The 112224-nt window shown below is 58.9% G+C and carries 108 protein-coding genes and 3 pseudogenes (2 of these 111 only partly in view); 52 read left to right on the top strand and 59 right to left on the bottom strand.

Translation table 11 applies throughout. The features are described from left to right. The 4 genes in view from ACYZUA_RS03590 to ACYZUA_RS03575 are tightly spaced (at most 39 nt apart) and all read left to right on the top strand, a layout consistent with a single transcriptional unit that may run on beyond the window. Positions 1 to 1375 carry the 3' portion of a COG3014 family protein gene (locus ACYZUA_RS03590; protein ID WP_461962101.1) on the top strand. Its footprint begins 20 nt before the window's first position, so only the last 1375 of its 1395 coding nucleotides appear in the window; its start codon lies beyond the left edge, outside the window; the stop codon is at positions 1373 to 1375. Positions 1376 to 1390: 15 nt separating this feature from the next. Further along, positions 1391 to 1762, top strand: coding sequence for a YcfL family protein (locus tag ACYZUA_RS03585; RefSeq protein ID WP_283182138.1), 372 nt, complete (start codon positions 1391 to 1393; stop codon positions 1760 to 1762). Positions 1763 to 1801: 39 nt separating this feature from the next. Next, positions 1802 to 2389, top strand: a complete 588-nt coding sequence (gene lpoB / locus ACYZUA_RS03580; RefSeq protein ID WP_461962100.1) for a penicillin-binding protein activator LpoB — start codon at positions 1802 to 1804, stop codon at positions 2387 to 2389. A 3-nt stretch (positions 2390 to 2392) separates the two neighbouring features. Then, positions 2393 to 3136, top strand: coding sequence for a penicillin-binding protein activator LpoB (locus ACYZUA_RS03575; protein ID WP_461962099.1), 744 nt, complete (start codon positions 2393 to 2395; stop codon positions 3134 to 3136). A 55-nt stretch (positions 3137 to 3191) separates the two neighbouring features. Here ACYZUA_RS03575 and ACYZUA_RS03570 read toward each other — a convergent pair whose 3' ends face one another. The 3 genes from ACYZUA_RS03570 to abc-f form a co-directional block, all read right to left on the bottom strand. Then, positions 3192 to 3824: a LysE family transporter gene (locus ACYZUA_RS03570; protein ID WP_461962098.1), complete on the bottom strand. Its 633-nt coding sequence runs from the start codon at positions 3822 to 3824 to the stop codon at positions 3192 to 3194. 219 nt (positions 3825 to 4043) lie between these two features. Continuing rightward, positions 4044 to 4625, bottom strand: a complete 582-nt coding sequence (locus ACYZUA_RS03565; RefSeq protein WP_461962097.1) for a mechanosensitive ion channel domain-containing protein — start codon at positions 4623 to 4625, stop codon at positions 4044 to 4046. Next, the gene (gene abc-f, locus ACYZUA_RS03560) at positions 4625 to 6535 is read right to left on the bottom strand and encodes a ribosomal protection-like ABC-F family protein (protein ID WP_461962096.1); all 1911 of its coding nucleotides are present in this window, start codon (positions 6533 to 6535) and stop codon (positions 4625 to 4627) included. The genes ACYZUA_RS03565 and abc-f overlap by 1 nt, the downstream gene beginning before the upstream one ends. A gap of 50 nt (positions 6536 to 6585) precedes the next feature. Between abc-f and ACYZUA_RS03555 the strand changes: the two genes are divergently transcribed. Beyond that, positions 6586 to 7050: a TIGR02444 family protein gene (locus ACYZUA_RS03555; RefSeq protein ID WP_461962095.1), complete on the top strand. Its 465-nt coding sequence runs from the start codon at positions 6586 to 6588 to the stop codon at positions 7048 to 7050. Here the strand turns inward: ACYZUA_RS03555 and ACYZUA_RS03550 are convergent. After that, complete coding sequence (locus ACYZUA_RS03550) at positions 7047 to 8159, bottom strand: AlgP family protein (protein ID WP_461962094.1); 1113 nt, start codon at positions 8157 to 8159, stop codon at positions 7047 to 7049. The genes ACYZUA_RS03555 and ACYZUA_RS03550 overlap by 4 nt on opposite strands. Before the next feature lie 192 nt (positions 8160 to 8351). Here ACYZUA_RS03550 and ACYZUA_RS03545 point away from each other — a divergent pair, with 192 nt between their 5' ends. Beyond that, positions 8352 to 9017 (top strand): FKBP-type peptidyl-prolyl cis-trans isomerase, encoded by a 666-nt coding sequence (locus tag ACYZUA_RS03545; RefSeq protein WP_461962093.1) that lies wholly within the window; start codon positions 8352 to 8354, stop codon positions 9015 to 9017. Between the two features lie 63 nt (positions 9018 to 9080). Here the strand turns inward: ACYZUA_RS03545 and rsd are convergent, their stop codons facing one another. The 8 genes and pseudogenes from rsd to ACYZUA_RS03505 all read right to left on the bottom strand — a co-directional run. Then, on the bottom strand, positions 9081 to 9539 hold the full coding sequence (gene rsd / locus ACYZUA_RS03540; protein WP_461962092.1) for a sigma D regulator: 459 nt from the start codon (positions 9537 to 9539) through the stop codon (positions 9081 to 9083). A gap of 179 nt (positions 9540 to 9718) precedes the next feature. Next, the gene (locus ACYZUA_RS03535) at positions 9719 to 10270 is read right to left on the bottom strand and encodes a disulfide bond formation protein B (protein ID WP_461962091.1); all 552 of its coding nucleotides are present in this window, start codon (positions 10268 to 10270) and stop codon (positions 9719 to 9721) included. Positions 10271 to 10499: 229 nt separating this feature from the next. After that, positions 10500 to 11738 (bottom strand): heme biosynthesis HemY N-terminal domain-containing protein, encoded by a 1239-nt coding sequence (locus ACYZUA_RS03530; RefSeq protein ID WP_461962090.1) that lies wholly within the window; start codon positions 11736 to 11738, stop codon positions 10500 to 10502. Further along, a complete protein-coding gene (locus ACYZUA_RS03525; protein ID WP_461962089.1) occupies positions 11735 to 12889 on the bottom strand; it encodes a uroporphyrinogen-III C-methyltransferase in 1155 nt (384 codons plus the stop codon). The genes ACYZUA_RS03530 and ACYZUA_RS03525 overlap by 4 nt, the downstream gene beginning before the upstream one ends. A gap of 16 nt (positions 12890 to 12905) precedes the next feature. Then, positions 12906 to 13673, bottom strand: coding sequence for a uroporphyrinogen-III synthase (locus ACYZUA_RS03520; RefSeq protein ID WP_461962088.1), 768 nt, complete (start codon positions 13671 to 13673; stop codon positions 12906 to 12908). Further along, positions 13670 to 14611 (bottom strand): hydroxymethylbilane synthase, encoded by a 942-nt coding sequence (hemC, locus tag ACYZUA_RS03515; RefSeq protein WP_461962087.1) that lies wholly within the window; start codon positions 14609 to 14611, stop codon positions 13670 to 13672. The genes ACYZUA_RS03520 and hemC overlap by 4 nt, the downstream gene beginning before the upstream one ends. A 137-nt stretch (positions 14612 to 14748) precedes the next feature. Continuing rightward, positions 14749 to 15495, bottom strand: a complete 747-nt coding sequence (locus tag ACYZUA_RS03510) for a LytR/AlgR family response regulator transcription factor (RefSeq protein WP_461962086.1) — start codon at positions 15493 to 15495, stop codon at positions 14749 to 14751. Further along, positions 15492 to 15811: pseudogene (locus tag ACYZUA_RS03505) on the bottom strand (sensor histidine kinase); the annotation flags it as partial. The gene ACYZUA_RS03510 and the pseudogene ACYZUA_RS03505, both read right to left, overlap by 4 nt. A 143-nt stretch (positions 15812 to 15954) precedes the next feature. On the opposite strand from ACYZUA_RS03505, the gene argH reads away from it, so the two are divergent. Continuing rightward, positions 15955 to 17349: an argininosuccinate lyase gene (gene argH / locus ACYZUA_RS03500; protein WP_461962085.1), complete on the top strand. Its 1395-nt coding sequence runs from the start codon at positions 15955 to 15957 to the stop codon at positions 17347 to 17349. 118 nt (positions 17350 to 17467) lie between these two features. On the opposite strand, the gene ACYZUA_RS03495 is transcribed toward argH, so the two are convergent. After that, complete coding sequence (locus ACYZUA_RS03495; RefSeq protein WP_461962084.1) at positions 17468 to 18127, bottom strand: glutathione S-transferase family protein; 660 nt, start codon at positions 18125 to 18127, stop codon at positions 17468 to 17470. 124 nt (positions 18128 to 18251) lie between these two features. On the opposite strand from ACYZUA_RS03495, the gene ACYZUA_RS03490 reads away from it, so the two are divergent. From ACYZUA_RS03490 to ACYZUA_RS03480, 3 genes are all read left to right on the top strand, one after another. Beyond that, entirely contained in the window at positions 18252 to 18548 is a 297-nt protein-coding gene (locus ACYZUA_RS03490; RefSeq protein WP_046045090.1) for a hypothetical protein, read from the top strand. Positions 18549 to 18947: 399 nt separating this feature from the next. Continuing rightward, positions 18948 to 19193, top strand: coding sequence for a TIGR02647 family protein (locus ACYZUA_RS03485; protein WP_461962083.1), 246 nt, complete (start codon positions 18948 to 18950; stop codon positions 19191 to 19193). Positions 19194 to 19400: 207 nt separating this feature from the next. Beyond that, positions 19401 to 22247 (top strand): class I adenylate cyclase, encoded by a 2847-nt coding sequence (locus ACYZUA_RS03480; protein WP_461962082.1) that lies wholly within the window; start codon positions 19401 to 19403, stop codon positions 22245 to 22247. A gap of 4 nt (positions 22248 to 22251) precedes the next feature. Here ACYZUA_RS03480 and rnk read toward each other — a convergent pair whose 3' ends face one another. From rnk to cyaY, 3 genes are all read right to left on the bottom strand, one after another. After that, positions 22252 to 22662 carry a nucleoside diphosphate kinase regulator gene (rnk, locus tag ACYZUA_RS03475; protein WP_046045088.1) on the bottom strand — a complete coding sequence of 137 codons (411 nt, stop codon included), beginning with the start codon at positions 22660 to 22662 and terminating at the stop codon, positions 22252 to 22254. Positions 22663 to 22971: 309 nt separating this feature from the next. After that, entirely contained in the window at positions 22972 to 23190 is a 219-nt protein-coding gene (locus ACYZUA_RS03470; RefSeq protein ID WP_461962081.1) for a DUF1289 domain-containing protein, read from the bottom strand. Between the two features lie 4 nt (positions 23191 to 23194). Continuing rightward, positions 23195 to 23527, bottom strand: coding sequence for an iron donor protein CyaY (cyaY, locus tag ACYZUA_RS03465; protein ID WP_046045086.1), 333 nt, complete (start codon positions 23525 to 23527; stop codon positions 23195 to 23197). A gap of 364 nt (positions 23528 to 23891) precedes the next feature. Between cyaY and lptM the strand changes: the two genes are divergently transcribed. The 6 genes from lptM to ACYZUA_RS03435 are packed head-to-tail and all read left to right on the top strand — an operon-like array spanning position 23892 to position 28496. After that, positions 23892 to 24062: an LPS translocon maturation chaperone LptM gene (lptM, locus tag ACYZUA_RS03460; RefSeq protein ID WP_309675540.1), complete on the top strand. Its 171-nt coding sequence runs from the start codon at positions 23892 to 23894 to the stop codon at positions 24060 to 24062. A 9-nt stretch (positions 24063 to 24071) separates the two neighbouring features. Further along, the gene (gene lysA, locus ACYZUA_RS03455; RefSeq protein ID WP_461962080.1) at positions 24072 to 25319 is read left to right on the top strand and encodes a diaminopimelate decarboxylase; all 1248 of its coding nucleotides are present in this window, start codon (positions 24072 to 24074) and stop codon (positions 25317 to 25319) included. Between the two features lie 4 nt (positions 25320 to 25323). Beyond that, complete coding sequence (gene dapF / locus ACYZUA_RS03450) at positions 25324 to 26154, top strand: diaminopimelate epimerase (protein WP_461962079.1); 831 nt, start codon at positions 25324 to 25326, stop codon at positions 26152 to 26154. A gap of 13 nt (positions 26155 to 26167) precedes the next feature. Then, positions 26168 to 26893, top strand: a complete 726-nt coding sequence (locus ACYZUA_RS03445) for a DUF484 family protein (protein WP_461962078.1) — start codon at positions 26168 to 26170, stop codon at positions 26891 to 26893. Positions 26894 to 26895: 2 nt separating this feature from the next. Continuing rightward, on the top strand, positions 26896 to 27795 hold the full coding sequence (gene xerC, locus ACYZUA_RS03440; protein WP_008150257.1) for a tyrosine recombinase XerC: 900 nt from the start codon (positions 26896 to 26898) through the stop codon (positions 27793 to 27795). Further along, a complete protein-coding gene (locus ACYZUA_RS03435) occupies positions 27792 to 28496 on the top strand; it encodes an HAD family hydrolase (RefSeq protein WP_461962077.1) in 705 nt (234 codons plus the stop codon). Before xerC ends, ACYZUA_RS03435 begins: the two co-directional genes overlap by 4 nt. A gap of 197 nt (positions 28497 to 28693) precedes the next feature. Here the strand turns inward: ACYZUA_RS03435 and sutA are convergent, their stop codons facing one another. The 4 genes from sutA to glnK all read right to left on the bottom strand — a co-directional run bounded on the left by sutA (position 28694) and on the right by glnK (position 31472). After that, the gene (gene sutA / locus ACYZUA_RS03430; RefSeq protein ID WP_046045079.1) at positions 28694 to 29017 is read right to left on the bottom strand and encodes a transcriptional regulator SutA; all 324 of its coding nucleotides are present in this window, start codon (positions 29015 to 29017) and stop codon (positions 28694 to 28696) included. 102 nt (positions 29018 to 29119) lie between these two features. After that, positions 29120 to 29545, bottom strand: a complete 426-nt coding sequence (locus ACYZUA_RS03425; RefSeq protein ID WP_008030499.1) for a secondary thiamine-phosphate synthase enzyme YjbQ — start codon at positions 29543 to 29545, stop codon at positions 29120 to 29122. Between the two features lie 215 nt (positions 29546 to 29760). After that, positions 29761 to 31098, bottom strand: coding sequence for an ammonium transporter (locus tag ACYZUA_RS03420; protein WP_461962076.1), 1338 nt, complete (start codon positions 31096 to 31098; stop codon positions 29761 to 29763). 35 nt (positions 31099 to 31133) lie between these two features. Beyond that, positions 31134 to 31472, bottom strand: a complete 339-nt coding sequence (glnK, locus tag ACYZUA_RS03415; protein ID WP_002555808.1) for a P-II family nitrogen regulator — start codon at positions 31470 to 31472, stop codon at positions 31134 to 31136. 418 nt (positions 31473 to 31890) lie between these two features. On the opposite strand from glnK, the gene ACYZUA_RS03410 reads away from it, so the two are divergent. Next, entirely contained in the window at positions 31891 to 32151 is a 261-nt protein-coding gene (locus tag ACYZUA_RS03410; RefSeq protein ID WP_283182164.1) for an accessory factor UbiK family protein, read from the top strand. Between the two features lie 438 nt (positions 32152 to 32589). Next, positions 32590 to 33111, top strand: a pseudogene (locus ACYZUA_RS03405) (BRO-N domain-containing protein). Here the strand turns inward: ACYZUA_RS03405 and ACYZUA_RS03400 are convergent. Continuing rightward, the gene (locus tag ACYZUA_RS03400) at positions 33062 to 33385 is read right to left on the bottom strand and encodes a HigA family addiction module antitoxin (RefSeq protein WP_461962075.1); all 324 of its coding nucleotides are present in this window, start codon (positions 33383 to 33385) and stop codon (positions 33062 to 33064) included. The pseudogene ACYZUA_RS03405 and the gene ACYZUA_RS03400 sit on opposite strands and share 50 nt — an antisense overlap. Before the next feature lie 197 nt (positions 33386 to 33582). Here ACYZUA_RS03400 and ACYZUA_RS03395 point away from each other — a divergent pair, with 197 nt between their 5' ends. Together ACYZUA_RS03395 and ACYZUA_RS03390 are read left to right on the top strand one after the other, a co-directional pair. Continuing rightward, complete coding sequence (locus tag ACYZUA_RS03395; RefSeq protein ID WP_461962074.1) at positions 33583 to 33753, top strand: hypothetical protein; 171 nt, start codon at positions 33583 to 33585, stop codon at positions 33751 to 33753. Positions 33754 to 33926: 173 nt separating this feature from the next. Next, positions 33927 to 35420, top strand: coding sequence for a YifB family Mg chelatase-like AAA ATPase (locus ACYZUA_RS03390; protein ID WP_461962073.1), 1494 nt, complete (start codon positions 33927 to 33929; stop codon positions 35418 to 35420). 6 nt (positions 35421 to 35426) lie between these two features. Here ACYZUA_RS03390 and ACYZUA_RS03385 read toward each other — a convergent pair whose 3' ends face one another. From ACYZUA_RS03385 to ACYZUA_RS03375, 3 genes are all read right to left on the bottom strand, one after another. Further along, positions 35427 to 36641 carry an aldose 1-epimerase family protein gene (locus tag ACYZUA_RS03385; protein ID WP_461962072.1) on the bottom strand — a complete coding sequence of 405 codons (1215 nt, stop codon included), beginning with the start codon at positions 36639 to 36641 and terminating at the stop codon, positions 35427 to 35429. Positions 36642 to 36752: 111 nt separating this feature from the next. Then, on the bottom strand, positions 36753 to 38729 hold the full coding sequence (locus tag ACYZUA_RS03380) for a methyl-accepting chemotaxis protein (RefSeq protein ID WP_461962071.1): 1977 nt from the start codon (positions 38727 to 38729) through the stop codon (positions 36753 to 36755). Between the two features lie 183 nt (positions 38730 to 38912). Further along, complete coding sequence (locus tag ACYZUA_RS03375; RefSeq protein WP_046053830.1) at positions 38913 to 39833, bottom strand: LysR substrate-binding domain-containing protein; 921 nt, start codon at positions 39831 to 39833, stop codon at positions 38913 to 38915. 177 nt (positions 39834 to 40010) lie between these two features. Between ACYZUA_RS03375 and ACYZUA_RS03370 the strand changes: the two genes are divergently transcribed. Next, on the top strand, positions 40011 to 41408 hold the full coding sequence (locus ACYZUA_RS03370; RefSeq protein WP_461962070.1) for a NorM family multidrug efflux MATE transporter: 1398 nt from the start codon (positions 40011 to 40013) through the stop codon (positions 41406 to 41408). Positions 41409 to 41513: 105 nt separating this feature from the next. Here the strand turns inward: ACYZUA_RS03370 and ACYZUA_RS03365 are convergent, their stop codons facing one another. Beyond that, positions 41514 to 43187, bottom strand: coding sequence for a putative bifunctional diguanylate cyclase/phosphodiesterase (locus tag ACYZUA_RS03365; RefSeq protein ID WP_461962069.1), 1674 nt, complete (start codon positions 43185 to 43187; stop codon positions 41514 to 41516). 262 nt (positions 43188 to 43449) lie between these two features. Between ACYZUA_RS03365 and rep the strand changes: the two genes are divergently transcribed. Both rep and ACYZUA_RS03355 read left to right on the top strand, forming a co-directional pair. Beyond that, on the top strand, positions 43450 to 45459 hold the full coding sequence (rep, locus tag ACYZUA_RS03360; protein WP_046045059.1) for a DNA helicase Rep: 2010 nt from the start codon (positions 43450 to 43452) through the stop codon (positions 45457 to 45459). 56 nt (positions 45460 to 45515) lie between these two features. After that, positions 45516 to 46088 carry a xanthine phosphoribosyltransferase gene (locus ACYZUA_RS03355; protein ID WP_020799401.1) on the top strand — a complete coding sequence of 191 codons (573 nt, stop codon included), beginning with the start codon at positions 45516 to 45518 and terminating at the stop codon, positions 46086 to 46088. 126 nt (positions 46089 to 46214) lie between these two features. On the opposite strand, the gene ACYZUA_RS03350 is transcribed toward ACYZUA_RS03355, so the two are convergent. The 6 genes from ACYZUA_RS03350 to dadA form a co-directional block, all read right to left on the bottom strand. Next, positions 46215 to 48137, bottom strand: coding sequence for an acetyl-CoA hydrolase/transferase C-terminal domain-containing protein (locus ACYZUA_RS03350; protein WP_461962068.1), 1923 nt, complete (start codon positions 48135 to 48137; stop codon positions 46215 to 46217). Positions 48138 to 48271: 134 nt separating this feature from the next. After that, complete coding sequence (locus tag ACYZUA_RS03345) at positions 48272 to 48697, bottom strand: c-type cytochrome (RefSeq protein ID WP_461962067.1); 426 nt, start codon at positions 48695 to 48697, stop codon at positions 48272 to 48274. 169 nt (positions 48698 to 48866) lie between these two features. Continuing rightward, entirely contained in the window at positions 48867 to 49415 is a 549-nt protein-coding gene (locus ACYZUA_RS03340; protein ID WP_008150195.1) for a cupin domain-containing protein, read from the bottom strand. 127 nt (positions 49416 to 49542) lie between these two features. Next, positions 49543 to 50616 carry an alanine racemase gene (gene alr, locus ACYZUA_RS03335; protein ID WP_461962066.1) on the bottom strand — a complete coding sequence of 358 codons (1074 nt, stop codon included), beginning with the start codon at positions 50614 to 50616 and terminating at the stop codon, positions 49543 to 49545. A gap of 94 nt (positions 50617 to 50710) precedes the next feature. Next, the gene (locus ACYZUA_RS03330; RefSeq protein WP_008150191.1) at positions 50711 to 51064 is read right to left on the bottom strand and encodes a RidA family protein; all 354 of its coding nucleotides are present in this window, start codon (positions 51062 to 51064) and stop codon (positions 50711 to 50713) included. Continuing rightward, positions 51036 to 52340 (bottom strand): D-amino acid dehydrogenase, encoded by a 1305-nt coding sequence (gene dadA / locus ACYZUA_RS03325; protein ID WP_074880408.1) that lies wholly within the window; start codon positions 52338 to 52340, stop codon positions 51036 to 51038. Before dadA ends, ACYZUA_RS03330 begins: the two co-directional genes overlap by 29 nt. Positions 52341 to 52497: 157 nt before the next feature. Between dadA and ACYZUA_RS03320 the strand changes: the two genes are divergently transcribed. Beyond that, complete coding sequence (locus ACYZUA_RS03320; RefSeq protein ID WP_003177284.1) at positions 52498 to 52986, top strand: Lrp/AsnC ligand binding domain-containing protein; 489 nt, start codon at positions 52498 to 52500, stop codon at positions 52984 to 52986. 139 nt (positions 52987 to 53125) lie between these two features. On the opposite strand, the gene ACYZUA_RS03315 is transcribed toward ACYZUA_RS03320, so the two are convergent. Then, positions 53126 to 53479, bottom strand: a complete 354-nt coding sequence (locus tag ACYZUA_RS03315; RefSeq protein WP_007947437.1) for a YkgJ family cysteine cluster protein — start codon at positions 53477 to 53479, stop codon at positions 53126 to 53128. A gap of 147 nt (positions 53480 to 53626) precedes the next feature. Between ACYZUA_RS03315 and ACYZUA_RS03310 the strand changes: the two genes are divergently transcribed. Next, entirely contained in the window at positions 53627 to 54940 is a 1314-nt protein-coding gene (locus ACYZUA_RS03310) for an NAD(P)/FAD-dependent oxidoreductase (protein ID WP_461962065.1), read from the top strand. A gap of 135 nt (positions 54941 to 55075) precedes the next feature. Here ACYZUA_RS03310 and ACYZUA_RS03305 read toward each other — a convergent pair whose 3' ends face one another. After that, positions 55076 to 55321 carry a DUF1127 domain-containing protein gene (locus tag ACYZUA_RS03305; protein ID WP_461962064.1) on the bottom strand — a complete coding sequence of 82 codons (246 nt, stop codon included), beginning with the start codon at positions 55319 to 55321 and terminating at the stop codon, positions 55076 to 55078. A 179-nt stretch (positions 55322 to 55500) separates the two neighbouring features. Here ACYZUA_RS03305 and ACYZUA_RS03300 point away from each other — a divergent pair, with 179 nt between their 5' ends. After that, on the top strand, positions 55501 to 56934 hold the full coding sequence (locus ACYZUA_RS03300) for an aminotransferase-like domain-containing protein (protein ID WP_461962063.1): 1434 nt from the start codon (positions 55501 to 55503) through the stop codon (positions 56932 to 56934). A 13-nt stretch (positions 56935 to 56947) separates the two neighbouring features. Here ACYZUA_RS03300 and ACYZUA_RS03295 read toward each other — a convergent pair whose 3' ends face one another. The 5 genes from ACYZUA_RS03295 to ACYZUA_RS03275 form a co-directional block, all read right to left on the bottom strand. Next, a complete protein-coding gene (locus ACYZUA_RS03295) occupies positions 56948 to 57091 on the bottom strand; it encodes a hypothetical protein (RefSeq protein ID WP_461962062.1) in 144 nt (47 codons plus the stop codon). Between the two features lie 22 nt (positions 57092 to 57113). Then, positions 57114 to 57521: a hypothetical protein gene (locus ACYZUA_RS03290; RefSeq protein WP_461962061.1), complete on the bottom strand. Its 408-nt coding sequence runs from the start codon at positions 57519 to 57521 to the stop codon at positions 57114 to 57116. 28 nt (positions 57522 to 57549) lie between these two features. Continuing rightward, positions 57550 to 59985, bottom strand: coding sequence for a fimbria/pilus outer membrane usher protein (locus ACYZUA_RS03285; RefSeq protein ID WP_461962060.1), 2436 nt, complete (start codon positions 59983 to 59985; stop codon positions 57550 to 57552). Further along, complete coding sequence (locus tag ACYZUA_RS03280; RefSeq protein WP_461962059.1) at positions 59985 to 60692, bottom strand: fimbria/pilus chaperone family protein; 708 nt, start codon at positions 60690 to 60692, stop codon at positions 59985 to 59987. The genes ACYZUA_RS03285 and ACYZUA_RS03280 overlap by 1 nt, the downstream gene beginning before the upstream one ends. 205 nt (positions 60693 to 60897) lie before the next feature. Next, positions 60898 to 61560 (bottom strand): DUF1120 domain-containing protein, encoded by a 663-nt coding sequence (locus ACYZUA_RS03275; protein WP_461962058.1) that lies wholly within the window; start codon positions 61558 to 61560, stop codon positions 60898 to 60900. A gap of 523 nt (positions 61561 to 62083) precedes the next feature. Between ACYZUA_RS03275 and ACYZUA_RS03270 the strand changes: the two genes are divergently transcribed. Then, positions 62084 to 63664: a phospholipase D family protein gene (locus ACYZUA_RS03270; protein ID WP_461962057.1), complete on the top strand. Its 1581-nt coding sequence runs from the start codon at positions 62084 to 62086 to the stop codon at positions 63662 to 63664. 28 nt (positions 63665 to 63692) lie between these two features. Here ACYZUA_RS03270 and ACYZUA_RS03265 read toward each other — a convergent pair whose 3' ends face one another. Both ACYZUA_RS03265 and ACYZUA_RS03260 read right to left on the bottom strand, forming a co-directional pair. Next, the gene (locus ACYZUA_RS03265) at positions 63693 to 64838 is read right to left on the bottom strand and encodes an MFS transporter (protein ID WP_461962056.1); all 1146 of its coding nucleotides are present in this window, start codon (positions 64836 to 64838) and stop codon (positions 63693 to 63695) included. Between the two features lie 166 nt (positions 64839 to 65004). Further along, positions 65005 to 66498, bottom strand: a complete 1494-nt coding sequence (locus ACYZUA_RS03260; RefSeq protein ID WP_008150178.1) for an aldehyde dehydrogenase — start codon at positions 66496 to 66498, stop codon at positions 65005 to 65007. A 237-nt stretch (positions 66499 to 66735) separates the two neighbouring features. Here ACYZUA_RS03260 and ACYZUA_RS03255 point away from each other — a divergent pair, with 237 nt between their 5' ends. Next, on the top strand, positions 66736 to 67098 hold the full coding sequence (locus ACYZUA_RS03255; protein WP_283182182.1) for a cupin domain-containing protein: 363 nt from the start codon (positions 66736 to 66738) through the stop codon (positions 67096 to 67098). Between the two features lie 146 nt (positions 67099 to 67244). After that, positions 67245 to 67463, top strand: coding sequence for a peptidase inhibitor (locus tag ACYZUA_RS03250; RefSeq protein WP_461962055.1), 219 nt, complete (start codon positions 67245 to 67247; stop codon positions 67461 to 67463). Positions 67464 to 67542: 79 nt separating this feature from the next. Here ACYZUA_RS03250 and rpmG read toward each other — a convergent pair whose 3' ends face one another. Next, on the bottom strand, positions 67543 to 67698 hold the full coding sequence (gene rpmG / locus ACYZUA_RS03245) for a 50S ribosomal protein L33 (RefSeq protein ID WP_008150173.1): 156 nt from the start codon (positions 67696 to 67698) through the stop codon (positions 67543 to 67545). Positions 67699 to 67709: 11 nt separating this feature from the next. After that, positions 67710 to 67943, bottom strand: a complete 234-nt coding sequence (rpmB, locus tag ACYZUA_RS03240; protein WP_007894701.1) for a 50S ribosomal protein L28 — start codon at positions 67941 to 67943, stop codon at positions 67710 to 67712. Between the two features lie 446 nt (positions 67944 to 68389). Between rpmB and ACYZUA_RS03235 the strand changes: the two genes are divergently transcribed. Continuing rightward, the gene (locus tag ACYZUA_RS03235; RefSeq protein WP_461962054.1) at positions 68390 to 69976 is read left to right on the top strand and encodes an ABC transporter substrate-binding protein; all 1587 of its coding nucleotides are present in this window, start codon (positions 68390 to 68392) and stop codon (positions 69974 to 69976) included. Between the two features lie 135 nt (positions 69977 to 70111). Here the strand turns inward: ACYZUA_RS03235 and radC are convergent, their stop codons facing one another. Further along, entirely contained in the window at positions 70112 to 70786 is a 675-nt protein-coding gene (radC, locus tag ACYZUA_RS03230) for a RadC family protein (protein WP_461962053.1), read from the bottom strand. Positions 70787 to 70922: 136 nt separating this feature from the next. On the opposite strand from radC, the gene coaBC reads away from it, so the two are divergent. From coaBC to ACYZUA_RS03195, 7 genes and pseudogenes are all read left to right on the top strand, one after another. Next, positions 70923 to 72131 (top strand): bifunctional phosphopantothenoylcysteine decarboxylase/phosphopantothenate--cysteine ligase CoaBC, encoded by a 1209-nt coding sequence (coaBC, locus tag ACYZUA_RS03225; protein WP_461962052.1) that lies wholly within the window; start codon positions 70923 to 70925, stop codon positions 72129 to 72131. Positions 72132 to 72136: 5 nt separating this feature from the next. Then, the gene (gene dut / locus ACYZUA_RS03220; RefSeq protein ID WP_095126916.1) at positions 72137 to 72592 is read left to right on the top strand and encodes a dUTP diphosphatase; all 456 of its coding nucleotides are present in this window, start codon (positions 72137 to 72139) and stop codon (positions 72590 to 72592) included. Between the two features lie 345 nt (positions 72593 to 72937). Beyond that, positions 72938 to 74314, top strand: a pseudogene (locus ACYZUA_RS03215) (phosphomannomutase/phosphoglucomutase); the annotation flags it as partial. Positions 74315 to 74339: 25 nt separating this feature from the next. Continuing rightward, positions 74340 to 75245: an acetylglutamate kinase gene (gene argB, locus ACYZUA_RS03210; RefSeq protein WP_008007602.1), complete on the top strand. Its 906-nt coding sequence runs from the start codon at positions 74340 to 74342 to the stop codon at positions 75243 to 75245. Positions 75246 to 75435: 190 nt separating this feature from the next. Continuing rightward, positions 75436 to 75696: a hypothetical protein gene (locus ACYZUA_RS03205; RefSeq protein WP_461962051.1), complete on the top strand. Its 261-nt coding sequence runs from the start codon at positions 75436 to 75438 to the stop codon at positions 75694 to 75696. An 18-nt stretch (positions 75697 to 75714) separates the two neighbouring features. Then, positions 75715 to 76287, top strand: coding sequence for a hypothetical protein (locus ACYZUA_RS03200; protein ID WP_461962050.1), 573 nt, complete (start codon positions 75715 to 75717; stop codon positions 76285 to 76287). Next, the gene (locus ACYZUA_RS03195; RefSeq protein ID WP_461962049.1) at positions 76274 to 76657 is read left to right on the top strand and encodes a hypothetical protein; all 384 of its coding nucleotides are present in this window, start codon (positions 76274 to 76276) and stop codon (positions 76655 to 76657) included. Before ACYZUA_RS03200 ends, ACYZUA_RS03195 begins: the two co-directional genes overlap by 14 nt. A 72-nt stretch (positions 76658 to 76729) precedes the next feature. Here ACYZUA_RS03195 and pyrE read toward each other — a convergent pair whose 3' ends face one another. Further along, entirely contained in the window at positions 76730 to 77374 is a 645-nt protein-coding gene (gene pyrE, locus ACYZUA_RS03190; RefSeq protein ID WP_007894680.1) for an orotate phosphoribosyltransferase, read from the bottom strand. 82 nt (positions 77375 to 77456) lie between these two features. On the opposite strand from pyrE, the gene ACYZUA_RS03185 reads away from it, so the two are divergent. Then, on the top strand, positions 77457 to 78236 hold the full coding sequence (locus ACYZUA_RS03185; protein WP_007934608.1) for an exodeoxyribonuclease III: 780 nt from the start codon (positions 77457 to 77459) through the stop codon (positions 78234 to 78236). A 230-nt stretch (positions 78237 to 78466) separates the two neighbouring features. Continuing rightward, positions 78467 to 79723: an IS256 family transposase gene (locus tag ACYZUA_RS03180; protein ID WP_240890573.1), complete on the top strand. Its 1257-nt coding sequence runs from the start codon at positions 78467 to 78469 to the stop codon at positions 79721 to 79723. 23 nt (positions 79724 to 79746) lie between these two features. On the opposite strand, the gene gltS is transcribed toward ACYZUA_RS03180, so the two are convergent. The 3 genes from gltS to rph form a co-directional block, all read right to left on the bottom strand. Then, positions 79747 to 80889: a sodium/glutamate symporter gene (gene gltS, locus ACYZUA_RS03175; RefSeq protein WP_461962048.1), complete on the bottom strand. Its 1143-nt coding sequence runs from the start codon at positions 80887 to 80889 to the stop codon at positions 79747 to 79749. A 408-nt stretch (positions 80890 to 81297) separates the two neighbouring features. Continuing rightward, positions 81298 to 81666 (bottom strand): DUF4870 domain-containing protein, encoded by a 369-nt coding sequence (locus tag ACYZUA_RS03170; protein ID WP_461962047.1) that lies wholly within the window; start codon positions 81664 to 81666, stop codon positions 81298 to 81300. 28 nt (positions 81667 to 81694) lie between these two features. Further along, positions 81695 to 82417, bottom strand: coding sequence for a ribonuclease PH (rph, locus tag ACYZUA_RS03165; protein WP_150780185.1), 723 nt, complete (start codon positions 82415 to 82417; stop codon positions 81695 to 81697). 270 nt (positions 82418 to 82687) lie between these two features. Here rph and ACYZUA_RS03160 point away from each other — a divergent pair, with 270 nt between their 5' ends. From ACYZUA_RS03160 to ACYZUA_RS03135, 6 genes are all read left to right on the top strand, one after another. Beyond that, positions 82688 to 83551: a YicC/YloC family endoribonuclease gene (locus ACYZUA_RS03160; RefSeq protein ID WP_033059347.1), complete on the top strand. Its 864-nt coding sequence runs from the start codon at positions 82688 to 82690 to the stop codon at positions 83549 to 83551. A gap of 12 nt (positions 83552 to 83563) precedes the next feature. Further along, positions 83564 to 84184 carry a guanylate kinase gene (gene gmk / locus ACYZUA_RS03155; protein WP_461962046.1) on the top strand — a complete coding sequence of 207 codons (621 nt, stop codon included), beginning with the start codon at positions 83564 to 83566 and terminating at the stop codon, positions 84182 to 84184. Positions 84185 to 84351: 167 nt separating this feature from the next. Next, on the top strand, positions 84352 to 84615 hold the full coding sequence (gene rpoZ, locus ACYZUA_RS03150) for a DNA-directed RNA polymerase subunit omega (RefSeq protein ID WP_007894670.1): 264 nt from the start codon (positions 84352 to 84354) through the stop codon (positions 84613 to 84615). A gap of 56 nt (positions 84616 to 84671) precedes the next feature. Further along, positions 84672 to 86777, top strand: a complete 2106-nt coding sequence (gene spoT, locus ACYZUA_RS03145; protein WP_033059343.1) for a bifunctional GTP diphosphokinase/guanosine-3',5'-bis pyrophosphate 3'-pyrophosphohydrolase — start codon at positions 84672 to 84674, stop codon at positions 86775 to 86777. Between the two features lie 24 nt (positions 86778 to 86801). After that, positions 86802 to 87182, top strand: a complete 381-nt coding sequence (locus ACYZUA_RS03140; RefSeq protein WP_003229509.1) for a RidA family protein — start codon at positions 86802 to 86804, stop codon at positions 87180 to 87182. 54 nt (positions 87183 to 87236) lie between these two features. Next, positions 87237 to 87977, top strand: coding sequence for a hypothetical protein (locus ACYZUA_RS03135; protein ID WP_461962045.1), 741 nt, complete (start codon positions 87237 to 87239; stop codon positions 87975 to 87977). Positions 87978 to 88120: 143 nt separating this feature from the next. Here the strand turns inward: ACYZUA_RS03135 and ACYZUA_RS03130 are convergent, their stop codons facing one another. Beyond that, a complete protein-coding gene (locus ACYZUA_RS03130) occupies positions 88121 to 88978 on the bottom strand; it encodes an SDR family oxidoreductase (protein WP_461962044.1) in 858 nt (285 codons plus the stop codon). Positions 88979 to 89167: 189 nt separating this feature from the next. Here ACYZUA_RS03130 and exbB point away from each other — a divergent pair, with 189 nt between their 5' ends. From exbB to ACYZUA_RS03100, 6 genes are all read left to right on the top strand, one after another. Beyond that, complete coding sequence (gene exbB / locus ACYZUA_RS03125) at positions 89168 to 90136, top strand: tonB-system energizer ExbB (protein WP_461962043.1); 969 nt, start codon at positions 89168 to 89170, stop codon at positions 90134 to 90136. A 6-nt stretch (positions 90137 to 90142) separates the two neighbouring features. Beyond that, positions 90143 to 90571, top strand: coding sequence for a TonB system transport protein ExbD (exbD, locus tag ACYZUA_RS03120; protein ID WP_008150131.1), 429 nt, complete (start codon positions 90143 to 90145; stop codon positions 90569 to 90571). Beyond that, positions 90568 to 91317 carry a TonB family protein gene (locus tag ACYZUA_RS03115; RefSeq protein WP_461962042.1) on the top strand — a complete coding sequence of 250 codons (750 nt, stop codon included), beginning with the start codon at positions 90568 to 90570 and terminating at the stop codon, positions 91315 to 91317. The genes exbD and ACYZUA_RS03115 overlap by 4 nt, the downstream gene beginning before the upstream one ends. 278 nt (positions 91318 to 91595) lie before the next feature. Beyond that, complete coding sequence (locus ACYZUA_RS03110) at positions 91596 to 92525, top strand: hydrogen peroxide-inducible genes activator (protein ID WP_008150125.1); 930 nt, start codon at positions 91596 to 91598, stop codon at positions 92523 to 92525. Between the two features lie 9 nt (positions 92526 to 92534). Next, complete coding sequence (gene recG / locus ACYZUA_RS03105; protein WP_461962041.1) at positions 92535 to 94610, top strand: ATP-dependent DNA helicase RecG; 2076 nt, start codon at positions 92535 to 92537, stop codon at positions 94608 to 94610. Between the two features lie 78 nt (positions 94611 to 94688). Beyond that, positions 94689 to 96089, top strand: a complete 1401-nt coding sequence (locus tag ACYZUA_RS03100) for an aminoacyl-tRNA deacylase and HDOD domain-containing protein (RefSeq protein ID WP_461962040.1) — start codon at positions 94689 to 94691, stop codon at positions 96087 to 96089. Positions 96090 to 96342: 253 nt separating this feature from the next. Here ACYZUA_RS03100 and ACYZUA_RS03095 read toward each other — a convergent pair whose 3' ends face one another. Continuing rightward, positions 96343 to 96732 carry a hypothetical protein gene (locus ACYZUA_RS03095; RefSeq protein ID WP_056738657.1) on the bottom strand — a complete coding sequence of 130 codons (390 nt, stop codon included), beginning with the start codon at positions 96730 to 96732 and terminating at the stop codon, positions 96343 to 96345. 501 nt (positions 96733 to 97233) lie between these two features. Here ACYZUA_RS03095 and ACYZUA_RS03090 point away from each other — a divergent pair. Further along, complete coding sequence (locus tag ACYZUA_RS03090) at positions 97234 to 97617, top strand: DUF6124 family protein (RefSeq protein WP_461962039.1); 384 nt, start codon at positions 97234 to 97236, stop codon at positions 97615 to 97617. Between the two features lie 44 nt (positions 97618 to 97661). Here the strand turns inward: ACYZUA_RS03090 and ACYZUA_RS03085 are convergent, their stop codons facing one another. The 10 genes from ACYZUA_RS03085 to tssM form a co-directional block, all read right to left on the bottom strand. Beyond that, positions 97662 to 98450 (bottom strand): lysozyme inhibitor LprI family protein, encoded by a 789-nt coding sequence (locus ACYZUA_RS03085; protein WP_461962038.1) that lies wholly within the window; start codon positions 98448 to 98450, stop codon positions 97662 to 97664. Between the two features lie 41 nt (positions 98451 to 98491). Beyond that, entirely contained in the window at positions 98492 to 98974 is a 483-nt protein-coding gene (locus ACYZUA_RS03080; protein ID WP_461962037.1) for an XAC2610-related protein, read from the bottom strand. A gap of 140 nt (positions 98975 to 99114) precedes the next feature. Further along, positions 99115 to 99621 carry a hypothetical protein gene (locus tag ACYZUA_RS03075; protein ID WP_461962036.1) on the bottom strand — a complete coding sequence of 169 codons (507 nt, stop codon included), beginning with the start codon at positions 99619 to 99621 and terminating at the stop codon, positions 99115 to 99117. 678 nt (positions 99622 to 100299) lie between these two features. After that, a complete protein-coding gene (locus ACYZUA_RS03070) occupies positions 100300 to 101043 on the bottom strand; it encodes a hypothetical protein (protein WP_461962035.1) in 744 nt (247 codons plus the stop codon). A 2-nt stretch (positions 101044 to 101045) separates the two neighbouring features. Then, on the bottom strand, positions 101046 to 104093 hold the full coding sequence (locus tag ACYZUA_RS03065; RefSeq protein ID WP_461962034.1) for a hypothetical protein: 3048 nt from the start codon (positions 104091 to 104093) through the stop codon (positions 101046 to 101048). Continuing rightward, positions 104090 to 105133, bottom strand: a complete 1044-nt coding sequence (locus ACYZUA_RS03060) for a tetratricopeptide repeat protein (protein ID WP_461962033.1) — start codon at positions 105131 to 105133, stop codon at positions 104090 to 104092. The genes ACYZUA_RS03065 and ACYZUA_RS03060 overlap by 4 nt, the downstream gene beginning before the upstream one ends. Next, entirely contained in the window at positions 105133 to 107178 is a 2046-nt protein-coding gene (locus ACYZUA_RS03055) for a type VI secretion system Vgr family protein (RefSeq protein ID WP_461962032.1), read from the bottom strand. The genes ACYZUA_RS03060 and ACYZUA_RS03055 overlap by 1 nt, the downstream gene beginning before the upstream one ends. Positions 107179 to 107206: 28 nt before the next feature. Next, on the bottom strand, positions 107207 to 108208 hold the full coding sequence (locus tag ACYZUA_RS03050; RefSeq protein ID WP_461962031.1) for a serine/threonine-protein kinase: 1002 nt from the start codon (positions 108206 to 108208) through the stop codon (positions 107207 to 107209). Then, entirely contained in the window at positions 108205 to 108933 is a 729-nt protein-coding gene (locus tag ACYZUA_RS03045) for a PP2C family protein-serine/threonine phosphatase (RefSeq protein ID WP_461962030.1), read from the bottom strand. Before ACYZUA_RS03045 ends, ACYZUA_RS03050 begins: the two co-directional genes overlap by 4 nt. After that, a protein-coding gene (tssM, locus tag ACYZUA_RS03040) for a type VI secretion system membrane subunit TssM (RefSeq protein ID WP_461962029.1) crosses the window boundary here: on the bottom strand, positions 108933 to 112224 show its 3' portion. It continues 248 nt past the right edge of the window; only the last 3292 of its 3540 coding nucleotides appear in the window; its start codon lies beyond the right edge, outside the window — the gene reads right to left on this strand; its stop codon occupies positions 108933 to 108935. The genes ACYZUA_RS03045 and tssM overlap by 1 nt, the downstream gene beginning before the upstream one ends.

The following is a 112224-nucleotide window of genomic DNA, read 5'->3' as shown; positions in this document are numbered from 1 at the left end:
ATCGATCGCGCTCAGCGCCGTCACCTTGCTTTCCGGCTGCTCGGCGTTTCGTAACTACGATTCGGAACTGGCCCAAACCAACCAGCAACTGGCCGCCGGCAATGTCGATGCCGCGTTGACCCTGCTGGAAAAGAACAACACCAGCGCGGACAAAGACCTGCTCTATTACTTCGAGAAGGGTGAATTGTTGCGCGCCAAAGGTGACCTGTCCGGCAGCCAGAACGCCTGGACCAGCGCCGATCAGGTGGTGGGCAAGTGGGAAGACTCGGTCAAGCTTGATACCGGCAAATACCTCGCCCAGTTCGGCAGTTTCGTGGTAAACGACAAGGTCCGTCGCTACGAAGGCTACGACTACGAAAAAGTCATGCTGACCACGCAGATGGCCCTCAACCTGCTGGCGGTAAACGACTTTGACGGCGCGCGCATGTCGATCAAAAAGACCCATGAACGCGAAGCAGTGATCGCCGACTTGCGCGACAAGGAATACCTCAAGAGCGAAGAGGAAGCCGAGAAAGAAGGCGTCAAAACCCAGTACAAGGATTTGCAGGGTTACCCGGTCGCCAGCCTCGACGCACCGGAAGTGGTCAGCCTGAAAAACAGCTACCAGAGTGCGTTCAGCCACTACCTGGCCGGCTTCGTCTACGAAGCCCTGGGTGAAAAAGACCTGGCTGCACCGGGCTACCGCAAAGCCGCCGAACTGCGCCCGAACACCCCGCTGCTTGAGCAGGCGCTGGTCAATCTCGACAAGCCAAGTGGCAAGGACGAGGGCAGCGACATCCTGATCGTCGTGCAAAGTGGTCTGGCGCCGTCGCGCGATTCGATCCGCATCCCATTGCCCTTGCCGATCAGCAACCAGTTGGTGATCACGCCACTGTCGTTCCCGATCATCAAGGCGGACACCTCCACCGCCACGCTCACACAGATCGGTGTTGACGGTCAGCAACTGAACTTGACGCAACTCAACAGCACCACCGCCATGTCCCGTCGCGCACTGCGTGACGATATGCCGGGCATCATTTTGCGCACCACCGTGCGTGCCGTGACCAAAGGCGTGGCGCAGAAGCAGATCAATGAAACCAACCCACTGGCGGGCCTGGCGGTCGGTATCTCTTCAGCCGTGCTCGAAGGTGCCGATACCCGTACGTGGCGCACCCTGCCGGACTACACGCAAGTGGTGCGTCTGCGCCTGAAGAAAGGTGAGCATCAAGTCACCCTGCCGAGCGCCGTGGGCGGTTCGGTGGTCAAGGTCACCGTCGATCAGCGTTACCAGGTCATCACCTTGCGCGCCGTGGGCAATCAGGTGTTCGCCAGCGGCGTGGCCGCGCACGTGATCCCGAGTGCCAACGCTACCGCCGTAGCCAGCCTCAAACCTTAAGAACGGAGTCTTTGCATGCGCTTCAAACTCATCGCTGTTGTCGCCCTGGCCTTGCTGGCCGGGTGCGCCACCCCGCCACCACCGGAACCTGGCAGCGCCGCCAGCAAGGTCGTGGCCATGGGCAAGCTCAAGAACATCGTGGTCGGCGCCATGCGCGTCGCCCGGGAAAACGGCTTCATGACGGTCAATGCGCAGCTGAGCAACACCAGCTTCAACAACAAGACCTTCTACTACCGTTTTGCCTGGCTCGGCCCGGAAGGTTTCCCCGTCGCCGAAGAAGAAACCTGGAAAAGCCAGATGATGTACGGCGAGCAGACCAGCTTCATTCAGGCGATCGCACCAACCGCCAAAGCCGTGGATTTCCGTCTCGAAATCAAAACGCCTTAAGCCCGACACCCTATTCGTTCAGTTCTAGAGAGCCTTCCCATGTTTGCACGCTTTTCGTTCATTGCCGTTATCGCCCTTCTGGCCAGCGGTTGCGCCAACACTTCGCCATCGCTGGGCAGCAAAAGCATCAGCTACGGCGACACCAAGGCTGTGGAAACCGTGACCAACGAGTTCGGTTCCACCGACCTGCAGATGATCGCTGAATCCATGACCCGCTCACTGGCCCAGTCCGGCATTCTGCAAAACCGCCCGGTGGTTCAGGTTTACGACGTGAAGAACAAGACCAGCGAGTACATCGATACGCGTGAAATCACCACCAGCATCAAGACTCAGCTGATGAAGACCGGCACGGCCCGCTTCGCTAGCGACAACACCGCTATGCAGAGCCAGGTCGACCAGCTCAAGCTGCAAAACCAGAGCGGTCTGTACAAGAAGAACACGGTGGCCAAGACCGGCAACATGATCGCCGCGAAATACCGTATCGAAGGTTCGATCAGCTCGATCGTCAAGCGCAGCAGCGACTACAAGGACGTCTTTTACAAGTTCAGCCTGCAATTGATTGACGTTGAAAGCGGCCTGGCCGAGTGGATGGACGAGAAAGAGATCCGCAAGACCACGGAGCGCTAATCAATGCGCGCATGGATTGGCATGATGGCCCTGGCTTGCGCGTTCAGCGTGCAAGCGGCCCCGAAAGTCGCGGTGACGGACCTCGCGTACCAGGAGCGAGTGGAGCAGTACATCCACATCGTTTCGGCACAGAGCAATCACAGCCAGAGTTACTACGGCGCAAGCGGGTCTTCGAGTTACAACGAAATCGAAGCCACCACCAGCTACATCGAACAAGGTGAATTGCGCAAATTCACCGGCGACATCAAGGGCGAGATTCTTCGTACCGGCATGTTCCAGCTGGTCCAGGGCACGCCTTATACATCGGCGTCCAAGGGTGACGTCTATGACGTGATCAAGCGAATCAAGGCCGGCAACTTCAAAGGCGCCGACTATGTGTTGTTCGGCACCGTGTCGGACATCGACTTCAACAACGACATCAACGAGCTCGCCAACACCGACAGCTATTCGGCGGTGCTGGCGTTGACCCTGGTGGCGGATTTCAGCCTGATCAACACCAAGACCTTCGAAATCACCTCGGCCTTCACGGCGATGGGCGAAGGTCAGGACACCAAACTGATGAACCATCGGGACATCCGTGTCTCGCTGAACCGCCCGCGGGTGGTGCGTGACGTGTCCAAGTCCTTGGGTGAAGACGTGGCGGGGCAACTGAGCCAACAGCTCGGTGGCGGCGGTTACGAGCAGCAGGGCCAAGCCCCGCGGCGCAATAACCTGCCAGCGGACATAGCGCCGGTGATTCTGCACTGAACCCTGAAACTGAAAAGGCGACCCCAAGGGTCGCCTTTTTTGTGCCTGAAGGTTTTTAAACTGCCGCTTTGCGAAGGGTCGCCATGAACGCCGCCGCACCAATGAACAGCCCGGCAAAGGTGCGGTTCATGCGTTTTTGCTGCTTGGGCGTGCGCAACAGGCGCAACACCTTGGCAGCGAGCCCTGTGTAACCGGCCATGACAATCAGGTCGACGCAGATCATGGTCACACCGAGGATGAGGTACTGCGCCACCAGAGGTGCATGCGGATCAATGAATTGCGGCAGCACCGCGAGCATGAACACCAACGCCTTGGGATTGCTGATGTTCACCAGGAAACCCCGGAACACCAGCGCCATCGGCTTGCCGATTTGCCGGACGGCCGCGTCGTCGCTCATGTCATTGGGCAGCGCGCGCCATTGCTTGACCGCCAGGTAAACCAGATAGGCCACGCCAAACCATTTGATCGCATAGAAAGCGGTGGCCGACGCTGCGAGGATTGCACCAACACCGGCAGCGACAATCGCAATCTGTAGCGCCAGGCCCAGTTGCAGGCCCAGGGCGTTCCAATAACCGCGCCAGAAACCGTATCGCAGACCGCTGGACATCGACGCAATGGCGCCGGCACCGGGAGACAGACTGATCACCCAGCAGGCGGCAAAAAACGCCAGCCATGTTTGAAGCACCATCGCACACCTCGACTCAGACTCGTGACAGACGTCTAAGCTAATGCGGCTTTGGGCCGATGACTACCGATTTTTTGCAGGACAGAGTTGAAGCCGACCAGCGTTTACAGCTGGAGGGCCCTTTCGCGAGCAGGCTCGCTCCCACATGGAATTTGTGAGCGCCACTGATCTACTGTGGGAGCGAGCCTGCTCGCGAAAGCGATATGTCAGGCAACAGAAGGCTTACTTTTCGAAACCGTTGGAAGGGAATACATCGGTGCCGCGCCAGCGTCGAACCGAGCGCTGGAAGAACAGGCTGTTGGGCACTTGCACCATGGCACTGCCGGTACCGAGCTCTTCGGCTTCGATCAGCGTGGTGTAGAGCAGATTGATCGCAACGACCCGGCCTTTGACGCCAGGCTTGTCGGTGGTGTCCACCAATTCGACCACGTCACCGATGCGGAATGGACCGACGGTGAAGATCAGGATCGCGCACAACAGGTTGGACAGCACACTCCACATGGCGAAAAACGCCACTGCCGCTACCGCGACAAACCCGGACAACGCGGTCCAGAGCACCGTCGCCGACACCCCAAGACGTTCCAGCACGAAGATCAGCGCGCTGCCCATGATCAGCCAGCGCAGGCCACCGCGTAGCGGCATGAAAAACTGCGGTGGAAACGGATAGCGCTCGCCCAATCGAGTCAGGCATCTAGCGACAACACGCTGGGCGATATAACCGGCCAGCAGGATCAGCAAGATTTGCACGACCAGCCAGATCGGCTCGATCCACACGGCAGGCAATGGCAGTGTGAAGGCTTCCATCAAGACAGCGCCTCCAGCTCCGCCTGCATGCTTTCAAGCAGTTCCAGCGCTTCCATCCAGGCTTCTTCCAGCTCGGCTTCACGCACCTTCAACTTGGCCTGTTCGGCCAGCAGATCACGCAAGTCGTTCTTGCGCGCAGGCTCGTAAATATCGCTGTCGCCGAGGCTGGTATCGATCTTCGCCAGTTTCTCGTGCAGCTTGCCCAGCTCGGCTTCGAGCTTGTCAGCCTCGCGCTTGTGCGGTGCCAGTTGCTGACGCAACGCGGCCGCCGCCTGGCGCTGGGCCTTCTTGTCGGTCTTGTCCGGTTTGACCGGCGTATTGCTGACCGGGGCGTTGCGCTGACGGTAGTCCACCAGCCAACGGGTGTAGTCTTCCAGGTCGCCGTCGAACTCCTCGACCTTGCCGTCCGCGACCAGATAGAAATTGTCGGTGGTGCTTTTGAGCAAATGACGATCGTGGGAGACCACCAGTACCGCGCCGCTGAATTCCTGAAGGGCCATGGTCAGCGCCAGGCGCATTTCCAGGTCCAGGTGGTTGGTCGGTTCGTCGAGCAGCAGCAGATTCGGCCGACCCCAGGCGATCAACGCCAGCGCCAGACGGGCCTTTTCGCCACCGGAGAAATTCAGCACCGGCTCATCGATCCGCGCACCGCGGAAGTCAAAACCACCGAGGAAGTCGCGCAGCGTCTGCTCGCGCTCGGTCGGCGCCAGGCGCTGCATGTGCAGCAACGGGCTGGCCTTGGAGTCAAGCGAGTCCAGTTGATGCTGGGCGAAGTAGCCGACGACGGTGTTCTCGCCACGGGTCAGGCGGCCGGACAACGGCTCGAGTTCACCGGCAAGGTTTTTGATCAGAGTCGATTTACCGGCCCCGTTCGGGCCGAGCAAACCGATCCGCGCACCGGGGGTCAGTTGCAGCTTGACCTTTTCCAGCACGGCTCGTTCGCCGTAACCCAGTTGGGCGTCGGAGAGATCAATCAACGGGCTAGAGATTTTCACTGATTCGCGGAAAACGAAATCGAATGGCGAATCGACGTGGGCGGCGGACAGCTCTTCCATCCGCTCCAGCGCCTTTATCCGGCTCTGGGCCTGACGGGCCTTGGTGGCCTGGGCCTTGAAGCGGGCGATGTAGCTTTCCATGTGCGCACGTTGCGCCTGCTGCTTCTCGTAGGCCTGCTGTTGCTGGGCCAGACGTTCAGCACGGGCGCGTTCGAAGGCGCTGTAACCACCGCGATACAGGGTGATCTTGCGCTGATCGACGTGAGCCACGTGATCGACCACGGCATCGAGGAAGTCCCGGTCGTGGGAAATCAGCATCAAGGTGCCGGGATAGCTTTTGAGCCATTCTTCGAGCCAGATGATGGCGTCGAGGTCCAAGTGGTTGGTCGGTTCGTCGAGCAGCAACAAGTCCGAGGGGCACATCAAAGCCTGCGCCAGGTTCAGACGCATCCGCCAACCACCAGAGAAATCTCCTACCTGGCGATCCATCTGTTCATTGGTGAACCCAAGGCCGGCCAGCAGCTTTCGGGCCCGGGCATCGGCGGTGTAACCGTCGGCGCTGTCGAGTTCCGAGTGCAGGCGGGCCTGAGCGGTACCGTCATGGGCCGCTTCGGCTGCCGCGAGGTCGCGTTGCACCTCGCGCAGGCGCAGGTCGCCATCGAGCACATAGTCGACCGCCACGCGATCGAGGGTGTCGATCTCCTGGCGCATGTGGGCGATGCGCCAGTCCGCCGGCAAAAAGCAATCACCCGAGTCCGGGTGCAGGTCACCCAGAAGCAAGGCGAACAGGCTCGATTTGCCGGCGCCGTTGGCACCGATGAGGCCGGCTTTGTGGCCGGCGTGCAGGGTCAGCTCAGCGTCTTCTAGCAGACGTTGAGGGCCACGCTGTAAAGTCAGGTTCTGAAGTCGAATCATAATGGCGGCGGAGTCTACCAGCTTCGCTCGCAACTGGCGCGAGTAGCACTATGTCCTCTGACCTGTGGAGCTTTTCCCTTAGTACTTACGCCCGTCCCGGCGTTGAACCCGCATGCCTGCAATTGCAGTCGGCGGGTGTGATCGTGTGCCTGCTGCTGTGCGGGTTGTGGCTGGCAGAACGTGGCGTCGCCTTTAACGAACACCGATTGCAGCAACTGCGTAGCGTGGCCGAGCCGTGGGACGCAGACGTGGTGCGACCGCTGCGAGCCTTGCGGGTGAATTGGAAAGTAGTAGCCGCCGACGATGGCGAACTGAATGCTTTGCGCAAGCAAGTGAAGGCACTCGAGCTGGAAGCCGAGCGACATCTGTTGGTGCGACTGGAACGATCGGCCCTGAGTTGGCCGCAGGGTGAGGCGACCGATCTATCGGCCTGGCTGGAAGGTGTAACGGCAGGCGCCGCCCACCTGGACCGCGACGCGCTGCATCAGCTGCGCGTCGCGGTAACCGGCACTTAGGAAGCGCTGGTTGGGGTGGTTGCTGCGATCGATGCGGCGGCCGGCGTTGGCGCTGGCGTGGCTGTCGAGGTGGCTGCTGCTAAAGCAGACGTTGCTGCTGGAGCCGGGTTGGCTGGCTTGGCAACTGGCGCGGCGGCCGGCTTGGCGGCAACCGGTTTTTTCACGGCTGGTTTTGCAGCTGGCTTGGCGGCCGGTTTTGCAGCCGGTCTGGCAGCGGCAGGTTTGGCTGCCGGTTTGGCTGCAGCAGGTTTTGCAGCAGCAGTTTTGGCAGCCGGTTTGGCTGCAGTTTTTGCAGCTGGCTTGGCAGCAGTTTTAGTCGCGACTGATTTCGCGGCAGGCTTGGCAGCAGGTTTCGCAGCGGCAGTTTTTGCAGCTGGTTTTGCGGCCGGTTTGGCAGCTGCTTTCGCCGCTGCAGTTTTCGCCACCGCCGGTTTGGCAGCAGCGGTTCTTGCAGCCGGTTTAGCGGCAGCTGTTTTGGCAGCGGCTGGTTTGGCGGCAGGTTTGGCGGCGGCTGTTTTTGCAGCCGGTTTTGCCGCGCTAGCAGCAACTGTTTTTCTCGCTGCAGGTTTAGCGGCAGGTTTTGCTGCGGCTTTCACCGGTGCTTTGGCGGCGGCTTTTTTAACAGGCGACGCAGCAGACTTGGCCGGTGCTTTTGCAGCAGCCGGTTTGGCAGCGGCTTTCTTGGAAGGAGCCGCAGCAGGCTTGGCCGAACGCAGGGACAACGCCTTGCCGACAGCCTCTTGTACACGACCGATGCCCTGGGCCAGTTTCAGGCTTTCTTGAGCATCGCGCTTGAGTTGCAGAATGTAGCTGCGCGTTTCGGATTGACGATCCTTGAGGGCATCAAGCAGGTCCTCAAGTTCCTTCACTGCGCCCTTGGCTTTGGCTTGTGCCTTGGCCTTGCCGGCCGCCGCAGCGTCCTGCAATTTGGTACGGGACTTGTGCAGTTTTTCTTGCGCTTTTCCGCGTTGTTTTTCCAGTTTGGCGAGCAGTTTTTCAGCATCAGCCAAGGCTTGTGAACAAGCATTTTCCAGATGCTCGAGCAAGCTGCCCGAGAGTTGTTGGAGTAAGTGCAACGGAGTATTTACAGGCTTCTTGATGGCCGACATGGTTTACCTCCTGGCTGACGTGGGTGCGGCTCATACTAGACCTCTGCTGCTACCGCCGCTAGGGCATGTTGACAGTATCCAAAGCGCTGCGTTGCAATGGATTGAAATTCTTCTGCGCTTGCGCAAAACCAGTTCACCGTAGAGCACATTCACACTGGCATAATCCCCGGCATCTCAGGTTGGAGAGTGCCCATGTCGCGCTACCTTTTTTTATCACTGTGCGTGTTTTTTTCCGTGGCTCAGGCCGCCGAAAAAACCAAAGAAAATGACACTCATGATCTCTCTTACAGCCTGGGCGCAAGCCTCGGTGAACGTCTGCGCCAAGAGGTTCCCGATCTGCAACTTCAGGCGCTGATCCAAGGTTTGCAACAAGCCTATCAAGGCAAACCCCTGGCGCTGAAAGATGAGCAGATCGAACAGATTCTTGCCGAGCACGAAGCCCAGGTCGCCTTGCAACCGCCCACGCCGCAAAGTGAAGTCGCCCTCGAAAAAGAGCAGGCCTTTCTCGCCGAGGAAAAAGCCAGACCGGGCGTTCGTGAACTGGCCGATGGAGTATTGCTGACGGAGTTGGCACCGGGCACTGGCGCCAAAGCCGGCCCCAACGGCAAAGTCCAGGTGCTGTACATCGGTCGCCTTCCCGACGGCACGGTGTTCGATCGGAACAGTCAGCCGCAGTGGTTCAGCCTCGACAGCGTGATCAGCGGATGGCGCAGTGCGCTGCAGCTAATGCCGGTCGGCGCGAAATGGCGCCTGGTGATTCCATCGGCCGAAGCCTATGGCGCCGAGGGTGCCGGCGACCTGATTGCGCCGTTCACACCGCTGGTATTCGAAGTCGAATTGCGCGGTGCCACAAGCTGAATACCGGAAACGAAAAACGGCGCGCATAGCGCACCGTTTTTCGAGGTATTGCAGGAAAAGGGTTCAAGCCTGAACCGAGTCCTCTTCCTTGTGAGCGGTATGCAGCACTTCGATCAGGCAGTCTTCCAGTTCGAAGCGTTCGTGCAACAGGCCACCCAGCTCTTTGAATTTCTCTGCCACGCATTGACCTGCATCACACAGGTCATTGAACGCTAGCAGCTTCTCGGTGATGACGTCGATGCGAGGGTAGATGGTCTCGGCCAACTCGAGCCCGCGAGTATCACCAAACGCCTTGGCTTCGCCGGTCAGCTGTTCGTAGATCTCGAAGTGCCCGGCAGACACATAATCGACCAGCACGCCGCAGAATTCCTGCAACAGCTTGCGGTTCTCACCCAGTGCCTCAGGCTTGGCGCCGAGAGCATCATAGGCCCGAACCAGTTCGTGACGCTCCTGCAACCAGCGATCGATCAGCAGATGCACTCCACCCCAACGTTCCTGAGCATTCTGACAACTTTCGAGCATGGTGATCTCTCTTCCCTTGTGGGTCATGCTGCCCTACACCCGTCGCCACACTTGAAGGTCAAGTATCGGCCAGGCAGAGCGTCATTCGAGCAACATAATTCCAATGACACGTGCGGGCCAGATTATGCCCGCGCGACAATGGCTTCAAGGTACGCAGGAGATAAAGTTCATACAAGTGTTTAATCACCCGTCAGTGCCCGGTGCGACGAACCGCCGCTGAGCGGTCGCAGACAGGCTTTCCAGACAACGCGCAGCAGCTGATAAATCCCCAGAATTGTCATCGCCATGAAAAACAGCAGACTCCATTCAGGAATGCTCAGGTCGAACAGTGTCCAGGAAATTTCCGCGCACTCGGCCTCCCCTTTAAACATCTGCGTGGCCTGACATAACCAAGGCATATCCTCGTACTGAACTGCCAGATTGGGCGAACACGTCAACAGCTGATGCATGGGATCGCTCTGCAGCAATACCTGCCGCCACGCCGTGACCGTACCCGCCAGGCTGCAAAACAGCCCAAGCATCCAATACAGGAAAGACCCGAAGCGGCCCGGCCCATGCACCGAAGCAACCAGGCAGATACCTGTGAACAACGCGAGGCAAAAGCGCTGCAACAGGCACAACCCGCAAGGCTTGAGGCCGACCGCATATTCCAGGTAATAGGACACGCCCAGGGCCAGGGCACCTGTAATGAAAGCCATGAAAAACAAAGAGCGTGAGCAGGCCAAAGACATGGCATTTCCGTAACAGTAGAGACAGGCGGTTACGGTAGAGGAAAGCGCTGCAGCCTTTCAAGGCAGGCCAGCGGGGACACTTCAACAGAAGTGTAGGGAATTCCCGACAGGAACGAGAGGATTAGGTGTAGTCCTCTGTAGGACTCTGCCGCTTACGGACTACAAAGGTAAAATTCCGGCAGTTTGCAGGCGACGGGATCGCTCCTTCGAGCGACCCGTCATCCACTCTTCAAGCGTGAACAGGAACCGGCAACGGTGCCGCCAACAAGCGCTCGTCCAACAAGCCCAAGCCCTCCTGGAACAATTGATTGCTGCGTTCTGTGTCACCCAGCTGCGCCAGCAGCCGCGCCAGCTCCGCGCAGGCTTCGGGGTTGCGCTGCACTCGCAGACTGCTCTCCAGATAGTCCCGGGCCTTGCCCCAAAGGCTGCTTTGCAGACACAAGCGCCCAAGGGTCAGCAACAGGCTTGGATCGGCCGGATGGTCCTTGAGCCAGCCCTCGGCGGTGTGCAGTTGACGTGCTGGATCGCTGCCGCGAACGAGTCCGTAGAGGCGCGCCAGATGACTGTCGTAGTTGCGCTTGAGCGCCGTTCGCAGGATCTCTTCGGCCTCGACCTGAGCACCCAGTTGCCGAAGTTGCTCGGCATAAGCGAGCACCAGTTGCGGCTCCTGACGCTGAGCTGAGGTCAGCTGCTGCCAGGCGCGATTGAGCGATTGCAAGCCGACCGTCCCGTCTTCTTCCTGATGCGCCGCCAGGGACAGGTTCTCACCCCAGGCCCGGCGTTCCAGCTCGGCCAGCTCGGCCGGTGGCAGGACCTTGTCCTTGCGCAGCTCCGGCAGCAGACGAATCACGGCCGACCAGTCGCCCCGCTGCTGGTGCAAGCGCTGCAACTGGCGCAAGGTCTGGACGTTATGAGGATGACGCTCGTGCATGGCTTGCAGGGTCACCAGGGCGCCTTCGGTATCGCCGCGGTCGGTCTGTAATTGCGCGTGGCTCAGGGCAATCGCCAGTTCTGCCTGGGGTTGTCGCTCCAGAGCGCGCTCCAGCAGGTTGTCGCTTTCCTCGTATTGACCTTGTTCGTTCGCAGCCCGGGCAGCACCGAGGTAGTAAAGCAAAGGCTGGCGCTCGGCTTCCGCAGCCCGGTGCAGATGGCGCTGCGCACTGGCCCAGCGACCTTCGGCCAGATCCAGCTGACCGTGTTCAATCGCCACCTGCACCCGGCGACTGCGATTGCGCCGCGACCATGGATTGACCACGCCGCTGGAGGTCGTCACCAATTCGATCAACGCCTTGATGCCCCAGAACACCAGCCAGAGCACAGCGACCACCGCCAGGGTTGCCCACAGGCTCGATTCATAGCGGAAGCTTTTGTAGGCGATCAGCACGTAGCCGGAATGCTCGGCAATCGCCAGCCCGAGCGCGGCAGCCGCAGCGATCACCAGGAACACGATCACATAGAGGCGTTTCATGGCGTCGCCTCCTGAGCGGTGTCCGCGGCAGGTTTCGCCATCGGTTTGATCGAGTCCTCGGCGTTGACATTACGCCGCTCCAGATACCCCTGAACCGCACTCAGCGTGCCGGTCAGGTCTGGCGTGACGACGGTGACCGGTTGCTTGCTCAACTCGCCAACTTGCTCAAGCATCACTTTGCTCTGAGGGTTGTCCGGGTTGAAATTGCCCTTGAGCACGTCCCGCGCTTCGGCCAGCGCCTGGGTATAAACCGCGGCCTGGCCATTGAGCGCAGCCCATTGCGCCTGCTCCAGCGCCAGGCTCAGGGCCAGGCGCACCTGGCTCAGGCTCTGCCCGGCCAGCAACGGACGCACATTCTTGTCGGCGTTGAAGTCGATGCGGATATAGCGCGAGACCTGATCCCACCATTGCGCCCAGCGACTGGCGCCGTCGCCATCGGCGGTGAGACCCAACAGGGATTCACCACGGTCCTTGTACTCGGGCGCCAGCTCGGTGAGGCTGATCACCTGATCGCGCAGCGCTCCCAGTCGCAGGAACAGACCGGTGCGATCCGGCTGTTGGGTGCTACGCAATGCCACCAGCGTTCTGGCCACTTGCTCGCGAGCGGCAAAAGAGCCCGGGTCGTTCTGTTCGCGCAGAATTTCATCGGCGCCCTGCACCAAAGCCTGGGCACTGCTGATGTCCTGCAACGCGGAAAGACGCAGGCTGGCCAGACGCAGCAGGTGCTCGGCCTCGGCCAGGCGCCAATCCTTGCGACTGGCGCCGAGAACCGTTTCCAGACGTTGATTCAAGCGTTGCTGATCACCTTGAAGTTGAGTAACCAAACGGCTGCGCGCGTCGAGCTCGGCCGCGGCAGGCATTTGTTCCAGGCGAGCAGTCAGGCGTTGTTCATTGAGCTTCAAGTCCTGCGCCTGATCGCTCAATGCCTGGACCTGACTCAACTGCTGTTGAGTATTGGCTTGCAGGTGACGCACCTGCCAGACTCCCCAACCGCCCACGGCGACACCGGCAGCGCCCAGCAGCAGCGCGACGATTGCCAGCCCATTGCCTCGGCGCTGCACTGCAGCAGGTGGCCCGGTTTCAACCGGTGCTTCAACCGGTGCATCAAGCACTGGCTGGACGTCATCTTTAGGCAAGGCTGTTTCGCTCACGTATCCATCCTTTGCATTAGAGAACGGGTTCGGGATGCTCCCGTAACGCCGTCAGCAAAGCCGCGGCACTGGCGCCACGACAATCCACAACTGTTTGGGCCCCGGCGGCACGTGCCAGCTCGGCGACCCTGGGGCTTGGAACAAACAACGGCAACCGCGCCAACTGCGGCCAGGCATCGCCGGCCAATTGATGCAGGTGCTCAAAACCCTGCCCACTGCTGACCACCAGCCCGTTCAAGCGTTCCGCTTCGATCAGGTCAGGCAGCGCTGCCAGCGGGTAGTGCGGCAGGTCGCGGCGGTACAACTCCAGATACTCGACACTAGCACCAAGCTCGCGCAAACGCTCAGCCAGCAACTCGCGCCCGCCCTCCCCGCGCATGATCAGCACGCGCGGACCGGGCCGAGCGATTGCCTCGCGCAACTGAGGAAGTTCAAGCAAGGCTTCGCTGTCATCGCCATCCACCGGAAAGCTGATGTCCAATCCGCGATCCTCGAGGATCTGCGCGGTGGCGGCGCCCACGCTGAACCACTTCAAACGAGGGGGTTGCGGCCAATACCGGTCGAGCAGTTCCACAACAATTCTGGCGGCCGGTTTGCTGACCACGATCACCGCGCAATAGCGATCCAGCCCCTGAATCACCTCGCGCATTGTGTCAGAGGCAGGAATCGGTTCGATCTCCAAAAGCGGCAAACTGCTGCTGAAAATCCCCTTTTCGGCCAAAAGACTGCTCAGCGCCGCCGACTCATCCGCGGGACGCGTCAGCAGCAGGCGCCAGCCCGTCACTCGTGACCTGCCTCGCCGTAGACTGCTTTCAGAATGTCGTTGGCGCCTTGACTCAGCAGGTCTTCAGCCACTTGCACGCCCAAGGCTTCGGCGTCGCTGCGTGGGGCACGCGCCTCGGCGCTGAGCAGCAGACCGCCGTTCGGATCACCGACAAGACCACGCAACCAGATCTGCTCGCCTTCAAGCACGGCGTAGCAGGCGATCGGCACTTGGCAGCCGCCATTCAAATGTTTGTTGAGAGCACGTTCAGCGGTCACGCGGGTGGCGGTGTCCTGATGGTGCAGCGGTGCCAACAGCGCCTGAATTTCGCTGTCGACGCTGCGGCATTCGATGCCCACCGCGCCTTGGCCACCGGCCGGCAGACTGTCGTCGACGCTGATGGCCGAGGTGATGCGATCTTCAAAGCCGAGACGAATCAGGCCGGCGGCGGCGAGGATAATGGCGTCGTATTCGCCGGCATCGAGCTTGGCCAGGCGCGTGTTGACGTTGCCGCGCAGGAAGCGAATTTCCAGGTCCGGACGACGGGTCAGCAACTGGGCCTGACGACGCAGGCTGGAGGTGCCGACGATGCTGCCTTGCGGCAATTCGTCCAGGCTGGCGTAGGTGTTGGAAACGAAGGCATCACGCGGGTCTTCTCGCTCGCAGATGCAAAACAGACCGAGGCCTTCAGGGAAGTCCATCGGCACGTCCTTCATCGAGTGCACGGCGATGTCGGCTTCGTTTTCCAGCAGCGCGGTTTCCAGTTCTTTGACAAACAGGCCCTTGCCGCCGATTTTCGACAGTGGCGAGTCGAGCAACTTATCGCCGCGACTGACCATGGGCACCAACGTCACGAGCAGACCCGGATGGGCCTCTTCCAGACGAGCTTTGACGTATTCGGCCTGCCACAGGGCGAGTGCACTTTTACGGGTGGCGATGCGGATTTCGCGAGAGGACATGGATCAATCCGTACTGAATAGATACGGCGGATAATAACAGCTCAGCCAAATCCACTTTGACTTGTATCAGAAAACGCGTGGCCTCCCTGGCCTCAGACATCCAGCAATCGGGATGAAACCCGTCCGTAAATGGCGGATTAAAGCTGTTGCATCATCTTGCGCACGCCGGCCACATGCCGTCGGCTGACGATCAGGGCGTCGCCGTTCAAGCCTTTGAGGAACAGCTGGAAATGCCCCAGAGGTGTGCGCTGCAGGCGTTCGATGCGTTCGCGGGCGACCAGTGCGTTGCGGTGGATTCGCACGAAGCGGTCGCCAAATTCATCTTCAAGGGCCTTGAGCGGCTCATCCAGCAGTACTTCGCCGCCTTCGTGGCGCAAAGTCACGTATTTGTGATCCGCAATGAAGTAGACCACCTGACCCAACGGGATCAGTTCGATACCTTTACGGGTACGGGCGCTGATGTGGCTGCGCGGGCCGCTGCCACTTTCGGCGGCGGGACGGGTCAAGGCCGCGAGCTGGACACGATTGGGCCGCTCGGCTTTTTTCAACGCGTCATGCAATTGTTCTGTACGCACAGGTTTCACCAGATAGCCTACGGCGCTGGCCTGTAAGGCTTCCACGGCAAATTCATCGGGCCCTGTGCAAAACACCACGGCGGGCGGGGTTTCGCGTTCGCACAATCGTGCAGCCACTTGCAGGCCATCGAGGCCTGGCATGCCGATATCGAGCAGCACGATATCCGGTTTGTGGCTGTCGATCAGTGCCAACGCCTCATCGCCGTTCGTGGCGCTAGGCTCCAGGACACTGTATCCCTCGAGTTCGCCAACCATTCGGCTCAGGCGCTCGCGGGCAAGGGGTTCGTCATCAACGATCAGGACATTCATATTGCGCTGGATTCCTGCGTGAGTCTCGCACAAGGATAGCGTAGACAGGTGAAGTGACGTCCGTCACCGCGATCCACGCTAAGACTAGCGCGGGGGCCAAAAAGTGCCGCCCGTCCGACGGCTAAATTTTCATCCGTCGTGCGTTTGGCGGCCCAAGCCCGCGTTGGCGAGGCATCGCCGTAGGGTTTGTTGATACACAATATGAACACCCCCTCTTCTTATAGTCAGCTGCAGCGTCTGGAAGTGCGCTGATCCTACTGTCCAACTGTAGACGGTTGCCGGCACGATATTGCTCAATTGAAAAATATCGTTGCGCAAATCCCCTCGGCGTTGATCCGAGTATGGACCGCCGCCTGAGAAAAAAACCTATCGACCAGTGCCAACGACAGGATTGGCAACCCTGTTATTATCCGCGACAGCTTTCTACGCCATCTTTCTTCAGCCGACACGAGCGAATTCATGAGCACTGACAAGACCAATCAGTCCTGGGGCGGCCGCTTCAGTGAACCCGTCGACGCCTTCGTCGCCCGCTTCACCGCCTCCGTCACTTTCGACCAGCGCCTGTATCGCCACGACATCATGGGCTCGATCGCTCACGCCACGATGCTGGCCAAGGTCGGCGTGCTGACCGATGCCGAGCGCGACAGCATCACCGATGGCCTGAAGACCATCCAGAGTGAAATCGAGGCCGGCCAGTTCGACTGGCGCATCGACCTCGAAGACGTGCACATGAACATCGAGGCGCGTCTGACCGACCGCATCGGCGTCACCGGTAAAAAGCTGCACACCGGTCGCAGCCGTAACGACCAGGTCGCCACCGACATCCGCCTGTGGCTGCGCGACGAGATCGACCTGATCCTGAGCGAAATCACCCGCCTGCAAAAAGGCCTGCTGGAGCAGGCCGAGCGCGAAGCCGGCAGCATCATGCCGGGCTTCACTCACCTGCAAACCGCGCAGCCGGTGACCTTCGGGCACCACATGCTGGCCTGGTTCGAAATGCTCAGCCGCGACTACGAGCGCCTGGTCGACTGCCGCAAGCGTACCAACCGCATGCCGCTGGGCAGTGCCGCACTGGCCGGTACCACCTACCCGATCGACCGCGAATTCACCGCCCAACTGCTGGGCTTCGACGCCGTGGGCGGCAACTCGCTGGACAACGTGTCCGATCGTGACTTCGCCATCGAGTTCTGCTCGGCCGCGAGCATCGCGATGATGCACCTGTCGCGCTTCTCCGAAGAGCTGGTGCTGTGGACCAGCGCGCAGTTCCAGTTCATCGATCTGCCGGACCGCTTCTGTACCGGCAGCTCGATCATGCCGCAAAAGAAAAACCCGGACGTTCCAGAGCTGGTGCGTGGCAAGACCGGTCGCGTATTCGGTGCGCTGATGGGCCTGCTGACCCTGATGAAAGGCCAGCCACTGGCCTACAACAAGGATAACCAGGAAGACAAAGAGCCGCTGTTCGACGCCGCCGACACATTGCGCGACTCGCTACGGGCCTTTGCCGACATGATCCCGGCGATCAAACCCAAGCACGCGATGATGCGCGAAGCAGCCCTGCGCGGTTTCTCCACCGCCACCGACCTTGCCGACTACCTCGTACGTCGTGGTCTGCCGTTCCGTGACTGCCACGAAATCGTTGGCCATGCCGTGAAGTACGGCGTGGAAAGCGGTAAAGACCTGGCGGAAATGAGCCTGGAAGAGCTGCGCAAGTTCAGCGACCAGATCGATCAGGACGTGTTTGCCGTGCTGACCCTGGAAGGCTCGGTGAATGCCCGTGACCACATCGGCGGAACTGCGCCGGCACAGGTCAAGAAGGCTGTGGCTCGCGGCCAGGCATTGCTCGCCAGCCGCTAAGCAGTCAAAAAGCATCGTCGGAACGCCGCCCGGAGCCGGCTCGCTCCCACATTTGGAATGCGTTCCCCTGTGGGAGCGAGCCTGCTCGCGAAAGCGGTCTTGAAGACGCTACAAAAACCTACTTCTTGCCGGCGACCATCGCCAAAAACGCTGGCATCGCCGCCTCCTTGTCCTTTGCGATCCGCTGCACATTCGGATTTTGCCCCAGACGCTCCAGCAGCGCCTTGGCCGCCGGCATCTCAGCCAGCAAATCCAGGTCAAACAGCTTCTGCGCCACCGCACAGGCCAGCGGCACGCTGTAGAAAAAATACAAATCCGCAATGCTCAGGCTGTCACCTGCCACATAAGGGGCGAACTTGCCGTGCCTGCCCAGCGAGGCAAACCCCAGCAGCAACTCGGCTTTGGTCTTGTCCTTGATCGCATCCGGCACCGTCATGCCGAAAAAAGCTTCGGCGTAGCAGGCACGTCCCGGCAATTCGATGTACAGCTCGATTTCCTTGGCCAACGCCAGGACCTGCGCCCGCTGAAAGGGATCGCTCGGCAACAGTGGCGTGCCTTTCTGGCTGTGTTCGAGGTATTCGAGAATCACACTGGTTTCGTTGACGAAACCCTGTTCGACGCCCAGCACCGGTACCTTCCCGCGCGGGCTGATGGCCAATGCCTCGGCGCTCGGCCCCGGGTAAAACAGTACCTCTTCAAACGGCAGTCCCTTCTCGAGCAGCGCCAGCTTGACCATGTTGTAGTAGTTGCTGACGGAGAATCCATAAAGCTTGAGCATCACTTAGCCTCCAGGCCGTGCGGGGTTGGCAGATGCCTTTTATAGAACGTCGCGACGTTTCTTGCCAGCAGCATCACAGCGCTGAATGCAGGTAAACTGGCCGCCTTAACTTGAGGAGCCTGCCATGAGCGAGCCAACCCCCGGCATCAACAACGATGACATCGACGAAGAAGAATTCGCCGAAAACACCCTGGTCGAAGCCATCGAAAACCAAATCGAAAGCGACAACCCGCCAGCCGCCAAGGCGACCTTCAACAAGCTGACATTGGTGGGTTACGAGCGTGAGGAAATCCTCAATCTGATGGCTCACGTTCTGGCGGTGGAAATCGACGCGATCCTGGAAGAAGACCGCGCGTTCAACACCGAATGGTACGAAGCTGCGTTGCGTGCATTGCCAGAGTTGCCGCCCGAAAAGAAATAACTCCGCAGCCCCCTGTGGCGAGGGGATTTAGCGAAGCGTCGCACCGCCCCGTTGGGTGGCGAAGCCGCCCCAAAACCATAGCGCTCGGTGTATCAGGTATACCGTGTGCAATGGTTTTACGACTGCTTCGCAGCCGAACGGGGCGGTGCGACGCTTCGCTAAATCCCCTCGCCACAGGCAAGCTCCCTCCCCACTCAAGCCCGCGCCCACACAATTTGTCACCCATCCTTCCTGCCTTTCTCCAGACCCTGTCTACACTGGAAACACCCCGCTGCCGCACCACCCACCGGGGAATGCTTCCCAAGGCGAAAAAACCGTGTCGCGAGCACTGGACATGCCGCCCGAGTGGGATCACCTTAGGAACGCTGTCGTCCAATTCCTAGAAAGTCTGGAGTCCTTATGTCGCTTACCCCTGAGTTGGTTGCCGAACTGGAAATCCTCGCACTCTTCAACCTGGACAGTTCCCAGGAAGGTTTGAAAATTCATCAGACCGCTGCCCCGAAAGCCATTGCCGCCGCCCAAAGACTGTTCGACAAAGAACTGATCAGCCAGCCAGATGGTGGTTATCTGACCAGCCTGGGCCGTGACGCCGCGCAAAATGTGCAAACCGTTCTGACCATTCTCAATGTCCGGGAAACTGCCTGAGCATTACCGTAGCGCCCACGGAAACCCCTGCTACGGGATTTCCGCGGGCACATTTCGTTACCTGCCCTGTTGCCTGCCGTCGCCTCTCGATAAAAATCTGACGCCAGAAAAAACAAAATCAGCTTAAAAGTCCTGGAGCCGAGGCGCTAAACTGCCCCTCATCCGCAGACATCCACGTCTGAGCCCCGCGAGCCGGTTTGAGCTGACATGACCCGCCACCATGAAATCCGCCCCGATCTGGACGAGGGAATCGACCGCAAGGTTCTCAGCCAGCTGCGCGCACGTTTTCTGAAGCTCAACGAAGGCCGTATGGCCCGCGCCATGGAAGGGTTATCGACCCGCCAGCAAGCGGTGCTGACCCTGTTACCGCTGTTTTTCCACGTCAATCATCCGCTGTTGCCAGGGTACGTTTCGGGCAGCACGCCCGCCGGGCTGTCGAATTACGAACCCGACGCCAACGCGCTCGCCGAAGCCCAACGCTTGGCCCGCTCGTTTTCCTATAAGCCTCGCCACGGCAGCAATCCGCCGCGACCGATTCACGGCCTGTTCCTGATGGGCAGCCTCGGCACCCTCGCTCAGGCCGACCAGAGCGACATGGACGTGTGGGTTTGTCATGGGCCGGACTTGAGCGAAAGCGAGCTCGCCGAGCTGCGCAAAAAATGCCAGCTCCTCGAAATCTGGGCTGCCAGTCAGGGCGCCGAGGCGCATTTTTTCCTGATCGACCCGACCCGTTTCGTACGCGGCGAACGTGATGCGCAACTCAGCTCGGAAGACTGCGGCACCACCCAGCACTATCTGTTGCTGGACGAGTTTTATCGCACCGCGATCTGGCTGGCCGGACGCACACCCATCTGGTGGCTGGTGCCGGTATACGAAGAAGCGAGCTACGACCGTTATACCCACACGCTGATGTCCAAGCGCTTCATCCGTGCCGACGAAACCCTGGACCTGGGGCATCTGGCCTATATCCCGCCTGGCGAATACATCGGCGCTGGGCTCTGGCAGTTGTTCAAGGGCATCGAGTCGCCGTACAAATCGGTACTCAAGCTGCTGCTGACGGAGGTCTATGCCAGCGAACACCCCCAGGTTCATTGCCTGAGCCTGCGCTTCAAGCAAGCGGTGTTTGCCAATCGGCTCGACCTTGATGAGCTGGATCCGTACGTCGTGGTCTACCGGCGCATCGAGGAATACCTGACCGCCCGTGGCGAGCCGGAACGCCTGGAGCTGGTACGCCGGGCGTTGTACCTGAAGGTCAATCGCAAACTCACCGGCAGTAATAGCCGCACTGAGAGCTGGCAGCGTTCGTTGCTCAAACGCCTGGCCCACGAATGGCAATGGGACCATCGTCAACTGGCCCTGCTCGATAGCCGCAGCCAGTGGAAAGTCCGCCAAGTCGGATCTGAACGAAGGGCCTTGGTCAACGAGCTCAATTACAGCTACCGCTTCCTGACCCAGTTCGCCCGCAACGAACAGACCGTCAGCCTGATCAACAAGCGCGACCTCAACGTGCTGGGTCGACGGCTGTACGCGGCCTTCGAGCGTAAGGCCGACAAGGTCGAGTTCATCAACCCCGGCATCGCCCCGGACCTGGCCGAAGACACCCTCACGCTGGTGCATGCGCCGAACAAAAAAGAAGCGGGTCAAACTCAGTGGGGTTTGTACAACGGCAGCCTGACGGCCCTCGAATGGGAGCATTTCGCACCGATCAAGCGCAGCCGCCAATTGCTGGAACTGCTGACCTGGTGCCACCGCAACGGCGTGATCGACAGCAGCACTCGCCTGGCCTTGCATCCCGGCAGCAGCGACCTGAGCGAGTTCGAACTGTTCAATCTGCTCGGCAGCCTGCAACAGAGCATCGCCCTGCCGCTGACGACCGTCGCCGAAGAACCGTTACTGCGCGCCAGCGTGCCGAGCGAAGTGCTGATTCTGGTGAACGTCGGCGTCGATCCACTCAAGCACCACCGCGACCTGAACATCCTGATGACCACCGAGCGCACCGATTCCCTCAGTTACGCCGGCGTCCGGGAAAACCTGGTGCTGACCCTGGATCAGGTCACGCTCAACAGTTGGAACGAAGTGCTGGTCAACCGCTTCGACGGCCCTTATGCGCTGCTCGACTGCGTGCGCGATTACCTCAACAACCTGCCCGACGGGCTACAACAACCCACGTTGCGGGTTCGGTGCTTCTGCCACAACCGCGCACAGTTCATCGCCCGGCGGGTCGAAGAGATCCTCGATACCGCGCAGAACCTGCTGTTGAGCAAACTCAATCATCGTTACCTGATTCAGGTCCAGCAGCATTACCACGTGCTGGAGCTGGTGCCCGGCCAGGTCAATCATGTCGCCCTCGCCACGCTGCCGGCGCTGGTCGATTACCTGGGCGAAGAACGGGCAAGCTACAGCCCGCTGCACCTGGACCCGATGGCACTGGAAGACCACGACCTGGCGCTGGTCCTGCCGATGGGTCAACCCGACTGCATTCAGGTGTTCTTCCGGATCAACGAGTACCGCGCCGACCTGTACGTACTGGATGAATTCAATGCCCTGTGGCAGCAGCGCTTGCCCTACCACGACGAGCAAAGCCTGCTGGTGCCGCTGCAACGGTTCCTGCAATCGATCCAGTACCGGCGCGACGCCTTGCTGCCGATGGACGTCGCCCAGCCGCTGAGCCTGGACACCTTGTATTACCAACTGCTGCCCTCCGGCCCCGTGCGGGCGCGTCGGGTCGAAGCTCGGCCAGCGCCGCAAACCCCGGTCAACAAACCCTTCTACGACGTGCAGGCGATTGTCGGCAAAGCCGCACCGGGACAGGTGCAGGTCACGTTGTATTGCAATCAGCGGGAATTTTCAGAGCTGGAACATGGCGACCGATTGTTCAGCGTGGTCGCCCGGGAAATCGTCGAGCAGCGCCGTGAAATCGAACGCTATCGCTGCTACATCACCGACCTGGACCTGTCGGGCCTGCTCGGTGATGGTCAGAGCTCAAGCATTTTGTATTTGCGCTACAAGGCCGACCTGGAGCGCGCATTGAACGAGGCGCTCGAGCAGGTCTGAGGGTTTATTCCGGAAAGTGGCCGCCCTCGGCCGGCTGTGATTCGACTTCCAGCAGGGTCAGTTTCAGTGTCTTGCCGCCCGGAGCCGGCCAGTCGATGTGCTGACCAACCTTCAAGCCGAGCAACGCGCTGCCCACTGGCGCCAGAATGGAAATCTTGCCTTCGTCGGCATTGGCATCCTTCGGATAAACCAGCGTCAGGTGATAATCCTTGCCGCTGCCTTCTTCGCGGCAATGCACACGGGAATTCATGGTCACGACATCGGCGGGTACTTCATCGTGACCGACCAGGGTATCGGCGCGGTCCAGTTCGGTTTGCAGCGCGATAACGCCCGGCAGCGTGTCATCCAGGCTGTCGATCAGGCGCTCCAGACGTTGCACGTCCAGACGGGTAAGGGTAATTGAAGGTGCGGTCATGATTTGGGCAGACTCCTTTCTTCTGCACAGAAAAAGCAAAACCCCGCCAGAAAAAGGCGGGGTTTTCACGAGCCTCGATGGGTTGAGGCGTTTCTCGACACTATCACAGCTCAATAAATATACAAGTGAGGGGCGACCACCACCCTTGAGACATTTATAGAGAACCTCTGTGGCGAGGGGATTTATCCCCGTTCGGCTGCGAAGCAGTCGCAAAAAAAGAGAACGGGGTGTGTCTGGCACTCCATAGTTGCAGATTTCAGGATCGCTCCGCGACCCAACGGGGATAAATCCCCTCGCCACAATTAGCCGTCAAATAGATGACTTGCGTTCGGTGGCCTGGGCGCAGATAACCCGGCGCCGATCATCATCCGCCGAGCGCCATTCGCGGATGTCTTCGACATGGCGAAAACACCCAAGGCAGACCTTCTGCTCATCCAGCCGACACACACCGCTGCACGGCGAAGCCACCGCCGGGCTGACATTGCTGTAGAGCGGTTTGGGCGGACGAACGGGCACAGGCTGGGTCACGATCTCACAGACCTTCGAAATCGAGCTCGGCGTCAGCTTGCTGCTTGACGATGCGCTCGAGCATCTCGCCCAGCTGCTCTTCGCTCTTGTCGCACATCCAGCGCTCGCTCTCTTCGTCGTAATCGAAGTGGAAACCACCGGACACGGCCGCCAGCCACAGCTGGCGCAGCGGTTCCTGACGGCTGAAGATCAACTGGCTGCCGTTTTCGAACTTGACGGTGAGCACACCGGCCGAACTCTCCAGATCGATATCCAGGTCACACTCGTCAAAAATATCCTCCAGCGTCTGCTGGGTGGCATCGACCAGATCGTGGAAACGGGCTTCAGTCAAACTCATTGCGGGAACCTCAAAAAGTGTCTACTCACGCTCAAGCGCCGCAAGATACGGGCGAGCCCCGGTGATTGCAAAGGATAACGACCAAGCGTCGATATCGATATGGGAGCGCTATACCTATGCGAGCCTGTGGCGAGGGGATTTATCGAAACGTCGCACCGCCCCGTTGGGGCGCGAAGCGGCCCTGATTTTGGGACTACGGTGTGCATCAGAGAAACCGCATTCACCGGTTTTGCGACTGCTTCGCAGCCGAACGGGGATAAATCCCCTCACCACAGCCCCGCCGGACGGGAGGCGCATCGCATAGGCAAGCTGCGGGGTGGCCGGTATACTCCGGCGCAATTAATGCATTTTCAAGGATTTCGCCATGAAGCGCCTGATCTCTTCCCTTGCTGCGCTCCTCGCGGTTGCCTGCCTTGTGTCAGCCTGTGGTCAAAAAGGCCCGCTGTACCTGCCTGATGAAAATCAGGATCCTGTAGAGCAAGCCAAATCGTCGCAGCAGACTCCGTCGAAAGCACACAAGCACGACGTCTACTAAGGGAACGCTATGGACGCTTTTAACTACCGAGACGGCGAGCTGTTCGCGGAAGGTGTTGCCCTGTCCGCCATCGCCGAACGCTTTGGCACACCGACCTACGTCTACTCCCGTGCGCACATCGAAGCCCAGTACCTGGCTTACGCCGATGCGCTGGCCGGCATGCCGCACCTGGTCTGCTTTGCGGTCAAGGCCAACTCCAACCTGGGTGTACTGAATGTCCTGGCACGTCTGGGCGCCGGTTTCGACATCGTCTCCCGTGGCGAGCTGGAACGCGTACTGGCCGCTGGCGGCAGCGCCGACAAGATCGTCTTCTCCGGTGTCGGCAAGACCCGTGACGACATGCGTCGCGCCCTGGAAGTCGGCGTGCATTGCTTCAACGTCGAATCCACCGATGAGCTGGAACGCCTGCAAGTGGTCGCCGCCGAGCTGGGTGTTCGCGCGCCGATCTCGCTGCGCGTGAACCCGGATGTCGACGCCGGCACCCACCCGTACATTTCCACCGGTCTTAAAGAAAACAAGTTCGGCATCGCCATCGCCGACGCCGAAGACGTGTACATCCGCGCCGCCCAACTGCCAAACCTGGAAGTGGTCGGTGTCGATTGCCACATCGGTTCGCAACTGACCACCCTGCCGCCGTTCATCGACGCCCTGGATCGCCTGCTGGGCCTGGTCGATCGCCTCGGCGATTGCGGCATTTACCTGCGCCACATCGATCTCGGTGGTGGTTTGGGCGTGCGTTATCGCGATGAAGAGCCGCCATTGGCTGCCGACTACATCAAAGCCGTGCGCGAGCGTCTCGACGGTCGTGACCTGGCGCTGGTGTTCGAGCCGGGCCGCTTTATCGTCGCCAACGCCGGCGTTCTGCTGACCCAGGTCGAGTACCTCAAGCACACCGAACACAAAGACTTCGCCATCGTCGACGCGGCCATGAACGACCTGATCCGCCCGGCGCTGTATCAAGCCTGGATGGACGTCACCGCCGTGCGCCCGCGCACTTCCGCTGCCCGTGCCTACGACATCGTCGGGCCGATCTGCGAGACCGGCGACTTCCTGGCCAAGGATCGTGAGTTGGCCCTGGAAGAAGGCGACCTGCTGGCCGTGCATTCGGCCGGTGCCTACGGGTTTGTCATGAGTTCCAACTACAACACCCGCGGCCGTGCCGCTGAAGTGTTGGTGGATGGTGATCAGGCATTTGAAGTGCGTCGCCGTGAGACGGTAGCCGAGTTGTTTGCTGGCGAAAGCCTGCTGCCGGAGTAAAACCATGCTGCTGCGTTTTACCAAGATGCACGGCCTGGGCAATGACTTCATGGTCCTCGACCTGGTCAGCCAGCATGCGCACATCCTGCCCAAACACGCCAAGCAATGGGGCGATCGGCATACCGGTATCGGTTTCGACCAGTTGCTGATCGTCGAAGCGCCCAGCAACCCGGACGTGGATTTCCGCTACCGGATCTTCAACGCCGACGGCTCCGAAGTGGAACAGTGCGGCAACGGTGCGCGCTGTTTCGCTCGCTTTGTGCTCGACAAGCGCCTGACCGCGAAGCGGCAGATCCGCGTCGAGACCAAAAGCGGCATCATCGAACTGGATATCCGCAGCGACGGGCAAATCGGAGTCAACATGGGCGCACCACGCCTGGTGCCGGCCGATATTCCGTTCGACGCGCCGGAACAGGCCAAGAGCTATCAGGTTGACGTCGATGGCACTACGGTCGAACTGGCCGCCGTGTCCATGGGCAACCCCCATGCCGTGCTACGGGTCAGCGACATCAACAATGCACCGGTACGTGAACTGGGGCCGAAAATCGAAAACCATCCGCGCTTCCCGGCGCGGGTCAATGTCGGTTTTCTTCAGGTCATCGACCGGAGCCGCGCGCAGCTGCGCGTCTGGGAACGCGGGACCGGGGAAACCCAGGCTTGCGGAACCGGCGCTTGCGCTGCCGCAGTGGCCGCGATCAGCCAGGGGTGGATGGATTCGCCGCTTTTGATCGACCTGCCCGGCGGGCGTTTGTCCATTGAATGGGCAGGCCCTGGCCAACCGGTCATGATGACCGGCCCGGCAGTGCGCGTTTATGAAGGACAAGTGCGTCTTTGAGAGAGTCGAATCCATGAAAGATAAGCCCCAGGTTCCCGCCCTACAGCCCGACGAATCCCCTTCCGAAAGCCTTGAGGCGGCGGCGATTGCCGCGTACCTGGAGGCTCATCCGGATTTCTTCGTCGAGCATGAAGACTTGCTCGCAACCTTGCGCATTCCGCACCAGCGCGGCGACACCATTTCACTGGTCGAACGCCAGATGACCATCCTGCGCGACCGCAACATCGAGTTGCGTCATCGCCTCTCGCATTTGATGGACGTGGCCCGCGACAACGATCGCCTTTTCGACAAGACCCGCCGCCTGATTCTCGCGCTGATGGACGCCACCAGCCTGGAAGACGTGGTGATCAGCGTCGAAGACAGCCTGCGCCAGGATTTCCAGGTGCCCTTCGTCAGCCTGATCCTGCTGGGTGACAACCCGATGCCGGTGGGCCGCTGGGTCACGCATGCCGACGCGCAAATAGCCATCGGCGGCTTGCTCTCGGAAGACAAAAGCGTCAGCGGCAGCCTGCGTGAACACGAACTGGACTTCCTGTTTGGCGAAGAACAGCGCAAACAGATCGGCTCCACCGCCGTTGTCGCCATCAGCTACCAAGGAATCCACGGAGTCCTGGCCATCGCCAGCCGTGACCCGCAGCACTACAAGAGTTCGGTGGGCACATTGTTTCTGAGTTACATCGCCGAAGTCATGGGCCGCGTCCTGCCACGGGTCAACACCTCCCTGCGCTCGGTACGCTGACCGTGGAACGGCAACTGGACGCTTACTGCGAACACCTGCGCAGTGAGCGGCAGGTGTCGCCCCACACGCTGTACGCCTACCGCCGCGACCTCGACAAAGTGCTGGGCTGGTGCGTCAAACAGAACATCAGCAGTTGGGCGGCCCTGGACATCCAGCGTCTGCGCAGCCTGATCGCTCGCCTGCATTCACAGGGCCAATCGTCGCGCAGCCTGGCGCGGCTGCTGTCGGCGGTGCGCGGGCTCTATCACTATCTGAACCGCGAAGGCCTCTGCGACCACGACCCGGCCAACGGCCTGGCGCCACCCAAGGGCGAACGTCGGCTGCCAAAAACCCTCGACACCGACCGTGCGCTGCAGCTGCTTGAGGGCGCGGTGGAGGATGATTTTCTGGCGCGTCGGGACCAGGCGATTCTGGAGTTGTTCTATTCCTCGGGTTTGCGCCTTTCGGAACTCACCGGGCTCAATCTGGATCAGCTGGACCTGGCCGACGGCATGGTTCAAGTGCTCGGCAAGGGCAGCAAGACCCGACTGCTGCCGGTCGGCAAAAAAGCCCGCGAAGCGCTGGAGCTGTGGCTGCCGCTCCGGGCCATGACCAACCCGGCGGACGATGCGGTGTTTGTCAGCCAGCAAGGCCGGCGCCTCGGCCCCCGGGCGATTCAGGTGCGGGTTAAAGCCGCTGGCGAGCGCGAGCTGGGACAGAACCTACATCCGCACATGCTGCGACACTCCTTCGCCAGCCATTTGCTGGAGTCTTCCCAGGACCTGCGTGCGGTGCAGGAATTGCTCGGCCACTCGGACATCAAAACCACCCAGATCTACACCCACCTGGACTTCCAGCACCTGGCGACGGTTTACGACAGCGCCCATCCACGGGCCAAACGCATCAAAGGCGATGAGTCATGAGAATTCAATTGATCACCTTCGACCTCGACGACACCCTGTGGGATACCGCCCCGGTGATCGTCAGCGCCGAAGCCATATTGCGTGAATGGCTGACCGAGCATGCACCGAATCTGGGCGCCGTGTCGGTGGAGCATTTGTGGGCGATTCGCGAACGGATCCTGAGCAGTGAGCCGGGCCTGAAGCACCGCATCAGCGCCTTGCGCCGCCGAGTCTTGTTCCATGCGCTGGAAGAGGCCGGTTACGACCAGGGTCAGGCCTCAGACCTGTCCGATCAGAGTTTTGAAGTGTTTCTGCATGCGCGGCATCAGCTGGAAATCTTCCCGGAGGTGCAACCGACCCTCGAGACGCTGGCCAATCACTATGCCCTCGGCGTGGTCACCAATGGCAACGCCGATGTGCGTCGGTTAGGGCTGGCGGATTACTTCAAGTTTGCGTTGTGCGCCGAAGACATCGGCATCGGTAAACCCGATGCGCGACTGTTTCATGAGGCGTTGCAACGGGGTGGTGCGACGGCCGAGACGGCCGTGCATATCGGCGATCATCCGGGTGACGACATTGCCGGCGCCCAGCAGGCGGGATTGCGGGCGATCTGGTTTAACCCGGCGGGCAAGGTTTGGGAAGCCGAGAAGGCACCGGATGCCGAGATCCGCAGCTTGAGCGAGTTGCCGGCGTTGTTGGCCCTCTGGAATGCCCAACACTAACCCGGAAATCACGCTGCCCCTGTAGGAGCTGAGCTTGCTCGCGATAGCGGTGTATCAGTCGATAAAAACTTTGAATGTAACGCCGCTATCGCGAGCAAGCTCGGCTCCTACAGGGTTGTGTCGAGTTCAAGAGTTTTGTTTCACCCATGAAAAAGCCCGCAGCGACGGCGGGCCTTTTCAGCAGGCAAGTAGCAGGCTCAGATAGGCCGGCTGCCGTACTTGTTGTCAGGCTTCTTGGGCGGATCGGCGACCACGTTGGCCTCCACTTCCTGCACCTTGCCGCCCTTGGCCAGGAACTCTTCCATGGCCCGCGCCAGAGCATCACGCTCCTTGTTTTTTGCTTCGACGCTCGGCAGCTCATCGACCGATACCGCTGCCTTGGCTTTGCCTTTGGCGGTCGGAACGGGCGCTTCACCGCCATCGTCGTCAGCAACGTCTTCCGCTGCTGTTTCCAGACCTTCTTCGGTTTCGTCGTCGTCGCCTACTTCGAGGTCGTCGTTTTCCAGATCATCGTCGCTCATGTTCTACCTCATGACTTGCGAAAAGCAGATTAGTTATAGCCCAGCTTCGCCGTCTGTCGAAGGCCGCTGGAAAAAATTCTACAACCGCTGGCAACCAGCGGTTTATGCCTCTTCACCGTGCACGGTGGCGAGGACTTTACGGGCACCGCCAAAATCACGGTGCTCGCCCAGATAAACGCCTTGCCAGGTCCCCAGCGCCAGTCGGCCTGCCGAAATCGGCAAACTGAGCTGACAGCCAAGCACGCTGGCCTTGAAGTGCGCCGGGAGGTCGTCCAGGCCTTCGTCGTTATGCTCATAGCCGTCTGTTCCTTGTGGGATCAGACGATTGAAAAATCGTTCGAAGTCGCGACGGACCGCCGGATCGGCGTTCTCGTTGATGGTCAACGACGCCGAGGTATGCTGCAGCCACAAATGCAACAGACCGACCCGACATGCCTTGAGTTCAGGCAGGCCGGCGAGTAACTCGTCCGTTACCAGATGAAAGCCCCGGGGCCTCGCCCGCAGGGTAATCAGAGTCTGTTGCCACATACAGTTCTCCGCACGTTCGGGGCGCATTCTAGCGCGCTCTGGGAAAAAACAAAGGCCCTAATATTCCTTCAATCATGTAAGCCATTGGCCGCAGAAAAACGTCCGTCGTAAACGCCACTAAACGTGTACGAAAAAACCTTTCAGCAGTTCCTTCACTGACAAACTCCAGACAAAAAAATGCCCGGCAAGCCGGGCAAGTTTTTTTGTGCGCGTACTTACAAGTTGTAGCCGCGTTCGTTGTGAAGTGCCAGATCGATGCCGACCGCCTCTTCTTCCTCAGTGATACGCAGACCCATGACAGCGTCCAGCACCTTAAGGATGATGTAGGTGACGATCGCGGTGTAGATCACCGTGAAGCCTACGCCTTTCAGTTGAATCCAGACTTGTGCACCGATGTCGGTGACAGTGCCGAAGCCGCCCAGGGCCGGTGCAGCGAACACACCGGTCAGAATCGCGCCGAGGATACCGCCGATGCCGTGCACACCGAAGGCGTCCAGGGAATCGTCATAGCCGAGTTTGCGTTTCAGCGTGGTGGCGCAGAAGAAGCACACCACGCCGGCTGCCAGACCGATGACCAGAGCGCCCATCGGCCCCACAGTGCCAGCGGCTGGGGTGATTGCAACCAGACCGGCCACAACACCCGAAGCGATACCCAGGGCACTTGGTTTGCCGTGAGTAATCCACTCGGCGAACATCCAGCCCAGTGCAGCGGCGGCAGTTGCGATCTGGGTCACCAGCATCGCCATGCCGGCCGTGCCGTTGGCGGCTGCGGCGGAACCGGCGTTGAAGCCGAACCAGCCAACCCACAGCATGGCGGCGCCCATCAGGGTGTAACCGAGGTTGTGCGGCGCCATCGGGGTGGTCGGGAAGCCTTTACGCTTGCCCAGCACCAGGCAGGCAATCAGACCGGCCACACCGGCGTTGATATGCACCACGGTGCCGCCAGCGAAGTCCAGCACGCCCCAGTCCCACATCAGGCCGCCGTTGCCGGACCAGACCATGTGCGCAATGGGTGCATAAACCAGGGTGAACCAGATACCCATGAAGATCAGCATCGCGGAGAACTTCATCCGCTCGGCGAAGGCACCGACGATCAGCGCAGGGGTGATGATGGCGAAGGTCATCTGGAAGGTGATGAACACCGCCTCAGGGAACAGCGCCGCGGGACCGGTCAGGCTCGAGGGCGTGACACCGGCGAGGAAAGCCTTGCCCATGCCGCCGAAGAATGAGTTGAAGTTGACGACGCCCTGCTCCATGCCGGTGGTGTCGAACGCGATGCTGTAGCCATAAATGACCCACAGGATGCTGATCAGACCGGTAATGGCGAAGCACTGCATCATCACGGACAGAATGTTTTTGGAGCGAACCATGCCGCCGTAGAACAGCGCGAGGCCGGGAATGGTCATGAACAGCACGAGGGCTGTCGAGGTCATCATCCAGGCAGTGTCGCCGGAATTGAGGACTGGGGCCGCCACTTCGTCTGCCGCCATGGCCAGGCTGGGTATTACGAGGGACAACAGGGCTCCTAGCCCTGCGAATTTACGCAGAGTCATATTGTTTTCTCCTGGGGCGTTGGGTTTGTGGCGGCTTAGATTGCGTCGGTATCGGTTTCGCCGGTACGGATGCGAATCGCCTGTTCCAGATTGACCACGAAGATCTTGCCGTCCCCGATCTTGCCGGTGTTGGCAGCCTTGGTTATCGCCTCGATAACCCGGTCAAGATCCTTGTCGTCAATGGCGACATCAATCTTCACCTTTGGCAGGAAATCGACCACGTATTCCGCGCCGCGGTACAGCTCGGTGTGACCCTTCTGCCGACCGAAGCCTTTGACTTCAGTAACGGTAATGCCCTGCACGCCGATCTCGGACAGCGACTCGCGTACGTCGTCCAGTTTGAACGGCTTGATGATGGCAGTGACTAGCTTCATGAAAACTCTCTCCCGAATTGGTGGACTTGCCCCAGGAAAACAAACCCGACTCAAGTCTAAGCGCAGTGCCTGGCTTTGTAACGCATCGTCGGCCTTACCTGCCCGTCCGACGCCTGCTAACCACTCCGCACGAAACACTTCCCCCGTTCCGCTTGGCGCACTGCATTCGTCACAGCGACTGCATCAGTGCATGGGTCACTACCGACTAAGCAGAAAGCTTGCCATCTCGCCAAAACCCACTGATTTCAAGCCTTTGGCCGCTGCTGCAAGCGGCTTCGCGCACATGGCCCGACGGATACGCACAACAACAGTGCGCAGCCGTCCGTCCCCATGCGCGAAAAGCGTGCACCCCTGACGGCGAGATTGACTATAGACGCTGCGTGATACACTGCCCGCCATTGTTGACAGGACATTTCCCATGCTCGCGCCCAAAGACTTCCTCGACGCCCTGAGCGGCACCGCCTCCCGCCTCTTCAGCGGCGACACCCCACTGCCGAAAAGCGAAATCGAAAGCCAGTTCAAGGCGCTGTTGCAGAGCGGCTTCAGCAAGCTGGATCTGGTGAGCCGGGAAGAGTTTGATAGCCAGATGGTCGTGCTTGCACGGACCCGTGCACGGCTGGAGAGTCTTGAAGCGAAAGTGGCGGAGCTTGAAGCGAAGCTGAATCCACCAGTCGAGTAACACCGCAGATCCCACGGTGAAACCCAATCCACTGTGGGAGCGAGCCTGCTCGCGATAAGGTCGGAACGACCTTCAGATTCAACCGTAGGAGCTGCCGAAGGCTGCGATCTTTTGATCTTTAAGCGCTCAAAAATCCAGGCACCTTCCTACAACAAAACCACCGCCGTCCGATTGCGTCGTAAGGCCGCGATTCCCAAGCTCACCTTCTGCTGAATGTTCAGCACTGGGTTTGGCGACCCGGATAGCATCTAAACGCATCGCGACCACGTTCGAACCAGGGAATTATCCCCATCTCGAATTATGGCGGCTATGCGTGGGAGACCTTCGGGTCTGCCGGTTTCCGGATGCACCGGTTCGCCAACCCGCGTATAGCTGCCACCCTTTTCGTTTGGCGACGATCAGAGGCAGTTTCCTTCATTCGCATCCGGGAGCTGCACCATGGAAGAAAACTATCTAATCCCTCACGTCTTCATCCGCCACAAACTCCACCTTCACGCGCTTTTGATCGAAAACCAGCCTTGGTTCAGCGCCCGAGACTTAGGCCGTCTGCTTCGTCTTTTCCTCGACGAACGCGCCGTCCGCAAACTCGATCCCGATCAACATCAATCCGCGCGAGTCGTCATCCACGGCACCATCGAAAACACCCTGCTGATCAGCGAGTCCGGCGCCTACGCCCTACTCGTCTACCACTAATGCCCCGAATACCGGGCGCTGCGCGAATGGCTAACCCACGACGTCGTCCCCGCCCTCAGAGACGCCCAACAACCCACCTCAACCGAACGCCCGATTCTGAGCCTGCTGAGCTGGCCTGAGATGTCACTGAGCCTGTTGCACTGGAATAATCAACCGTGGATTCGGTTGCAGGATGTTCCGCACATGCTTGCGGATGGTGAACGGACGCAACGTACGGTCAATGCGCCTTGGTGGAAGCGTGCTTCGCGGATGTTGCAATCGCTTTAGTGGCCAAAGCGCGACCACGCTCGATTTCGGCTTTATGCAGATCGTAAGTCAACTGCAGGTTCAGCCAGAACTCGGGCGTGGTGTTCAGGTGGATGGATAGCTTCTTCGCCAGACTTGCACTGACACCGACCTGCTGACTCACAACATCGCCTATTACCGCCTCTGGCTCGTTCAGCAATCGAGCCAAAGCCTCGGTTGCAGTATCCAGCGGCTTCAAAAACTCTTCGCTGAGAATTTCACCAGGATGAATCGGGCGCATTCCATTCCTTTTCATTCGCGTCTCCTATGGATGTTTCAGCGAGATCATAAGTAGCAACCTTCCTATCGCAAGACCATCCACGCTCTTTCACCGTCGTCCTTCAACTTTTTAGGCACGGTCCTACAAAAAGCAGCTCTCCAGCCTGATTTAATAGTTCGCACCCGTTCCTCTACGCTTTTCGCCAAACAAACATCCAATCCCAGGAGCTGCACATGAGCCCAAAAAAGCGAAAGGCGAAGCTGTTACAAATTGCCGAGTTTCACGCCGAAGCACGTCGCTTGGCTGGAAGTTTATCGGCCAATCAACGACGCTTTATTGAAGTCGCCATCGCGCATGGCAAAGAACTTGAGCCAGGCGGTTGGTTGGCCGGTGGACGAAGCTGAATTTTTTTTGAGAAAGAAACTGTGTATTGGCGGTTTTTTACCTCGCCGATGCCTTGTTCGTACGTAACATCCCGCGAAGGTTTGCCCGCGCAACCACCCCACCAATTCTCTCTCCCCGTCTACCCTTAAAAAACCCGCAGGAAGCGGCCCCTCGTTTAGCTCAAGGAACGACCATGTCCCTCTCCATCGTCCACAGCCGCGCCCAGATTGGCGTGGATGCGCCCGCTGTCACCGTCGAAGTCCATCTGGCCAACGGCTTGCCATCGTTGACGATGGTCGGTTTGCCCGAAGCGGCGGTGAAGGAAAGCAAGGACCGGGTACGCAGCGCGATCATCAATTCAGGCCTGCAATTTCCGGCGCGGCGCATCACGCTGAATCTCGCGCCTGCGGACTTACCTAAGGATGGCGGACGGTTTGATCTGGCGATTGCCCTGGGGATTCTGTCCGCCAGTGTTCAGGTGCCGACGTTGACGCTGGATGACATTGAATGCCTGGGAGAGTTGGCGCTGTCAGGCGCGGTACGTGCCGTGAGAGGTGTGTTGCCCGCTGCGCTGGCCGCACGCAAGGCCGGGCGCTCGCTGATGGTGCCGCGGGCGAATGCTGAGGAAGCGTGCCTGGCGTCGGGGCTGAAGGTGTTTGCCGTGGATCACCTGCTGGAAGCCGTTGCGCACTTCAATGGACATACGCCGGTCGAACCCTACGTTTCCAACGGGTTGCTCTACGCCAGCAAACCCTATCCGGACCTGAATGAAGTCCAGGGACAACTGTCGGCCAAACGCGCATTGCTGATTGCGGCGGCGGGCGCTCATAACCTTCTGTTCAGCGGACCACCCGGGACCGGGAAAACGCTGTTGGCGAGTCGTTTGCCGGGGCTGCTTCCTCCTTTGGCCGAAAACGAGGCGCTGGAAGTCGCAGCCATTCAATCCGTCACCAGTTGCGTGCCCTTGAGCCACTGGCCGCAAAGACCATTCCGCCAGCCCCATCACTCGGCCTCCGGCCCGGCGTTGGTGGGCGGTGGTTCAAAGCCGCAACCCGGTGAAATCACCCTCGCCCACCATGGCGTTCTGTTCCTTGATGAACTCCCGGAATTCGATCGCAAGGTGTTGGAAGTCTTAAGGGAGCCCCTGGAATCCGGTCACATCGTGATTTCCCGCGCCAAGGATCGCGTGAGATTTCCGGCTCGCTTTCAATTAGTGGCGGCGATGAACCCGTGCCCCTGTGGGTATCTTGGCGAACCCAGCGGCAAATGCAGTTGTACACCTGACATGGTCCAACGCTACCGCAACAAGCTGTCGGGACCGCTGCTGGATCGGATCGACCTGCACCTGACCGTCGCGCGGGAAGCCACGGCTTTGAATCCTACGCTCAAACCCGGTGATGACACCGCCACTGCTGCCGTGCTGGTTGCCAACGCCCGGGAGCGGCAACATAAACGCCAAGGCTGCGCGAACGCTTTCCTTGATCTACCGGGCCTGCGCCAACACTGCAAGTTATCCACAACCGACGAAACCTGGCTGGAAACAGCGTGTGAACGACTGACCTTGTCGCTAAGGTCAGCCCATCGACTGCTCAAAGTGGCGCGCACCCTGGCGGACCTTGAGCAAGTCGATGGCATCACCCGCGAGCACTTGGCCGAAGCGCTGCAATATCGGCCGAGCACAAATTAGCGGGGATTATTCCTTGGTGAGATCCACCAACGGCGCCTGCCGCACTTCAGTCTCCCGCCCACCCTGAATCTCGTTCACCTGCTTCAACGCGTTATCCACAGCCCCCTTGTCCGCCAGCAAGCTGTAGCTGATCTGGAACTGCTTCTGCTCCTTGGCCGCAATCGTCGGCACCAGATTCAGTGGCCGCTGATACCGGCGGTTGTAGGAAAAGCTCGTTCCTGGCTCGAGACCTGTGACATAGCCCTGCCCTTGGGTGTCGGTGTTTTTCCACAGAGAGAACACCGGCAACTGTTGAGTATTGAAACCCACCGAAACCCCGAGGCTGCCTGCCTTGTTATGCAGCACCGTCAGCGTATCGCCCTTGGCGTCGGCATACGGCACGACGTTGTAAACCGTCTCGTCGTAGTCCTTGGTCGGCGCACGGTAGGTTTGCCAGTCCGGCAGATCGCCCTTGGCCTTGTCGTTGAACGGCGAGACTTGTTTCACCGGTGCAACAAAGCGTGCGCCCTGCTCCAGGAATGGGGTGCTGAAATTGCTGTGGTACAGCGCCTGGTATTCCTTCGGATAATCGCCGTTGTTGGTGAGGGTGTCGTTGAGGGCGAACGCTACACTACCGGGTTCGGTAACCAGTTCGGTCAGCACCGAGAAGTCCACTTTCTTGAACGCCTGCTCTTTCAGCTCGCCGCGCAGGGTGATGGCGTACGGCGGTTTTTCATCGATGTGCAGGGTGACTTTGTTCGCAGGGATGTTAGCGGCGCGGCCGTGCAGGGTCAGCAATTCACCATTGTCCATGCCGGGGTGGCCGACCCATTCGTAGCCACAGCGGGTGACCAGTTCATTGAAACCTTCCAGCCAGCCCAGCCCGCCGCGACCGTTGAGTTCGATGAAGGACGGATTGACCACGTCCTTGACCGGCGAATCCCAACCCATACGCACATTGCCGACCGACGCCTGCAGGACGTTCATCCCGCGGGTCGGCACCACCGAGAGTTTCATGTTGCCGTTATCGATGTCGACGATGCTGACGCCCTCCTGCCGGCCACCGTGCAAGGTGCGCAGGGTGACCGAGAAGGGTTTGTCGGTTTTGATGCCGAGCTGTTGACTAGTGATCTGCCAGTTCTGGGCCGCTTTGTCGGTGTCGAGCAACACGTAATCCCAGGCCATGGCGTGGGAGGTAGCCGACAGCGCGCCGAGAGCGATGATGAGTTTGAGCGGAGTCATGACAGGAGCCTTTCTTGGAGTTGTGTCGTTTTTATAGTCTTGCTGAAACGATTCATCAAGCTTAAAAACGACACAACCCAGCTCATGGCAGAGAAAGAATGCGGCGGCGCCTCAACGAAACCGGTCAACCTCATGCCGCAAGTCCGCCGCGAGCTTCTCCAACTCTTTGGCGGTGATTGCCAGATTGGACACCACTTCACGCTGCTCACTGTTCGCCAGAGCAATGCTTTGCAGGTTGCTGCTGAGCAAGGTGGCGGTACTGCTCTGTTCTTGAGTGGCGGTGGTAATCGCCGCGAATTGCTGACCGGCAGAACGGCTTTGCTCATCGATCCGTGCCAGGGCACTGGCGACGTTGGCGTTGCGCGACAGGCCTTCCTGCATCAACAGATTGCCCTGTTCCATGGTGCTGATGGCGTTACCGGTTTCCAGCTGAATGCTCTGGATCATCCCGGAAATCTCGTCCGTCGCCTGGCGAGTACGTGACGCCAGGTTGCGAACTTCATCGGCCACGACCGCAAAACCACGACCCTGCTCACCGGCACGAGCGGCTTCGATGGCGGCGTTGAGCGCCAGCAGGTTGGTTTGATCGGCAATCGAGGTAATCACACCGACAATGCCGCCGATTTCCTGGGAGCGCTGACCCAAGGTATTGATCACCGTCGCCGTGCTGTTCAGCGCGCCAGCGATTTGTTCCAGGGACGAGGACGCTTCGTCCATCGACGTACGACCGATCTGGGTTTGCTGTGCGTTTTCCTGGGCCAGACGCTGAGTGCTGCCCATGTTGTCGGCAATGTTCAGGGACGTTGCGCTGAACTCTTCCACGGCGCCGGCCATGCTGGTGATTTCGCCCGACTGCTGCTCCATCCCTTCATAGGCGCCACCAGAAAGACCGGACAAGGCCTGGGCGCGGCTGTTGACCTCTTGCGAGGCCTTGCGGATGTGCTCGACCATGGTCGACAGCGCCTGGCTCATCTGGTTGAACGCGCGGGCTAGCTGACCGATTTCGTCATTGCTCGATACGTTCAGCCGCACGCTCAAATCACCGGCGCCCAAGGCTTCCGCCTGACGCACCAGATCACCCAGAGGCGCGAGTTTGCTGCGCAGCAACCAGACCGCCGCCCCGACAGCGATCAACATCGCCAGCAGACTGCCAATCGCCAATTGAATGCCGACACTCCAGGTCACGGCACGGATTTCGGTTTTCGGCATGCTCGCCACGACCGACCATGGGCCGCCTTCAAACGGTACGGCAATGCTGTAGAAATCTTCTGACTTGTCGCTCCAGAACTCGCCCTTGCCCGGTGTCTTCGCCAGGCCAACGATGGTCGGAGCCGCCTGATCCAGCGCTTGTACGCCCGCGATCGGCACCAGCCATTTGCCCTGCTCATCCAGCAGCGCCAGGGAACCGGTCTGGCCGATACGGAAGCGCTTGAGGTTGGCGAACTGCGCGTTCTGCGCGTCGGTGTAGTCGAATCCTACGTACAACACGGCAATGACCTTACCGCTGCTGTCGCGTACGGGGGTGTACTGCGACATGTAGAAGCGCTCGAAAAGCAGGGCTCGACCCACGTAGTTCTGCCCAGCCATCAAGCGGGCGTAAGCCGGGTTCGCGTGATCAAGCAAGGTGCCTATGGCACGGCTGCCGTCTTGTTTGCTGACGTTCGTGCTGACCCGGATGAACTCATCACCGCTACGCACGAATACCGTCGCAACGCCGGCGGTCATTTGCTTGAACTCGTCCACTTCCTTGAAATTGTTGTTCAGCACTTCGCTGCCCAGGTGCAGGCCCGGGGTCTGAGTGCCCGCCACGGCCACCGGTTGGTCCGGGTGCACGCTCAACCCGGCGCTGAAGCGTTTTTCGAACAAACCGGCCAAGCGCTGGGTGCTTTCACGCAACGTGCCGTGAAAGGTACTCAACTGATCGGCCAGCAACCGGGCTTCACTGGCCAGATGCTCTTCGCGGGTGGCAAGGTTGGCGGTGTCCAGTGAACGCAGGGCGAACACGGTACTGCCGCTGATGACAATCGCCAGTATCACGGCAAGCGCAAGACCAAGCTGTGAGGCGATCCGGGCACGAGGTTGAGACATGACAGCTCCTGGCCGAGCGACCGGATCCTCCTTGATCTGGCTGCACACTCAGCAAAATTCTAATAATGGGAATTGCGTCGAACCTGCACGAAGGTTCCACCTGCATTCTCGGCGGGAAATCTGAATACTTGAGTAATTAGACCGGGAATGGCACAAGGCCGCCATTACGACGGCTCTATCGATTCAGCCCAAGTGTTGAACGTCGGGCAATTCCATTGCGCGGGCCTCGCCTTGCAGGAAGTCGCTGAGCCTGCGCAAACGTTCACCACCGGGGCGAGTTTTCGGCCAGACCAGGTAATACTTCTCACCGCTGGCGACGGCCGTCGGCCACGGCAAGCTCAAACGTCCCTGAGCCACATCTTCCGCCACCATCAGCAGATCGCCCATGGACACGCCATAACCTCGGGCGGCGGCGATCATGCCCAGTTCCAGCGTGTCGAACACCTGCCCGCCCTTCAGCGACACCTGATCCGCCAGCCCCATCCGTTCCAGCCAACTGCGCCAGTCGCGACGATCCGGCGTGGGGTGCAGCAGTTCGGCATTGGCCAGCCGGGCGACATCCCACGGTTGATCCTGCAGAAGATTCGGCGCGCCGACTGGAATCAGCTCTTCCGGGAACAGGAAACTCGCCTCCCAGTCCGGCGGAAAATGCCCGTTGCTGAGGATGACGGCGCAGTCGAACGGTTCATGGTTGAAGTCCACCGAGTCGACGTCCATCCAGGCGCTGGTCAATTGCACTTCGTTGCCCGGTTGCAGGTGCCGAAAGCGGCTGAGCCGTGCCAGCAGCCAACGCATGGTCAGGGTCGACGGTGCTTTCATGCGCAGGATGTCATCTTCGGCACGTAGGGTATTGCAGGCCCGCTCCAGGGCGGTGAAGCCTTCGCGAATGCCGGGCAGGATCAACCGCGCCGACTCGGTCAGTTGCAGATTGCGCCCACTGCGGTGAAACAGCCGACAGGCAAAATGCTCTTCGAGCGTACGAATGTGCCGGCTGACCGCGCTTTGGGTGATCGATAATTCTTCGGCCGCACGGGTAAACGAACTGTGCCGCGCCGCCGCTTCGAATGCGCGCAGGGCATACAAGGGAGGAAGACGACGGGACATTCGGAAAGCTCCTATAGCGGGATTCGGCCACCCTAGCAGAAACTCTCCAGCATGAGTTTGAATCATGCAACCCATCCTTTTTATCCCTTTGTGCAAACCCCGTAGAGCGCCGAGAATCGACGCTTTCCTGTCCCTCTTTAACTTTCCTTTTCTCTTTAAGAGCGGAGCGTGATGACCATGCAGCATCCAGCACGTACCGAACTCTGGGCCATCCTGCGGCTGGCGGGGCCGTTGATTGCCTCGCAGTTGGCGCACATGCTGATGGTCCTCACCGACACCTTGATGATGGCGCGCCTGAGTCCCGAAGCGCTGGCCGGTGGCGGCCTGGGCGCAGCGACATACTCGTTCGTGTCGATCTTCTGCATTGGCGTGATCGCCGCGGTCGGCACCCTCGTGGCGATTCGTCAGGGTGCCGGCGACATCGTCGGCGCCACCAGGCTGACCCAGGCCGGGTTATGGCTGGCGTGGTTGATGGCGTTGGTGGCCGGGCTGCTGCTATGGAACCTCAAACCGGTGTTGCTGCTGTTCGGCCAGACCGAAACCAACGTCCACGCAGCCGGGCAGTTCCTGCTGATCCTGCCGTTCGCCCTGCCCGGCTACCTGAGCTTCATGGCCCTGCGCGGCTTCACCAGCGCCATTGGCCGGGCGACGCCAGTGATGGTCATCAGCCTCGGCGGCACCGTGGCTAACTTCCTGCTCAATTACGCATTGATTACCGGCATGTTCGGTCTGCCAAAACTGGGGTTGATGGGCATCGGGCTGGTTACCGCTGTTGTCGCCAACTGCATGGCGCTGGCGCTGGCCTGGCACATCCGTCGGCATCCGGCCTACGACGCTTATCCCTTGCGTCAGGGCCTGTCGCGACCTAACCGTCAATACCTCAAGGAACTGTGGCGCCTGGGCCTGCCGATTGGCGGCACCTACGCGGTGGAAGTCGGACTGTTTGCATTCGCCGCGCTGTGCATGGGCACCATGGGCAGTACGCAAATGGGCGCACACCAGATCGCCCTGCAAATCGTCTCGGTGGCGTTCATGGTTCCGGCGGGGATTTCCTATGCGATCACCATGCGCATCGGGCAGCACTACGGCGCCGGGCAGCTGCTGAATGCACGGCTGGCCGGACGGGTCGGCATCGCTTTTGGCGCGGCGGCGATGCTTGCCTTCGCCATGGTCTTCTGGTTGCTGCCGAATCAGTTGATCGGTTTGTTCCTGGACCACAACGACCCGGCGTTTCGCGACGTCATCAACCTGGCCGTGAGCCTGTTGGCGGTCGCCGCGTGGTTCGAGCTGTTCGACGGCACGCAAACCATCGCCATGGGTTGCATTCGCGGGCTCAAGGATGCCAAGACCACGTTCCTGGTGGGTTTGGGCTGCTATTGGCTGATTGGCGCGCCAGCCGCCTGGTGGATGGCCTTCCATTTGAATTGGGGGCCGACGGGTGTCTGGTGGGGATTGGCGCTGGGGCTGGCGTGCGCCGCGGTGAGTTTGACGTGGGCGTTTGAGTGGAAGATGAAAAAGATGATTCGTCAGGAACCGTCGTCAGGGGCAAGTTTCCAAATCGCTCAGCCAGACTGAGATCCCTGTAGGAGCATGGCTTGCCCGCGATGAACGATAACGCGGTGTGCCTGCAAGACCGTGTCGCCTGCATCGCGGGCAAGCCTTGCTCCTACAGGATCGGCGTTAACTCACGACTTCCAGTGATGGCTGCTGACTGCTGCCAAAGGTCAGGTACTCAACCAACTCCGCCAACGGCAACGGCTTGCTGATCAAATACCCTTGCACCTGATCGCAGCCAAACCCGCGCAACAGATCCAGTTGCTCCGGCGTTTCTACGCCTTCGGCGACCACTTCAAGATTGAGGTTGTGCGCCAGATTGATCATCGCGTGGACCAGTTTGCGATTCTCTTCGCGCTGTTCCATGCCGCCGACAAAGCTCTTGTCGATCTTCAGCAAGGTAATCGGCAGGCTGTTGAGGTGCACAAACGAAGAGAAACCGGTGCCGAAGTCGTCGAGGGAGAAGCGCACACCCAAACGCCCCAACGCATCCATGGTCTGTTTCACCAGATCGCTGCGGCGCATCACCGCGGTTTCAGTCAGTTCGAATTCCAGCCATTGAGCCTCGACGCCACGCTCGGCAATCAGCCGACTTAGCGTCGAGAGTAACTGACTGTCCTGAAACTGCCGGAACGACAGGTTGATTGCCATGTGCAACGCCGGCAAACCCCGTTCGCGCAACGCTTGCATGTCACGCAGGGCGCGGGAAATCACCCAGTAACCAAGCGGCACAATCAAGCCGCTTTGCTCGGCCAGCGGCACGAATTCGCTGGGTGGCAGCAAGCCGCGCTCGCCATGACGCCACCGCACCAAGGCTTCGAGGCCGACAATCTGCCCATCCTCGAGGTTCAAGCGTGGCTGGTAATGCAGTTCCAGTTCATCCCGGCGCAACGCCCGGCGCAGCTCGCTTTCGAGGTCGGCCATGCTGCGGGCATTGCGATTGATGCGTTCGTTGAAGATGTGAAAAGTGCAGCCTTGAGTGCTTTTGGCCTGCTGCATGGCGATGTGTGCGTGCCACATCAGCGGGTCGGCGCCGGCCTGGGCCCGGGCGTGGGCGATGCCCAGGCTGGAACCGATCAACAGGCTTTCGCCGTCGACCCAGTAAGGCTCGGCCAGCGCTTCGGTGATCCGTTCGGCCATCCATTCGGCGCGCTGAGGCGCGCGGCGGGTGTCGATCAGCAGGGCGAACTCATCACTGCCCAGTCGGGCCAACTGATCGCTGGCCTCGAGCTGGCTCTTCAGCCGCGCGACCACTTGCAGGATCAACCGGTCACCGGCCTGGTGGCCAAGGGCATCGTTGGCGTGACGGAAGTTGTCGAGGTCGAGATGACCGAGGGCTAGCCCGCGGCCGTCGTTTTCCGCCAGGCGCGCCGCCAGCAAGGTCTGGAAACCCTGGCGGTTGGCGATGCCGGTGAGCGGGTCTTGCTCGGCCAAGCGCTGTAAGGTGTTTTCCAGCACCCCACGCTCGCGCACATGCCGCAGGCACCGGCGCAACATGCCGGGATCAAGGTGATCGCGTACCAACCAGTCGCTCACCCCATCGGGCGGCAGCAGTGGTTCGTGCTCAAGCAGCAATACCGTCGGCAGGCTGCAACGGCCAGGTAGAGGTTGAAGCGCTGGAATCGTCAACAACACCGCACCGCGGTTGTCATCGAACAGACTGCTGACCGACTCCCAGCTCGGCGCGCTGATCAGCACGGTCGAGCTCCCCATCGGAGCCAGACACTCGCGCAACAACGCTGCCCACGCTGGCTCTTCGGCCAGTAGCAGCAAACGCAAGGGTTCGACAGGCGTAGACAAGCTAGCTCCCTAGACTCTGCAAAGATGTAGGCGGCGGCATTATGCAGCGCCGATAACCAATGACCAAATGACACCAGTTAACGAACGCGGCTTTGTATCCGGAATTACGAACATTAGACGCAAACTCACCGCGCATCCTGCGTGAAAGTATCAAAACCGGCAAATATAGATAGCGTGCTGCGTCACAAGTCGGAGAGAGCAGCACAATTCGCTGAGCCTGTTAAAATGCCGGCCCATTTCGCAAACGACTCCCTGATTTCGTATGTCCCGACTCAATCCCCGGCAGCAAGAAGCCGTGAACTACGTCGGCGGCCCTCTATTGGTGCTCGCCGGTGCTGGCTCCGGCAAGACCAGCGTGATCACGCGCAAGATCGCCCACTTGATCCAGAACTGCGGCATTCGCGCCCAGTACATCGTCGCCATGACCTTTACCAACAAGGCCGCGCGCGAGATGAAGGAACGGGTCGGCACCCTGCTCAAGGGCGGCGAAGGCCGCGGCCTGACCGTCTGCACCTTCCACAATCTGGGCCTGAACATCATCCGCAAGGAACACGTGCGACTGGGCTACAAGCCAGGTTTCTCGATCTTCGACGAGACCGATGTCAAAGCCTTGATGACCGACATCATGCAGAAGGAATATTCGGGCGACGACGGCGTCGACGAGATCAAGAACATGATCGGCTCGTGGAAAAACGACCTGATCCTGCCGCCCGAAGCCCTGGAAAACGCGCGCAACCCCAAGGAACAGACCGCCGCCATCGTCTACACCCACTATCAGCGCACGCTAAAGGCGTTCAACGCGGTGGACTTCGACGACCTGATCCTGTTGCCGGTGAAGCTGTTCCAGGAACACGCCGACATCCTCGAAAAATGGCAGAACAAAGTCCGCTACCTGCTGGTGGACGAATACCAGGACACCAACGCCAGCCAGTATTTGCTGGTGAAGCTGCTCATTGGCATACGCAACCAGTTCACCGTGGTCGGCGACGACGACCAGTCGATCTATGCCTGGCGCGGCGCCCGCCCAGAAAACCTGATGCTGCTCAAGGACGATTACCCGTCGCTGAAAGTGGTGATGCTGGAGCAAAACTATCGCTCCACCAGCCGCATCCTGCGATGCGCCAACGTGCTGATCTCGAACAACCCGCACGAATTCGAAAAGCAGCTGTGGAGCGAGATGGGCCACGGCGATGAAATCCGCGTGATCCGCTGTCGCAACGAAGACGCCGAAGCCGAGCGCGTGGCCGTGGAACTGCTGACCCTGCACTTGCGCACGGATCGGCCTTACAGCGATTTCGCGATTCTGTACCGCGGTAACTACCAGGCCAAGCTGATCGAGCTAAAGCTGCAACACCACCAGATTCCGTATCGCCTGTCCGGCGGCAACAGCTTTTTCGGACGTCAGGAAGTGAAAGACCTGATGGCCTACTTCCGCCTGATCGTGAACCCGGACGACGACAACGCCTTCCTGCGAGTGATCAACGTCCCACGCCGGGAGATCGGTTCGACCACGCTGGAAAAGCTTGGCAACTACGCCACCGAACGCAAAATCTCGATGTACGCCGCCACCGACGAAATCGGCCTGGGCGAACATCTGGATGCGCGCTTTACCGATCGACTGTCGCGCTTCAAGCGCTTCATGGACAAGGTCCGCGAGCAGTGCGCCGGCGAAGACCCGATCTCGGCGCTGCGCAGCATGGTCATGGACATCGACTACGAGAACTGGCTGCGCACCAACAGCTCCAGCGACAAGGCCGCTGATTACCGCATGGGTAACGTCTGGTTCTTGATCGAGGCGTTGAAGAACACCCTCGAAAAAGACGAAGAAGGCGAGATGACCGTCGAAGACGCCATCGGCAAACTCGTCCTGCGCGACATGCTGGAGCGCCAGCAGGAAGAGGAAGACGGTGCCGAAGGTGTGCAGATGATGACCCTGCACGCCTCCAAGGGCCTGGAATTTCCTTACGTGTTCATCATGGGCATGGAAGAGGAAATCCTCCCGCACCGTTCCAGCATCGAAGCCGACACCATCGAAGAAGAACGTCGCTTGGCCTACGTCGGAATTACCCGCGCGCGTCAGACGCTGGCCTTCACCTTCGCCGCCAAGCGTAAGCAATACGGCGAGATCATCGACTGCGCACCGAGCCGCTTCCTCGATGAACTGCCGCCGGACGACCTGGCCTGGGAAGGCACCGACGACACACCCGTTGAAGTCAAAGCTGTTCGCGGCAATACCGCATTGGCGGACATACGCGCGATGTTAAAGCGCTAGAATCGACTACTTTTTAACCAGCCTTAGACGCATAGCCGTCCTTAGAGGAACGCTTCATGGAAGCACTGCACAAGAAAATTCGCGAAGAAGGCATCGTGCTTTCCGATCAGGTCCTGAAAGTCGACGCCTTTCTGAACCACCAGATCGACCCGGCCCTGATGAAGCTGATCGGCGACGAATTCGCCACGCTGTTCAAGGATTCGGGCATCACCAAGATCGTCACCATCGAAGCCTCGGGCATTGCTCCGGCGATCATGACCGGTCTGAACCTCGGCGTGCCGGTGATTTTTGCACGCAAGCATCAGTCCCTGACCCTGACCGAAAACCTGCTGTCGGCGACCGTTTACTCGTTCACCAAGCAGACCGAAAGCACCGTGGCGATCTCCCCGCGCCACCTGACCAGCAGCGACCGCGTGCTGATCATCGATGACTTTTTGGCCAACGGTAAGGCGTCGCAAGCGCTGATCTCGATCATCAAACAGGCCGGCGCTACCGTCGCGGGTCTGGGTATCGTGATCGAGAAGTCGTTCCAGGGCGGCCGTGCGGAACTGGATGCTCAGGGTTATCGCGTTGAATCGTTGGCTCGCGTGCAGTCGCTGGCTGGCGGCGTTGTGACCTTCATCGAATAACGCCCCACCACCGAACCTGTAGGAGCTGAGCTTGCTCGCGATGGCGGCCGGACAGTCAATATTGATGTTGAATGTTATGGCCTCATCGCGAGCAAGCTCGGCTCCTACAGGGTTTTGTGTCGGCTGTTACTGCGCGGTGGCTTTCAGGCCGGTGAGCAATAGCCGCTGAAACAAATCCTCTTTCAGCCCTTCCGGCTTGGCCAGCTGCATCCGTTCCAGATGTTCGGGAAACGATGAAGGTTCTGGCGCATCCAACGCAGCCTTGCCCAGTTCCAGAATCTCCGAGAGCTTGAACTTGCTCTTCAACCAGTTCAGCGCCCGCAGCAAGTCCCGCTCCTCAGCGGTGAAATCACAGCCCAACGGATACTCCGGAAACAACTGCGGATGCCGTGCCTGAATGGCCTGCAAGCGCTGCGGACTGTTGTCGGCGAACCGTGGATCAATACGGAAACTCTTCGGTAACTTGCCGACGGCCTGAGCCTGCTCGATCAGCCCCAACTGGAAACGTGAATCGCTGATGTTCAGCAACGCCTCGATCACCGCCGCATCGGTCTTGCCCCGCAGATCGGCGATGCCGTACTCGGTGACCACGATGTCTCGCAGGTGTCGCGGGATCGTGCAATGGCCGTACTCCCAGACGATGTTCGAACTGACCTCACCGCCCGATTCGCGCCAGCTGCGCAGAAGCAACACTGAACGCGCGCCTTCCAGCGCATGGCCCTGGACGACGAAGTTGTATTGCCCGCCGACACCGCTCAGCACCCGCCCGTCTTCGAGCTGATCGGATACGGCTGCGCCAAGCAGGGTCATTGTGAAGGAGGTGTTGATGAAGCGCGCATCGAGGCGCTGCAAGCGTTTGAGTTCTTCCTGACCGTAGAGCTCGTTGATGTAGCTGATGCGGGTCATGTTGAATTCGAGCCGCTTGCTTTGCGGCAGCTCGCGCAGGCGCTCATAGAAACTGCGCGGGCCGAGGAAAAACCCACCATGCACGCTAATGCCGTCGGTTTGTGCGGCTTCGTCGAGGGTGCCGGCATTGGCCTGCTGCTGGGTCGGCACGTCCGGGTAGACTTTGCGCCGAATGATCCCGGCGTCGGCCAGCACCAGCAAGCCGTTGACGAACATTTCGCTGCAACCGTAAAGGCCTTTGGCGAAAGGTTCGACGCCGCCTTCGCGGTCGATGAGTTGCGCCCACTGGCTGAGATTCACGTCCGCCAGCAACGCCTTGTAACCGTCATTGTCGGCCTGCCGCGCCAGCAGCGCCGCGGTCAGCGCATCGCCCATGGCACCGATGCCGATCTGCAAGGTGCCGCCGTCGCGCACCAGCGTGCTGGCGTGCAGCCCGATGAAGTGATCCTGGAAACCCACCGGCATGTTCGGTGTGGAGAACAGCGTGGTGCTGTCCTTCTCGTCGATCAGCAGGTCGAACGTGTCGATACCGATTTCGGCATCGCCGGGCATGTACGGCAAATCGTTGTGCACCTGGCCCACCAGCAGGATCGTCTCCCCCGCCGCCCGACGCTTGGCGATCATGGGGAACAGGTCGAGGGTGATGTCCGGGTTGCAGCTCAGGCTCAGGCGGTCGGGATGTTCGCTGTGGCTGGCCACCAATTGCGCCACCAGGTTCAATCCGGCGGCGTTGATGTCTCGAGCGGCGTGGCTGTAATTGCTGCTGACGTAGTCTTGCTGGGCCTGTGCGCTATGGATCAGGCTGCCGGGCTGCATGAAAAATTGCTGAACATGGATGTTGGACGGCAGGCTGTCGCGATGCAGGTCGGCCAGGAAATCCAGTTCAGGATAGTCGCCGAAAACCCGCTCGATGAAGGGCTCAAGAAAGCGCTTTTGCAAACCGTCGCCCAAGGAAGGACGGCCCAGGCAGAGGGCGGTGTAGATCGTCAGCTGCCGCTCGGGCAACTGCGCGATGCGCTGAAACAGCGCGTTGACGAAATGGTTGGGCTTGCCCAGACCAAGGGGCAGGCCCATGTGGATATGCGCCGGCAACCGCGCCAGGACATCATCGACCGCTTGCTCGATAGAACACAGCTGCACCATCTGATCCTCCCTTACATTCCGTGAATTGGGGTTGGACCGAGCTTGCCGGGTCTTTGCTGCAATGAACAGTCTCAGGCGTAAATCGCAGACACAAAAAAACCGCTCGAAAGCGGTTTTTTGTTGAAGATGAAGGCTTACTTCAGGCCGGACATCTTCTGGATGGCGCCCTTGAGATCGCCATCAGAGCAATCGGCGCAGGTGCCTTTTGGTGGCATCGCGTTGACGCCGGAGATCGCTTTCGCCAGCAAGCCGTCAAGGCCGCCTTCTTTCTTGGCGCGCTCGCCCCAGGCTGCGGCATCACCGACTTTCGGTGCGCCCAACAGGCCGGTGCCGTGGCAAGCGTTGCAATGTTTTGCAATCACTGAGTCAGGGGTCTTGGCATCTCCACCGCCCGCAGAAGCAGCGACTTCCATCCCCTTGCACTCTTTACCCTGAACGCAAACCTGGCCGACTGGCTCAAGGCGTTTAGCAATATCGTCGTTCGTTGCAGCTTGTGCGTTGACTGCCCAAAGGGCCAATACGGTTGCTGGTACGGCCAGCATTTTCATAATTAGATTCACGCGTTCACCCTCAATGGTGGCTAGTCACGCCCACGGCCACGGTTCGCAGGCGGGCGCAAGTATAACGGTAAGCCCGCCACACTGAAACAACCCTAAAGTCGAAGGGGTCTTATGCGTGGCGGAAAAACAACTCGGGCACCTCCGCAATACTCGCGGGACGCCTCTTTTCTTAGAAATTCGCCGGGGTAGCTGCGCTGATTAGTCGCGCTGGCGCATCGAACGGATTACGAAAACGGTGCGGTTTAGTACTTTCAAAGTAGTAGCTGTCGCCGGCTTCGAGCACAAAAGTTTCAAGCCCCACCACCAGTTCAAGTCGACCTTCGAGCAAAATCCCGGTTTCCTCGCCCTCATGGGTGAGCATTTCGTCACCGGTGTCGGCGCCTGGCGGGTAGATTTCGTTGAGGAACGCGATGGCCCGGCTCGGATGAGCCCTGCCGACCAGCTTCATGGTCACTGCACCATCGGAAATATCGATCAGCTCGTTGGCTTTGTAGACGATCTGAGTCGGTTTTTCCTGCAGGATCTCTTCGGAAAAGAACTCGACCATGGACATGGGAATCCCGCCCAGTACCTTCCTCAGCGAACTGATCGAGGGGCTGACACTGTTCTTCTCGATCATCGAAATGGTGCTGTTGGTGACGCCCGCGCGTTTGGCGAGTTCACGCTGGGAAAGTCCTTTGAGCTTACGGATGGATTGCAGTCGTTCACCGACGTCCAATGCTGGAGCCTCCAGGGATTCAGGTTGTTTGAATATTGAGCGATATCATGGCGACAGCGTTCAGTATTTACAACACTTGGACCTGAATCCTGTTCGGTGAAGCGACTTCCGGTCGGGACGCTTTGGCCTAAGCCCCGGAATAGAGCATTGGCACCCGGCGCAGGTTGCAGAAGATCTGGTACGGAATCGTGCCCGCAGCCGCCGCCACGTCACTGGCGAGAATGTTTTTGCCCCACAACTCGACAGTCGAGCCCAGGCCGGCTTGCGGGATATCGGTCAGGTCGACACAAAGCATGTCCATCGACACCCGGCCAATCAACTGGCTGCGCTGTCCGGCAACCATCACGGGGGTACCGGTAGGTGCCTGACGTGGGTAGCCATCGGCGTAACCCATGGCCACCACGCCCACGCGCATCGGTTTCTGGGTGATGAATGTGGCGCCGTAACCGATCGGCTCGCCAGCCGGCAGTTCACGCACGCAAATCACTTTCGATTCGAGGGTCATCACCGGTTGCAGGCGGGACGCCACGGCATTGGCTTCTTCAAACGGAGTCGCGCCGTAGAGCATGATGCCCGGGCGAACCCAATCACTTGGAATCTGCGGCCAACCGAGCACTGCCGGCGAGTTGCGCAGGCTGACCTCGGCCGACAAGCCCTGACGCGCCGCTTCGAACACCGCGACCTGCTCGGCACTGGCCTGACTGTGCAGCTCATCGGCCCGGGCGAAGTGGCTCATCAGAACAATCTTCGCCACCTTGCCGCACGCCAGCAGCCGTTGATAGGCCGCCTGATAATCCTTTGGATGCAAGCCCACCCGATGCATGCCCGAATCGAGCTTGAGCCAGACCGTGATCGGCTTGCTCAGTGCAGCGTTCTCGATGGCTTCGAGCTGCCACAGCGAATGCACCACGCACCAGAAGTCATGCTCGGCAATCAACGACAGCTCATCGGCCTCGAAAAAACCTTCCAGCAGCAACACCGGCGCACGAATGCCCGCGGCTCGCAGCTCCAATGCTTCTTCGATGCAAGCCACGGCAAACCCGTCCGCCTCGGCTTCCAGCGCCTGGGCGCAACGCACCGCGCCATGACCGTAGGCATCGGCCTTGATCACCGCGAGGGCCTTGACCCCCGTGACTTCACGGGCGATTTGGTAGTTGTGACGCAGGGCTTGAAGGTCGATCAGGGCACGGGCTGGACGCATGGCGGCAGACTTCTAGGCGGTCATGTGAAGAAAAACCGGCGCTGGCTGACGGCGTGAACCGCCAGTAGCACCGGGAGAGGGATTTTTCAGACGTTTATGGCAGAGCGGCGACAACCGACAGCTCAACCAGGATTTCCGGTTCGCACAGCTTCGATTCAACAGTGGCACGGGCCGGGGCGACGCCTTTTGGCAGCCACTTGTCCCAGACCGCGTTCATGCCTTCAAAGTGTGCATCAATGTCTTTCAAGTAAATCGTCACCGACAGCAAACGGCTCTTGTCGGTCCCGGCCAGATCCAGCAAACGCTCGATGTTGGCGAGCGTTTCACGGGTCTGCTGTTCAATCCCGGCGTTCATATCGTCGCCGACCTGCCCTGCCAGATACACGGTACCGCTGTGGACTACGATCTGGCTCATGCGCTCATTGGTGAGCTGGCGCTGGATTGACATGTTTTGCAGACTCCTGAAGTTTTTTTCCATAACGGGAAATATCGAGGCCTTCGGCGCTGATTTGCGGCGTTTTCTTCGCCATCAGATCGGCCAGCAAGCGACCGGAACCGCACGCCATGGTCCAACCAAGCGTGCCGTGACCCGTGTTCAAAAACAGATTGCTGAACGGCGTAGCACCCACGATCGGCGTGCCGTCCGGAGTGGTCGGACGCAGACCGGTCCAGAAACTCGCCTGGGCCAGATCGCCGCCCTGAGGATAGAGGTCGTTGACGATCATCTCCAGGGTTTCACGCCGACGGGGGTTCAGCGACAGGTCAAAACCGGCTATTTCAGCCATGCCACCGACGCGGATGCGGTTGTCGAAACGGGTGATCGCGACCTTGTAGGTCTCATCGAGGATAGTCGAAGTCGGGGCCATCGCCGGGTTGGTGATCGGCACAGTCAGGGAGTAACCCTTGAGTGGATACACCGGCGCCTTGATGCCCAGCGGCTTGAGCAGTTGCGGCGAGTAGCTGCCCAGCGCCAGCACGTAGCGATCAGCGGTTTCCAGCTTGCCGTCGATCCAGACACCATTGATGCGGTCGCCGGCGTAGTCGAGGCGCTGAATGTCCTGGTCGAAGCGGAATTCCACACCCAGTTTGGTAGCCATTTCGACCAGGCGGGTGGTGAACATCTGGCAGTCGCCAGTCTGGTCATTCGGCAGGCGCAGCGCACCGGCGAGGATGTCGGTGACGCTGGCCAGCGCCGGCTCGACACGGGCAATGCCGGCGCGGTCGAGCAGTTCGAACGGCACGCCGGACTCTTTCAGCACGGCGATGTCTTTCCAGGCGCCGTCGAGTTGAGCCTGGGTGCGGAACAATTGGGTAGTCCCGAGGCTACGGCCTTCGTAGGCAATGCCGGTTTCGGCGCGCAGTTCGTCGAGGCAGTCACGGCTGTACTCGGACAGACGGACCATGCGCTCCTTGTTCACCGCATAACGGCTGGCGGTGCAGTTGCGCAGCATCTGCGCCATCCACAGGTACTGGTCGATGTCGGCGGTGGCCTTGATCGCCAGCGGTGCGTGGCGCTGCAGCAGCCATTTGATGGCCTTGAGCGGCACACCCGGCGCGGCCCACGGCGAGGCATAACCCGGCGAGACCTGCCCGGCGTTGGCGAAACTGGTCTCCATGGCAGCGGCCGGCTGACGGTCCACGACCACCACTTCAAACCCGGCACGCGCCAGATAGTAAGCACTGGTGGTACCGATGACGCCGCTACCCAAGACCATAACGCGCATTTTCATATCCCTCATCGCGGCTTGCCGCTGACGTTCGTAGTTGTCGAGCATTGATGTGCGCAGTGTAAAAAAGATTAGGCAGTGCTTTTCACTATATAAGTGCCTATATTTGGCGAGAATTCTCGGCAAAAACGCTTTTCACGGAGGCGCATCCCCTATGCGTACCAACACTCAGACCAAACGTGAGCTGGACAAGATCGACCGCAACATCCTGCGGATTCTGCAAGCGGACGGGCGCATCTCCTTCACCGAGCTGGGGGAAAAGGTCGGGCTCTCGACCACGCCGTGTACCGAGCGGGTCCGGCGGCTGGAGCGCGAAGGGATCATCATGGGCTACAACGCCCGGCTGAATCCGCAGCACCTCAAGGGTAGTCTTCTGGTATTCGTCGAGATCAGTCTCGACTACAAATCCGGCGATACTTTCGAAGAGTTCCGACGCGCGGTCCTGAAGCTTCCCCATGTGTTGGAGTGCCATTTGGTGTCAGGGGATTTCGACTATCTGGTGAAGGCGCGGATTTCCGAGATGGCCTCGTACCGCAAACTGCTGGGCGACATCCTGCTCAAGCTGCCGCATGTGCGCGAATCCAAGAGCTACATCGTGATGGAAGAGGTGAAAGAGAGCTTGAGCCTGCCGATTCCGGATTGAGACTTGTGGCGTCTGTTCAGGCCTCATCGCGAGCAGGCTCGCTCCCACAGTTAATCTGCAGCGGACACACATTCTGTGCATGATACAGATCCAGTGTGGGAGCTAGCCTGCTAGCGATTACAGGCGACTCGGTCTTCTCTTAGACGAGGACCTGCCGCGTTGAAGCCATGTACTCGTGAATCTGCTTCTCCACCCGCGGATGAATCAGTTCCACCGGTCCCCGCCCATTCGGGCACGGCAAGGTCTTGGTGGTGCCGAACAGTCGACAGATCAGCGGCCGCTCGTCATACACGGTGCAGCCGTTGGGCCCGAGGTGCACACAGTTGAGCTCATCCATCGCCGCATCCTGCTCGGCCCGGGTCTTGCGCGGCAGGCGGGACATTTCTTCCGGTGAGGTGGTCACCGGCCCACAGCAGTCATGGCAGCCGGGCACGCACTCGAACGAGGGAATCTGCTGCCGTAGCGTGCGAATTTTCTGACTGTTGCAGCTCATCGAAGCGGGAACCAAAAGCGAAATAGAGCGGGATTCTGACGCAAAAGCCCCGATCCAGACAGCACCAACCGACCAGTGTTGCCCGCATCCGAAGGTCCGGCTTATGCTCCGTCAAATTTTCTAAACACAAGAATCAGGAACACGCACATGAATGCCCGTGCTCAGCAACCGGCCCCGAACCACCAGCACCCTGCTTCTTACTACGCCACCAGCAGCCTGCCGCAGCCCGATCATCCGGTGCTCACAGGCGACCTGGTGGCTGACGTGTGCGTGGTCGGTGGCGGGTTCTCCGGGTTGAACACGGCGCTCGAACTGGCCGAACGCGGCTTCAGTGTGATCCTGCTCGAAGCCCACAAAATCGGTTGGGGCGCCAGCGGACGCAATGGTGGGCAGTTGATTCGAGGCGTCGGCCACGGCCTCGATCAGTTCACTAACGTGGTCGGTGCGGACGGTGTGCGTCAGATGAAACTCATGGGCCTGGAAGCAGTGGAAATCGTCCGACAGCGCGTCGAGCGTTTTCAGATTCCTTGCGATCTGACTTGGGGCTATTGCGATCTGGCGAACAAGCCCCGAGACCTCGAAGGTTTCACCGAAGACGCCGAGGAGCTGCGCAGTCTCGGTTACCGTTACGAAACCCGGCTGCTGCAAGCCAGCGAAATGCACTCAGTCGTAGGATCCGACCGCTACGTCGGCGGCTTGATCGACATGGGATCGGGGCACCTTCATCCGCTCAACCTGGCGCTGGGTGAAGCGGCGGCCGCGCAACAGTTGGGAGTGAAGTTGTTCGAACAATCGGCAGTCACTCGCATCGATTACGGCCCCGAGGTCAAGGTCCATACCGCTCAGGGCTCGGTTCGCGCCAAGACGCTGGTGCTGGGCTGCAACGCCTACCTCAATGAACTCAATCCCGAACTTGGCGGCAAGGTGCTGCCCGCCGGCAGCTACATCATCGCCACCGAACCGTTGAGTGAAACGCTGGCTCACTCGCTGCTGCCGCAGAACATGGCGGTCTGCGATCAACGGGTGGCGCTGGATTACTACCGGCTCTCGGCGGACCGACGCTTGCTGTTTGGCGGCGCGTGCCATTACTCAGGTCGCGACCCGAAGGACATCGCCGCGTACATGCGGCCGAAGATGCTGGAGGTTTTCCCGCAGCTGGCCGGGGTGAAAATCGACTATCAATGGGGCGGGATGATCGGCATTGGCGCCAACCGTCTGCCGCAGATCGGGCGGTTAAAGGATCAGCCGAATGTGTATTACGCCCAGGCTTATTCCGGTCATGGCGTGAATGCCACGCACCTCGCGGGGAAGTTGTTGGCTGAGGCTATCAGTGGTCAGCAGGGTGGCGGGTTTGATCTGTTTGCCAAGGTGCCGCATATCACGTTCCCTGGCGGTAGGCATTTGCGCTCGCCGTTGTTGGCGTTGGGAATGTTGTGGCATCGGCTTAAAGAGTTGGTCTGAAAAGTTTTCAGCGCCTGTAGCGACGCCATCGCGGGCAAGCCTTGCTCCTACAGGTTGGTGTTGATCTCAAGAATGACGCATGACCTGTAGGAGCAAGGCTTGCCCGCGATGGCGGCCGCAAGGACACCACAAGACTCAGATCCGCCAGAAGGGTTTAAGCCCCTCCTCTCGCGCCTGCTCCCGACTCAACCCGACGTCCTCAAGCTGCTCAGTCGTGAGCTCCAGCAACACCTTGCGCGTGTGCAGACGATGCCAGAACAGACCCCAGCGACTCAGGCCGGACGGTGCGTTGCGCATGACCGCCTCGCGTGCACCGTTGATTTGCCCTGCCGCCAGTTCCTGACTGCGTAACGTCAGCCGCACATCGCTCAAGCCGTTCATTTTGATTGCTCCTGTTTACTTGGGTAGCCAGAGCTTTCATGATGCGCGGACGGCAAAAAGCATTACAGATTCAACGGGACTGTATTAACTCCATACAGATTTTGCGTTTCAGCGTCTGAATCCAATATTTTCAACTTATCTGTACTGGTTCACCAAATCACCCACACCGAGACTGCGCCATGACCCTATACGTCAACCTCGCCGAACTGCTCGGCACGCGTATCGAACAGGGCTTCTATCGCCCCGGAGACCGGCTGCCGTCAGTGCGTGCGCTGAGTGTTGAACACGGCGTCAGTCTGAGCACGGTGCAACAGGCCTATCGCGTGCTGGAAGACAGCGGCATGGCGACACCGAAACCCAAATCCGGCTACTTCGTTCCGGTGGGTCGCGAGCTGCCGGAGCTGCCGGCCATTGGCCGCCCGGCGCAGCGCCCGGTGGATATTTCCCAGTGGGATCAGGTGCTGGAACTCATTCGCGCTGTCCCGCGCAAAGATGTCGTGCAACTGGGTCGCGGCATGCCGGACATCACCTCGCCGACCATGAAACCGCTGCTGCGCAACCTGGCGCGAATCAGCCGGCGGCAGGACATGCCCGGTCTGTATTACGACAATATCTACGGCACCCTCGAACTGCGCGAACAGATCGCCCGCCTGATGCTGGATTCCGGCTGCCAGTTGAGCGCCAGCGACCTGGTGGTCACCACGGGTTGCCATGAAGCGCTGTCCACCAGCATCCGTGCTATCTGCGAGCCGGGCGACATTGTCGCCGTGGATTCGCCAAGCTTTCACGGCGCCATGCAAACCCTCAAGGGTCTGGGCATGAAAGCCCTGGAAATCCCCACCGACCCGCTCACCGGGATCAGCCTCGATGCCCTCGAACTGGCCTTGGAACAATGGCCGATCAAGGCCATACAGTTGACCCCCAACTGCAACAACCCGCTGGGCTACATCATGCCCGAATCGCGCAAACGCGCGTTGTTGACACTCGCACAGCGTTTCGACGTAGCGATCATCGAGGACGATGTGTATGGCGAACTGGCCTACACGTACCCGCGCCCGCGCACGATCAAATCCTTCGACGAAGACGGCCGCGTCCTGCTGTGCAGTTCCTTTTCCAAGACCCTGGCGCCGGGGCTGCGCATTGGCTGGGTGGCGCCGGGACGGTATCTGGAACGGGTGCTGCACATGAAATACATCAGCACCGGCTCTACCGCGCCGCAACCGCAGATCGCAATTGCCGAATTCCTCAAGTCCGGGCACTTCGAACCGCATTTGCGGCGGATGCGCACCCAATACCAACGCAATCGCGACGTGATGATCGATTGGGTCAGCCGTTATTTTCCGGCCGGTACCCGCGCCAGCCGTCCTCAGGGCAGTTTCATGCTTTGGGTCGAACTGCCGGAGGGCTTCGATACCCTGAAACTGAATCGCGCACTGCACGATCAAGGCGTACAGATTGCCGTCGGAAGTATTTTTTCCGCCTCCGGCAAATACCGCAATTGCCTGCGGATGAACTACGCCGCCAAGCCAACGCCGCAGATCGAGGATGCTGTACGCAAGGTCGGCGCGGCAGCAATCAGGCTGTTGGCAGACATCGACGGTGTGAGCGACTGACCCTGCTGTCACATCAATTGACCACAAAACTGCCGCGACTTTCAAACCGGGTCACGTCGCGAACCTGCGTCGCCTCTTGGCTGACTCGCGCCTCAAGCTCAAGCTCCAGAACCAGTCGCTGACCTGCCGCCACCGTACCGTTGCGCCACGGCATCATTCGGTCGCCAGGCCTTAACGTGTCAGGGGTTGGGCGTGCCCTCTTCACCCTTGCGGACCCAATCCACCGTCAGGCCGTCCAGTTGAGCACGGAGGATCCGTACCTGTAATGTCCCCTCCGAGAATCGATAGAGCTGGGCATTCGCCGCCGATGCCTCCAGCATAAGCGTCATCGGCATCGCTTCTGCGCACTGCACCTGAAGACTGGTGCGCCGGCTGCCAAAGCTTGCTGAAGCACTGCCCGTCGACTGTTCCAGCAAGGCCCCGCGAGTGGTCGACCCAAAGTCCAGCAGTGCCGGCAACAGCGCAGCCGTGCAACGGTCGGCGGCCTGTACCTGAACGAAGGGAGATGAAAGCAAAACGCCAAGCGCCAAGGTGCGGGAGCCCGCACGCAAGATGCCGGGAAAATAACTGAATACCGCTGATTTCATGGGCGCTCCTTTAATCGAACTATAGACATCACCCCACCTCGCAAACCGCTTCAGCTGTCTCGAAAAGTGCTGAGGACTCAGAGGGCGTCTGGGCAAGTTTCAGGGTCACGTTGCACGTGTCGCCCTCGGTCAACGCCAGCTGCAATTGCATCTCGCTCTGCGCATCGAGCAGAAAAATCTTTCCGGCGTCGACCACTGTCGTCAGGTATTTTTCACCGGCGTAGACCGCCACACCCTTGGCCACTGGCTGGCCTTGCACCGTATGCACTACGAGCAATACGCGCCGGGCGCTGACGAGCGCGAAATCAAATACCTGGACCGAACCACGTCCGGCCTCGACCTCCTGATAGCCATTGAGCACGTCGACGCTACGCGGCAGGCTGGCCGTTTCGATCTCTACTTTGGTGTTGCGGTAGGCCGGCAGACTGGCCGCCATGGCACGCCCGGCACCGTCTGTCCAGACCGGCCCCTGTGAAGTGCGTATTTTGACACCCGCCGATTCCCCTACCTTCACCAGTCCGAACGTGTCGCGCAGGGGATAGGGCGACGGTGTGACTCCATCCGCGTGGACCGCCAAACCGCCACGCAAGGCGACGTCATAGGTCTTGGACCCGGAGCCACTGTGTGAGTAACCCAGAGCTGCACGGGTGTAGCGCGGCAACAGGTTGACGCGCCCATTGATGCCTGTGGCGCCGTTTTCGTCACGGTCGGCAGCAATGCTATAGGCCAGTGTGTCGCTGACTTGCTCACTCAACTGCGCCCCACTGCTCAATCCGGCGCGGTCATCGCGCCGTGCATAAGTGCTCAAGCTACGCTGAGCACCCAGCGGCATGCTCAGCGAGAGGTAAGCGCCCGTGCCTGATGCATTGTTTGTCTGGCCACCGAAGCTGCGTTCCATATTGGCTGAAAGGCTCACCTCCCCGAACGCGCGCGACCAGGAAAGGCCCAGGCGTGATTGCGCCTCACCGTTGACCGTGGCATTGCGTGACAATACAGCGCCAAACGCTCCTGACTGTGTGGTAGTACCGCTCAACGAAGCCCCCAACTGCTGGCTGGCGCGAGACTCGGGCCGATCAAGCGTTTGATCCCAGGCAGTGTCCGACAACGTGCGAAAACCTTCGGATTGCTGCGAGGCCGTCAGGCTTGCAGACAATGAGGGGGTGAAAACGGTACTGAGCGCTGCTTGAAACTGAGCGCCACGCGTTTTCGAGGTCAGCACGCCAGAGACCACCTGCTGAGCACTGACCGTGGTTTGATCAGTCAGCGCTTGATGGATCCCCCAACCGATCGATTGATAGTCGCTGGCCCCCATTACTCCGACACCCAACTGCGTACCTGGCCGCCATTGCCAGTCATTGCTGAGCGTGGCAAATGTCGGGGCTTCGCGATTATCGCCAGTTGTTCGGCGAACCTGACCGAAAGCCAATGAATAACTGGCACTCGAACTGCCAGTCCCTCTGCGCAAGCTCCCAGAAGGCACGGTGAATCGTCGCCGCGAACCATTTTCCTCATTCACCGTCACGTCAAGATCAAGGTTGTAGCTCAACAGTGGCAGGTCCCTGAGGGTGAAAGGTCCAGCGGGGACGACGGTGGTGTAGATCATTGCGCCGTTTTGCCGCACCTCCACTCGAGCCGGCGAGTAAGCAATGCCTTCGACGGCAGACCCGGCACCAAACCCTTCGTTCTCCAATGCGAGCGCAGATTCAGGCAGAAACTGAACCCCGGTATACGTCCCTCCAGCGAACAGTGGCGTGGCCAGGGTGAGTTGACCCAACTGCATCTGGGTTTTGTAGCTTTCCAGGGTCCGTTCGGCATAGGCATTCAGATGCTCAAAGCGAGTAACTCCCTGAAACGAAGCGTACGATTGGCGGCTCCGAAAAATCCAATCCCCGGCATTCAGGCCGACTTCGGAGTTGAGGCTGTGATACTGACTCGACTGGCCATTGAACTGACTGCTGACCGCCAACGCGTCATAGTTGAACAGGCCCGCGACGCCACCATTGGAGAAACTGCGCTGGCCCGGCCCCGAAGACGCCAACAAGTGCGTGGGCACCAGCAGACTGACCTGTTCCTTGCCCGGGTCGAGCCGGGCAATCCCATCCGGAAACGCTGTACTGAACAGCACGCAAGCGCCCTTGCCCGATTCCTGCGAGAGGCGATCGGGAACACGAATGCCACCACCTGCCAGCAACCCGATGTCGACACACAGGTCACCGTTTTCATAAAACCTGCCGAGCGCACGCCCCTTTGCCACGCCGTTGACTTCCAGCGCTATTCGCCGCAGACCTTGCTCGAATCGCGGTGCCAAACTGAAGTACTGCGCCAGTTTCGGGTCAATCCCTCGGTCTTTCAGCACTTCGGCGTCGAACGCCACACGCTCGTCGGCAAGGGCTCGATCACAAACCGTCACGCCGTAGGTCATTCCGGCGACAAGCGCCACCCTCGCCCCACGAGTGCCGAACATTACTTGACGACCAGCGGCGCGTCATAAGTGCCCACCGCGAAACCGTAGGTCGTTGCGGGGGACAGACGTACCGTCGTGCTTGAGGCCAATAATGCGGCGCCCGCCAGCACAAGCTCTTCACCCGGCAAAACATAGGTTCGCGGCAAATCCAGCATCACGCCAGATGGCATGACGCTGACGGATTTGGACAGTCGAACGACATAAGGGCTGGGGTTTTTGACCTTTAGCTGAGCGCCGTGCAGCGACCAGTTCAAACGCTTCCAGGGTTCAGCCTCGACCGGCAGATTGGCCGGACGCAAGATCACCGGAATGTTCTGCCGCACACCCAGGGCTATCTGAGCATCACTCTTTGAGGTTTTCGGCAGGATGCCTTCGAAGATGACACGCTTGAGGCGCTCGGTTTCGAGCGGTTTGCTGCTTTGCAGTATGAACCGGACCTGCTGTGCTCCACCGGCTTCGACCCGCGCCACAGGCGGACTCAGTACCAACAGACTTTCTTCGTCCTCGGGCGTGTTCTCGATAACGGTATACAACAGCGCGGGTTGATCATCGGTGTTCTTGACGTTGATCGTGGCTTCGCCGAGGGACTCTTCCACCAGCAGTACCGGCACTTCCGGCACCATGCCAACGCCCATTGCGCCCGACGAAATCGACAAACCAATTGCTATCAACGCACCAAGCTCGATCTGCTTTTTCAATGAATACATGATGATTTCCAGGCGTATCAACGCAGCGATCCGGTTTGGAACGTGCGTCGAGGCTGTGCTCTTTTGACGAGGGGACGTGGCGATAGAGATTCAGCGGGCTATTGCAGCGCCCTTGCTTCTGCGCTGGCAGCAGCCATCTCTATCGCCCGGTTTGAAACCAGGTTGTGTTCAGGAAATCAGCCGTCGCCGTCCTGAAAAATCTGTCTTAGAGGTAGAACACGTCGAAAATCACCGAACCATCGACCTTGAACGAGGTGGTGGCCGCCGGCAGTTGACGGGTGGGCCGGATGGCGGCGGCCACTTTCATTTCAAAAGTATGTACCAGCGCTGCGGCTGGACCGGAAGCCGAATTCAGGCCCCAGGAGTAAGTGGTCGGGAAGTTCGAGACCATGCGGCTGCCAGGCACGCGCCAGCTCAGGTTGTCTGGAGTGCGAACCAGGAACGTCCGCTCATGATTGTCCGTCGTGGCCTTGCCAACCCGCAGGCCAAACCCACCGAGACCCACGCCAGAGCTGCCGGCGTTACCCAAGCCGTAGTAAAGATTTTCACCGATAAACCCTGTAGGGCTGAAGACCAGGTTCGGAGCCTTAGTCGCGGCACGGTTGTCTTTCACACCGAACTCAACGGCGGCCGGGGCATCGCAGCGGATATTCAGGGAAATATCATGTTCTGGCAGGTTGTTTTGAGCCGTAGGACTCAGCGAACTTAAAGTGATCTGGCCCAAGTCAACGTTAGTACCGCCAGCGAAACTTGGCGTACAGGAAGTTGGAACAATATTGCCTGTAACGGTCAAACCGACACTGGCCGCCGATGCCATTACGGGAGAAACAGCAACAGCCATCGCCGCGACTAAAAACAGCTTTTTCATTATTAAATTCCTTGTTAGACAGATATCAATCACAGGCTTTGCATACGAAAAAAGTCCGATAGCAAATCAAGCCAAGCGATCATCGCGGAGGAGCGTAAGCTTTATCTGTAGGAATACTCGTTAATAGCCAGAGGGTTAGTCTCAAAAGCTCGTAGCTTTTTGGGTCAAGGTTTGCAAGGAGTTATCCGAAAAAACTGGAAGCATCTTCGTCGAACTCTATGTGACTTTCGCGCCACCCTCTAAATACTCGACCGCGAGGATATCCTCCGGCTAAAGCCTGGTACCCTCTATCACTGACTCCATTGAAATCAATTCAAAAAATTTAAAACAACACCCAACTAAAATCGCAATCTTTAAACCCGAAACTATTACATCCCGCCTAAACTCACTTGCGATCATTTCAACTTTAACCCTGACGTAAAGTTACAAATTCAAGCCACGCCTCGTTCTGTTCGCCCCGTTGACGCCTCACTTCGGAAAGCCGTGCCATACTTAGGCTTTGCCGTGATGCGAGACATCCGACTTGAGCTACCGACCAACCCTGGCTTTTCTCCTGTTGCTCAGCGTGTGCTTGAGCGGTTGCGCCACGTACGATGCACAAAAAACCCCTAGCCAGGCACTGCCGGCGACCCAGTCCAGCTTCGGTCGCTCGATCCAGGCACAGGCCGCCCCCCATCAGGGCCGCTCGGGCTTTCGCTTGCTCTCTGATAGCGCCGAGGCCTTCACCGCCCGTGCCGAGCTGATTCGCAACGCCCAAAGCAGCCTCGATCTGCAGTACTACATCGTCCATGACGGCATCAGCACACGAATACTGGTGAGCGAGCTGCTCAACGCCGCCGACCGTGGCGTGCGAGTGCGGATTCTGCTCGACGACACCACCAGCGATGGCCTGGACAAGATCATTGCGAGCCTTGCCGCACATCCGAAGATTCAGATCCGCGTGTTCAACCCGCTACATCTGGGCCGCAGCACGGTCGTTACGCGAACCATGGGCCGGTTCTTCAACCTGTCGCTGCAACACCGGCGCATGCACAACAAACTGTGGGTGGCGGACAACAGCGCGGCGATCGTTGGCGGGCGCAACCTGGGGGACGAGTATTTCGATGCCAAGTCCAACATCAATTTCACCGACATCGACATGCTCAGTGTCGGCCCGGTTGCAGAGCAGTTGGGGCATAGCTTCGACCAGTACTGGAACAGCGCCCTGAGCAAGCCGATCGAACAGTTTCTCTCGAGCAAGCCGACAGCCAGGGATCTGAGAAACACCCGGACTCGACTGGACGAATCCCTGGAGGAAACGCGTAAACAGAACCACGCGCTTTATCAGCAGTTGATGGCCTACACCACTCACCCGCGCCTGGATGCCTGGCGTCGGGAGCTTATCTGGGCCTGGAACCAGGCGCTGTGGGACGCACCGAGCAAGGTCTTGTCCAAGGGCGAGCCGGAGCCGCACTTGCTGCTGACCACCCAGTTGGCGCCCGAGCTCAACGGGGTCAGCAAGGAGCTGATCATGGTCTCGCCCTACATCGTACCCACCCAACCGGGTCAGGTGTATCTGACCGGTCGCGCCGATGCCGGCGTGTCGGTGAGTTTGCTGACCAATTCACTGGAAGCCACCGACGTACCGGCCACGCACGGTGGTTACGCACCCTATCGCAAAGCCTTGCTGGAACACGGCGTGCAATTGTTCGAATTGCGTCGTCAGCCCGGCGACAACGGTGACAACGGCAGCGAGCCAAGCCAGTTTTACAGCGCAAGCAACACCTCCCGTAGTTCCGACTCCAGCCTGCACAGCAAGGCGATGATTTTCGACCGACAGAAAGCCTTCATCGGGTCGTTCAATTTCGACCCGCGCTCAATACTGTGGAACACCGAAGTCGGGGTCCTGGTGGACAACCCGCAGCTCGCCGGACGGGTACGCGAATTGGCACTGGAGGGTATGGCGCCGCCCCTCAGCTATCAGGCCCGACTGGAAAAGGGTCAGATCGTCTGGGTCACCGAAGATGACGGCAAGCTGCACACGTTGACCAAAGAACCGGGAACCTGGTGGCAGCATTTCAATTCATGGCTCAGCAACATGGTCGGCCTGGAGCGGATGTTGTAGCCAGAAGGCTGGTGATGAATTGTGGCGATCAGGCCGGTTCGGCAACTATCCCAAACGCGCCTCGCCGTGACAGCAGAATCACCAATCCCAGCGCACCGGCCGCCATCAGCAGCGGCAGCGCATGCCCGCTGATCCACTGACTGCCGGCACCGGCTGCCAGCGGTCCGACCAGGCAACCGATCCCCCACAGCTGCGCGATATGCGCATTGGCGCGCACCAGTGCATCGTCGCGATAGCGCTCGCCGATCAGGATCAGCGACAAAGTGAACAAGCCACCGGCACTGGCACCAAACAACACCCACAACGGCCAGATCAGCAACGTGTCGATCAACAACGGAATGGCCAGGCTCGATATCAACAGAATCACCGCACACCCGGTGAATAACGTACGTCGCGACAAGCGATCAGCCAGTGCGCCAATCGGCAATTGCAGCAAGGCATCACCCACCACCACCGTGCTGACCATCGCCAACGCAATATCCGTCGTGAAGCCCTGACGCAGGCAATAGACCGGCAACAAAGTCAGGATCATCGCTTCGAACGCCGCGAACAGCGACACCGCCCAGGCAATCGCCGGCAGGCCACGGCAGAAGCCCAGCAAGTCACTGAAGGTCACGCTGCTGGCTTCACTGCTCGGCGCGCCGCTGCGTCCCAACAACAGGAACGGCGCCGCCGTCAGCAACCCGACGCCGACCCAAAATCCGTAATCGTGTTCGGTGCCCACAACGCCAAGCAGCAACGGCCCGGCCAGCTGACTTAGCGCATAGCTGCTGCCATACAGCGCCACCAATCGACCGCGCCACTCCTCCAGCACAAGCTGGTTGATCCAGCTTTCGCCGAGGATGAAGACGAGGGTCAGAATTACCCCGATCATCAGCCGCAATACCAGCCAAATCGGATAGCTCGGCAACAGCGCCAGCAAACCGATGGACAACGCCCCGGCCCACAGGCACAAACGCATCAGATTGGCCGTCCCCAGACGCGCGGCCAGATGGCTGGAGATCTTTGCCCCCAGCAATACGCCAATGGCAGGCATCGCTGCCATCACGCCGATGGCGAACGAGCCGTAACCCCAGCCTTCCAGGCGAAACGACACCAACGGCATGCTGACGCCCAGCGCCAGGCCGACACTCAAGACAGACGCCAACACGGCGAAATAAGTCGCCCAACGCATTTCCCACGCTCCTGTGGATTGTTATTTTTTAACCGCTGCACAAAGCAATGTGGGAGCGAGCCTGCTCGCGAAGAGGCCAGCACATTCAACATCAATGTTGACTGTTACACCGTCTTCGCGAGCAGGCTCGCTCCCACAAGGGATCTACGTCGTTAAGAAAACCGGCTTACAACTTGATCCAGGTCGCCTTCAGCTCGGTGTACTTGTCGAACGCGTGCAGCGACTTGTCGCGACCGTTGCCGGATTGCTTGAAGCCTCCGAACGGGGCCGTCATGTCGCCGCCGTCATACTGGTTGACCCACACGCTACCGGCGCGCAAAGCCTTGGCAGTCAGGTGGGCCTTGGAAATATCCTTGGTCCATACCGCTGCAGCCAAGCCGTAAGGGGTGTCGTTGGCAATCGCAATGGCTTCTTCGGCGGTATCGAAAGTAATCACCGACAGCACTGGGCCGAAGATTTCTTCCTGAGCGATTTTCATCGCGTTGCTGACGCCGTCGAAAATGGTTGGCTCAACGTAGGTGCCACCGGTTTCCTGAAGAATGCGCTTGCCGCCTGCCACCAGTTTGGCGCCGTCGGTGTGGCCGGATTCGATGTAGGACAGCACGGTATTCATCTGCTGGGTATCCACCAGCGCGCCGACGTTGGTTGCCGGGTCCAGCGGGTTGCCCGGCTTCCAGGTTTTGAGGGCCTCGATCACCAGCGGCAGGAATTTATCCTTGATCGAACGCTCCACCAGCAAGCGCGAGCCAGCGGTGCAGACTTCGCCCTGGTTGAAAGCGATGGCGCCGGCAGCCGATTCAGCGGCAGCTTGCAGGTCCGGCGCATCGGCGAACACGATGTTCGGGCTCTTGCCGCCGGCTTCGAGCCAGACGCGTTTCATGTTCGATTCGCCGGAGTAGATCAGCAGTTGCTTGGCGATTTTGGTCGAACCGGTGAACACCAGGGTGTCCACATCATTGTGCAGGGCGAGGGCCTTGCCGACGGTGTGACCGTAACCTGGCAGGACGTTCAACACGCCTTTCGGGATACCGGCCTCAACGGCCAGCGCAGCGATGCGGATGGCGGTCAGCGGGGATTTTTCGGATGGCTTGAGGATCACCGAGTTACCGGTGGACAGCGCAGGGCCGAGTTTCCAGCACGCCATCATCAGCGGGAAGTTCCACGGCACGATCGCGCCGACGACACCGACCGGTTCGCGGGTCACCAGACCCAGCTGGTCATGGGGCGTCGCGGCCACTTCGTCGTAAATCTTGTCGATGGCTTCACCGCTCCAGCTCAGGGCTTGCGCCGCGCCTGGAACGTCGATGTACAGGGAATCGCTGATTGGCTTGCCCATGTCCAGGGTTTCAAGCAGGGCCAGCTCTTCGGCGTGCTGTTTCAGCAGGCCGGCAAAACGAATCATGGTGGCTTTGCGTTTGGTCGGCGCCAGGCGCGACCAGACGCCGGAATTGAAGGTGGCGCGAGCGTTTTCAACAGCGCGCTGGGCGTCGGCGGCGTCACAGCTGGCAATCTTGCCCAGCAGGCGGCCATCGACCGGGCTGATGCACTCGAAGGTCTCGGCGGAGACAGCATCGGTGTATTCGCCATTGATATAGGCGCGGCCTTCGATCTTCAGATCGCGAGCCCGTTGTTCCCAATCGGCACGAGTCAGGGTGGTCATACGAGTGTCCTCCTCTTATTGAATACGACGCTCCACGGTCTTCGCGGGCGCTGTCAGGAATTCTGCCCGGCCAGCCTGCATTTTCGGCCCAAGGCAACTGCCACCCTAAACCAGTGGCCGGGGTTGTTTCAATATATTTGACACAATGTCGGCAAACGGCCTTGCGGTGTTCATTTTAATAAACATAGACTTTGGACTTTCCAGTCACTTGCGCCGCAATTGCGGGGGATAACAACAATGAGCATCCAGGACATCGTCGACTTCAGCCAGGCCACCACCCAGCCCGACCGCTATCGACCAGACCCGGCGAAAGTCCTCAAGGGCGACCCAGAACAAGCAGTGTACAACCACTACAACAGCCCTTGCGGCCAGATGAGTGCAGGCGTGTGGGAAGGCGAAGTCGGTCAGTGGCATGTGAACTACACCGAGCATGAATACTGCGAAATCGTTCAAGGTGTTTCAGTGCTGCGCGACAACGAAGGCAACGGCAAAACCCTGCGCGTGGGCGATCGCTTCGTGATCCCGGCGGGCTTTCGCGGCACCTGGGAGGTACTGGAGGCGTGCCGCAAAATATACGTGGTGTTTGAACAGAAGGCCTGATCCGACACAGGTGGTCACGATCCAGGCAGGACAAGAGTGGTTCGGTTGAGCGAAGCTTCTTCAGCGCCAAAGCGATGGCAACACCGGATGTGTTGTCAGGTTTTGGCCCGTACTCACCTCAACTTTTTAAACCGCAAGGAAGCACCATGTCTGACAATCCAAATCCATGCGACATCGCGGTCGCTCAATACACCATTGGCAAGATGTACACCCCCGAATTGCTCGAAGAAGTTCGCCTGATGGCCAATGGTGCACCGGTCCGGGTCACCGGGCCAAGATTTGCATCCGACCGCAAACGGGTCCCACGTCGTATCAGCCTGCTGACCAATACTGACAAAATCATCGTCAGTATCCAGTGTGGCTAAAACCTGAAGTCTTTTTAGACGCAACAAAAAAGGCCCGTATCTCGCGATACGGGCCTTTTTTGTAAGAGGGAAAAATCAATTACTTGATTTTGCCTTCTTTGTACATCACGTGCTTGCGAACGCGCGGATCGAACATGCGCTTTTCGAGCTTGTCCGGAGTAGTACGCTTGTTCTTGTCGGTAGTGTAGAAGTGACCAGTACCGGCGCTAGAAATCATTCGAATCAATTCACGCATGATTAGCTCCCTTAGATCTTGCCAGCTTTGCGGATTTCGGCCAGCACGACAGTGATGCCACGCTTGTCGATGATACGCATGCCTTTGGCAGATACGCGCAGACGCACAAAACGTTTCTCTTCTTCAACCCAGAAGCGGTGATGCTGCAGGTTCGGCAGGAAACGACGACGGGTTTTGTTGTTTGCGTGGGAAATGTTATTCCCAGTCACCGGACCCTTACCGGTAACTTGACATACTCTCGACATGCCTCAGCCCTCTAAAACCACATGCCCAACCCGGCATGGGTTGGCCGCTTAATCTCTCAGTCATTTGGCGCCAGGCGCCGCGTTTCTTTAGAGGTCTTACCGGCTACACCTACAGTGAAGGAACCGGGCCCCTAGAAAAGAGCGCTGCTTTATACCAGAAAGACTGGAGAGCAACAACATTCCGTGTGCACAGACTTAACAAAAACCCCGTTTTTCTGGCTCTGAGCGCCTTGGATAAAGGCTATCCTCGATGAAGACCGCTCGTCGCAGAGAATCGGCCAACAGGCCAATCCAGGGTTTTGCTCAACCGGTACTCACCGAAAACAATCGCCTATAGTCCCCTTAAAATGAAAAAGGGGATAGTCATTTACAAAAGAGCCCACTAGGGTAAGCCTTTTCCAGACTGCACTTGCAGATGGGCCTTCGATCTGTAAAGGAATCCGACCATGCGCCTCGCTGCCCTACCGCTGTTGCTCGCCCCTCTTCTGCTGAGCCCATTGGCCCATGCTGCGGCGCTTAGCGTCTGCACTGAGGCAAGCCCGGAAGGGTTCGACGTGGTGCAATACAACTCGCTGACCACCACCAACGCCTCGGCCGACGTGCTGATGAACCGCCTGGTGGACTTCGATACCACCAGCGGCAAAGTGGTCGCCAGCCTCGCCGACAGTTGGGAAGTCACGCCCGACGGCCTGACCTATGTCTTCAAATTGCACCCGCAGGTGAAATTCCACCGCACCGAATACTTCAGCCCGACGCGTGATCTGACCGCCGAAGACGTGAAGTTCAGCTTCGACCGCATGCTCGACCCGGCAAACCCTTGGCACAAAGTCGCCCAAAGCGGCTTCCCACACGCCCAGTCGATGCAGTTGCCAGCGCTGATCAAGAAGATCGACGCGCTGGACCCGCTGACCATACGATTCACCCTTGACCACCCGGACTCGACCTTCCTACCGACACTGAGCATGGGCTTCGCCTCGATCTATTCCGCCGAATACGCCGACAAACTGCTGAAGGCCGGCACCCCGGAAAAACTCAACAGCCAGCCAATCGGCAGCGGGCCGTTCATTTTCACGCGCTTCCAGAAAGATGCCTCGATTCGCTACAAGGCCAACCCGGACTACTTCCGCGGCAAGCCTTCGGTGGATCCGCTGATTTTTGCCATCACGCCGGACGCCAATGTGCGTTTGCAGAAATTGCGCCGCAACGAGTGCCAGATCGCCCTGTCGCCCAAGCCTCTGGACGTACAGGCGGCGCTGAAAGAACCGACCCTGAAAGTGGAAAAGACTGACGCCTTCATGACCGCATTCGTCGGCATCAACAGCCAGCATCCGCCGCTGGACAAGCCTGAAGTGCGCCAGGCGATCAACCTCGCGTTCGACAAGGCCAACTACGTCAAAGCCGTGTTCGAAGACACCGCCGAACCTGCCAACGGTCCATACCCGCCGAACACCTGGAGCTATGCCAGAGGCCTGCCGGGTTATTCGCATGACGTTGAAAAAGCCAAAGCACTCATGGCGAAGGCCGGGCTCAAGGACGGTTTCCAGACCACCATCTGGACCCGACCTTCTGGCAGTCTGCTCAACCCGAACCCAAGCCTCAGCGCGCAAATGCTGCAATCGGACCTCGCGGAAATCGGCATCCAGGCCGAGATTCGGGTGATCGAATGGGGCGAGCTGATTCGCCGCGCCAAGGCCGGTGAACACGACCTGTTGTTCATGGGCTGGGCCGGTGACAACGGAGACCCGGACAACTTCCTCACGCCGCAGTTTTCCTGCGCCGCGGTCAAATCCGGCACCAACTTCGCCCGCTACTGCAACCAGGACCTGGACAAGCTGATCAGCGCCGGCAAGACCACCGGCGAGCAAGGTGTGCGTACCAAGCTCTACGAACAGGCCCAGGCACAGATCCAGCAGCAGGCGCTGTGGCTGCCGCTGGCCCACCCGACGGCCTTCGCGCTGACGCGCAAGGATGTCGAGGGCTATTCGGTGAGCCCGTTCGGCCGGCAGGACTACTCCAAGGTCAACCTCAAATAACCCGCCATACACAAAACCCCTGTAGGAGTGAGCCTGCTCGCGATTGCAATCTTTCAGTTACCGGACGAGGTGACTGACACGACGCCATCGCGAGCAGGCTCGCTCCTACAGTGGGTTTGTATTCTCCCTCCAGAGCTACATCCACCCGTACTCAGCCATGGACAGCGGATCGCCGTCCCCGATGATGAAATGGTCGAGCACCCGCACATCAATCAGGTCCAGCGCCTCTTGCAGGCGCTTGGTCAGCGTTCGGTCTGCCTGACTGGGGTTGGTATTACCCGACGGATGGTTATGGCAGAGGATCAGCGCTGCGGCGTTGTGGGCCAACGCGCGTTTAACCACTTGTCTCGGATAGACGCTGGTGCTGTCGATGGATCCGCGAAACAGCACTTCAAAGGTCAGCACTTGATGCCTGGAATCCAGAAACAGACAGCCGAACACCTCGTGAGGCTCATGACGCAACATTGACTTCAGGTAATCACGAACCGCCTGCGGATTTTCCAGCGCCGATTTTTGGCGCGCACGTTCAGCCAAATGCCGCCGGCTCATTTCCTGGACCGCTTGCAACTGAGCGAATTTCGCCGGCCCGAGCCCCAACTGCTGGCTGAATGCTGCCTGATCGGCCTCGAGCAGTGAGCGCAGACTGCCAAACTGACTCAACAGGTGTCGCGCCAGATCTACCGCGCTTTTACCCGAAACACCCGTTCGTAAAAAAATCGCCAGCAGTTCGGCGTCCGAAAGGCTCCCCGAGCCCAACTCAAGCAACCTCTCCCGCGGCCGTTCCGCCGCCGGCCAATCACGAATACTCATAGCACCTCCCTGGTCTGTGGGCGCCGCTGTTCCGTAGCGGTCGCTGTGATATCGTAGCCCATCTTTTTTGCGGGCGATTTCACTCCTGGGGAGGGGGTATCGCCATGCAGTCATCAACGAAATGAAAGGCAGACCTATGCAGCGGCTGTATCGGAAACGCATCGTTCTGGGCGTCGGCGGCGGCATTGCTGCCTACAAGAGCGCCGACCTGGTTCGCCGACTGATCGACCAGGGCGCCGAAGTGCGCGTGGTCATGACCCGTGGCGGCAGCGAGTTCATCACGCCGCTGACCATGCAGGCCTTGTCCGGGCATCCGGTCCACCTCGACCTGCTGGACCCCGCGGCCGAAGCCGCCATGGGCCACATCGAACTGGCCAAATGGGCCGACCTGGTGCTGATCGCCCCCGCCACCGCGGACCTCATTGCCCGACTGGCCCAAGGCATTGCCGACGACTTGCTGACCACGCTGGTGCTGGCCACCGACGCCGTGGTCGCCGTTGCCCCGGCGATGAACCAGGCCATGTGGCGCGACCCGGCCACCCAGGCCAACCTGCAAACCCTCGAAAGCCGTGGCCTGAAAACCTTTGGCCCAGCTTCCGGCAGCCAGGCCTGTGGCGACGTCGGCATGGGGCGCATGCTCGAAGCCACCGACCTCGCCCAGCTCGCGGCGGACTGCTTCCAGCGTCAGGCGCTGACCGGTAAACACGTGCTGATCACCGCCGGCCCGACCCAGGAAAACATCGACCCGGTGCGCTACATCACCAACCACAGCTCCGGAAAAATGGGCTTTGCCCTGGCCGAAGCCGCGGTGGAAGCCGGCGCCCGCGTAACGCTGATCACCGGCCCGGTGCACCTGCCGACCCCGGATCGCGTCACGCGCATCGACGTGGTCAGTGCTCGTGACATGCTTGCCGCCTGCGAAGCCGCGATCCCTTGCGACCTGTTCATCGCCTCGGCAGCGGTCGCGGATTACCGCCCGGAAGTCGTCGCCCCACAGAAACTCAAGAAAGACCCTACGAACGGCGACGGCTTGTTGCTACAGATGGTGCGTAATCCGGACATCCTGGCCACCATCGCCACTCGCTCTGACCGTCCGTTCAGTGTCGGTTTCGCCGCCGAAACCGAACACCTGCTCGATTACGCGGCACGCAAGTTGAAAGACAAGAACCTCGATTTGATCGTCGCCAACGACGTCGCCAACCCGAGCATTGGTTTCAACAGCGAAGAAAACGCCTGCAGCGTGATCGACCGCCAGCTACACGCCACACTTTTCGCCCAGACCAGCAAGAGCAAGATTGCTCGCCAGCTGATCACTTTTATCGCCGAACGTCTGAACCAGGTTTAATTTACATGCACGCTTTGCAAGCCAAGATCCTCGACCCTCGCATCGGTACCGATTTCCCGCTGCCACAGTACGCCACGCCAGGCTCCGCCGGCCTCGACCTGCGCGCCATGCTGGAAAAAGACACTGTCATCAAGCCAGGCGAAACCCTGCTGATTCCTACCGGCCTGTCCGTCTACATCGGCGATCCGGGCTTGGCGGCGCTGATTCTCCCGCGCTCCGGCCTGGGCCATAAGCACGGCATCGTGCTGGGCAACCTGGTCGGCCTGATCGACTCCGATTACCAGGGCCCGCTGATGGTGTCGTGCTGGAACCGTGGCCAGACCGAATTCACCATGGTCGTTGGCGAACGTTTGGCCCAGTTGGTGCTGGTACCGGTGGTTCAAGCGCATTTCGAGATGGTCGAAGAGTTCGTCGAAACTCAGCGCGGTACGGGCGGTTTCGGGCATTCCGGCAGCCACTGATAATTTCCTTGTGGGAGCGAGCCGGCTCCGGGCGGCGCTCCGACGATGACGGTTGCACATTCGACAAAGATGTCGCCTGCGAGTCCGCTATCGCGAGCAGGCTCGCTCCCACAGGTTTTGCACTGAATTGCACAGACGTCATCTGGAAGGTTTATCACTGAAAATCAAGGCATTGGCCGTTCCATTACACGCTGATGTCGGGGTCATGGCCTTTACACACCACGAACTCTCAGTGGAAAACGCCGTCATACCCTTCAGTTTGAGCCTGCCGACGAGTTTTTCGCCGGCAGGTCCAGCCACTTTCGAGATGGAGCATTCCTACAGATGAGCACCCCAGCCCAAGTCGCACCCAAGTTCCCCGACAGCATCTTCCGCGCCTACGACATTCGCGGCACCGTCCCGGAATTCTTGAACGCTGAAACTGCTTATTGGCTCGGTCGCGCCATCGGCTCCCAGAGCCTGGCCCAGGACGAACCCAATGTGTCCGTCGGACGCGACGGTCGCCTGTCCGGTCCAGAACTGGTCGAGCAACTGATCAAAGGCCTCTCCGACAGCGGTTGCCACGTCAGCGACGTCGGCCTGGTGCCAACCCCTGCGCTGTACTACGCCGCCAACGTACTGGCCGGCAAATCCGGCGTGATGCTCACCGGCAGCCACAACCCGTCGAATTACAACGGTTTCAAGATCGTCATTGCCGGTGACACGCTGGCCAACGAACAGATCCAGGCCTTGCACGAACGCCTCAAGACCAACAACCTGAGCAGCGGCAAGGGCAGCATCACCAAGGTCGAGATCCTCGACCGCTACAACACCGAAATCGTCCAGGACATCAAACTGGCTCGCCGCCTCAAAGTCGTGGTCGACTGCGGAAACGGCGCGGCCGGTGTGATCGCCCCGCAACTGATCGAAGCCCTGAACTGCGAAGTCATCCCGCTGTTCTGCGAAGTCGACGGCAACTTCCCGAATCACCACCCGGACCCGGGCAAGCCTGAAAACCTCGTGGACCTGATCGCCAAGGTCAAGGAAACCAACGCTGACCTGGGCCTGGCCTTCGACGGCGACGGCGACCGCGTCGGCGTGGTGACCAACACCGGCAGCATCGTCTACCCGGACCGCCTGCTGATGCTGTTCGCCCGCGACGTGCTGGCGCGCAATGCTGATGCGGAAATCATCTTCGACGTCAAATGCACCCGTCGCCTGACGCCGCTGATCAAGGAATACGGCGGCCGTCCGCTAATGTGGAAGACCGGTCACTCGTTGATCAAAAAGAAAATGAAACAAACCGGCGCCCTGTTGGCCGGTGAAATGAGCGGACACATCTTCTTCAAGGAGCGCTGGTTCGGTTTCGACGACGGCATTTACAGCGCCGCTCGTCTGCTGGAGATCCTCAGCAAAGAAAAATCCACCGCGGAAGAGCTGTTTGCGACCTTCCCGAACGATATTTCTACGCCGGAAATCAATATCCATGTGACCGAAGAGAGCAAATTCAGCATCATTGATGCATTGCACGATGCGAAGTGGGGCGAAGGCGCCGACCTGACCACCATTGACGGCGTGCGAGTCGACTACGCCAAAGGCTGGGGCCTGGTGCGCGCGTCCAACACCACACCGGTGCTGGTGCTGCGCTTCGAGGCCGATGACGAGGCTGAATTGCAGCGCATCAAGGACGTATTCAAAGTCCAGTTGAAGCGTGTTGCACCTGATCTCCAATTACCGTTTTGATCTTCTGAAGCACCCGGAGCCCTGAATGACCCTCGAACGCGAAGCCGCCGCCAACACCGCCAAGGTCCTGTCCGAAGCGCTGCCTTACATTCGCCGCTATGTCGGCAAGACGCTGGTGATCAAATACGGCGGCAACGCGATGGAAAGCGAGGAGCTGAAAACCGGCTTCGCCCGCGACATCGTGCTGATGAAGGCCGTCGGCATTAACCCGGTGGTGGTTCACGGTGGCGGCCCGCAAATCGGCGATCTGCTCAAGCGTCTGTCGATCGAGAGCCACTTCATCGATGGCATGCGCGTGACAGACGCGCAAACCATGGACGTGGTGGAAATGGTCCTCGGCGGCCAGGTGAACAAGGACATCGTCAACCTGATCAACCGTCATGGCGGCAGCGCCATCGGCCTGACCGGTAAAGACGCCGAGCTGATTCGTGCGAAGAAACTCACCGTGACCCGCCAGACGCCGGAGATGACCCAACCGGAAATCATCGACATCGGCCAGGTCGGTGAAGTGGTCGGGATCAACACCGACTTGCTGAACCTGCTGGTGAAAGGCGACTTTATTCCGGTGATCGCGCCAATCGGTGTCGGCGCCAACGGCGAGTCGTACAACATCAACGCTGACCTGGTGGCCGGTAAAGTCGCCGAAGCGCTGAAAGCTGAAAAGCTGATGTTGCTGACCAACATCGCCGGCCTGATGGACAAGTCGGGCACAGTGCTGACCGGCCTGACGACTCAACAGGTCGACGACCTGATCGCCGACGGCACCATCTACGGCGGCATGCTGCCGAAGATCCGTTGCGCGCTGGAAGCCGTGCAAGGTGGCGTGGGCAGCTCGTTGATCATCGATGGTCGGGTGCCGAATGCGATTCTTCTGGAGATCTTCACCGACACCGGTGTGGGTACCTTGATCAGCAATCGCAAGCGCCACTGATTCAAGAACGTCAAAAGATCGCACCCTTCAGCGGCACCTATGGATGTACGAATATTCCGTAGGAGCTGACGAAGTCTGCGATCTTTTTTACGCCTATAGGAAACGTCCGACCTGACTCAGAGAAACGTCCGACATCCCGCCAGCACAAGTCCGCATAGGATCTTCCCTGTATCCACAGGAGAACGACCCCATGCAAAAAGATAACGTTCCTTACGGCAGCGACATTTCAGCAGGCCGTTACGCTTGCGCAGACTGCGGCCATGAATATTCGGGCTCGTCAAAGAAGTCGATGCCGCCCTGCCCTTATTTCGAAGAAGACACTCATACGCGCAAAGGCTGGAAGGTGCTTACCGGCCAGGGTGACGCCGTGAATGATCCCTACCCGAAGAAAACCGACAAACCCGTCGAGATCAAAAAGGCCGAGACATCCAGCCCCGCCAGCAAAAAATAACCTTAGGGGGACTCAGCCATGCAGATCTCGTTCACGATCGACGCCCAGGCCTTCGACCTCGAGCAAAAGGAACCGGTCAAAAAGACGTTGAGGATTTCCGACAACGAAATTGCCCACGCGCTACAGCGAATAGCCAAAGCGAGTCTGACCGAATACTTGAAAATGCTAGTTGAAGGCGGCATGCCCAGCAGAGCTGATGAGGCCAAGCAGGATCGATTGCTGTATCTGATTCAAAGCTACTTCGGGCAAACGCTGCCGACCGAATCGCAGATATCAACGATCTTTCAATTGACCCAGAGCCAAAGCAAAACGCTCCTGAAGAACACCGTCTCGCGGTTTCGTAACCAACTCGACGACATCCTGCACAACAGCATGCGGGCCGTGATCGAAACCGCAGACCATGCGCAGACGGTGTACCTGGTGGTGATCAGTTCGGACGTCATTCGTGATGAGCTGAACATGTTGATCACACAGAACGAACCAACCTTCAAACCCATCACAAAACGTAAAGGCAGCGCCGGGCAGTTCGAGATCAGTGAGGATTCCCACGACTTGCTGTGCAGGACGCTGGGTCTGAATGCCGTTCAGTGACATCGTCGCGGTCAGTGGATTGCTGCTGACCTTGACCACCTTCATGTTCAACCTGGCGTGGCCGAGGCTGCATGAAGCACTGGAGCTGGATGAAAGCCAATCTGGCCCGCTCGCCAGAAAACGTAGCCGAAAAAAGGTAACGAACGTTTTGTTCGCCTTCGCCCTCCCTCTGACCAGCGCCTTCCTGGCGCTGTTTTACGTCAACTTACCTGCCGCTGTGAAAATCATGGGCAGCAGCACGCTGGATCTGTGGAATTTCGACGTGGATCGCACACTTTACGTGATGGTTGTGTTTGCACTGATGGTGTTTGCGTTGTTCAACCTCGGGGTGGCGCTAAAGCTGATAGGGAAATGGCGAAGGCTTCGCTGACGGCAAAAAAAGACCCCGCTCAGGACGACTGAGCGGGGTCTTTTTGGCCTACACAACCCTGTCGGATTATGGTCAGACGCCGAACTGCGCGCGGTAGGCTTCAACCGCCGGCAGGTGTTGCTTGAGCTGTGGATCGTCCGCCAAAAATTCGAGCACCTGATTCAGCGAAACAATGCTGATCACCGGGATGCCGAAGTCGCGCTCCACTTCCTGGATGGCCGACAACTCGCCGTTGCCACGCTCCTGACGGTTCAGGGCGATGAGCACGCCCGCTGCTTTGGCGCCGTCCTGGGAAGCGATGATCTGCATCACCTCGCGGATGGCAGTGCCAGCGGTGATCACGTCATCGATGATCAGCACGTCGCCGGTCAACGGTGCGCCGACCAGGCTGCCGCCTTCGCCGTGAGCCTTGGCTTCCTTGCGGTTGAAGCACCACGGCAGATCACGGCCATGATGTTCGGCCAGGGCCACTGCGGTGGTCGCCGCCAAAGGGATTCCTTTGTATGCCGGGCCAAACAGTACATCGAACGAAATGCCGCTCTCGACGATGGCCGCTGCATAGAAACGACCCAGCTGCGCAAGGGCCGAACCCGAGTTAAACAGGCCGGCATTGAAGAAGTAAGGACTGGTGCGTCCGGACTTCAGGGTGAACTCGCCGAAGCGCAAAACGCCGCGATCGATGGCAAAACGAATGAAATCGCGCTGATACGCTTGCATGAAAAAAACCCCAAATACCACGGATTTAGCTAATTAGGTTGACGCCGTGTATCATACACGCACGCGATTTTTGGGGCCATTTATGCGGATCATCAGTGTGAACGTCAATGGTATTCAGGCTGCAGTGGAGCGAGGGTTGCTCAGTTGGCTGCAAGCACAGAATGCCGACGTCATCTGCCTGCAGGACACCCGCGCCTCCGCCTTTGAACTGGACGATCCAGCCTTCCAACTGGATGGCTACTTCCTTTATGCCTGCGAAGCCGAAGTTCCCGCCCAAGGTGGCGTGGCTTTGTATTCGCGGCTGCAACCGAAGGCAGTCATCAGCGGTCTCGGCTTCGAGACGGCCGACCGCTACGGGCGCTACCTGCAAGCCGATTTCGACAAGGTCAGCATCGCGACCTTACTGCTCCCTTCGGGGCAGAACGGCGATGAAGACTTGAACCAGAAGTTCAAGCTAATGGACGATTTCGCCCGTTATCTGGACAAACAGCGACGCAAACGTCGCGAGTACATTTACTGTGGCTCGCTGTACGTGGCGCAACAGAAGCTGGATATCAAGAACTGGCGTGACAGCCAGCAATCCCCGGGATTCCTGGCACCTGAACGTGCCTGGATGGACGAGATTGTCGGCAACATGGGCTATGTCGATGCCCTGCGTGAAGTCAGCCGTGAAGGTGACCAGTACAGCTGGTGGCCGGATAACGAACAGGCTGAAATGCTCAACCTCGGTTGGCGTTTCGACTATCAGTTGCTGACTCCGGGCCTGCGTCGCTTCGTACGTAGCGCACGCTTGCCACGTCAGCCACGGTTCTCGCAGCATGCACCGCTGATCGTGGACTACGACTGGACGCTGACCATTTAATTTGTGCTGGTCGGTTAAAGAAAAATGCCCGTATCGCAAGATACGGGCATTTTTTATGAATCTTTAGCAGTGACCAGAACTTCAAGCAGCAGCAAAAAACGGCAGCGCAAGGTACAACTTGATCACGATGACATTAATGATATCGATGAAGAAAGCCCCCACCATGAGGGTGTAATTAGTTTTGTGTAAACGGTCATTTGGCAGGAGACTGCCTACCCCAAGGAAATCCAATGACCGAGCCAAAACCCAAGCGCGCCAAACGAGTCAAGCCTGATCCTGAACTGGTTAAACTGGCCGACAGTCTGCTGGCCAACTACAAAAAGCCCGAAGATCTGATCGGCGAAAACGGCCTGCTCAAACAGCTCACCAAGATGCTGGTGGAGCGGGCCCTTGAAACCGAGATGACCGAACACTTGGGGCACGACAAAAGCGCAGCGATCACCAACACCGCCGCCAATGCGCGCAACGGTCACAGCGGTAAAACCCTGAAGGGCGACTTCGGCGAACTGCCGCTCGACATCCCTCGCGACCGGCAGGCGTCCTTCGAGCCGCAGTTGGTGGCCAAGCATCAAACCCGCTGGACGGGCTTCGATGACAAAGTCATCTCTCTCTACGCTCGCGGTTTGAGTGTCAGAGAAATCCAGGCTCACTTACAGGAAATGTACGGCACAGAGGTCTCTCCCAGCCTGATCTCGGCGATTACCGACGCGGTGAGTGACGAGGTCAAGCTGTGGCAAGCCAGACCACTGGACGCGCTGTACCCGATCCTCTATCTGGACTGCATTCACGTCAAAGTGCGTGACGCTGGCGCCGTGCGCAACAAGGCGGTTTACCTGGCTATCGGCGTCAATATGGCCGGTCACAAGGAAGTGCTGGGTCTGTGGATCGCTCAAACCGAAGGCGCGAAGTTCTGGCTGCAAGTGGTGACCGAACTCAAGAATCGGGGCGTGCAGGACATCTTCATCGCCTGCGTGGACGGTCTCAAAGGTTTCCCTGAAGCCATTGAAGCCGTCTACCCAAAAGCCGTCGTTCAGCTGTGCATCGTGCACATGGTGCGCAACAGCTTGAACTTCGTGTCGTGGAAAAAGCAGCGAGAGGTGGCGGCTGATCTCAAACTGATTTACACCTCGGCAACCGCCGAATTGGCCGAACAACGACTCTGCGAATTTGAAGCCAAATGGGATGCCGAGTACCAGTCGATCAGCCTGTCATGGCGGCGAAACTGGGCTCGGGTGATCCCGTTTTTTGACTATCCAGCCGAAATTCGCAAGGTGATTTACACCACCAATGCCATCGAATCGATCAACATGAGCCTGCGCAAAGTGATCAAAACGCGCGCCTCATTTCCGACCGATGACGCGGTGATGAAACTGTTTTATCTGGCGCTGAACAACATCAGCAAGAAGTGGACGATGCCGATCCGGGACTGGAAAGCGGCCTTGAATCGCTTCAGTATCCAGTTCGAAGATCGGCTGTTAACGGTTTAATAAAAATCCCGTTTACACAAAATCTAGGACACCCTCCCCACCATTGGCACTACTAGAAACGCTATCTGCGAAGGTCCATAACGTTGTGTCACCGCTTGCATGTTAGCGATGGCAGTTGGCGTTGCTCCCAGTCCGAAACCGCAGTGCCCTGCCGCCAGAACTGCCGCATCGTAATTGCTGCCCATCATTCTGAATGTCACGAAAATCGCAAACAGTGCCATGACCAGCGCTTGCGCAGCCAGGATGATAAAGATCGGCAACGCCAGTGCTGCCAGATCCCACAGTTTGAGCGACATCAGAGCGATTGCCAGAAACAGCGATAAGCTGACATTCCCCAACACGGAAACTTCACGCTCAAACACCTGATACAAGCCAAGTGCGGAAAGGCCGTTGCGCAAGACCACACCCACGAACAAAACACATACGAACGTTGGCAACTCAAAGGCAGTTCCGTGGAGCAGGCCATTCAAGAGGGAGCCAGCCATCAGACTGACGGCGATCAGGGCGAGCGTCTCGATAAACGAAAATGGCGTGATCGATCGCTCTTTGTTTGGCTGCTCAAAGCCCTTCGGCAGACGCGGCTTATCTTGCTCGCAACCGGGTGTCTGGACACGCTTGATGAGCAGGCGGGCGACAGGACCACCAATCAAACCACCCAGCACCAAGCCAAACGTAGCAGAGGCCATCGCGAGTTCAGAGGCTGAAGCCAGACCGAACTTCTCGCTGAACGTCGCCCCCCACGCAGCGCCGGTCCCGTGACCGCCAGACAACGTAATCGAGCCCGTCAACAAGCCCATCAGGGGATCGAGCCCCAAGGCCTTTGCGAGGCCAATGCCCATGGCATTCTGGACCACCAGAAGCCCGATGACCGCCAGCAGAAAGATCGCCACTACACGCCCACCTTTCTTCAGGCTGGCAAAGTCTGCACTCAAGCCGATGGTGGCAAAAAAAGCCAACATCAGCGGAGTTTGCAGTGAGGTGTCAGATCGGACGTCAATATCAACTGCCCGCAAAGCCAGGAGTAGCAGAGCAACCACCAGGCCACCTGCTACAGGCTCAGGAATATTGTAGCTGCGTAAAAAACCAATACGAGTGACCAGTCCGCGGCCCAGTAACAGCACTAAAGAGGCGGCCACAAGTGTTCCATAAAAATCGAGTTGAACCATTGGGATTATTCTTTGATATATATTCAGAGGCGAACTTTTTACCTGGACACGCCTCTTGAACAGGTTGATCTTCTCAACACTGACTTGCTTTAGATTCAAAGACCTTCAATGGTCTGAATATATCGAAATATTTCTAGAGGAATATGACTTGTGGCAACTTTATCAACCGCGAAGTCCCATTGCCAAGCACATAGGCGGCACTGAGGCTAAGCAGTTGTGACTAGAAGTGTAGAGCGATAGTGCACAGTAATATCTGCGGCAGCGGAATATTGCTGATGGCAACGCCTGGGAAGTTAATCCAGCTTCAAAAAAGCAAATGCCCCGACAAGTCAGGGCATTTTGCTTTAAAGCGTGGCGAACTGCATGTTACACAGCTGTCGTTCCCACAAGGGAATCCAGCGCTGATCGTTATTTGATCAACCGCAAAGTGAACGGATACCGGTACGGCACGCCCTCATTAGCTTTCACGCCAGCAATGATCGTCAGCACCAATGCGCCAATCGCCACCAGGCCAAACAGGAAGAACCCGACGATCACCACCATCAGCAGGAAGCAGATGGCGGAGGCAATGGCGACGGTGATCTGAAAGTTCAGCGCCTCCTTGCCTTGAGCATCAACAAACGGGTCCATCTCGCGCTTCATCTGCCAGAGAATCAGCGGACCGATCAGCGTGCCGAACGGAATCCAGATCCCCAGCAAGGCGGACAGGTGACAAAACATTGCCCACTGCCGAACCTCTTTGCTCGGTGTGGGAAGCAGCTGTTGCTCGTCACTCATGGCGTCCTCCTTGCGTGGAACAGTCCGATCAGTCGGCCAGTGCAGCCTTTTGCAGGTCGAAGATTTCGGTCATGCCTTTCTTCGCCAACTCAAGCATAGCGTTCAGTTCTTCCGGCTGGAACGGCGCGCCTTCGGCAGTGCCCTGGACTTCGATGAAGCCACCCGTGCTGGTCATCACCACATTCAGGTCGGTCTCGGCGGCCGAGTCTTCCAGGTAGTCAAGGTCGAGTACCGGCTCACCCTGATACATGCCCACCGATACGGCAGCGATCATTTGCTTCAGCGGATCGCCGCCTTTCAGGCCGCCGCGCTTTTTGATCACTTTCAAGGCATCGACCAGTGCAACCATGGCGCCGGTGATGGACGCGGTGCGGGTGCCGCCGTCAGCCTGGATCACGTCGCAGTCGACGTACAGGGTGACGTCGCCCAGCTTGGACATGTCCAGCGAAGCGCGCAGGGAACGACCGATCAGACGCTGGATTTCCAGGGTGCGACCGCCTTGCTTGCCGCGGCTCGCTTCACGCTGGTTACGCTCGCCAGTGGCGCGCGGCAGCATGCCGTACTCGGCGGTCAACCAGCCCTGGCCCTGACCTTTGAGGAAACGCGGCACGCCGTTCTCGACGCTGACGGTGCAGATGACTTTGGTATCGCCGAACTCGACCAGTACAGATCCCTCGGCGTGTTTGGTGTAGTTGCGGGTAATGCGGATCGAGCGGAGCTGATCGGCAGCGCGACCACTTGGACGTTTCATAGGGAATACCTGTACGGGGGACGGAAAACTGCCGAGCATTATAGAGCCGCAGGGCCACGAGTGGGCACTTCTAAAAAATCCCCCGACGACTGAAGGCCCTGAACAGCGCTTTGCCGACGACCTGCAGCCCTTTTGTCACACCGTGTGTTTGGGCGCATTCGCCCCACTGCGCTACAATCCTGCGCCTTTGCTGCCTCTGGGCTTAAATTCATATAGATCAGGTCTGCGAAACCTTTGGTAACGCATGAACCTGCATTGCGAGGTACCTCCATGGTGCACAGCATGACCGCCTTTGCCCGCGTCGAAAAAGCCGGCGCCCAAGGCACCCTGAGCTGGGAACTGCGCTCGGTCAACAGTCGCTACCTGGAGCCGCACCTGCGTCTGCCGGAGTCCTTTCGCGACCTCGAAGGCGCGGTCCGCGAAGCACTGCGCCAGGGAATCTCCCGGGGCAAGCTCGAATGCACCCTGCGCTTCACCGAAGAAAATACCGACAAACCACTGCAAGTGGACCGCGAGCGCGCCGCGCAATTGGTCGCCGCCGCCGAGACCATCGCCAGCCTGATCAAAAACCCGGCCGCGCTGAACCCGCTGGAAGTGCTGGCCTGGCCCGGCGTGCTGGTGGGCGATGCGACCGACCCGCAAGCCCTGAATGCCGAAGCCCTGGCGCTGTTCAACGAAGGCCTGAAAGAACTCAAGGCCGGCCGCGAGCGCGAAGGCGCGGAGCTGGCGCGGTTGATCAACGATCGCCTGACCTCCATTGAAGAAGACGTGGTGACCCTGCGTGAACTGGTCCCGCAGATGCTTGCGACCCAGCGCCAGAAGGTCCTCGACCGCTTCGCCGACATGAAGGCCGAGATGGACCCGCAGCGGCTGGAGCAGGAAATGGTCATGCTCGCGCAAAAGAGCGACGTCGCCGAAGAACTGGATCGCCTGAGCACTCACATCATCGAAGTTCGCCGGGTGCTCAAATCCGGTGGCGCTGCCGGTCGGCGCCTGGACTTCCTGATGCAAGAGCTCAACCGCGAAGCCAACACACTGGGCTCCAAAGCCTTCGACCCGCGCAGCACTCAGGCGGCGGTCAACCTCAAAGTGTTGATCGAGCAGATGCGCGAACAAGTGCAGAATATTGAGTAAGGCAACCCTGACATGACCCACAGCACCGGCACCCTGTACATCATTTCCGCACCTTCGGGCGCGGGCAAGAGCAGCCTGGTCAAGGCCCTGACCGACGCTGATCAGGAGATCCGCGTCTCCGTCTCCCACACCACCCGCGCCATGCGCCCCGGTGAAGTGAACGGCGTGAACTATCACTTCGTCGAACGCAGCGAGTTCGTGAAGATGATCGAGCATGGGGATTTCCTCGAGCGCGCCGAAGTGTTCGGCAATCTCTACGGCACCTCGCAAAGCCATTTGCAGCAGACCCTGGACGAAGGCCACGACCTGATTCTGGAAATCGACTGGCAGGGTGCCGAGCAAGTGCGCAGGTTGATGCCCCAGGCCCGTTCGATCTTCATTCTGCCGCCGTCCCTGCAGGCGTTGCACCAGCGCCTGACCAATCGCGGCCAGGACAGCGACGAGATCATCGAAGGCCGGATGCGCGAAGCCGTCAGCGAAATGAGTCACTACGTCGACTACGATTACCTGATCATCAACGACGATTTCGCCCACGCACTGCGCGATTTGCAGGCGATTTTCCGTGCCAATCAGCTGCATCAGAAGCGTCAGCAGCAGCGTAACGGAAAACTTTTGGCCGAATTGCTCGGTTAAACAGCTCTTCCCAAAACCGTTGCAAGGGCTTTACATTGGCACTTGCAGCGCGTTGAAGGGCTTGGTCAAAAAATCAGCGCTTCCCTAATCGCTGGTGATTTTTTAAACTGTCGAGTCCGCTCGCCCAACCGGGCAGCGCGCATATTGCATTCGCTCCGAGGAATACCATGGCCCGCGTAACCGTTGAAGATTGCCTAAACCACGTGGAAAACCGCTTTGAGCTGGTCATGCTGTCTACCAAGCGTGCCCGTCAACTGGCCACCGGCGGCAAAGAGCCACTGGTTCAGTGGGAAAACGACAAGCCTACCGTTGTAGCCTTGCGTGAAATCGCTGAAGGCCTGATGAGCTACGAGTTCATCGCCAACGCTGAAATCGTCGAAGACGAACCGCTGTTCGCAGCGTTCGAGGACGAGTCCAACGAGGCAGTCTAAGCCATGCCTGGTCGACGTAGCACGGCGCGGGGTCACAGCGAACGGCAGGTTTCATCATGCCGAGCATAGACGCCCTCGCCGATCGCTTATCGACCTACCTCGGCAAGGACCAGGTCAACCTGGTCCGCCGAGCGTACTTCTACGCCGAACAAGCCCACGACGGCCAACGCCGCCGTAGCGGTGAGGCGTACGTCACGCACCCACTCGCAGTTGCGAATATTCTTGCCGACATGCACATGGACCATCAGAGCCTGATGGCTGCGATGCTGCATGACGTGATCGAAGACACCGGTATTGCCAAGGAAGCGCTGCAAGCGCAGTTCGGCGAAACCGTGGCCGAACTGGTCGACGGGGTCAGCAAACTGACCCAGATGAACTTCGAGACCAAAGCCGAAGCCCAGGCCGAAAACTTCCAGAAGATGGCCATGGCCATGGCTCGCGACATTCGCGTGATCCTGGTCAAACTGGCCGACCGCCTGCACAACATGCGGACCCTGGAAGTCCTCTCCGGCGAAAAACGCCGACGGATCGCCAAGGAAACCCTGGAAATCTATGCGCCCATCGCCAACCGACTGGGCATGCACGCCATCCGCATAGAATTCGAAGACCTCGGCTTCAAGGCGATGCACCCGATGCGTTCCGCACGGATCAACCAGGCGGTCAAACGCGCCCGGGGCAACCGCAAGGAGATCGTCAACAAGATCGAAGAATCCCTCAGCCACTGCCTGGCCATCGACGGCATTCAGGGCGAGGTCAGCGGTCGTCAGAAACACCTCTACGGCATCTACAAGAAAATGCGCGGCAAGCGTCGGGCCTTCAACGAGATCATGGACGTCTACGCGTTCCGGATCATCGTCGACAAGGTCGATACCTGCTACCGCGTGCTGGGCGCTGTGCATAATTTGTACAAACCGTTGCCGGGGCGCTTCAAGGATTACATCGCGATCCCCAAGGCCAACGGCTACCAGTCGCTGCACACCACGCTGTTCGGCATGCACGGAGTTCCGATCGAGATTCAGATCCGCACCCGTGAAATGGAAGAGATGGCCAACAACGGCATCGCCGCCCATTGGCTGTACAAATCCAGCGGCGATGAGCAGCCAAAAGGTACTCATGCCCGCGCCCGCCAGTGGGTCAAAGGTGTGCTGGAGATGCAGCAACGGGCCGGTAACTCGCTGGAATTCATCGAGAGCGTGAAGATCGACCTGTTCCCGGACGAGGTCTACGTGTTCACGCCCAAAGGCCGGATCATGGAGCTGCCCAAAGGCTCCACGGCGGTCGATTTCGCTTACGCGGTGCACACCGACGTGGGCAACAGCTGCATTGCCTGCCGGATCAATCGTCGTCTCGCACCGCTGTCCGAACCGCTGCAAAGCGGCTCCACGGTCGAGATCGTCAGCGCCCCCGGGGCGCGGCCGAATCCGGCATGGCTAAACTTCGTGGTCACCGGCAAAGCGCGGACTCACATCCGCCATGCGCTGAAACTGCAACGCCGCTCCGAATCCATCAGCCTCGGCGAACGCCTGCTGAACAAGGTTCTCAACGGTTTCGACAGCTCGCTGGAGAAAGTCGCAGCCGAGCGCGTCAAGGCGATGCTCACCGAATACCGCCTGGAACTGATCGAAGACCTGCTCGAAGACATCGGCCTGGGCAATCGCATGGCTTACGTGGTCGCCCGCCGACTGCTTGGCGAAGGCGAACAGCTGCCAAGTGCGGAAGGCCCGCTGGCGATTCGCGGAACCGAAGGCCTGGTGCTCAGTTACGCCAAGTGCTGCACGCCGATCCCGGGCGACCCGATTGTCGGCCACCTGTCTGCGGGCAAAGGCATGGTCGTGCACCTGGACAACTGCCGCAACATCAGCGAAATCCGCCACAACCCGGAAAAATGCATCCAGCTCTCGTGGGCCAAGGATGTCACCGGCGAATTCAATGTCGAACTGCGCGTCGAGCTGGAACACCAGCGTGGCCTGATCGCTCTGCTGGCCAGCAGCGTCAACGCGGCCGACGGCAATATCGAAAAAATCAGCATGGACGAACGCGATGGTCGCATCAGCGTGGTCCAACTGGTGGTCAGCGTGCACGACCGCGTGCACCTGGCTCGCGTGATCAAGAAACTGCGCGCCCTGACCGGGGTGATTCGCATCACTCGCATGCGTGCGTAAGCCACTCATTACAAGGAGTCATTCATGACCAAAACAGTTATCACCAGCGACAAGGCCCCGGCCGCCATCGGCACTTATTCCCAGGCGATCAAGGCCGGCAACACCGTTTACATGTCGGGTCAAATTCCTCTGGACCCAAAAACCATGGAACTGGTTGAAGGCTTCGAAGCCCAGACCGTCCAGGTGTTCGAGAACCTCAAAGCCGTGGCTGAAGCCGCTGGCGGTTCGTTCAAGGACATCGTCAAACTGAACATCTTCCTCACCGACCTGAGCCACTTCGCCAAGGTCAACGAGATCATGGGCAAGTACTTTGACCAGCCTTACCCTGCCCGCGCCGCCATCGGCGTAGCGGCCCTGCCAAAGGGTTCGCAGGTTGAAATGGATGCCATTCTGGTCATCGAGTAATGCGTCCGGCGCAGCCCATGGGCTGCGCCGTCTTCGTTCTGAAAGGATTCCACCATGCGCCAAGCGCTAGCTCTCTCGCTGGTCGCCCTACTCTTGGGCGGTTGTGCCAGCAACCCTGCCGACCGTGACATCAGCGGCACCTGGATCAATCAGGTGGCGATCGATGCTGCAGCCAAAGGCGGCCCCCTGCGCGAAGCGCTCCAGGCCTATGGTCCAAACCTGGAATGGGACGTCAACACCAAGGCTGGTCAGGCCCGCTACACCAATGGTTTTGAAAACGTCGACGGCAAGCTGCTGGGCGAAGAGTCTGGCGCCTGGAAAGTCGACTTTTATGGCAGCTCCGCCAGTGAGCTGAAGCGTGACGGCAAACAACTGAGCCAGGTCGCCAGCGACAATGAGCCGGAACAAGTATTCGACCGCGCGCAGGTTACGGTGCCGGACGGCGCACCGATGGGTGCCAGTTTCGAACGCGCACTGTATTCGGCCTATATGGGCGGCAGCTGGAAAGTCGTCAGCGGTCCCGGTGAAGGCAATACCGTGCAATTCCAGGCTGACGGCCAGGTTGCCGGCCTGCCAGGGGCGGATCGCTATGCCCTGTGCCTGGCCGGTGATTGCGCGTCGATGAGTGGCGGCAACGACAACATGTGGCTGCAACTCAACGGCCAGGGCAACACCTGGATCTTTGCGCGCAAGGGCAAGGAACTGGAAATCCTCCAGGCAGTGAACACCGCACAGGCGGATGAAATGCCGCAGTTCACCCAGGGTGATCGCAAGTGGTTGCTCGAGAAGCAGTAACCCGGCCTTAAAGGCCAACAAAAATCCAATTGTAGGAGCGAGGCTTGCCCGCGAAGGCGATGTAACAGCCAACATTGATGTTGGACGTTATGACGCCTTCGCGGGCAAGCCTCGCTCCTACAGTTGTTCGGTGTGTTTGTGGATCAGCTGCGCCCTTCAAGGATCGCGGCGTAACCTTCCCGATAGCTTGGGTACTTCGGTGTCCAGCCCAAGGCTTTCGCCCGAGCATTGCTGCATTGCTTACTGCCAGTGCGCCGCACACTCGCGTCTTCGGCCCATTCGGTCACGCCCAGATACTCACGCAACCAGCCCACCACTTCGGCCAGCGGCGCAGGCGCATCGTCCACACCGATGTAGACGTCATCCAGTGCCACACCGCGTCGATCAGCCTCAAGCAGAAACGCCATCAGCCCTGCCGCGTCATCGGCGTGAATGCGATTGCCATACAGCGGCGGATCGATGGCCACGCGATAACCCCCACGCACCTGCGTCACCAACCGTTCGCGCCCCGGTCCGTAAATGCCGGTCAAACGTACGATGCTGGCCGGGATACCGCTATCGAGCGCCACTTGCTCCGCCTCCAGCATCAATCGACCCGAATAGCCTGTTGCAATGGTCGGCGAAGTCTCATCGACCCACTCGCCATCCTGCTGGCCATACACACTGCTGCTGGATACAAACAGCAGACGGTCGGGCATCTGCCCATAATCGTCCAGCCACTCCAGCACATGCTTCAAGCCCTGAACATAAGCGGCGCGATAACCGGCTTCATCGTGATCGGTGGCGGCCGCGCAATACACCAGGTAATCCACCGCACCGACTGGCCAGGTCGCGGGACAGTCTTCATTGAACAAGTCACCGGCAACGCCGATCACGCCCTTTGGCAGACGCGAGACATCACGCCGCAAGCCGTGAACCTCCCATCCGCCAGCCAACAATTGCGTGGCCAGTCGACTACCAACATCACCACAGCCAGCGATCAAAACAGAGGGCGCGGACATCAGAAAACTCCCATCAGAAAGGCACAGACTAGCGCTGGCAATGGACGAGCGGCTAGCAATGAAGGAAAAAAAGATACTCTATTACTTTTGTTAACAAGAATTACTTGCAATAATGCCGGCCACTTTTGTTCTCGGCCTCACGAGGCCTGGAAGAACATTTACCGTCTTTTTCTCTCAGGTCCGGCCAGCATGACACGCAATCAATTCCCCGCTTCGCCAACCAAACGACCTCGCGCCTGGAGCGCGGTGGCCGCCCTGCTGCTCAGCCTGATGCTGGCGCCGACCGCCGCTTTCGCTGACGCACAAGCACCAGCCGCTCCGGCAGCCACTGCTGCTCCAGCCCCAACTCCAGCTGAGCATGTTACCCCGGCTGCGACCGACCCGGCCCAAGCTGTAGACACCACTGCCGAAGACGTTCCGCAAGTCCTCGAAGCCGACAACACCCTGGGCATGGCCCACGACCTGTCGCCGTGGGGCATGTACCAGAACGCCGACATCATCGTGAAAATCGTGATGATCGGTCTGGCCATCGCCTCGATCATCACCTGGACCATCTGGATCGCCAAAGGCTTCGAGCTGATGGGCGCCAAGCGTCGTCTGCGCAGCGAAATCGTCCACCTGAAAAAAGCCACCACCCTGAAAGAAGCCAGTGTGACCGCCACCAAGCAAGGCACCCTCGCCAATTTGCTGGTGCATGACGCCCTGGAAGAGATGCGCTTGTCGGTCAACAGCCGCGAGAAAGAAGGCATCAAGGAACGCGTCGCCTTCCGCCTCGAGCGTCTGGTTGCAGCCTGCGGTCGCAATATGAGCAGCGGCACCGGCGTGCTCGCCACCATCGGTTCCACCGCGCCGTTCGTCGGCCTGTTCGGTACCGTGTGGGGCATCATGAACAGCTTCATCGGCATCGCCAAAACCCAGACCACCAACCTCGCCGTCGTGGCTCCCGGCATCGCCGAAGCCCTGCTGGCAACCGCGTTGGGTCTGGTTGCAGCGATTCCGGCCGTTGTGATCTACAACGTCTTTGCCCGCTCTATCGCGGGTTACAAGGCCCAAGTGTCCGACGCTTCGGCTGAAGTCCTGCTGCTGGTCAGCCGTGACCTCGATCACCTGCCGACCGCCGAGCGCACCACGCAACCGCACATGGTCAAAGTAGGGTAATCCGCCATGGGCTTGCATTTGAAAGAAGGCGCAGACGACGATCTGGCCGAGAACCACGAAATCAACGTCACGCCGTTTATCGACGTGATGCTGGTGCTGTTGATCATCTTCATGGTGGCGGCCCCGCTCGCCACCGTGGACATCAAGGTCGACCTGCCAGCCTCCAGCGCCAAACCGGCTCCACGGCCAGAGAAACCAGTGTTCCTCAGCGTCAAGGCGGACCAACGCCTGTTCCTCGGCGAAGACGAAGTGAAGGCCGAAGCACTCGGCGCCACCCTCGACGCCAGGACCAAAGGCAAGAAAGACACGACGATCTTCTTCCAGGCCGATAAAGGCGTGGATTACGGCGACCTGATGAGCGTGATGGATAACCTGCGCTCTGCCGGTTACCTGAAGGTGGGTCTGGTCGGACTCGAGACGGCAGTCAAAAAATGATCACAACGCGCCAAAAGCTGACGCGTTACAGCGGGAGTCTGGCCGTGGTGCTGGGCGTCCATGCGCTGGCCATTGCGCTGGCGCTGAACTGGACGTCGCGCCCACCGATCGAACTGCCGCCACAGGCGATGATGGTCGAGTTGGCGCCGGTTCCCGCCCCGCCACCGCCGGCACCGCCGAAGGTCATAACGCCGCCACAGCCACCCGCCCCGGTGGAAGAACTGCCGATACCGAAGCTGGCTGAAGTGCCGAAGGCCGAGATCGCCGTGCCGAAACCGGTCAAACCCAAGCCAAAGCCTCAACCGCCCAAGCCTGTGGAAAAAAAACCGGAACCGCCTAAAGAGAAGCCGTCCGAGGAAAAACCGAGCGACGCGCAACCGACCCAGGCGCCAACGGAGAAATCCGCTCAGCCGGCACCGGGCCCATCACCGGCCCAGCAAGCGGCCAAGGCCAGCTGGCAAGGCACCCTGCTCGCTCACTTGGCCAAGTACAAGAAGTACCCGGCCAGTGCACAGGCGCGGGGCAAGGAAGGCATGAACCGTCTGCGCTTCGTGGTGGATGGTGAAGGTAACGTGTTGTCGTTCGAACTGGTCGGCGCTTCCGGCACTGCTGATCTGGACCGGGCCACTCTGGAAATGATCCGCCGCGCCCAACCGCTGCCCAAGCCACCGGCCGACATGTTGACCAATGGCGCCATCGAAATCGTTGCACCGTTTGTTTACTCACTGGAAAAACGCCGGCGCTAAAACACCGCCGTACCATTGTAGGAGTGAGCCTGCTCGCGATGAGGCCATCACATTCAACCTCTTCGGTGAATGGGATACCGCTATCGCGAGCAGGCTCACTCCTACAAGGATTTCTTCCAGCAGGAAAGTCCGCGATCAGGCACCCGAAAAGGTGCCTTTTGCATATCCGCCAGCGGCAAACCTGCTTTGCCCTGTGTCACTCAACGCACTCAGTCTGATAACGTGCGTCTATCGATTGCAGCCGGTATGCTTGGCCCGCAACTTCATGGACGCTTGCTATGACTCTTACAGAATTACGCTACATCGTTACCCTCGCCCAAGAGCAGCACTTCGGCCACGCGGCCGAGCGTTGCCATGTCAGCCAGCCGACCCTGTCGGTGGGCGTGAAAAAGCTTGAAGACGAACTCGGTGTGCTGATTTTCGAGCGCAGCAAGAGTGCCGTGCGCCTGACCCCGGTCGGTGAAGGCATTGTCGCCCAGGCGCAGAAAGTGCTGGAGCAGGCCCAAGGCATCCGCGAACTGGCCCAGGCCGGCAAGAACCAGCTGACCGCCCCGCTGAAAGTCGGCGCCATCTACACCGTCGGCCCGTACCTGTTTCCGCACCTGATCCCACAACTGCACCGGGTTGCCCCGCAGATGCCGTTGTACATCGAAGAAAACTTCACCCACGTGCTGCGCGACAAACTGCGCAACGGCGAGCTCGACGCGATCATCATCGCCCTGCCGTTCAACGAAGCCGACGTGCTGACCTTGCAGCTCTACGACGAGCCGTTCTACGTCCTGATGCCGGCCCAGCACCCGTGGACCCAAAAAGAATCCATCGACGCCGCCCTGCTCAACGACAAGAGCCTGCTGCTGCTCGGCGAAGGCCACTGCTTCCGCGATCAAGTGCTGGAAGCCTGCCCGACCCTGGCCAAAGGCAACGACGGCGCCAAGCACACCACGGTGGAATCCAGTTCCCTGGAAACCATCCGCCACATGGTTGCGTCCGGCCTCGGCATCTCGATCCTGCCGCTGTCGGCGGTCGACAGCCATCACTACGCCCCCGGCGTGATCGAAGTGCGCCCACTGACGCCTCCGGTGCCGTTCCGCACCGTGGCCATCGCCTGGCGCGCGAGCTTCCCGCGGCCGAAGGCGATTGAAATCCTCGCTGACTCCATTCGCCTGTGCTCGGTGGCCAAGCCACAAGCACCGGTGGTTGCGGCCTAAGTCGCTGCCATGACCGAGTTGTCGCAAGTGTCGGTGACGGCACTCAAGGGTGTCGGCGAAGCCATGGCCGAGAAGTTGGCCAAAGTCGGCCTGGAGAATCTCCAGGACGTGCTTTTTCACCTGCCGCTGCGCTATCAGGACCGCACTCGCGTGGTCCCGATCGGCCATTTGCGACCCGGGCAAGACGCCGTGATCGAAGGCACCGTCAGCGGCGCCGATGTGGTCATGGGCCGTCGCCGCAGCCTGGTGGTGCGCCTGCAGGACGGCACCGGCGGGCTCAGCCTGCGTTTCTACCACTTCAGCAACGCCCAGAAAGAAGGCCTCAAACGCGGTACGCGGATTCGCTGCTACGGCGAAGCACGGCCCGGTGCGTCGGGGCTGGAAATCTACCACCCGGAATACCGCGCCATCACCGGCGACGAGCCGCCGCCGGTGGACGAAACCCTGACCCCGGTTTACCCACTCACCGAAGGCCTGACCCAACAGCGCTTGCGCCAGTTGTGCATGCAGACCCTGACGATGCTCGGCCCCACCAGCCTGCCCGATTGGTTGCCGACCGAACTGGCGCGGGATTATCAACTGGCGCCGCTGGCCGATGCGATCCGCTACCTGCACCACCCACCCGCCGATGCCGATGTCGACGAACTCGCCCTCGGTCATCACTGGGCGCAGCACCGGCTGGCCTTCGAAGAACTGCTGACCCATCAACTGTCCCAGCAGCGTCTGCGCGAGAGCATGCGCTCCCTGCGCGCCCCGGCGATGCCGAAAGCCAGCAAGCTGCCGGCTCAATATCTGGCCAACCTCGGCTTCACTCCGACCGGCGCTCAGCAACGGGTCGGCAACGAAATCGCCTACGACCTTAGTCAGCATGAGCCCATGTTGCGGTTGATTCAGGGCGACGTCGGCGCGGGTAAAACCGTGGTCGCTGCCCTCGCCGCACTGCAAGCGCTGGAGGCCGGATATCAAGTCGCGCTGATGGCGCCCACCGAAATCCTCGCCGAGCAGCACTTCATCACCTTCAAGCGCTGGCTCGAACCGCTGGGCATTGAAGTCGCATGGCTGGCCGGCAAGCTCAAAGGCAAGAACCGCGCGGCCGCACTGGAGCAGATTGCCAACGGCGCACCGATGGTGGTCGGCACCCACGCGCTGTTCCAGGACGAAGTGCAGTTCAAAAATCTCGCACTGGCGATCATCGACGAACAGCATCGCTTCGGCGTGCAGCAACGGCTGGCGTTGCGGCAGAAAGGCGTCGGCGGGCGGATGTGTCCGCATCAGCTGATCATGACCGCCACACCGATTCCCCGGACGCTGGCCATGAGCGCCTACGCCGACCTCGACACCTCGATCCTCGACGAACTGCCGCCCGGCCGAACCCCGGTGAATACGGTGCTGGTCACCGACACCCGGCGCATCGAAGTCATCGAGCGGGTACGCGGCGCGTGTGCCGAAGGGCGTCAGGCCTATTGGGTGTGCACGCTGATTGAAGAGTCGGAAGAGCTGACCTGCCAAGCGGCGGAAACGACTTACGAAGACCTCACCGCCGCCCTCGGCGAGCTGAAGGTCGGGCTGATCCACGGCCGCATGAAGCCCGTCGAGAAAGCCGCCGTCATGGCCGAATTCAAGGCCGGCAACCTGCAACTGCTGGTCGCCACCACGGTGATTGAAGTCGGCGTCGACGTGCCCAACGCCAGCCTGATGATCATCGAAAACCCAGAACGCCTCGGGCTTGCGCAATTGCACCAGTTGCGCGGTCGTGTGGGTCGGGGCAGCGCCGCCAGCCATTGCGTGCTGCTCTACCATCCACCGCTGTCACAGATCGGTCGTCAGCGTTTGGGCATCATGCGCGAAACCAACGACGGGTTTGTCATCGCCGAAAAAGACCTCGAGCTGCGCGGCCCCGGCGAAATGCTCGGCACGCGTCAAACCGGCCTGCTGCAATTCAAGGTCGCCGACCTGATGCGCGACGCCGATCTGCTGCCCGCCGTGCGCGACGCCGCCCAGGCGCTGATGGAACGCTGGCCGGATCACGTCAGCCCGCTGCTCGACCGCTGGCTACGTCATGGGCAGCAATACGGCCAAGTGTGAGCACCGTCGCAGTTTCTGAACCACCGTTCTGAGCAAGCTGGTTATACTCCTGCCATTGTTTTAAAACGGATACAGACCATGACCGAAGTTGCCCTCGCACCCGCCACCCCGCACGCTCCGTCGGTTATTCGGCTGATGCTGGGCAAACTGGGTATCGCCTACGAAGAAGTCCTCGACCATCACGGCCTGAACGCCGCACGCAAAGTGCAGGCTGTTCTGCTTGATGACGCCGTGGGCACGCTCATGGTGCTGTTCCCGCAGAGCCAATTGCTGGACCTCAATCGCCTCGCCGAACTGACCGGCCGCCGCCTCACCGCCGTGTCCACCGAACGCCTGGTAAAAATGCTCGGCAAACACAACCTGAGCCTGCTGCCCGGCATGCCGGCGCTCACCAGTTCACCGTGCCTGTATGAAGAAAGCCTGCTGCGCGAGCCGAAGTTGCTGATCAACTCAGGCGAGCCGGGCGTGTTGCTGGAGATCACCAGCGAAGACTTCAAGACCATGCTGACCAAGGCCAGCGCCGCCAACTTCGGCGAAGCGCTGATCAGCATTCGCCCGAACCTCGACCGCCCTCACGATGACCGCGAGGAAATCACCCAGGCTGTTCAAGCGTTCACCGCACGGCGCATCCAGCAACGCCTGGAAGAGACCATCGAGATTCCGCCGCTGGCCGAGACCGCGCAGAAAATCATCAAACTGCGCGTCGACCCCAACGCCACCATTGACGACATCACTGGCGTCGTCGAAACCGACCCGGCGCTGGCCGCACAGGTTGTGAGCTGGGCGGCGTCGCCGTACTACGCCTCGCCGGGCAAGATTCGCTCAGTAGAAGACGCCATCGTGCGGGTGCTGGGCTTCGACCTGGTGATCAACCTGGCGCTGGGCCTGGCTCTGGGCAAAACCCTGAGCCTGCCCAAGGACCATCCGCAACACACCACGCCGTACTGGCAGCAATCGATCTACACCGCCGCCGTCATCGAAGGCCTGACCCGCGCCATGCCCCGCGCCCAACGCCCGGAAGCCGGCCTGACCTACCTCGCCGGCCTGCTGCACAACTTCGGCTACTTGCTACTGGCCCACGTCTTCCCGCCACACTTCTCGCTGATCTGCCGCCACCTGGAGGTCAACCCGCACCTGTGCCACAGCTACGTCGAGCAACACTTGCTGGGCATCAGCCGTGAACAGATCGGCTCGTGGCTGATGCGCTACTGGGACATGCCCGAAGAACTGGCCACAGCGCTGCGCTTCCAGCACGACCCAAGCTACGACGGCGATTACGCCGAGTACCCGAATCTAGTGTGCCTGGCGGTGCGTTTGCTGCGTAGCCGTGGCGTCGGCTCCGGGCCAGATGAAGACATTCCGGACGCCTTGCTGGAACGTGTGGGCCTGACGCGCGACAAGGCCAACGATGTGGTCAGCAAAGTGCTTGAGGCTGAAGTGCTGCTGCGTGAACTGGCTTCGCAATTCACCCAGGCCTAAAGCACTACGGGCAGGCCCACTCCCACAGGATTTACGCGATCCCTGTGGGAGCGGGCTTGCCCGCGATGAATCCCCCGCCGATCAACCTGAATCACCACACCCCCTGTGGTGAGGGGATTTATCCCCGTTCGGCTGCGCAGCAGTCGCAAACCCAGCCAACACGGTACGCCTGATACAACCCAGTCTCAGGTTTGAGGGCCGCTTCGCAGCCCAACGGGGATAAATCCCCTCGCCACAGGGTTAATCATCGACCTCAAGCCTTGGCTTTTACCTTCGCCTTCCGCGGCTTCAAATACTTGGTCAACCCCTGAAACCAGATCACCAGCGCCGGGTTGCCCTTGATCTGAATCGACTTGTCCTGAATCCCCGTCATAAACGCCAACTGCTTGTTCTTCGCCTGCATCGTGGCAAAGCCATACGCCGCATCTTTAAAGGCAATCGCAAACGCCGGCTCGGCATACACGCCGGACTTACTGGTAATTCGCTGATCCTTCACAAAGAAATGCCGCGCCACTTTCCCGTCCAGGGTCTGTAATTGGAATACAAGCTCCTTGTCACCCAACTGCTGCTGAAACGCAGGATTAGTCCGACTGGCCTTACCCATCAACAAACCCAGCATCCACAGAAGAAAACGAAATTTCATGCGCACAGCCTCAAAAGGAAAATGAACGGCCGGCGCAGTGTAGCGGCTTCAAGCAAGAACGCCACTGTCTGGTTGCGTTAGAAGAAGATGCAGGTCTTTTTGACGCTGATGACTACCAAGTCATTGACGAAACCAACTGTTTAAAAGCGAAGATATTTTGATCTTTCTACGCTCGAGTCCATCGGATATTTCCTTCAACACGCGGTGCTGTTCGTGAACTAGGCAGCCTTAGGTTTCACCGATAGTCTTTGTTCGTTACCGCAAAAACGGTGACACGGACGTGCAAGTCCGGTACATATCGCCGCACAATCGCCAATCCGAACATCGAGCGTTTTCATGCTCGCTGTAAATGATTTATGGCGGCTGTGCGTGGGAGGTCCCTTTGGGGTCTGCCGGGGTCCGATATGCCCGGTCTTGCACACCTGCGCATGGCTGCCACCCTTATTCGAATGCAAGCGAAGAGGACACAGCCACATCCAAAACACATATCGGGACATACCAATGATCAAGCCAACACCCAATCCTCCAGAACACGAAGACACATCCCCCTACGAATCCTTCGATTCCAAAAAGCTCCACGAAGCCGCCGAGCGCGCCCTAGATCTTCACCTCGGCACACCTGCGGATAAAAAACCTAAACGTCGCAATGGCGACCTCTTCATCGTCGCTCCCGACCTCCACACCGAAACCCTTCTGGCCAACGCCTCAGAAGACCTGCTATCCATCGGGGCCATCGCCGCCGACCTGGCCGACAGCGTAGAAGGCTCACGCCGCTCCGTTGCACTGGCACTCAGCAGAATGGCGGTCGGTGTGCATCTGTTAGTGGAGCGAGCGCTGGATCATATTGATTCGCCGGATCCGGCGGAGCATCGAGCGAAGGTGTAAGCAGAAACAAGGAGCGCGCCTGCATGGCGCGCTCCCAAAAATTTCTACAGTGCGAAATCCGAGACTTCACTGAGCATCCAGCATTGCCCACGCACGAAGCGATACTCAACCACGTAGTCCGTATCAGGCTTTTGCAAAATGGCCGTCGCCTTATCCCCTCTCTGCTCTTTGACGGTTAACGTCAGCTCTTCAGCCTCTCGCTTCGCACGCTCAGGCACAAGTGGAAACTTGATCTGATCGTCACTCAGCGAACGCTTTTCCTGTTGCAGCTCGGGCTCAGCATCCACCGTCACCATAAAACTAAGGGGGCGTTGGACGAAGACCTTTTGAATAGCCGCACTCTCAGAGAAGGAAGCGAGGAAAGTGTTGAAGTCAGCGGATGGGCAGGCAACGTCAGCAGTTTGAGCGGCTGAACCAGCCGAAATGTCAGGTGCAATCTTGTCCAGATAAACCGAACGCTCTCGGCTCATTCCCGTGATGCAACTGTTCACTGTCGTGACATAAGCAGGCTTGCCGGGCTCAATCTCAAACGCCTCAAGATGGCAATTCGCATCACGCAGCTTAATCCACGCACGCTGCGACTCTTTCACCTTCACCACATACGCTGCCCGCAATTCGGGATTGGCTTGATACTGGGTTTCGAGCCGCGCCAGCAGTTGGTGATAACTCGTATTCAAACGTGAATCAGCAGTGGCCTTCGATGCCGCAGAGCACTTATCAATTTGTTGGCTTTTGGTGATCTCGTTGCACTGATCCTGAGCAAGCACCGTTGAAACCGGCAAAACGGCTTGGCATGTCAGCGTACAAAGAATCCCTAAAAAAAAGCGTTTCACTGTCCTCTGTCCTTGATCTATTCAGATGAAATCCAGGCAACCTAATCTGGGGAAAAACTGGTGACACAGAGCTTTGGCTCATTCATTTCCCAGAAGGTGCTGAGCAGAGTTCTCTTGTCGCGCTCTAGGCGCAGATTGGCGAAATCGTCGCCACAAGCTGGAGTCAGTTCCTTGAAGAAACCTGCTTCAGGCTGGTAAACAAAAATCCTGTGAACGGTGTAGGTGCCCATCCCGTCATCGACATGCCAGACCGCAAAGTCTTTCATGCCATCGAAGTTGAAGTCATCAATCTGTACATGCAGGTCGTTTAGCGCTTCGAAAGTAATTGTCTTGGTTATAGCCAGGACATCACTTTTTACGCTGACGGTAAAGGTTGATCCGTCTTGTGTCACGACAGCTTCAACCTTTTCTAGTGGCTCAAAAGTGGCAATCTGCGAAACGGTCGAACCCAGTGCGGGAATGGCATTAGCGAGAGGCAAAATCAAAAGAGCGCTCAGTACTGATCGATTGAAAAATCGATTCATCCAATCATCCTTAAAAAGCTGCAATTACAAATCTTTGGGGAAGTCGGAGAAGGAGACACCTGCCTTTAATAAATCTGTCCCCTTTTCTATAGCTAACCTACCTTAAGTAATTCTGCCCCCCCCATTTATACGACTAACATTTACTTCACACCAGGCTCGACGTAATAAGTTTTAGCGCGTTTAAGGAGCGACAAGAAACTCTTCCTTACCTCATTCGTGTCCTTTTCCTCACCGCATGTATCTATAAAAAACACGTGGCTTTTTCCTGCTTCAAATGACGTGGTAAAGCAAACCGCACCCAAAAAATAAACGCCCTCTACACCAGACCAATTGCTACCAGAATATGTCCTTGCCTTTGCCAAAGGATGCGAACCAGTTCCAACTTTCAAGCCATCCTTCTCTTGAACATAATCTCCAGATATTGCATCCGCCAAAGTCATATCTTCGCAACTGATTTTGATATTCCGCACCCTGCCGTCTTTATATTTGTATTTAATAATGGTCTCACCTTCACTTGTATCCTCAGATGAAAAGCCCGAGGAATTGCTTGCTTTCATTCCACAACCATCGGTTTCAACAATTAGATTTTCGCCAGCGTGTGCCAGAAAGAATGAGGAAAGCAAATAAAAAGCTACGATCTTAATCACTGTTTTTGCCTCTTAATGAACGACGGAATTGGTGCTGGCAACTCTCCAGGCCCTGGGCTTGGATATAACAGATCCGACAATATCGCTTGTACATTGGTAAATGCATCTCTTCGTTCAGGCAATCCATTCATACGTATCGTCGTAGTCGGCTTACCTGTATTCACATGACGCCCAACTAGATCCAGTGTTGGATTGCTCAGTCTACTCTCCGCGCTGAGAGAAACGCTACACTGGTGTGTCTTCCAGTTAAAGTCCTCACACACGTCCACCCGCCACGCAACATTCATAGCGACAGGATCGCTTGTTTTATTGGCCTTATTTTTCGCCCACCAAAAACCAGCGCTTTCAGCTTGGTCATAAGATTCTGATCCAACCGCATTTCTCCAAGCTACGTTCTGAGTTTCATTGTTTACTTGCCGACCGCGATGCTTAAAGTACTTGATGTAATTATCTTTATGCGTTACCTGAATAATCCCCCGACCATACCAATCTCCGTAGGTCTTGCCTTTACCCTCTCCAAGTTCCGAAAACTGAGAAAAGAACCCAAAGAAAAGGGGACGAATTTATTTATTGGCGACCATATCATCACAAATAAACCCGTCCCCTTTGGGCTGTTCAAAATAGAGCGGATTTATTTACGTTAAAAAACAATCCGCCCCAATTCGCTCAATATTAAGTTTACTTCAACAACGCTTTCAAACTTTCATAATCATAGCGTGTAAAGGTTTTTTCGATACCTTTTTCCGCCACTTCCAAATACTGAGGAGACTTCAAGTCACTGGCCTTATATACAGAGAAGATTACGTCAGAGTTGAACTGATGTTGGGTGCTGCCTTGCTTAACAGCACCCGACGGCGATTTAGATACCAAATCGTCCTGAGATTTATAAGTTCTCACCAAATGGATGTCCTTGTACTGAGCCTCATCTACATTCAAAGCTACCGACGGAGTCCTGTTCAAAGACTCTATTGAGATTCTTCCCGCTATGTTCTTCCACTCGTCAGAAAACTCATAGATCGACTCCTCATAATCCTCGACGAGCTGTCTGTTAAGATCACAAACAGCCTTGTTGATGAGAATACCATTTCTGTCATTACGTATATTTGCATATATGCAATCGACAACGACATTGCCTCCTTGCCTACTCAGCGTAAAGTACGCTTCAAACGGAGTGCTCGATGCCAGGTTTTCATAGTGCAACGCTTTAGTGCCATTGAAGTCAACGAAGTCTCTCGTAACTTCTCCTTTATCGCCAATGACACCTTCAACAATTTTGCTTCCGCCCGACCAGCTAACTTTCAGGCTCTGAGTCGCTTCATCTACTTCATAAACATCGCCCGTAGAGACCGTTGCTTTTTCAGCAGCAGATACGGTAAACGAGAGGCCAATGAACAACAAGACAAACAGGTTTTTCTTTTTCATTCTTATCGAGTCTCCGGCGCTACGGATGTAGCTCTCAAAATAGCTTCAAATTTAGTGGCATAACTCGCGATCAGAACCTTCTGATCAGAACCGTTGATAACTTTACGGGCGCCTTGATAGTCCTTGGTGGTGTTATTTACATAGGTGCCCAATTTTTGATTGGTAAAAATACCCTCTTTCATACCCCAAATCATAATGGGAACTGAATTTTTAAATCCAGCAGCCTCTTCAGGACTTCCAACAAAATCTATCCCGAAATAATCTTTGGCTTTCTGATAGTTGTTTTTCCATGTCAAGTGCACCAAACCACGCCCGCGGTATTTAAAACCGTCACCTTGGACGGTGTTTCCGTTACCTATCGCTCTCTCCCTATGCGCAGCACTCGCTGCAAGAACAGGATCATACTTGTAGAAATAACTAACCGACCCAATCTCCGGCGCGGCACTAAAATATTCTGCGATTGTGTAGTTGTATGCCTCATGCCTCGCCGTTGCGAACATATACGACAATTCATATATCGTCAGCATTTCTCTATTTTTATCGACGTAGATATTTATGTTTTTTACGATTTCCCGTAGATTTTCTTTCGACTTCGCTGAAAGTGCGGGAGATTCCGCTTGGAATGATGCGTGCTGTTCGGCATACATAGCAACAAATCGCTCTACATCTATGTATACGGATTGACTCATGAAATTATCAAGCAACGCTATCGGGTGAAAATGCCAAATCAAACTAGAACTGATAGCCGCCTTTCCCGCGAGCTCATCCCAAAAAACATACTTATCAATACGCTCTTTCTCATGCTTCAACGTTTTGGGGGAGGTTTCTAATAACTGATCTAATTTACTCCACTTTGCAGAGTCCGCTTTGTCCTTCCATTCGGTCGGATGATGAGCGATCAACTTCGACCACCGTGAACGTGTTTCAGCATTTTTTAACGCATTCGCGAGCTCAGCTGGTTCGACTTGGCCGTCGTGGTTTGTGTCAATTTTTGCGAACAAGTCTTTAAAGAACTGCGGCATGTCTTCGGGATCAAGGAAACCATCCGCCGTAGCGTTTGTTTCTTCAACAATCTGGAACCCCAGTTTTTCCCAGTCGTGCTGGGTGATGATTTTCGCGCCTGCTTTTTTTACCAGTCCGCTAACCGGTTGACCGTCGTCGGTGATGCTAACGTTGTACCAGTCTTCCGGGCCGACTTTGACCACAGGGGCCTTGCCGAGGTCGACAGCGTGGTCGAGCTTTAGCGGTGTCGTGCCAGTCGCCGGGGCTACTTTCTTAAGCTCCGTTCCGGTCGGCAATTGAAGGTACTGCTTACCTGTTTTAAGGCCAGCGAGGTTTTTGAGGAAATCTTTCACTTCCGCTTCGGCGGTGAATATTTCGACGTGAACCTGAAACTTGCTGTCCGACGCGCCTTGCTCGCTGGTGAGATTTTCCGTCTGCCCCAAGTAGCCGATCGGGTCACCCGCCTTGATGCCGGTGCTGGTGGCTACAACACTATCGAATTCGCTGGGCGTGACGGTCTCCCAACTTACGTATTTATTCGGCGGTACGTTCTCCACACAGGCCCAGAACGTCGGCGGCATAACACCATTCCCCCAAAGCGAACCACTCACTAATGTGCAAGCGGCCATGCGCAGCGTTTGATTGCCGACGGAAAGGTTTAACACCGCTTTACTGTCGAACTCGATGACGCTGCCAACGTTCAGCTGCAGCGTCCCTTTCGGACTACCGGCTGGCTGTCCATTAGTAGGGGTTGCAGGCGCGTCGTACAGCGGCAAGCGCTTCACCAACTTCGCTTTAACCTTGCCCTGCCAATAGTTCGGCCGAAGACGCTCGGGCAGCAACTCTTCCTTCCAGATTTGAGTATTTGCGGTGTTTTTGTAGGGCTCTCCATTTTTCAGGTAAGCGAACCAGACTGCATCTCCAACACCACGGGTTTTGGTCGAGCCTTTTTTCACGCTTCCGGAAAGAATTTTACCTTTGGCATAAGTCAGCTCGCCGCTGTCGGCCGTTTCGAGAATTTCCAGTCGAGTGCCATTAACCAGTTTTCCGTCGGCCTGCGAGACGACACCGGGCGGGGGCGCAGTTGGATAGGCATTGAAGTCACCGACTTTCATGGTGACTTTCTTGGCGGGCGTTTCTTCAGGGGCCAGCGGGTAACGAGCATGAGGTAACAAGTGCATGTAGAGGCTGTAGAAATTCAGCTTGTTTTGCTTGCCCTTGTTAGGTCCTTCTTCCGCGTTCGGTGCCGATTTGTATTCGTGACGCACCAGGCAGAAGGAGTTGGAGTACTTCAGTTTTTTCTCGTTGTCGCCGAAAGTCGACTCTAGATAATCTTCGTTAAGACGATAAGCAAGGACTTCGCCATCGGCCATACAGCGTATCGGCTCATTCAGTACGCATTGCGGGGCGCTTGCATTGGTGATGTGGATGCCGCCGTGCCAGAACTTGTTACTGCCGAGCAGGTAGTGACCCGAGGTTTCACCTTCGAGTGCAGCGTAAACTTCTTCCGCGTTGGCGAACTGCTTGCCATCAGCTTTTCTGAACGGATATTGGAAGTTCATCAATGGCGCAGGCCCCGCCGGTGCAGGTGCAGGAGCAGCCGCTGGCGCCGGTTGCGCTCCCGTCCTGTATTGGGCTTTCGGACGCAAAAACTTTTCTGGCATCGGCCAGTAACCGCTCAGGTGTCCGTACTTAGCGGATTTTGGTCCCGAGGAAGATTGCGAGCCGAAAAAATTCCCCGCGGTCCGTACTGCGTTGATGTCCTCGACTACCCCCGTATGCCCATGGAAATTGATCCAGAGTGCAATATCGCCGGGCTCGACGCTCGCGAGCGGGATGACGTCAAAATGGGTTACATCAACATTTAACTGCCCCGTAGTCCGGTATGGGATTGAATATCCCGCATCCTTCAACATTCGGTACAACAGACCTGAGCAATCGATTTCCTTGCGACCGTCGGCATCGGCGTCGGCGTACCCTTTCGCAGGGCCGTATTCATATTGGCTATGTGGGTAGTTAGCCCGCTGTTCGAGTAGTCCGGTACTCATCGGAAGCTTCCTGCTTTAAGACATTGAGTTGAGTTATCAGCCACGACGCCCTGGGCAGCCAAGTGGTCAACACCTCGCGTACCGACCTCACTGTCCATTTTCTGGACCTCCAGATAACAAGCCATTGCTCTGGGCAGATCAGCAGGGACGACAGTGCCGACTTCATACGCCTCCCCTAGTTGGATAAGTGCATCAACTGAGCCTCGGCGCGCGGCGCTTGCCAATGCGGCCATTGACTGTTGCGGATTAATACAGACGTGCTTGTCGTCGTATTCACCCTCATCGCAGTAAAAGTTTGCAAGCGTCACACCTGCGTCGGGAATGCTTTTTGAAGCAGTGACCAAAAGATCCAGAATTCTGGTGTTATCCAGGCGTGGGGCTTGTCCAGAAAGACTGATTCCCGCAGCAGACAATGCAGCCTGCGGCGAACCTTGTTGAGCTCCGGCTAAATAGCTATCCAGTGCTGCGGCGTACAGGTAAACACCGGATTCGGGCGAAGCATGATTAGCCAACCGGTCAAACCACACACCTTTCTTCAGCTCTCGCTCACCGGGCGATAGTTTTTCCGTTCCAGCCACACCCTCTAAAACGTTTTCAAGCGACCAATCTTCGACACGGCTCAGAACCCAGCAGTTGTCTTTTTTGAAGACGAAAATTTTCAGAAATCCGCCCGTCTCGTCACGAACGATCACCTTGTTAGGTAATTCGACCTTAATGGTGAGATCTGACTCACCAGCTTTTTCTGGAATGAGAACGCTCAATTCAGTAGCGTCCAGGGTTTTGAGTTTACGTTTGACTACCTTCGGCTTGTCGCCATCGAAAACCACTCGAATCTCTTCAACGGGAGAGGCGATAAAGGCCTTCTGTATCTCAGGCTGGGAGGCGAAAACTTTAACGAACTCTGCAAAGTCGTCGCTCGGACATTGAGCATCAATGGACGACGAGCCAAAGGCACCGGTGTGCATACCTAAGGTCAGCAGTACGAGGGAGAACCACTTCAATTGCCTTACATTTTTGTTTGTTCTAATCACGAATTTCATCACTCAGAAAACACAAAAAAAGCCTTCGGCTTAACTTTCTCAGGCGGCGCATTCAATAACGCCTGATCCATCAAACTCCCCGCCTTATCCTTATCCGCCGCCCCCGGCAGCACCGGCGGTTTAATCCCAATCCCTGTCCCACTCCCCGCCGACCCACCGGCATTAATTTTCACCACCGGCCCAACAACAGTAATCCCACCAGCGTCGAGTTTAATAAAGCTCCCACCCGCCTTCACGGTGAGCTCCATCCCAGCTTCGATGACAATCTTGTCCCCAGCCTTAAGATGAATCTCTTTCCCAACGCTAGTCAGCTGCGCAGTCCCCAACTTCACATGCTGGTTCTGCCCAATCGTCAGGTGATCATCCATCCGCGCTTCAGTCTTGCGATCCGCAATCGTGGTCCGATGCTCTTCCGCCTTCAACTCGGTGTACGTGTTCTTCACCACCGTGTCGTGGCGTTCATTCCCCACCCGAATCTTCTGATCATGCTCAATGTTTTCATCCCAATCCCGCTGGGCATGAATAAAGATCTGCTCGGCCCCTTTCTTGTCTTCAATCCGCAGTTCATTGAACCCACCGCCCCCCGGTGAGCTGAGGGTTTTGAACACGGTTCGGGTTTTGTTCGCCGGCAAATCGTACGGAACCTGGTTTTCCTTGTGATACAGGCACCCAGTCACCAGCGGCTGATCGGGATCGCCTTCGAGGAAGGTCACCAGCACTTCCATACCAATGCGCGGGATGGCGATGGCGCCATAACGATCGCCGGCCCAACTGCTCGATACACGCATCCAGCAGCTGGTTTTATCATCAGCCAACCCTTCGCGGTCCCAGTGGAATTGCACCTTGATGCGGCCGTACTGGTCGCAGTGAATCTCTTCGCCTTTAGGCCCGGTGACCATAGCGGTCTGGCTGCCGAGCACACGCGGCTTTGGATGTTCCAGCGCCGGACGGTAGAACACGTCCCACGGCGTGGCGAGGAAGCGGTTGCGGTAGCCCTGGTGGAAGTCGTCCTTGTCGTCGGTGGTGTCGCTGGTGTCGCTGGTCACGGACTCTTCGAGGACTTGCGGTTGTTTGCCTTCGTGGAAGATTTCGGTGAGCAGCCACAGGTCGTTCCACTCGGTGCGCGGGTGGTCGGACATTTCCAGGAAGTGGCCGCTGATCAGGCGGGTCTGATCGCCGTGGCCTTCGGCCTGGCGGTAGTCGGCGCGGTGGCGTTCGAGGGCGCGTTGGCTGAGGAATTTGCCGCGCGCGCGGTCGATGAAGCGGCCGGGGTAGTCGTAGTCTTCGAGGTCCGGCGCGTCGCTTTGCGCCTCGGGTTTGTAGGCGGATTCGAGTTGCAGACGCGGTTTTTCGAAGTCGTAGTCGCGGCGGGTGACGCGGCCGGTGCGGGTTTCCAGGCGCAGCTTGAAACCTTTGATTACCGGCTCGTCGGCGACCATGCCGCTGCCTTGGACGTAAGCGGTGGGCTGGCCGAGTTTGGGGAACACGGTCTGGTCATCGCCGAATACCAAAAGATGACCTTTGGAGCTGTGCTGGAAGTGGTAGTGAATGCCTTCTTCTTCGCACAGGCGCTGGACGAAGTGCAGGTCGGTTTCGTCGTACTGCACGCAGTAGTCGCGGTCCGGGCAGGGTGTGCTCAGCTGGAAGTTGTAGACGTTGCCCTTGATGCCATGCTCGTCGAGGATCAGTGCGATGATTTTCGGCGCCGACATCTGCTGGTAAATGCGTTGGTTGGTGCGGTGGTGCAGGTATTGCAGTTGCGGCACCAGGGAGATTTTGTAGCGGGTCAGGCGTTTGCCGGCATCGCCTTGGGCAACGCGGTAGATCTGGCCGTGGATGCCGCTACCTTGTGGATCGAACGCCAAAAAGGCCTGCTTGTGCAGGAGCTTTTCCAGGTCCAGATCGGGGTTTTCGCTGACCAGTTCCAGGTCGAAGCGATACGGCTGGCTGATGCCTTCGGTGCCGGTGAACGACAGCACTTGCAGGTCGCCGACGTAGTCTTCGACGGTCAGGCTGAAATGCGTTTCGTTGGAAGGGTTAAACATTGTTTGCTCCCTGTTCGGTAGTCATCCGTTACGCCCGACGTCGCAGACGTTGCAGCCAAGTCGATGTGGCGCCCATAGCGTCACGCAGTTGGGCGGCAGTGATCGTTCGATCTGCCGCATTGAATGCCAGCGCCGTTCGCAGGGCTGGCCAGCAGTGTTTCGGGAGATTCCTGGGGGCGTGCAACTCGCGTTCGAGGTGGCCGTCACGGGCCTCGGTCGAGGGTAGGCGGCGGAACGGGTGTTTGCCGCCGGCCAATTCGTAGAGCACGCAGGCCACGCCGTAGACATCCGCACTGGCCGACAGCGGCTGGCCTTCGAGCAGTTCGGGGGCGGCGTAGCCGGGGGTCCAGGCGTTGAAGCGGTTGCGGCTCAGGTGTGGCAGGCCGGGCAAGATGCCCTCCTCGGCCTGGCCCAGACCGAAGTCGAACAGGCGCACGCCTTCTTCGCTGAGCATGACGTTGCTCGGCTTCATGTCACCGTGCAGCACGCCGCAAGCGTGGGCGAAGGCCAGCGCGTCGAGCAGCGGCAGCGCGATGTCGCGCAGTTCTTTCCACGGCAGGCCCAGCGGCCGCTCGCAGAGTAATTTGTCCAGGGTCAGCCCACGCATGAGTTCCATGGTGATGAAGGCGCGCTGGCAGTCGGTGTCCACTTCAAAGCTGTGCAAACGCAGCACGTTGTCGTGGCGCAGGCGTCGGGTCAGGGCAAACTCGCTGTAGAGCAAGGCACTGGCGTCCGGCGATTCGGCAAATTCTTCGCTGAGGATTTTCAGCGCGATGTAAGGGTCGGGATCGCCGAACTGTTCGCTCAGCAGATCCCGTGCGCGGTAAACCGCGCCCATGCCGCCGGCACCGAGCAGGCGTTCGATGCGGTAACGGCCTGCGAGTACGTCCGGCATTTCGCCGACGCTGGCCTTGGTCGGCGCCAGCGCGGGTTCAGCCTTGTGTGATTTGGCGAACGCAAAGTAAGTCAGGTTATTGGCTTCTTCCTCGGTCACCAGCAGGTCGTCGAGCGGCGGCATGAGTTCAGTCATTTTCGAATCACCACAGCAGTCAAGTTGTCCCGGGCCGAGCCACGCAGAGCGCCGTCGAACAGACGCTCCAGCGCAACGTGCGGCGCGGTCAGGCTCAGGGCGTTGCCCAAGGCATCGGTGCTCAGCCCCTGGTACAAACCGTCGCTGCACAACAGAAACGTATCACCGGGGTAAACCTCGAGTTCGAGCACGTCCAGCGTCAGCACATCGGCTGCCCCGACCGCACGGGTCAGGGCATGGGCCGAAGGATGCGCACGGGCGTCCTCGATGCTCATCTGTTGCTCGTCGATGAGTTGTTGCTGCAGCGAATGGTCCTTGGACAGCTGATACAAACGCTGGCCACGCCACAGGTAGCAACGGCTGTCGCCGGCCCAGATGCAGGCCGCGCGATTACCTTCCACCAGCAGCGCCACCACGGTGCTGCCCATGATGCTGTCGTGGCGCCCGGCCGTGACGGTCAACTCCTGACCCAAGCGACGGTTGAGCCAGTGCAGGCACTGGCGTATGCCTTTGAGTCGTTCGTCGAAGTCGTCCTGCACCGGCAATTCCGCCAGGCTGGCGACGATCAACTGGCTGGCGACGTCGCCACCCTGATGACCGCCCATGCCATCCGCGACCACCCACAGCCCCTGCTGTGGGCAGTCCAGGAAAGCATCTTCGTTGCGCGCCCGAACCTTGCCCGGATCGGTACGCGCAGCGCTGCGCCAGGGACTGGCAACCAGCATCAGAGCTGCACCGGCATACGGAAGGTGCGCAGCACGCCCATGTCGAACGGGTTCGGTGTGCGCTGGCTGCTAAGCAGGTAATTGGCGCGCAGGCCGCCTACGTCAGCTTTGAGTACCAGCACATCGCGACCGCTCAGGTACTCGGTCTGCATCAGGTCGAACAGACGGAACAGCGACCATGGGCCGGTGTTCTTCTCGATGCCGATCGGGCGGCCGGCCATTTTGTCGAGGACCAGGCTGGTGCGACCGTCTTCAGCATCGGTCGGCCATTTGAACGACACCGGCACGATTGGGCCGTGGCGGTATTCGATGGTCTTGTCGCCAAACTTGAACTCGGAACGGCTGACGGCCGGGTCGAGGGTGTACGGCTCCAGTTTGAACTGCACTTGTGGCTCGGCCGGATTGATCGAGAAGAAGCTCTGGCGAATCACTTGTGCCGCGGCCATCTGGTCGAGGTAGACCTTGGAGATCGGCATGCTGTGACCGTCGATGCTGCGTAGACGGTAGTTGCCTGGATCGCCACTCACGAACGGACGCATGTAGGTATCAAAGAAGCGATCGTTGATGCCCTGCGCCTTGAAGAACTCGCGGAAGTCGCTGATCGCAACGTCGCTGGTGCTGTGGGCGCTGAACGGGTAACGCTTGTTGATCGCCTTGCCATAGAAGCTGTACAGCTCGCTCTGATAACGCTGGTTCAGGTACTGGTAGGAATCGTTCAGCACCAGACGCCAGGTGTCTTCAGCCAGCACGTTGAACCACACGCTGACCGGACGCGGCAGACGGTTGGAGGCATTGCGCAAGTTGCTCAGCGCATCACGCTGGCCGCTCATGCGGGTCTTGGCCATCTCGAACGCAGCCTGTTCCGGCGCACTGGCACGCGCCAGGCTCGCCAGTTGCAGTTGCAGGTCGTTGAGCGCCGTCAGGGCCGGGGTCAAATCAGCGGCCGGGCCGTTGTTGTCATCCAGCAAACGGTGCAGCGGTTCGAAGCGGCGTTGCAGGGATTTCTTCGCGGTGTCCGGCAGGTTTTTCATCGCTGCCATGTCCGAAGCCTGGTCTGCTGCGGCAGAAGCCAGTTTGCCCAGCTTGCCCAGCTTGCCTTTTTGCTCTCCCAGCGCTGCAGCGGCATCAGCGGCTTGATCAACCGGCTCGGCTTCTGCCGGGAAACGGGTGTTCTCGCGCACTTCCACCAGCAGTTGCAGCACCGGTGAATTGGCAGAAGTCAGGCCCGCCAGTTGCTCGGCGCCCTCGCCCGCATCGTTGATCGGTGGCAAGGCCACCTGGCCGACCGCTTCGCTCCAGAAGTTGGCGTAGTCGCGGAAGTACAGTTGCTCCAGTTCGACCATCAGGCGACGCAAGTCCATGCCGCTGATGCCCGAGCCTTCGCCCAGCACCCAGTTGTCACGCAGGATATCGGTGACCAGCGCAGAGCCCTGAACCGAGAAGTACTGCTGATAACCCTGTTGGGTGTAGAACCCCGGGATCACGTATTCGGTGCCGACAAACAGCGCACCTTGTGGGCCCAAGTGTTGGCTGAGTCGATATTCCGGCAGATTGCGGGCCTGCTCGCGCAGCATCCGGTAAACCACGTTGGCCAGCGACTCGCTGCGCAACACCTGACGCGCCTGCGCCACCAGTTGATCGTTCAGCGGGTAGATAAACGGCTGCTTCAGCAAACGCTCGAAGTGCGTGTTCAAACCGTTCTGCACGGCGGTGTTGCCGGCGTAACGCTGGGACCATTCAGTGGCCACCCAATCCTTGAGCCACGGGCCGTCGCGACGGTCTTTCATGTTCAACATCAGGTACGCACGCAGACTGTTCAGCAGGCGTTCGCGGTCCTTCATGTTGGCGCGGATCTGCCCTTCCAGCAGAGTCGCAACCTTCGGCAGCAGTTGCGCTTCAAGCTCACGCTCGTAGGCCTCCTTGACCACCGGATTGACCTCTTCGCCTTGGTACAGGCCGCCTCGCTCGTGGTACGACACGTCACCTTTTTTCGGGAAGACCTGAGTCGCGGCGTAGCTGGTGTCGAGGGGCTTGAGCACTGCCATGGAATCATCACGCGCGGTCAGGGCCGAGCGCTGTTGAGTCCAGTTGGTCGCCAGGTTACGCAGGTTTTCCAGACGCTCGTAGTTGGCCGAAAATCCGCCCGCCCACAGCATGCCAAACAGTGCCAGTGCCGCCAAAGCGCCTACGTACAGGGCACGTTGCCCCCAATGGATGCGGCTGCGTTCGCGCTTGTCCAGACCGGCCAGATCGGCTTCCGGGAAGATAACGCGGCTCAGCAAATGGTGAATGAAGCGCGAACGGCCGCTGCGCAAGGTCGGCAGCACGCCGGCGTTGAGGCCCAGATTGGCGCCGATGCCGGCGGTGGTCTGGTCCATTTCTTGAGTCAGGTGCGGTGCGCTGGTCAGGTAGAAACCGCGCAACTGGCTGACACGCTGGTAGCGGTTGCCGGTGAACGCCATGTCGACGAACAGGCACAGGCGCTCGCCGATCTGCCCCAGTTGATGCGGGAAGTCGAGGATGCGACCACGGCGCTGGGTGTCGCGCTCCTGGTGCATGCGCATGATCACTTGACTGTTCAGGCGCCGCAGCAGTTCTTCGAACTCGGCGCGCAGGACGGCGACGTCGGTGCCGCTCTGCTCTTTGCGGAAGCTGGTGCCGAGCACCTGATCGCTTTCTTCGCGGGTCAGTTGATCGAAGAACTCGTCGAAACCGAGCAGCTTGTCAGCCTTGCTCAGCACCAGATAAATCGGCACATCGACGTGCAGTTTCTGATGCACGTCTTGCAGACGGGCACGTACCTGGCGAGCCAGGGTGTCGAGATCCTGCTCGCTGCCGCCCAGCAGGGTTTCCACCGGAATGGTCACCAGCACGCCGTTCAACGGACGGTTGCGGCGACGCTTGCGCAGCAGGTCGAGCAAGGTGCTCCAGGCGCTGCCATCGACTTCGGCATCCGGCTGGGTCAGGTAACGCCCGGCGGTGTCGATCAGCACACCGTGGTCGGCGAAATACCAGTCGCAATGACGGGTGCCGAGGGTGTCGCGGGTCAGTTTGCGGTCGATCTTGTTGATCGGAAACTCAAGGCCCGAGAAGTCCAGCAGGCTGGTCTTGCCGCTGCCCTGAGGGCCGATCAGCAAGTACCACGGCAAATCGCTGCGCCAGCGTTCGCTGCGACCGCGATAGAGGCTCGAGGTCTTCAGGGTTTTCAACGCGTCCTTGAAGCGTACGCGAAGTTCTTTCTGCTCTTCGTCGATCAGCTCTTCACGGCGGATACGATCCTGGCCGTCTTCG

It is taken from the genome of Pseudomonas sp. LS2P72 (assembly GCF_054897865.1).
Note: the sequence above shows the minus strand (reverse complement) of the source record. Positions and strands in the feature narration are given on the sequence as shown.

Coding starts and splice junctions, on each gene's coding strand:
- ACYZUA_RS03585 (WP_283182138.1), top strand. CDS start 1,391: ATGCGCTTCAAACTCATCGCTGTTGTCGCCCTGGCCTTGCTGGCCGGG.
- lpoB (WP_461962100.1), top strand. CDS start 1,802: ATGTTTGCACGCTTTTCGTTCATTGCCGTTATCGCCCTTCTGGCCAGC.
- ACYZUA_RS03575 (WP_461962099.1), top strand. CDS start 2,393: ATGCGCGCATGGATTGGCATGATGGCCCTGGCTTGCGCGTTCAGCGTG.
- ACYZUA_RS03570 (WP_461962098.1), bottom strand. CDS start 3,824: ATGGTGCTTCAAACATGGCTGGCGTTTTTTGCCGCCTGCTGGGTGATC.
- ACYZUA_RS03565 (WP_461962097.1), bottom strand. CDS start 4,625: ATGGAAGCCTTCACACTGCCATTGCCTGCCGTGTGGATCGAGCCGATC.
- abc-f (WP_461962096.1), bottom strand. CDS start 6,535: ATGATTCGACTTCAGAACCTGACTTTACAGCGTGGCCCTCAACGTCTG.
- ACYZUA_RS03555 (WP_461962095.1), top strand. CDS start 6,586: ATGTCCTCTGACCTGTGGAGCTTTTCCCTTAGTACTTACGCCCGTCCC.
- ACYZUA_RS03550 (WP_461962094.1), bottom strand. CDS start 8,159: ATGTCGGCCATCAAGAAGCCTGTAAATACTCCGTTGCACTTACTCCAA.
- ACYZUA_RS03545 (WP_461962093.1), top strand. CDS start 8,352: ATGTCGCGCTACCTTTTTTTATCACTGTGCGTGTTTTTTTCCGTGGCT.
- rsd (WP_461962092.1), bottom strand. CDS start 9,539: ATGCTCGAAAGTTGTCAGAATGCTCAGGAACGTTGGGGTGGAGTGCAT.
- ACYZUA_RS03535 (WP_461962091.1), bottom strand. CDS start 10,270: ATGTCTTTGGCCTGCTCACGCTCTTTGTTTTTCATGGCTTTCATTACA.
- ACYZUA_RS03530 (WP_461962090.1), bottom strand. CDS start 11,738: ATGAAACGCCTCTATGTGATCGTGTTCCTGGTGATCGCTGCGGCTGCC.
- hemC (WP_461962087.1), bottom strand. CDS start 14,611: ATGTCCTCTCGCGAAATCCGCATCGCCACCCGTAAAAGTGCACTCGCC.
- ACYZUA_RS03510 (WP_461962086.1), bottom strand. CDS start 15,495: ATGAATGTCCTGATCGTTGATGACGAACCCCTTGCCCGCGAGCGCCTG.
- argH (WP_461962085.1), top strand. CDS start 15,955: ATGAGCACTGACAAGACCAATCAGTCCTGGGGCGGCCGCTTCAGTGAA.
- ACYZUA_RS03495 (WP_461962084.1), bottom strand. CDS start 18,127: ATGCTCAAGCTTTATGGATTCTCCGTCAGCAACTACTACAACATGGTC.
- ACYZUA_RS03490 (WP_046045090.1), top strand. CDS start 18,252: ATGAGCGAGCCAACCCCCGGCATCAACAACGATGACATCGACGAAGAA.
- ACYZUA_RS03485 (WP_461962083.1), top strand. CDS start 18,948: ATGTCGCTTACCCCTGAGTTGGTTGCCGAACTGGAAATCCTCGCACTC.
- ACYZUA_RS03480 (WP_461962082.1), top strand. CDS start 19,401: ATGACCCGCCACCATGAAATCCGCCCCGATCTGGACGAGGGAATCGAC.
- rnk (WP_046045088.1), bottom strand. CDS start 22,662: ATGACCGCACCTTCAATTACCCTTACCCGTCTGGACGTGCAACGTCTG.
- cyaY (WP_046045086.1), bottom strand. CDS start 23,527: ATGAGTTTGACTGAAGCCCGTTTCCACGATCTGGTCGATGCCACCCAG.
- lptM (WP_309675540.1), top strand. CDS start 23,892: ATGAAGCGCCTGATCTCTTCCCTTGCTGCGCTCCTCGCGGTTGCCTGC.
- lysA (WP_461962080.1), top strand. CDS start 24,072: ATGGACGCTTTTAACTACCGAGACGGCGAGCTGTTCGCGGAAGGTGTT.
- dapF (WP_461962079.1), top strand. CDS start 25,324: ATGCTGCTGCGTTTTACCAAGATGCACGGCCTGGGCAATGACTTCATG.
- ACYZUA_RS03445 (WP_461962078.1), top strand. CDS start 26,168: ATGAAAGATAAGCCCCAGGTTCCCGCCCTACAGCCCGACGAATCCCCT.
- ACYZUA_RS03435 (WP_461962077.1), top strand. CDS start 27,792: ATGAGAATTCAATTGATCACCTTCGACCTCGACGACACCCTGTGGGAT.
- sutA (WP_046045079.1), bottom strand. CDS start 29,017: ATGAGCGACGATGATCTGGAAAACGACGACCTCGAAGTAGGCGACGAC.
- ACYZUA_RS03425 (WP_008030499.1), bottom strand. CDS start 29,545: ATGTGGCAACAGACTCTGATTACCCTGCGGGCGAGGCCCCGGGGCTTT.
- ACYZUA_RS03420 (WP_461962076.1), bottom strand. CDS start 31,098: ATGACTCTGCGTAAATTCGCAGGGCTAGGAGCCCTGTTGTCCCTCGTA.
- glnK (WP_002555808.1), bottom strand. CDS start 31,472: ATGAAGCTAGTCACTGCCATCATCAAGCCGTTCAAACTGGACGACGTA.
- ACYZUA_RS03410 (WP_283182164.1), top strand. CDS start 31,891: ATGCTCGCGCCCAAAGACTTCCTCGACGCCCTGAGCGGCACCGCCTCC.
- ACYZUA_RS03400 (WP_461962075.1), bottom strand. CDS start 33,385: ATGAAAAGGAATGGAATGCGCCCGATTCATCCTGGTGAAATTCTCAGC.
- ACYZUA_RS03395 (WP_461962074.1), top strand. CDS start 33,583: ATGAGCCCAAAAAAGCGAAAGGCGAAGCTGTTACAAATTGCCGAGTTT.
- ACYZUA_RS03390 (WP_461962073.1), top strand. CDS start 33,927: ATGTCCCTCTCCATCGTCCACAGCCGCGCCCAGATTGGCGTGGATGCG.
- ACYZUA_RS03385 (WP_461962072.1), bottom strand. CDS start 36,641: ATGACTCCGCTCAAACTCATCATCGCTCTCGGCGCGCTGTCGGCTACC.
- ACYZUA_RS03380 (WP_461962071.1), bottom strand. CDS start 38,729: ATGTCTCAACCTCGTGCCCGGATCGCCTCACAGCTTGGTCTTGCGCTT.
- ACYZUA_RS03375 (WP_046053830.1), bottom strand. CDS start 39,833: ATGTCCCGTCGTCTTCCTCCCTTGTATGCCCTGCGCGCATTCGAAGCG.
- ACYZUA_RS03370 (WP_461962070.1), top strand. CDS start 40,011: ATGCAGCATCCAGCACGTACCGAACTCTGGGCCATCCTGCGGCTGGCG.
- rep (WP_046045059.1), top strand. CDS start 43,450: ATGTCCCGACTCAATCCCCGGCAGCAAGAAGCCGTGAACTACGTCGGC.
- ACYZUA_RS03355 (WP_020799401.1), top strand. CDS start 45,516: ATGGAAGCACTGCACAAGAAAATTCGCGAAGAAGGCATCGTGCTTTCC.
- ACYZUA_RS03350 (WP_461962068.1), bottom strand. CDS start 48,137: ATGGTGCAGCTGTGTTCTATCGAGCAAGCGGTCGATGATGTCCTGGCG.
- alr (WP_461962066.1), bottom strand. CDS start 50,616: ATGCGTCCAGCCCGTGCCCTGATCGACCTTCAAGCCCTGCGTCACAAC.
- ACYZUA_RS03330 (WP_008150191.1), bottom strand. CDS start 51,064: ATGTCAATCCAGCGCCAGCTCACCAATGAGCGCATGAGCCAGATCGTA.
- dadA (WP_074880408.1), bottom strand. CDS start 52,340: ATGCGCGTTATGGTCTTGGGTAGCGGCGTCATCGGTACCACCAGTGCT.
- ACYZUA_RS03320 (WP_003177284.1), top strand. CDS start 52,498: ATGCGTACCAACACTCAGACCAAACGTGAGCTGGACAAGATCGACCGC.
- ACYZUA_RS03315 (WP_007947437.1), bottom strand. CDS start 53,479: ATGAGCTGCAACAGTCAGAAAATTCGCACGCTACGGCAGCAGATTCCC.
- ACYZUA_RS03310 (WP_461962065.1), top strand. CDS start 53,627: ATGAATGCCCGTGCTCAGCAACCGGCCCCGAACCACCAGCACCCTGCT.
- ACYZUA_RS03305 (WP_461962064.1), bottom strand. CDS start 55,321: ATGAACGGCTTGAGCGATGTGCGGCTGACGTTACGCAGTCAGGAACTG.
- ACYZUA_RS03300 (WP_461962063.1), top strand. CDS start 55,501: ATGACCCTATACGTCAACCTCGCCGAACTGCTCGGCACGCGTATCGAA.
- ACYZUA_RS03295 (WP_461962062.1), bottom strand. CDS start 57,091: ATGATGCCGTGGCGCAACGGTACGGTGGCGGCAGGTCAGCGACTGGTT.
- ACYZUA_RS03290 (WP_461962061.1), bottom strand. CDS start 57,521: ATGAAATCAGCGGTATTCAGTTATTTTCCCGGCATCTTGCGTGCGGGC.
- ACYZUA_RS03285 (WP_461962060.1), bottom strand. CDS start 59,985: ATGTTCGGCACTCGTGGGGCGAGGGTGGCGCTTGTCGCCGGAATGACC.
- ACYZUA_RS03280 (WP_461962059.1), bottom strand. CDS start 60,692: ATGTATTCATTGAAAAAGCAGATCGAGCTTGGTGCGTTGATAGCAATT.
- ACYZUA_RS03275 (WP_461962058.1), bottom strand. CDS start 61,560: ATGAAAAAGCTGTTTTTAGTCGCGGCGATGGCTGTTGCTGTTTCTCCC.
- ACYZUA_RS03265 (WP_461962056.1), bottom strand. CDS start 64,838: ATGCGTTGGGCGACTTATTTCGCCGTGTTGGCGTCTGTCTTGAGTGTC.
- ACYZUA_RS03260 (WP_008150178.1), bottom strand. CDS start 66,498: ATGACCACCCTGACTCGTGCCGATTGGGAACAACGGGCTCGCGATCTG.
- ACYZUA_RS03255 (WP_283182182.1), top strand. CDS start 66,736: ATGAGCATCCAGGACATCGTCGACTTCAGCCAGGCCACCACCCAGCCC.
- ACYZUA_RS03250 (WP_461962055.1), top strand. CDS start 67,245: ATGTCTGACAATCCAAATCCATGCGACATCGCGGTCGCTCAATACACC.
- rpmG (WP_008150173.1), bottom strand. CDS start 67,698: ATGCGTGAATTGATTCGAATGATTTCTAGCGCCGGTACTGGTCACTTC.
- rpmB (WP_007894701.1), bottom strand. CDS start 67,943: ATGTCGAGAGTATGTCAAGTTACCGGTAAGGGTCCGGTGACTGGGAAT.
- ACYZUA_RS03235 (WP_461962054.1), top strand. CDS start 68,390: ATGCGCCTCGCTGCCCTACCGCTGTTGCTCGCCCCTCTTCTGCTGAGC.
- radC (WP_461962053.1), bottom strand. CDS start 70,786: ATGAGTATTCGTGATTGGCCGGCGGCGGAACGGCCGCGGGAGAGGTTG.
- coaBC (WP_461962052.1), top strand. CDS start 70,923: ATGCAGCGGCTGTATCGGAAACGCATCGTTCTGGGCGTCGGCGGCGGC.
- dut (WP_095126916.1), top strand. CDS start 72,137: ATGCACGCTTTGCAAGCCAAGATCCTCGACCCTCGCATCGGTACCGAT.
- argB (WP_008007602.1), top strand. CDS start 74,340: ATGACCCTCGAACGCGAAGCCGCCGCCAACACCGCCAAGGTCCTGTCC.
- ACYZUA_RS03205 (WP_461962051.1), top strand. CDS start 75,436: ATGCAAAAAGATAACGTTCCTTACGGCAGCGACATTTCAGCAGGCCGT.
- ACYZUA_RS03200 (WP_461962050.1), top strand. CDS start 75,715: ATGCAGATCTCGTTCACGATCGACGCCCAGGCCTTCGACCTCGAGCAA.
- ACYZUA_RS03195 (WP_461962049.1), top strand. CDS start 76,274: ATGCCGTTCAGTGACATCGTCGCGGTCAGTGGATTGCTGCTGACCTTG.
- pyrE (WP_007894680.1), bottom strand. CDS start 77,374: ATGCAAGCGTATCAGCGCGATTTCATTCGTTTTGCCATCGATCGCGGC.
- ACYZUA_RS03185 (WP_007934608.1), top strand. CDS start 77,457: ATGCGGATCATCAGTGTGAACGTCAATGGTATTCAGGCTGCAGTGGAG.
- ACYZUA_RS03180 (WP_240890573.1), top strand. CDS start 78,467: ATGACCGAGCCAAAACCCAAGCGCGCCAAACGAGTCAAGCCTGATCCT.
- gltS (WP_461962048.1), bottom strand. CDS start 80,889: ATGGTTCAACTCGATTTTTATGGAACACTTGTGGCCGCCTCTTTAGTG.
- ACYZUA_RS03170 (WP_461962047.1), bottom strand. CDS start 81,666: ATGAGTGACGAGCAACAGCTGCTTCCCACACCGAGCAAAGAGGTTCGG.
- rph (WP_150780185.1), bottom strand. CDS start 82,417: ATGAAACGTCCAAGTGGTCGCGCTGCCGATCAGCTCCGCTCGATCCGC.
- ACYZUA_RS03160 (WP_033059347.1), top strand. CDS start 82,688: ATGGTGCACAGCATGACCGCCTTTGCCCGCGTCGAAAAAGCCGGCGCC.
- gmk (WP_461962046.1), top strand. CDS start 83,564: ATGACCCACAGCACCGGCACCCTGTACATCATTTCCGCACCTTCGGGC.
- rpoZ (WP_007894670.1), top strand. CDS start 84,352: ATGGCCCGCGTAACCGTTGAAGATTGCCTAAACCACGTGGAAAACCGC.
- spoT (WP_033059343.1), top strand. CDS start 84,672: ATGCCGAGCATAGACGCCCTCGCCGATCGCTTATCGACCTACCTCGGC.
- ACYZUA_RS03140 (WP_003229509.1), top strand. CDS start 86,802: ATGACCAAAACAGTTATCACCAGCGACAAGGCCCCGGCCGCCATCGGC.
- ACYZUA_RS03135 (WP_461962045.1), top strand. CDS start 87,237: ATGCGCCAAGCGCTAGCTCTCTCGCTGGTCGCCCTACTCTTGGGCGGT.
- ACYZUA_RS03130 (WP_461962044.1), bottom strand. CDS start 88,978: ATGTCCGCGCCCTCTGTTTTGATCGCTGGCTGTGGTGATGTTGGTAGT.
- exbB (WP_461962043.1), top strand. CDS start 89,168: ATGACACGCAATCAATTCCCCGCTTCGCCAACCAAACGACCTCGCGCC.
- exbD (WP_008150131.1), top strand. CDS start 90,143: ATGGGCTTGCATTTGAAAGAAGGCGCAGACGACGATCTGGCCGAGAAC.
- ACYZUA_RS03115 (WP_461962042.1), top strand. CDS start 90,568: ATGATCACAACGCGCCAAAAGCTGACGCGTTACAGCGGGAGTCTGGCC.
- ACYZUA_RS03110 (WP_008150125.1), top strand. CDS start 91,596: ATGACTCTTACAGAATTACGCTACATCGTTACCCTCGCCCAAGAGCAG.
- recG (WP_461962041.1), top strand. CDS start 92,535: ATGACCGAGTTGTCGCAAGTGTCGGTGACGGCACTCAAGGGTGTCGGC.
- ACYZUA_RS03100 (WP_461962040.1), top strand. CDS start 94,689: ATGACCGAAGTTGCCCTCGCACCCGCCACCCCGCACGCTCCGTCGGTT.
- ACYZUA_RS03095 (WP_056738657.1), bottom strand. CDS start 96,732: ATGAAATTTCGTTTTCTTCTGTGGATGCTGGGTTTGTTGATGGGTAAG.
- ACYZUA_RS03090 (WP_461962039.1), top strand. CDS start 97,234: ATGATCAAGCCAACACCCAATCCTCCAGAACACGAAGACACATCCCCC.
- ACYZUA_RS03080 (WP_461962037.1), bottom strand. CDS start 98,974: ATGAATCGATTTTTCAATCGATCAGTACTGAGCGCTCTTTTGATTTTG.
- ACYZUA_RS03070 (WP_461962035.1), bottom strand. CDS start 101,043: ATGAAAAAGAAAAACCTGTTTGTCTTGTTGTTCATTGGCCTCTCGTTT.
- ACYZUA_RS03065 (WP_461962034.1), bottom strand. CDS start 104,093: ATGAGTACCGGACTACTCGAACAGCGGGCTAACTACCCACATAGCCAA.
- ACYZUA_RS03060 (WP_461962033.1), bottom strand. CDS start 105,133: ATGAAATTCGTGATTAGAACAAACAAAAATGTAAGGCAATTGAAGTGG.
- ACYZUA_RS03055 (WP_461962032.1), bottom strand. CDS start 107,178: ATGTTTAACCCTTCCAACGAAACGCATTTCAGCCTGACCGTCGAAGAC.
- ACYZUA_RS03050 (WP_461962031.1), bottom strand. CDS start 108,208: ATGACTGAACTCATGCCGCCGCTCGACGACCTGCTGGTGACCGAGGAA.
- ACYZUA_RS03045 (WP_461962030.1), bottom strand. CDS start 108,933: ATGCTGGTTGCCAGTCCCTGGCGCAGCGCTGCGCGTACCGATCCGGGC.